Below are 110,525 nucleotides of genomic sequence, written 5' to 3' on the forward strand. Positions count from 1 at the left end.
CGCAAGCCATGCGCCTATCTGTATGGAACAAACCCAGAGTCATTGGCTGCGCTCAAAATTTCCCTCAGCATATTGGGATTCCTCGCGGCTGCTGGGATGCGGTACAGGACCTGTTAAAAGAGTACAAAATCACTCCGCAGCTACAGGATGAACGCTTTGCTGGCGTTACCCTCGACGTTAATTTCCTGGGTACTTTACGTCCAGACCAGGACGCGGCGATCCACGCTCTGATGCCACACGACACCGGGGTACTATGCGCCCCCACAGCGTTTGGCAAAACAGTAACCGCTGCCGCACTAATCGCGACGCGTGGAGTTAACACGCTGGTGCTTGTGCACCGCACAGAACTGCTTCGACAGTGGCAAGCTCGTTTACAGACCTTCTTGGGCGTAGGCAAAGAGGTCGTCGGTACGATAGGCGGTGGAAAGCCTAAGACAACTGGGTGGATCGACATCGCTGTGATGCAGTCGCTTTCGCGGAAAGGTGAAATCAGTGATCTGATCAAGAATTACGGTCAGATCATTGTCGATGAGTGCCATCACCTCTCGGCGGTCTCTTTCGAAGCATTACTGCGGAGCGCACCTGCGCGCTATGTGCTTGGGTTGACTGCTACACCCATCCGCCGAGACGGGCAGCAGCCAATCATTTTCATGCAGTGCGGCCCCATTCGGCATACTGCGGCTCGACCAGAAAGCGCTCCCCACGATTTGTCAGTCATACCTCGGATGCTAGCAGGTCCGGTTCCTGTACCTGACGGTGCAGGGATACAAGAGGTCTTCAAAAATCTTGCTGATGACACGGGGCGTACCGCGCAGATCGTTTCGAACGTTCGCTCGGCGTATGAGCAAGGTAGAAAAGTTCTTGTGCTGACACAACGCACTGAGCATGTGGATACTCTAGAGCACGCACTGAAGGCGCATGTCGAAAACCTCTTCACCCTCCATGGACGAATGCCCAAGAAGCAGCGGTTAGCTCGGCTTGGAGAGCTTGAGTCCTTGTCTGAGGACGCGCCTCGGGTGCTTCTTGCTACCGGAAAACTGATTGGTGAGGGCTTCGATCATCCTGCATTGGATACTCTTGTGCTGGCTATGCCTATTTCCTGGCGGGGAATCCTCCAGCAATACACCGGTCGATTGCATCGAGCGCACACTGCCAAGACGGATGTACAAGTCATCGATTTTGTTGATGAGGGCAACGTCGCATTAATGCGAATGTGGGAAAAGCGAAAAATTGGCTACAAGACGATGGGTTACCGGATGGCGGACACTCTGGCCACTATGAAACTGCTCTAGCTAGGGAGCTGGGATCTATGCCTATTCCGATGCTGGGGGACTGGTTATAGTGGCGTAATTTCTTCTGGTGAAAGTCGTTCCTCCATCGTTGGTGTAGGCATCTTTCGGCGTGCTGGGAGGAGGCCTGTGGCTACCTGATTGCTTGATGCGCATTACGCACCCGCCGTCCTTTTGGATTCGGGCTCTGGATTCAGCCAGTAGGCATTTTCAGTAACGTGAGGAGGCTGGTTCGGAAACGACATTTAATAGGGTCAGGAAATCGCAATACGACACCAATTAGGTTTCAGATGCGACACTTATTGTGCCCATGTTCCACGTGGAACCCCCATTCAACCGTGGGTAGCCAGGACAATTAATGTGCCCATCGACATCAGGTGTAGGTTACAGAAAAGCAACATCATCAAGCCCGCTCACGCGGGCTTTTTTTGGCGTTGATTTCCATGTTTTAAGCTGCTCGGATCAGCGCTCACCTTCCTCGTCCTTTACTTCGCTCCAACTGCTGTCGGGGTCGAAACGCGTAATCGCAGCAGCTTGCTTGGCGCTGTCACGGCCGAGGTCTTTCTCGAACAGTTCGCCGTCGTGGCTGATCATGAAGCTCGTCACGCCAGTGTCGCCGTAGTCCGCTGGCCAGGCGATCACGGCAAAACCGCGCGTCATGCGATCGCCAATCATGTAGTCATAGGCGCCGCCCGGCGCCGAAGGGCCTTGGCCAGTGAGGATGCGATAGTGGTAGCCGTGCCAGTCGTCGCCAGTCGCGGTATCTCCAAAAAGCGGTCCGAGCGGACTTTCTTCGACACCGCCCTCTTCCGGCCAGTACAGGCCGTCGAACTGCCCGTCGCTACTGATGAACTTCTGCGCGTATTCGAGGACCCCATCGTCATTGCGATCAATCTCGGCGTAATCCATCTGCGCGTCGTGATAGGCACGTGCCGCTTGAATTGTCGCCAGTTCGTCGCGTCCGATGCGGCGCTGGCGGATTTCTTCGGCGCCGGCTTTGGTGTCGAATGTCCAACCGCTAGCGCTGTGCTTGATGGGAATTGGCAAGACCCAGGGCGTGTCGCCGACGACCAGATGTGTACGTTCCGGGCTGTTGGACTGAAACTGATGTTTTTGCTTGTAGAGGGCGAGAAAGGTATCAACATCTTTACGATCGACGTTTTTGGTCGGGATGTAACTCTTCCAGTCTTTGCCGAGCAAGTTCGCCAACTGTTGGCTATCGGCCTTCTCGCTACCAAGCGCCTGCACCAGTGCTTCGGCGGCGGCCTCCGGGTTTGGGAAATGTTTCTGGGCGTAGCTGCTGGACGTCCAGCACAGCAGCAGAACCAGCACAATTCGGCTCGCAGCATTCATGACTGACTCTCCTCTCAACGGCGACGGCCGCCACCGCCGGATTGCATCCGCACGGGTCGTTGTACCTGGTGGCCCGCAGCGGCTGCAGATGGTCGGCTGGCGCTGCGTTGGCTGACCTGGCCACGATTGCTCGCGATGCGTGACTGCGAAGGGTTGCGCACACCGGCCAACGCATTGTTGCGCGGTGCCTGGGCGCTAACATGTTGCTGACGGGCTTGCTGGCGTACTTGTTGGTTGCGCCCCGTCTGCTGAGGCTGGCGGCTCTTCTGTGGCGCCTGTGCCCGCTGGCGGGCCTGACCGTCATTTTTCAGTTGGCGGTCGGCACTCTGCGCCCGTTGGCGGGCTTCAAGGTTGCTGGTTGCCGGTGCTTCGATGCCGCGCTGTGCCAGGGTTTCACGGGCTCGCGCGCGATCTTCGACCCGGGCCGGGGTGTCACCGCGGTAGGCTGTGCGTTCTGCACTGCCGGGTAAGCGTCTGTCGAACTGGGCTCGACTGGCCTGGTCGCGGTACGGGACGCCGTCGCGATACGCAGGATTATGGCGCCAGGTGTTCTGGTTGGCATCGAGCCTGCGGTTGACGTTGTTGATATTGTTGTAGCGATTGACGTTGATATCGACATCATGATCATCCCAGTCGCAATCCCCCCACAGTGAATTGACGATCGCCACGCCAGCACCGAAAGCCAGGCCGGAGGCTAACGCCGTGCCAATGGCATACCCTGGTGGCGGCGGATAATACGCCGGTGGGTAGGAAGGCGAGGACCAACTGCCGTACACCACGGAGGGGTTATAGCTTGGGACGTATACAACCTGCGGATTGGTCGGCTGGATAACGATGGTCTGTGCCGGCGCGGCACCTTGCACCACCGTGGTCGTGCCGCCTGTGGGCGCGTTTGCTGGTTGTACGACAACGGTCTGTTGATCGTTGGACTCGAGGTGGCCGGCAGCCTTGGCCTTGGCGCGCAGGCGTTGAACCGAATTCATCACCGCATCGGGCTGAGCGAGAAAGGCATCGCCCACTCGCTGCACCCAGACCGGGTCCTGGCCAAGTGTCGCCAGCACCTGCGGAAAAGCCACCAAGGATTGCACGCTGGGGTCCCAAGGCTGGTCGGCGACCTGCTTGACCGCGGCATCACCGCTGACGTTCGGATGCGCCTTGGACCAGGCAACTGCGTCGGCGACATTGCCGGGATAAGTGGTGGCCATCAGCACCTGAGCGAGTAACGCGTCCGGATACAACGCTAACGGTGCAAGCATCTGATCAAGCTGTTCGGTGCTGAACACCGCCTCGCTTGGCGCCGTCGGAGCAGCCGGTGCAGTCGGTGCAGCCGGAGCAGCCGTTGCGGGCGCGGTGCCCGATGCCCTAGGTTGCGCATCCTCGTCGGAACAGGCAAGCAGCGCGAGCGTGGCGATGGTGAGCAGGATCGCCCTGTGAAGGTAGGCAGACATGACGATGCTCCTGTAGCAGAAAAGACAGAGCGGTACCTCAGACGCCTTGGCACCTGCTTTACCGACTCGGTACTCGACGCATGGAAAGCGATCCGCAGCGGGTGAGCAGTTTCAGCGTAGAAGAAAAAGCCGGGGTCTGTAGTTTCTGCGCCAGGCTCAAAGCCCGAGTTCGCGCAGGCGACGGTACAAGGTGCGTTCACTCATGCCCAGGTGGCGCGCCAGCTCGCTGCGTGACCCATTGAAGCTGTCCAGGGCCTGGGCCAGTTGCCCGAGGTTGTCTTTGCTGCGGCGGCTCATGCCTGGCGTAGGTTCAAGTACCGAACCCAGTTCTGCGGGCAGATGTTCGGCGCGAATCAGTCCGTCATCGGCGAACAGCCGCGCCCGCTCAAGGATATTGCGCAGCTCGCGAATATTGCCGGGATAGGCGTACAAGCTCAGCCGATCCATGGCGTGTGGGTCGACCTGAGGAGCCGACGCCCCTGCCATTCGTTGCAACAGGCTCTCGATCAACAACGGCAAATCATCGACCCGCTCACGTAATGCCGGCAGGCGGATCGGAAAGCCGCTGATGCGGTAGTACAGGTCTTCACGGAAGGTACCCGCCGCGGCCATTTCCTTGAGCGGTTTGTGGGTGGCCGAGACCAGCCTGAAATCGGAGTGAACCGTGCGCAAGCTGCCAACCGGGCGAAAGCTTCCGGATTCGATCAGACGCAGCAGTTTGACCTGCATCGCCAGCGGTACTTCGCCGATTTCATCGAGGAACAAGGTTCCGCCATGGGCCGCTTCCGCCAGGCCGATCTTGCGCTGATGAGCGCCGGTGAAGGCACCCTTCTCGTAGCCGAACAATTCACTCTCGAACAACGACTCGGTGAGGCCGGTGCAGTCGACCACCACCAGGGGGCCGCTGGCTCTTGGGCTGCCCAGATGCAATGCACGGGCAAACAGTTCCTTACCGGTACCGGATTCACCTTGCAGCAGCACCGGGATTTGCGCGGGGGCAGCACGTTGCAGGCTGGCCAAGGCTTCCTTGAACGCTGGTGAGCGCCCGACCAGCCCTTGTTGCTGAGGTTGGGCGGAAGCGACGGTGATGCTGGTGAGTCGTTCGACGAAAGCCACCACCTCACCCAGCTCATCAAGGATCGGCCGTAACTCGACATCCACATGCTCAGGCCCGCGCGGGGTGTGGTGCACATGCAGCACGCGCTCGGGCAACCGGCTGTCCCAGGCCTTGCGCATCGGGCAGTGTTCACCGGCCTGGTCGCAAGGCACGGCATAGTGGTGGGAGACTCGGTGACACTTGGCGCCAATAGGCGGCTGGCCATCGATGCCGAACTGGCGTCGGTAGGCGCCGTTGGCGGCAAGGATGTTGTAGTCGGTGTCGAGCACGATGGTCGGCTGGGCGTCGTGTTCGAGGTAGGACACCAAGGCCTGCACGGCAGGATGAGGAGCAACAGCGGAAGAGAAGGACATGGCGACACCTGGGCAAGCTCGGGCAAAGCTTAACTGAAGCTGCCAGGGACTGCCAAAAACTGCCAGGTGCTGCCATGTCACTGCCAACTATGCTGTCAGTCTGGCAGCGATTTTCTCTGCGCAGCCCGCAAACATTGGGAAACAGCCTACCTGTTCAGTGGCACATATCTTGATGACAGCCTGCCCATTGCCAGTAAGGCTTGATACCTGGCACCTGTGATGAATTCGGAGCGTAGTAGATGATCATCGGCGGCAACTTGTATGTGGAGGCACTGTTCGACAGTGTCACCTCGACCATCAGCTATTTGCTGATGGACCGGAGCAGCGGCGACTGTGCCTTGATCGACAGTGTGCTGGATTACGATCCGAAGTCCGGGCGCACCAGCAGTGCTTCGGCAGACAAGCTGATTGGTCGGGTGGGCGAACTGGGCGGCAAAGTTCAGTGGATTCTGGAAACCCACGTACACGCCGATCACCTGTCTGCGGCGGCTTATCTCAAGCAGGCCCTGGGCGGCCAGATTGCCATTGGCAGCCAGATCACCCAGGTGCAGAAAGTCTTCGGCGCGCTGTTCAATGCCGATGGAGGCTTCGCCCGCGACGGCAGCCAGTTCGATGTGCTGTTCGACGATGAACAACCCTTCACTATCGGCACCCTGCTGGCGCGAGCCTTACACACCCCTGGGCATACACCGGCGTGTATGACCTATGTAGTGGAGGTCGACGGGCAAAGCATCGCCTTTGTCGGCGACACGCTGTTCATGCCCGATTACGGCACCGCCCGTTGCGACTTCCCTGGCGCCAGTGCGCGCACTTTGTATCGCTCGATCCAGCGCATCCTTGCCCTGCCCGCCGAGACGCGCCTGTTCATGTGCCACGACTACCTGCCGGGTGGCCGCGAACTGCGCTACATGACCACGGTGGCCGAACAGCGCGCCAGCAACATCCACATCCGTGAAGGCATCAGCGAAGACAGCTTCGTCAGCATGCGCGAAGCCCGCGACGCCACCCTGGAGATGCCGGTGCTGATCCTGCCTTCGGTGCAGATCAACATGCGCAGCGGCCAGTTGCCCGAACCTGAAGACAACGGAGTGCGCTACCTGAAGATCCCGCTCAACGTGCTCTGAGCTTCACCCAAGAATTATTATTAGAAGGACCCTGCCATGCATGCTCAACCCTCCCCTGCCGAGGTGCCGAAAGGCGACCACCATAAAGTGCTGATTGTGGGTGCCGGTGCTGCCGGTATCGCCGCCGCCTCCAGCTTGATCTGCCGCGACCCTTCGCTGGATGTCGCGATCATCGACCCTGCCGATGTGCATTACTACCAACCGGGCTGGACCATGGTCGGTGCCGGAATCTTCCAGGCGCCTTCGACGGCGCGCACCATGGCCTCGACCATTCCCGGCGGTGTGCAGTGGATCAAGGCGCGAGTCGAGACCTTTGACCCGCAGGCACAAACGGTGACGCTGAATGACGGCCGGCTGCTCAGTTACGAACAGTTGGTGGTGTGCCCGGGGCTGAAGCTCGACTGGGATGCCATCGAAGGCTTGAGCGAGACCCTCGGGCGCAACGGCGTGACTTCCAACTACCGCTACGACCTGGCGCCCTACACCTGGCAACTGGTGCAGAACCTGCGTGAAGGCCAGGCGCTGTTCACCCAGCCACCGATGCCGATCAAGTGTGCCGGCGCGCCGCAAAAGGCCCTGTACCTGTCGTGTGATCACTGGCTGCGCAACGGTCGGTTGGGCAACATCCAGGCGCAGTTCTTCAATGCTGGTGGCGTGCTGTTCGGGGTGCCCGACTATGTTCCGGCACTGATGGAGTACATCGACAAGTACGCGGTAGACCTGCAATACGCTCATCGCCTGGTGGCGGTCGATGGACCAGGCAAGCGCGCCACCTTTGTGCGCACGCTGCCCGATGGCAGCAGCGAAACCCGGGTGCAGCCTTTCGACATGCTGCATGTGGTGCCGCCGCAGGTTGCGCCCGATTTCATTCGCAACAGCCCGCTGGCTGACCAGGCCGGCTGGATCGATGTCGACCCGGCTACCCTGCGTCATAAACGCTATAGCAACATCCACGCTCTGGGCGATGGCATCAACACCACCAACGCCAAGACTGCGGCAGCTGCACGCAAGCAAGCGCCGGTGGTGGCCAACAATGTGCTGGTGGCATTGGGGCGTCTGCCCAACCTCGCCCACTATGATGGTTATGGCTCCTGCCCATTGACCGTCGAGCGCGGCAAGATCGTCCTCGCCGAGTTCACCTATGGCGGCAAGCTGGCGCCGAGTTTCCCCCGTTGGCTGCTCGACGGTCGCCGGCCGACGCGCCTGGCCTGGCTATTGAAGGCGCAGATCCTGCCGCCGCTTTACTGGCGTTGCATGCTCAAGGGCCGCGAGTGGCTGGCCAAGCCCCGGGCTGCCGCCGAGGGCCTGCGGTGATCGAGCATCAATTTCTTGCTGCAGGGTTGGGCGCGATCATTGGTGCGGTGCTGGCGCTGACCGGTGCCGGCGGCGGCATCCTTGCCGTGCCCTTGCTGGTATTCGGTCTGGGGTTGTCAATGGTCGAGGCGGCGCCAGTCGGTTTGCTGGCCGTCGGCATGGCGGCGGCGGTGGGTGCCTTGTTGGGCTTGCGCCAAGGTCTGGTGCGTTATCGCGCGGCATTGTTTGTGGCGTTGATCGGTATTGCGATTGCGCCCTTCGGCTTGATGCTCGCCCATCGCTTGCCAAACGGGCCGTTGGCACTGACCTTTGCCCTGGTGCTGGTCTACGCCTGTGCACGCATGCTGCTCAAGGCCCACCGCGAACTCCGTGGCCAGCCGCCATTAGGCCAGCGCATGGTAATGCCTTGCGTGCTCAACCCCTTGCAGGGGCGCCTGCGCTGGACCCTGCCCTGCGCCCGCGCCCTGGCTTTTACCGGCGCGTTGTCCGGTTTGCTGTCGGGGTTGCTCGGTGTTGGCGGCGGCTTTGTGATAATCCCGGCGCTGAGCCGCTACACCAACCTGGACATGAAGAGCATCGTTGCCACTTCACTGGCGGTGATCGCCCTGGTGTCGACCGGCAGCGTAGTCAGCGCCACCATTGGTGGCGTAATGCATTGGTCAGTGGGCGCGCCGTTTGCCGGCGGTGCGGTGCTCGGGCTGCTGCTGGCGCGTCAGGTCGCCAGCAAACTGGCCGGGCCACGCTTGCAGCAGATGTTCGCGGGTGTGGGTATCTGCGCGGCGTTGCTGCTGGCAGTCAAAACCCTGGGTAGCTGATGCCCTACTCCGCCAGCAAGGCATCCTGCTCCTGCGCGCACAGGGCCAGGAGAAAATCCCAGACCACGCGCAGGCGCACCGACTTGTGCAGCTCACGGCGGGTACAGATCCAGTAGCTGCGCTGGATGGTCTCGCTGGGCAGCACCCGCACCAGCGCCGGATCGTGCCGGGCCATGTAGTTGGGCAACACGGCAATGCCCAGGCCGGCGCGGGCCGCCTGCTGCTGGGCGATCACGCTGGTACTGCGAAACACCACGTTGGGCGCCCGGCAGAAGCTGTTCAAAAACAGCAGCTCCTGGCTGAACAGCAGGTCGTCTACGTAGCCGATCCAGCTGTGCTTGGCCAGGTCTTCACGGTGATTGAGCGCTGGCGCCTGGGCCAGGTACTCGGGGCTGGCGTACAGCGCCAGGCGGTAGTCGGTGAGTTTGCGGGTTATCAACAGGTCGGCGTTGGGCCGCTCCAGGTGAATGCTGATCTCCGCTTCGCGGTTGAGGATGCTGACAAAGCGCGGTACCGCCACCAGCTCCACCTCAAGGCCCGGGTAGCGTTCGAACAGGCTACCCATGCGCGGAGTGAAGAACATGATGCCGATGCCTTCGGTCACCCCCAGGCGAATCTTGCCCAGCGGGGTGATGGCCTGGGTGATCTCTTCCTGGGCCAGCAGCGCGACGTTTTCCATGGCTTCGGCGTGCTTGAGCAGGGCCTGGCCGGAGGGCGTCAGTTCATAGCCCTGGGCGTGTTGAACGAACAGCGCAGTGCCCAGGCTCTGTTCAATACTGTCGATATGCCTGGCCACGGTGCTGTGGGTGGTGTTCAGGCGTTTGGCCGCAGTCAGCAGCCGGCCGCTGCGCTGCAACTCGAGAAAAAACCGCAGATCATTCCAGTCGAACATGCTTTTCCTTGTGAATCAGGTGTTCACGGACGTTGTGTTAAAACGCACAGCACTTGAGTGAAATCTAACGTTTTCATCCCGAAATTAATCAATAACATGGGCTGGGACAAGAATAATAATCAGGCGCGAGGTTGCCCATGCCCACAGCCGATCCTGTCTACGACTACGTGGTGATTGGTGCCGGCCCTGCCGGGTGCCTTCTGGCCAATCGCTTATCAGCCGACCCAGGCTGCCGGGTGTTGTTGCTCGAAGCCGGTGGGCGCGACAACTATCCCTGGATTCACATTCCGGTGGGTTACCTCTACTGCATCGGTAACCCGCGCACCGACTGGTGCTTCAAGACCGAAACGCAACCCGGCCTCAATGGCCGTGCCCTGGGTTATCCACGGGGCAAGGTGCTCGGTGGCTGTTCTTCGATCAACGGCATGATCTACATGCGTGGTCAGGCAGGCGATTACGATCGCTGGGCCGAACAAGGCAATGCCGGTTGGGCCTGGAAGGATGTGCTGCCACTGTTCAAGGCCAGCGAAAACCACTTCGGCGGGGCCAGTGAAGCCCATGGCAACGAAGGCGAGTGGCGAGTTGAGCAACAACGCTACTCCTGGCCGATCCTCGATGCTTTCCGCGAAGCCGCGGCACAAAGTGGCATCGCCAGTGTTGCTGACTTCAACACTGGGGATAACCAGGGCTGTGGATACTTTCAAGTCAACCAGCGCTCCGGCATTCGCTGGAACTCGGCCAAGGCCTTTTTGCGCCCGATCCTCAAACGTCCCAACCTGACCGTGCTGACCGATGTGCTGGTTGACCAAGTGTTGCTCGAAGAAGGTCGTGCTTCTCAGGTTCGTTCCCGCTGGCAAGGCAACTGGCAGAACTTCAGGGCACGTCGGGAGATCATCCTGTGCGCGGGCTCCGTGGGGTCGCCCGGGATCCTCCAGCGCTCCGGCATCGGCCCACGTGGCTTGCTCGAGAGTCTGGGGATAACTGTTCGTCATGAATTGCCTGGGGTCGGCGGTAACCTGCAGGATCATCTGCAATTGCGCCTGATTTACCAGGTTACCCAGGCGCGCACCCTCAACCAGGTTGCCAACAGCCCCTGGGGCAAGCTCGGCATGGGATTGCGTTACCTATACGATCGCAGCGGGCCGCTGGCGATGGCGCCAAGCCAGTTGGGGGCGTTCGTGCGTTCCGGGCCTGAACAAGCTTCGGCCAACCTGCAATACCACGTGCAGCCCTTGTCGCTGGAACGCTTTGGCGAGCCGCTGCACCGCTTCCCGGCCTTTACCGCCTCGGTGTGTAACCTGCGCCCGGCCAGCCGCGGGCGTATCGATATTCGCTCGGCCAACCCTGACGACGCGCCGCTGATCGACCCCAACTACCTGAGCGACCCTGAAGACCTGCGTGTTGCCGCCCAAGCCATTCGCCTGACTCGCAAAATCGTTCAGGCCCCTGCCCTGGTGGCCTTCAGCCCGCGTGAATACCTGCCCGGCCCGGACCTGCAAAGCGAAGAGCAGCTGCATGAAGCCGCCGGGCAGATTGGCACTACCATTTTCCACCCGGTGGGTACCTGCCGCATGGGCAACGGGCCGCTGGACGTGGTCGATGAACAGTTGCGCGTGCACGGCGTGCCGGGGCTGCGAATTGCCGACGCCTCGATCATGCCGCAAATCGTCTCCGGTAATACGTGCTCCCCTACCCTGATGATTGCCGAGAAGGCGGCGCAACTGATTCGCCAGGAAAGGTTATCCACAACCCGCATCGACGAAAAAACCGCAGTACCGACGCCCTGACGCAGGGTGCGTAGCAACAACGACGCCGGACGCAGTCTGCCGGCGTCGACAGTGGAACAACAAGAATAATCACTGGGGCCTGCAGGCCGAGGACAGCAACGATGTCGGATTACATTCAAGAGCAGGGCGCTGCAACGGCGAGCACCAGCCGCCGGGAAGAACGCAAGATCATTTTCGCGTCATCCCTCGGGACGGTTTTCGAGTGGTATGACTTTTTTCTTTATGGGGCGTTGGCGGCGGTCATCAGCAAGCAGTTCTTTGCCGGGGTGAACGACACCACAGCCTTTATCTTTGCCTTGATGGCCTTTGCTGCCGGTTTTCTTGTGCGGCCCTTTGGTGCACTGGTATTCGGCCGCCTGGGCGACATGATCGGGCGCAAGTACACCTTCCTGGTGACCATCGTGCTGATGGGCCTGTCGACCTTTGCCGTCGGCCTGTTGCCGACCTACGCCAGCATCGGTATTGCTGCACCAATCATCCTGGTAGTGCTGCGCATGCTCCAGGGCCTGGCGCTGGGCGGTGAGTATGGTGGCGCGGCGACTTATGTTGCCGAACACGCGCCACCCGGTAAACGTGGCTTCCACACCGGTTTTATCCAGTCCACCGCGACCCTCGGCCTGCTGTTGTCGTTGTTGGTAGTACTCGGTAGCCGTTACATCAGTGGCGACCAGTTCGAAGTCTGGGGCTGGCGCCTGCCGTTCCTGCTGTCGATCGTGCTGCTGGGGATTTCTACCTGGATCCGCATGAGCATGCACGAGTCGCCAGCCTTCGTGAAAATGAAGGCTCAGGGCAAAACCAGTAAAGCGCCGATCCGTGAATCGTTCGGCTCCTGGCCCAACCTCAAGGTGGTGCTCACTGCCCTGTTCAGCATCAACGCCGGACAGGCGGTGACCTTCTACACCGCGCAGTTCTATGTGCTGTTCTTCCTTACCCAGATGCTCAAGATGGACCCGGCCCAGGCCAACACCCTGCTGATCATCAGCGTGGTGATCGGCGCGCCGTTCTTTGTGTTCTTCGGTTGGCTATCGGATCGGGTCGGGCGCAAGCCGATCCTGATGCTCGGCCTGCTGCTGGCCACTGTGCTGTATTTCCCGCTGTTCAAGGCCCTGAGTCACTACGCCAATCCGCAGATCGACGCCGCCAGCCGTCAGGCACCGATCGTGGTGATGGCCGATCCGCAAGGCTGTACCTTCCAGTTCGACCCGGTGGGCAAGGCGCGTTTTGACAGCCCCTGCGACAAGGTCAAAACCTTCCTGGTCAAACAGGGCCTGCCCTACAGCTCGGCCGAGGCAGCCACTGGCGCCGAAGTTGTGGTAAGCATCGGTGAGCAGAAGATCAACGGTTTCGACGAAGCAGCCATGCGCGCAGCCATCGACAAGGCGGGTTACCCGGCGAAGGCCGATCCTGCCAGCGTCAACCAGCCGATGGTGGTGCTGCTGATCGTCGCCATGATCCTGATCGCGACCATGACCTACGGCCCGCTGGCGGCGGTGATGGTCGAGCTGTTTCCCACTCGTATTCGCTACACCTCGATGTCGCTGCCCTACCACATCGGCAACGGCTGGTTCGGCGGCTTCCTGCCCACGGTGTCCTTTGCCCTGGTGGTGTACACCGGCGACATCTTCTACGGGCTCTGGTACCCGGTGCTGATCACCGGAATCAGCCTGGTGGTGGGGCTGTTCTGCCTGAAAGAAACCCGTGATGTGGATATCGACAAGGTGTGAGGATTTGCAGGCACAAAAAAACCGGCGTAAGCGCCGGTTTTTTTATGCCGCGAAAAAACTTATGCACGATTTTCAGAAAACAGTCATACAGAGAAATAAGTAGCTAAATTAATCACTTAGCGCATTTTTCGCTGAGAAATCCAAATACTGTACACAAGTTATCCACAGATCGGTCAGGCCACGCCTTGCGCAGCGTTCGACGCTGCTGCAGGCAGCGAGCCGAGCTCGCGTTGGGTTTGTTCGTTCCAGGCTGCAGCACGGTCGTTGAGCTCGGCAATCGCCCGTGGGCCGCTGCCTTCGGCAAACATCGGGGCGCCAATAACTACCTCGATGGTGCCGGCGCGTTTGCCCCAGCCCTGCTTGGGCCAGAACTTGCCGGCGTTGTGGGCGATCGGCAGTACCGGCAGGCCAGCGTTGACCGCCAACGCGGCACCGCTGCGCGAGAACTTGCCGATCTGGCCGAACGGCACACGGGTGCCTTCGGGGAAGATCAGCACCCAGACGTTCTCCTTGAGCAATTTATCGCCCTTGCTGGCGACTTGCTTCAAGGCTGCCTTGGGATTGTCGCGGTCAATGGCGATCGGCCGCAGCATGGCCATGGCCCAGCCGAAGAACGGCACGTACAGCAGTTCACGCTTGAGCACCTGGCTCAAGGGCGAGAAATAGGCGGAAAGGAAAAAGGTTTCCCAAGTGCTCTGGTGGTTGGAGAGGATCACGCAAGGTTGCTTGGGGATGTTCTCAGCCCCGGTGACCTTGACCTTGATGTTGAGAAACACCCGTACCAACACCAGCGCAAAGCGGCACCAGTAGACGTTGATGAAGCGGTAGCGGGCGCTGAAAGGCAAAAACGGCGCGATAAAAAAGCTCAGGGTGCACCACAGCAAGGAGCTGGTACCCAGCAGCAGGTAAAAAAGAAAAATTCTGATCGCCTGCAAGATCGACATAGCGGCATGTACCGTTGCGGGCTTGCCCGCCTAGTAAAAGTGCGCCTGTTATGCAGACGCGCTATTAGTGGATAAGTTCTCTGGCGATGGCTGCCAGATCATCGAAAATCAGCGTTTTTTCTGGAATTCCCTTGCTCAGGGTCTTCTCGCCTTTTCCGGTTTTTACCAGAATCGGTTGAGCATCGACGGCCAAAGCGGCGTCCAGGTCACCCTTACTATCACCGACAAACCACACGCCGGCCAGATTCACGTCGTAGTGCGCGGCAATGGTGGTGAGCATGCCCGGCTTGGGTTTGCGGCAGGCGCAGCCCTCATCCGGCCCGTGCGGGCAGTAGACGATCAGCCCGACTTCGCCACCCTGCTCGGCCACCAGCGTGCGCAGTTGCGCATGCATGGCCTCGAGGGTCGCCAGGTCGTAGTAGCCACGGGCAATGCCGGACTGGTTGGTGGCTACCGCCACCGTCCAGCCGGCCTTGCTCAACTGCGCAATCGCTTCGATCGAACCCGGGATTGGAATCCACTCGTCCAGCGACTTGATGTAGGCGTCGGAGTCCTGGTTGATCACCCCGTCCCGATCGAGAATCAGCAGCTTCAAGACTTACCCCAGCAGCGAAATGTCGGCCACGCCCAGGAACAGACCGCGCAGGCGGCTGAGCAGGGCATAACGGTTGGCGCGGACATTGGCGTCGTCGGCGTTGACCATCACCGCCTCGAAGAAGGCGTCTACCGGCTCACGCAGCGCTGCCAGGCGGGCCAGCGACTCGCTGTACTGGCGTGCCGCAGCCATTGGCTGGACGGCCTGGTCGGCTTGCTGGATCGCCGAGTACAGGGAGAACTCGTTGGCGTTGTCGAAGTACTTCGGCTCGACTGTGGTGGCGACAGCGCCCTCGGCCTTGCTCAGCAGGTTCGACACGCGCTTGTTCACCGCGGCCAGGGCAGCGGCTTCCGGCAGCTGGCGGAAGGCCTGGACGGCCTGCACGCGCTGGTCGAAGTCCAGGGCCGAGCCTGGCTTGAGGGCACGCACCGACAGGTAGGTGGCAACGTCGATGCCTTCGTCTTCGTAACGGGCACGCAGACGATCGAAGACGAACTCCAGCACCTGCTCGGCGAGGCCTGCGGCCTTGACCTTGGCACCGAACTGGCTGACGGCGAAATTCACCGCTTCGTTCAGGTCCAGGTCCAGCTGCTTCTCGATCAGGATGCGCAGCACGCCCAGCGCTGCGCGACGCAGGGCATAGGGGTCCTTGCTACCGGTCGGGAGCATGCCGATACCGAAGATACCGACCAGGGTGTCGAGCTTGTCGGCAATGGCCACGGCCGCGCCGGTCAGGGTCGACGGCAGTTCGGCACCAGCACCGCGCGGCATGTACTGCTCGTTCAGGGCCAGGGCGACGTCTTGCGGCTCGCCGTCGTTGAGGGCGTAGTAGTAACCGGCGACACCCTGCATTTCAGGGAATTCGCCGACCATCTCGGTGGCCAGGTCGCACTTCGACAACAAACCGGCACGCGCCGCGCGCTGGGCGTCACCGCCGATGCGCTGGGCGATGAAGGCGGCCAGTTTGGCAACCCGCTCGGCCTTGTCGAACACGCTGCCCAACTGGGCCTGGAACACCACGTTCTGCAGGCGCTCGTTGAAGCTTTCCAGCGGCTGCTTCTTGTCTTGCTTGAAGAAGAACTCGGCGTCGGTCAGGCGCGGACGCACGACCTTCTCGTTGCCTTCGACGATCTGTTTCGGATCGCGGCTCTCGACGTTGGCCACGGTAATGAAGCGCGGCAGCAGCTTGCCGTCGGCATCCAGCAGGCAGAAGTACTTCTGGTTGTCCTGCATGGTGGTGATCAGCGCTTCTTGCGGCACTTCCAGGAAGCGCTCTTCGAACGAGCACACCAGCGGCACAGGCCATTCAACCAGGGCGGTCACTTCGTCGAGCAGGGCTGGCGGCACGATGGCGCTCCCTTCCTGCTGCAGGGCGAGTTCGGCGGTACGCTTGCTGATCAGCTCGCGGCGCTCGGCAAAGTCGGCCAGGACGTAGGCCTTGCGCAGGTCTTCCTGGTAATTGGCCGGGGCGCTGATGCGCACGTTTTCCGGGTGATGGAAGCGGTGGCCGCGGGATTCGCGACCAGCTTTCTGCGCCAGCAAGGTGCAGTCGACTACCTCGTCACCGAGCAGCATCACCAGCCACTGGGTCGGACGCACGAACTCTTCCTTGCGGGCACCCCAGCGCATGCGCTTGGGGATCGGCAGGTCGTTGAGCGAGTCTTCGACGATGGTCGGCAGCAGGCTGGCGGTAGCCTTGCCCGGAATGTGCTGGGAGAAGCGCAGCTTGGCGCCGCTCTGGTCGATATCCGACAGCTCTACACCGCACTTCTTGGCAAAGCCAAGGGCGGCCTGGGTCGGGTTGCCTTCAGCGTCGAAGGCAGCCTGGCGCGGCGGGCCGTCGAGGTTGACGCTGCGGTCCGGCTGCTGGGTATCGAGGTTGCGGATCAGCACCGCCAGGCGGCGCGGCGCGGCGAACACCTGCTTGTCGGTGTAGTTCAGGCCAGCGGCCTGCAGGCCTTTTTCGATACCGGCGAGGAACGTGTCGCCGAGGCTGCTCAGGGCCTTGGGTGGCAGCTCTTCGGTGCCCAGTTCAACCAGGAAATCTTGAGCACTCATTGTGCAGCCTCCAGCTTAGCCAACACTTCATCACGCAATTCAGGGGACGCCATCGGGAAGCCCAGCTTGGCTCGGGCTTGCAGGTAGCTCTGGGCCACGGCCCGGGCCAGGGTCCGTACGCGCAGGATGTAACGCTGACGCTCGGTCACCGAGATGGCGCGACGGGCATCGAGCAGGTTGAAGGTGTGCGAGGCCTTGAGGACCATTTCATAGGTCGGCAGCGGCAGCTCCAGCTCGATCAGGCGGTTGGCTTCGCTTTCGTAGAAGTCGAACAGTTCGAACAGCTTCTCGACGTTGGCGTGTTCGAAGTTGTAAGTCGATTGCTCCACTTCGTTCTGGTGGAACACATCGCCATAGGTCACTTTGCCGAACGGGCCGTCGGTCCAGATCAGGTCGTAGACCGAATCCACGCCCTGCAGGTACATGGCCAGGCGTTCCAGGCCGTAGGTGATTTCACCGGTGACCGGGAAGCATTCGATGCCGCCCACTTGCTGGAAGTAGGTGAACTGGGTGACTTCCATGCCGTTGAGCCAGATTTCCCAACCCAGACCCCAGGCGCCGAGAGTCGGCGATTCCCAGTTGTCTTCGACGAAACGGATGTCGTGCACCAGCGGGTCGAGGCCGATGGCTTTCAGCGAGCCCAGGTACAGTTCCTGGAAGTTCGCCGGGTTCGGCTTGAGGACCACCTGGAACTGATAGTAGTGCTGCAGGCGGTTCGGGTTTTCGCCATAACGGCCATCCGCCGGACGACGGCTAGGCTGCACATAGGCGGCGTTCCAGGTTTCCGGGCCGATGGCGCGCAGGAACGTGGCAGTATGGAAAGTGCCGGCGCCTACTTCCATATCGTAGGGCTGAAGCACCACACAACCTTGCTCGGCCCAGTAGTTCTGCAGGGCGAGGATCAAGTCTTGGAAGGTACGCACGGCTGGCGTAGGCTGGCTCACGAAATTCACCTGTTTCTAGGGCTGCGAATATAAAGAGCGGGAGTATAACCCGATTCGCGCAGGCCTCTACCCTTGGAGCCTTATGCCACGTTGCTTTTGGTGTACCGACGATCCGCTTTACCAGGCTTACCACGACCAGGAATGGGGTACGCCGCAGCGCGATCCGCGCCTGCTGTTCGAGATGCTGTTGCTCGAAGGCTTCCAGGCCGGGTTGTCGTGGATCACCGTGCTGAAAAAGCGCGAACGCTACCGCCAGGTGCTGTTTGGCTTCGATCCAGAGCGCCTGGCGCAGATGAGCGACGACGAAATCGAAGAGCGCATGCTTGACCCGGGCATCATCCGCAACCGCCTCAAGCTCAATGCCGCACGACGCAATGCCCGTGCCTGGCTGGCGCTGGAAAATCCCGGGCAATGGCTCTGGTCGTTCGTCGGCGGCGCGCCGAAGATCAATCATTTCGTCCAGCGCAGCGAGGTGCCGGCGGTTACCGACGAGGCCAAGGCAATGAGCAAGGCATTGCAGAAGGCCGGCTTCACCTTTGTCGGCCCGACCATCTGCTACGCCTTCATGCAGGCCACTGGCATGGTCATGGACCACACCACCGATTGTGATCGCTACGCCGCTCTGCTGCGCTGAGGGTTACAATGGCCGGCTTGCAGAAAGAGGAACCAGCCTGTGGATAAATTCAAGGGCGCCTTGATGGTCGGGGCGTTGCGGTTGTTTGCCAAGCTCCCCTGGGGCGCGGTACAGCGGGTCGGCGCGGCTATCGGCTGGATCATGTGGAAGGTGCCGAACAGTTCGCGCAACGTGGTGCGCATCAACCTGGCCAAATGCTTCCCGGAAATGGACCCGGTTGCCCGTGAGCAACTGGTGGGTCGGACCCTGATGGATATCGGCAAGTCCTTTACCGAAAGCGCCTGCGCCTGGATCTGGCCGGCCCAGCGTTCGCTCGACCTGGTGCGCGAAGTCGAAGGCCTGGAAGTGCTCGAGGCGGCCCTGGCCTCGGGCAAGGGCGTGGTTGGCATCACCAGCCACCTGGGCAATTGGGAAGTGCTCAACCACTTCTATTGCAGCCAGTGCAAACCGATCATTTTCTACCGCCCGCCCAAGCTCAAGGCGGTTGATGACCTGCTGCGCGAACAGCGTGTGCAACTGGGCAACCGCGTCGCCGCGTCCACCAAGGAAGGCATCCTGAGCATCATCAAGGAAGTGCGCAAAGGCGGTCAGGTGGGCATCCCGGCCGACCCGGAGCCGGCCGAGTCGGCGGGTATCTTCGTGCCGTTCTTCGCCACCAAGGCGCTGACCAGCAAGTTCGTGCCGAACATGCTCGCTGGCGGCAAGGCGGTCGGGGTGTTCCTGCATGCCCTGCGCCTGCCGGATGGCTCGGGCTTCAAGGTGATCCTGGAAGCGGCGCCCGAGGCGATGTACAGCGAAGACACCGAAACCTCGGCGGCGGCCATGAGCCAGGTGGTCGAGCGCTATGTGCGGGCTTATCCGAGCCAGTACATGTGGAGCATGAAGCGCTTCAAGAAGCGCCCGGCGGGCGAGCCGCGCTGGTATTGAGGGCCCTATCGCTGGCAAAGCCAGCTCCCACAGGATCGAGTTTGGCCATCAATTGTGGGAGCCGGCGTTGCCGGCGATGGACCGCGAAGCGGTCCTAAACAATTTTGTCGAGCTTCTTCAGAAACACCGTCATCTCTTTCTCAGCCTGCTTGTCGCCGTGCGCGCGAGCCGCTTCCAGCCCCTGTTCCCAGGCCTGGCGCGCAGCTGCCAGGTCGCCCTCGAGCTGATGCGCCTTGCCCAGCAGCTTCCACGCCGCCGAATACTTCGGGTCTTGCTCGACGCAGCGCTGTAAATGCACGGCCGCTTCGGCGCCGTTGCCTTCATCAAGCCAGGCCTTGCCCAGGCCAAAGCGCAACAGGGCGTTATCCACACCCTTGGCGAGCATTTTTTCCAGTGATTCGCGCATTCCAGGTCCCTCTTTAGAAGAAGCTCAACCCTACATGGAAGAGCTTCTCGACGTCACGGATGTACTTTTTATCCACAACGAAGAGGATCACGTGGTCGCCCGCTTCAATCACCGTGTCGTCATGGGCGATCAGCACTTCTTCGTCGCGGATGATTGCGCCGATGGTGGTGCCCGGCGGTAGGGCAATGTCTTCGATGGCCTTGCCGATCACTTTGCTCGACTTCGAGTCGCCGTGGGCAATCGCTTCGATGGCCTCGGCCGCACCGCGGCGCAGCGAGTGCACGCTGACGATATCGCCGCGGCGCACGTGGGCCAGCAGGGTACCGATGGTGGCCAACTGCGGGCTGATGGCGATGTCGATTTCACCGCCCTGGACCAGGTCGACATAAGCCGGGTTGTTGATGATGGTCATCACCTTGCGCGCGCCCAGGCGCTTGGCCAGCAGCGAGGACATGATGTTGGCTTCGTCGTCGTTGGTCAGGGCCAGGAAGATGTCGGCTTCGGCGATGTTCTCTTCAAGCATCAGGTCGCGGTCCGAGGCACTGCCCTGCAGCACCACGGTGCTTTCCAGGGTATCGGACAGGTGCCGGCAACGGGCCGGGTTCATCTCGATGATCTTCACCTGGTAGCGGCTTTCGATGGCCTCGGCCAGACGCTCGCCGATCTGCCCACCACCGGCGATGACAACGCGCTTGTTGGTTTCGTCGATGCGTCGCAACTCGCCCATCACCGCACGGATGTGTGCCTTGGCGGCAATGAAGAACACTTCGTCGTCAGCTTCGATGACCGTGTCGCCTTGCGGCAGGATCGGCCGGTCACGACGGAAGATCGCTGCTACACGGGTGTCGACGTTGGGCATGTGCGCGCGGATCTGGCGCAGTTGCTGGCCGACCAGCGGCCCGCCGTAATAGGCCTTTACCGCCACCAGCTGGGCCTTGCCTTCAGCGAAGTCGATTACCTGCAGGGCGCCGGGGTGTTCGATCAGGCGCTTGATGTAGTGGGTCACCACCTGCTCGGGGCTGATCAGCACGTCGACCGGAATGGCGTCGTTGTCGAACAGACCGGCGCGGGTCAGGTAGGCCGATTCGCGCACCCGGGCGATCTTGGTCGGGGTGTGGAACAGGGTATGGGCAACCTGGCAGGCGACCATGTTGGTCTCGTCGCTATTGGTGACCGCCACCAGCATGTCGGCATCGTCGGCGCCGGCCTGGCGCAGCACGGTCGGGAAGGAGGCGCGGCCCTGCACGGTACGGATGTCGAGGCGGTCGCCGAGGTCGCGCAGGCGGTCGCCATCGGTGTCGACCACGGTGATGTCGTTGGCTTCGCTGGCCAGGTGTTCAGCCAGCGTACCGCCGACCTGTCCTGCGCCGAGGATGATGATCTTCATCCGCTGTTCCCTTCTCTTGTTATCCGCGCGCGGCGGCGATTTTGATCAGCTTGGCATAGTAAAAGCCGTCATGTCCGCCTTCCTGGGCCAGCAACTGGCGGCCATGGGGCTGGCGGATGCCGGCCTGGGTTGCCAGGTCCAGCTCACGGGCGCCGGGAGTGCGGGCGAGGAAGGCCTCGACCACTTCGGTGTTTTCCGTCGGCAGGGTCGAGCAGGTGGCATAAAGCAGGATGCCGCCGACCTCAAGTGTTGGCCACAGGGCATCAAGCAGCTCGCCTTGCAGGCTTGCCAGGGCGGCAATGTCGTCGGCCTGGCGGGTCAACTTGATGTCCGGGTGGCGGCGGATCACGCCGGTGGCCGAGCACGGCGCATCAAGCAGGATGCGCTGGAAACCCTTGCCGTCCCACCAGCTGGCGGTGTCACGGGCGTCGCAGGCGATCAACTGCGCATCAAGGCCCAGGCGATCGAGGTTCTCGCGCACGCGGGTCAGGCGCTTGGCTTCCAGGTCGATGGCGACCACAGCGTCGAGCCCGGCCTGGGCTTCGAGCAAGTGGCAGGTCTTGCCGCCCGGGGCGCAGCAGGCGTCGAGCACGCGTTGGCCTGGGGCCAGGTCGAGCAAGTCGGCGGCTAGTTGCGCGGCTTCGTCCTGAACGCTGATCCAGCCCTGGTCGAAACCAGGCAGGCCACGTACATCGCAGGCTTCGGCGAGCAAGATGCCGTCGCCGCTGAACTGGCACGGCGCCGCTTCAAGGCCGGCTTCACGCAGCAGTTCGAGGTAGGCATCGCGGCTGTGATGGCGGCGGTTGACCCGCAGGATCATCGGCGGGTGGGCGTTGTTGGCGGCGCAGATGGCTTCCCACTGCTCGGGCCAGAACGCCTTGAGCGACTTTTGCAGCCAGCGCGGGTGCGCGGTGCGCACGACCGGGTCGCGTTCCAGTTCGGCGAAGATATCGCTGCTTTCACGTTGTGCACGGCGCAGTACGGCATTGAGCAAACCCTTGGCCCAGGGCTTTTTCAGCTTGTCGGCGCAGCCTACGGTTTCGCCGATGGCGGCGTGAGCGGGGATACGCGTGTAGAGCAACTGGTACAGGCCGACCAGCAGCAGTGCCTCGACATCGGCATCGGCGGCCTTGAAGGGCTTTTGCAACAGGCGCTCAGCCAGGGCCGACAGCCGTGGCTGCCAGCGCGCGGTGCCGAAGGCCAGGTCTTGAGTCAGGCCACGGTCACGGACTTCGACCTTGTCCAGTTGGCTTGGCAGCGAGCTGTTCAGCGACGCCTTGCCACTGAGTACTGCCGCCAGGGCGCGGGCGGCTGCCAGACGTGGATTCATTGGCCAAGCACCGTGCCGGTGGCGAATTTCTCACGGCGGCTGTTGAACAGGTCACTGAAGTTCAGCGCTTTGCCGCCCGGCAGTTGCAGGCGGGTCAGGCACAGCGCCTGCTCACCGCAGGCGACGATCAGGCCGTCCTTGCTGGCGGAGAGGATTTCACCCGGGGTGCCGGAGCCTGTGGATAAACTCGCGCCGAGCACCTTCAGGGCTTCACCGTTGAGAGTGCTGTGGCAGATCGGCCACGGGTTGAAGGCGCGAATCAGGCGCTCCAGCTCAACCGCCGGACGGCTCCAGTCCAGGCGCGCTTCGTCCTTGTTCAGCTTGTGTGCATAAGTGGCCAGGCTGTCGTCCTGGACTTCACCCTGCAAGGTGCCAGCGGCGAGCCCGGCAATGGCCTCGAGCACGGCGGGCGGGCCCATTTCTGCCAGGCGGTCGTGCAAGCTGCCACCCGTGTCGCTGGCGCTGATCGGGGTGCTGACCTTGAGCAGCATCGGCCCGGTGTCCAGGCCCGCTTCCATGCGCATCACGGTGACGCCGCTCTCGCTGTCACCGGCTTCGACCGCGCGCTGGATCGGCGCGGCGCCACGCCAGCGCGGCAGCAGCGACGCATGACTGTTGATGCAGCCCAGGCGCGGAATATCCAGCACCGCCTGGGGCAGGATCAGGCCATAGGCGACCACCACCATCAGGTCGGGCTTGAACGCAGCCAGTTCCGCTTGTGCCTCGGCATTGCGCAAGGTCGGGGGTTGCAGGACCTGGATACCGTTATCCACAGCCAGTTGCTTGACCGCGCTGGGCATCAGTTTTTGCCCACGACCGGCCGGACGGTCCGGTTGGGTGTAGACCGCTACCACTTCATAGGGGCTGGCGATCAGGGCCTTGAGGTGTTCGGCGGCAAACTCTGGGGTGCCTGCGAAGACAATGCGCATGGAGTTCTCGCTTAAAAAGAAAAAGGCTTGCCGGAGCAAGCCTTTGGGAAGAGGAGATCAAGCTTGCTGGCGATGCTGTTTTTCCAGCTTTTTCTTGATCCGGTCGCGTTTGAGCGTCGACAGGTAGTCAACGAACAGCTTGCCGTTGAGGTGATCGCATTCGTGCTGGATGCACACCGCCAGCAGGCCTTCGGCGATCAGCTCGTACGGCTTGCCGTCGCGGTCCAGCGCCTTGACCTTGACCCGCACCGGGCGGTCGACGTTCTCATAGAAGCCGGGCACCGACAGGCAGCCTTCCTGGTACTGATCCATTTCGTCGGTCAGCATCTCGAGCTCGGGGTTAATGAATACCCGTGGCTCGCTGCGGTCTTCGCTCAGGTCCATGACCACGATGCGCTTGTGCACATTGATCTGGGTAGCGGCGAGGCCGATGCCAGGGGCTTCGTACATGGTTTCAAACATGTCATCGATCAACTGGCGAACGCCGTCGTCGACTTCGGTCACCGGCTTGGCGATGGTACGAAGGCGCGGGTCCGGGAATTCGAGGATGTTCAGAATGGCCATAAGCGTATGAGCTGCACTGTGCGATGAATTACAAACATGAGTACACATAATAAAGGGATTCGGCGCATTCGGCACCTGGCAAAGGTCAGCTAAGGTTTCAGGGTGCTTTTCCACCCGTGGCGCCAAGCCTGAAGGAATGCCGCCGAGGGAAATCCGTCAACCGGTTGTCAAAGTATTATCAACAGAGTTATCCACAGCTTGTTCACGGCTGGCCCAAGCTTCCTGATCAAGGATGATCGTCATGTCACAACCCTTATCGCCGGCGTGTTCTCCCGCCGAACTCGAAGCGCGATTGCGCCTTCACTTGCTGCCGTCCTTGGGGCCGCGGCGTTTTCACACATTGATCCAGGCCTTTGGCAATGCCTCGGCAGCGCTCAGTGCGCCGGCCACGGCCTGGCGTACGCTGGGCGTGCCCGCAGACAGCAGCGATGCTCGGCGCAGCCTTGAAGTACGCGATGGCGCCGCCGCGGCAATGCGCTGGCTAGAGGCCCGCGACCAGCATTTGCTGATGTGGGATGACCCCTGGTACCCGGGCTTGCTGGCGGAACTGGGCGACGCCCCGCCGCTGCTGTTCATCGCCGGCAACCCGGCGATTCTGGAAAAACCCCAGCTGGCGATTGTCGGCAGCCGAAGGGCGGCGCGGCCGGCGCTCGATACGGCTGCGGCCTTCTCGCGCAGCCTGGCCCGGGGTGGTTTTGTCATTACCAGCGGCCTGGCCCTGGGCGTCGATGGCGCCGCGCACCAGGCTGCCTTGGACGCTGGCGGGCAGACCATTGGCGTGCTCGGCACCGGGCTGCAAAAACTTTATCCACAGCGGCACAGAGCGCTGGCGGCGGCGATGATCGAGCAAGGTAGCGCGGTGATCTCCGAGTTTCCGCTGGACGCTGGGCCCGTGGCGGGCAACTTTCCCCGGCGTAACCGGATCATCAGCGGCCTGTCGCTGGGGGTATTGGTAGTCGAGGCGAGCCTTGCCAGTGGCTCGCTGATCACCGCGCGTTTGGCCGCTGAGCAAGGGCGCGAGGTGTATGCCATTCCGGGCTCCATTCATCACCCGGGTTCCAAAGGTTGCCATCAGTTGATTCGCGACGGCGCCTTGCTGGTGGAAACGGTCGATCAGATCGTCGAAACCCTGCAGGGCTGGCAGCGCTTGCCGCCGTTGCAGGTTGACGCCATTGCCGGGCATGAACTGGTCGACCTGTTGCTGGCCGCGCCGCAAACCACCGAGGGCCTGGCCAGCAGCAGCGGCTGGCCGTTACCCAGGGTGCTGGCGGCGCTGACCGAGCTGGAACTGGCCGGAAGGGTTTGCAATGAAGCTGGGCGTTGGTTTGCCCGGCCCGGCTAAGTACACTGCTCACCTGCCTTTATGCGGAGTGAAAGCAATGGTGAGCAGTTGGCGTGTGCAACAAGCCGCGCGTGAAATTCGGGCCGGTGCGGTGATTGCCTACCCGACCGAGGCGGTCTGGGGCCTGGGCTGTGACCCATGGAACGAAGAAGCGGTGGATCGCCTGCTGGCGATCAAGTCGCGTTCGGTCGACAAGGGTTTGATCCTGATCGCCGACAATATCCGCCAGTTCGACTTCCTTTTCGAAGATTTCCCCGAAACCTGGATGGATCGCATGTCTGCCACCTGGCCAGGGCCGAACACCTGGCTGGTACCGCATCAGAACTTGCTGCCCGAGTGGATTACCGGTGTGCATGACACCGTGGCGTTGCGTGTCAGCGATCACCCGGTGGTGCGTGACCTTTGTGCATTGGTCGGCCCGCTGATTTCCACTTCGGCCAACCCGCAAGGTCGCCCGGCAGCCAAGACCCGCCTACGGGTCGAGCAGTATTTCCGTGGACAGTTGGACATGGTGCTTGGGGGAGCCTTGGGCGGGCGGCGTAATCCGAGTGTGATTCGTGATTTGGCGAGCGGTGAGGTTGTGCGGGCTGGTTGAGGTCAATCGCGGGACAAGCCCACTCCTACCGACTGTGTAGGAGCGGGCTTGTCCCGCGATCAATTCACCACTGTTTCAAGGCAGCAACACCGTCGACCCTACCGTCCTGCGCGCCGACAGCTCGCTCTGCGCCCTGGCCGCCTCGCTCAGTGGATAACGCTGGTGGATATCCACAACCAGCTTGCCGCTGGCAATCATCGCGAACAGGTCATCGGCCATCGTCTGCGTGTTCTCGGCGTTATTGGCGTAGCTGGCCAGGGTCGGTCGGGTGACGTAAAGCGAGCCCTTCTGCGCCAGGATTCCCAGGTTGACCCCGCTCACCGCCCCGGAGGCATTGCCGAAGCTGACCATCAGCCCGCGTGGCGCCAGGCAGTCCAGTGAGGTCAGCCAGGTATCCTGGCCAACGCCGTCATACACTACCGGGCATTTCTTGCCGTCGGTCAGTTCCAGAACCCTCTGGGCCACGTCTTCACGGCTGTAGTCGATGGTCGCCCAGGCGCCCAGAGCCTTGGCTCGTTCGGCCTTCTCGGCGGAACTGACCGTACCGATCAACCTGGCTCCCAGGGCCTTGGCCCATTGGCAGGCCAGCGAACCAACGCCACCGGCGGCGGCGTGGAACAAAATGGTCTCGCCCGGCTGCACCGCGTAGGTCTGCTTGAGCAGGTACTGCACGGTCAGGCCCTTGAGCATCACCGCCGCCGCCTGCTCGAAGCTGATGCTGTCGGGTAGTTTGACCAGGTTGGCCTCGGGCAGCACATGCACTTCGCTATAGGCACCCAGCGGGCCGCCGGCATAGGCAACGCGATCACCGACCTTGAGCCGGCTGACTTGCTCGCCTACCGCCTCGACTACCCCGGCGCCTTCGGTGCCCAGCCCGGAAGGCAGCGACGGCGGCGCATAGAGGCCGCTGCGAAAGTAGGTGTCGATGAAATTCAGGCCGATCGCCTGGTTACGCACGCGAACCTGCAGCGGGCCGGGCGCTGCGGGCTCGAAGTCGACCAGGGTCAGGACTTCGGGGCCGCCATGCTGGCTGAACTGGATACGCTTGGCCATCTGCACTCTCCTGAAGCTAGCGGGAAAACCCCTATCGGACGCCTTTGCTTGATCGCCGTCAACTGCGGCCAGCCTGCCGCCGGTGGTATGCTACGCGCCGAATTTGCCTTAGCCCGCTTCCAGGTGACCTGATGACTAGCCGCACCGAGGCCGTGAAAGCCTACCTGCTCGACCTGCAAGACCGTATCTGCACCGCCCTCGAAAACGAAGACGGCGGCGCCCGCTTTGTCGAGGACGCCTGGACGCGTGAGGCCGGCGGTGGCGGTCGGACCCGGGTAATTGGCGACGGCAAGGTGATCGAAAAAGGCGGGGTGAACTTCTCCCACGTATTCGGCAGCGGTTTGCCGCCGTCGGCCAGTGCCCACCGGCCAGAACTGGCCGGGCGCGGATTCGAAGCCCTGGGCGTGTCGCTGGTGATCCACCCGCACAACCCGCATGTGCCGACTTCCCACGCCAACGTGCGGTTTTTCATCGCCGAGAAAGAAGGCGAAGAAGCGGTCTGGTGGTTTGGTGGCGGCTTCGACCTGACCCCCTACTACGGCAACGAAGAAGACTGCGTGCACTGGCACCAGGTCGCCGAGCGCGCCTGTGCGCCGTTCGGTGCCGATGTCTATCCGCGCTACAAGGCCTGGTGCGACCGCTATTTCCACCTCAAGCACCGTGGCGAGCCACGCGGCATCGGCGGTCTGTTCTTCGATGACCTCAACGAGTGGGACTTCGACACCTGCTTCGCCTTCATCCGCGCCATCGGCGATGCCTATGTCGAGGCATACCTGCCGATCATCCAGCGCCGTAAAGACCATCCCTATAGCGCCGAGCAGCGTGAGTTCCAGGAATACCGACGCGGCCGTTATGTCGAGTTCAACCTGGTTTACGACCGTGGCACCCTGTTCGGCCTGCAATCGGGCGGACGTACTGAATCGATCCTCATGTCGCTGCCACCGCAGGTGCGTTGGGGGTACGATTGGAAGGCCGCGCCAGGCAGCGAAGAAGCGCGCCTGACCGAGTATTTCCTGCAGGACCGTGACTGGCTTGGTGAGGCCAAGGCCAGCCACTGAGCCGCTGTGGATAACTTTCCGGCCCTGCCCGACCATGACCCAGGAATCGCCTGAATGGACCAGTACGTTGTATTCGGCAACCCGATCGGCCATAGCAAATCGCCGCTGATCCATCGCCTGTTCGCCGACCAGACCGGCCAGCAGCTGGAGTACAGCACCCTGCTGGCGCCGCTGGATGACTTCAGCATGTGCGCCCAGGGCTTTTTCAAGCAGGGCCTGGGCGCCAACGTCACCGTGCCGTTCAAGGAAGAAGCCTATCGCCTGGTGGATAGCCTGACGCCACGGGCCCAGCGCGCGGGGGCGGTAAATACCCTGAGCAAGCTCAGCGACGGTACCTTGCAGGGCGACAACACCGATGGCGCCGGCCTGGTCCGCGACCTGACCGTCAATGCCGGGGTGCAACTGACCGGCAAGCGCATCCTGTTGCTCGGCGCCGGCGGTGCCGTGCGCGGGGTGCTGGAGCCATTGCTGGCGCACAACCCGGCTTCGCTGGTAATCGCCAATCGTACGGTGGAAAAAGCCGAGCAACTGGCCCGCGAGTTCGCCGACCTGGGGCCGGTGGCTGCCAGCGGCTTCGACTGGCTTGAAGAGCCGGTCGACTTGATCATCAACGCCACCTCGGCGAGCCTTGCCGGTGAGTTGCCGCCGATTTCCGCCAGCCTGATCGAGCCCGGCAAGACCGTGTGCTACGACATGATGTATGGCAAGGAGCCTACGCCCTTCTGCCGCTGGGCCAGTGAGCACAAGGCCGCCAAGGTTCTCGACGGTTTGGGCATGCTTGCCGAGCAAGCTGCCGAGGCGTTCTTCATCTGGCGTGGCGTGCGCCCCGACACCGCCCCGGTGCTTGACGAACTGCGCCGCCAACTGGCGCGCGGCTAATCCTCGAAGCGGATCGGGCAGTGCGCTGCCCCTTCCAGCTTGTGCAACTCCTCGATCACTGGTGCCCGCGCCCGGCGCAGCGTCAGGCTGCCGCCTGCTCGACCGAGGCGGCGCGCTTCGCGATGAAGCATGTCGACCCCGGAATAGTCGATGAAGTTGATCTGCCGTGCATCGATCACTACCTGCGGCCCTTGGCAACGCTGCAAGCGTACCTGCAGGTAGTGGCTGGCGCCGAAGAAGATCGACCCGCCCACCCGCAGCACATCGGCATCACCTTCGCGTGACTGCTGCACCCGTGGCCGCGAAGTGCGCTTGAGGTAGAAGAACAGCGAAGCCAGCACCCCGGCGTAGATCGCTGTTTGCAGCTCGAGCAACAGTGTTGCTGCTGCGGTAAGGGCCATGACCAGGAATTCCGAGCGGCTGACGCGAAACAGCGCTCGGATTGCCCGATGATCGACCAGGCCCCAGCAAATCAGCAGGATGCTGCCGGCCATGGCCGGGATCGGAATATGCGCGATCAGCCCCGCCCCTGCCACTGCAAATAACATTACCCACAGAGCGGAAAACACCCCGGCCAGGGGCGAGCGGGCGCCGGCGTCATAGCTGAGCCCGGAGCGGGTGAAGGAACCGGACGACAGGTAGCCAGAGAAAAGTCCACCGACCATGTTCGACAGCCCCTGGGCTCGGATTTCCTGGTTGGCATCGATGAGCTGTTCGGAGCGCGCTGACAGTGAGCGGGCAATCGACAGGCTGGTGACCAGCCCGAGCATGCCCACGGCCACGGCGCTGGGTAGCAGACGCAAGATCAGCTCCAGGTCAAGCAGCGGCAAGGGGCTCAACGGTGGCAACTGGCCGACGAAACCGGGTACCAGCTGCACATGGCCGAAAACGCCTGGGAGCAGCCAGACCAGCACACTGGCCACCGCCAAAGTTATCAACAGGCCCGGCCAGCGCGGCTGCAACAGCTTCAACGCAATACCCAGCAGCAGCGTACCCAGCCCCAGCAACAACGACGGCCCATCCACTTGCGGGGCATGCGCCAGCAGGTTTTGCAAAGTCTTCAACGCGGTGGCCTGGCTGGGCAGGTCGATGCCCATCAGGTTGGGCAATTGCCCGAGCGCAATCACCAGCGCAGCGCCGAGGGTGAAACCCAGCACCACCGATTGCGAGACGAAGTTGACTAGCGCGCCGAAGCGCAGCAGCCCTAGCAACCACTGAAACACCCCGGCGAGGAAGGTCAGTAACAGGATCAAGGTTATGTAGTCGCTGCTGCCGGCGACTGCCAGTGGGCTGACGCTGGCATAGAGGACAATCGAGATCGCCGCCGTTGGCCCGCAGATCAGGTGCCAGGACGAGCCCCATAAGCAGGCGACTATCACCGGGACGATCGCAGCGTACAGCCCGTACTCGGCCGGCAGCCCGGCGATCAGGGCATAGGCGATTGATTGCGGCAGGGCCAGGATCGCCCCGCTCAGGCCCACCAGCAGATCGCGGCGCACGCTGGCTCGGCTCTGGCGCGGCAGCCAGGCGAGAAACGGCAGCAGTCGGTGGCGGTCAGGCCAGGCCATGAAGGTTCTCTATCGCAGATGGAAGCTGTTCAGGGTGCGATGTCGGGCGCCTGGAAGCAAGCCGCGTCAGAAGACAAAGTTCACATGCTCGCCGTGGTGCAGCTTCAGTTCCAGCGCATCGACCATGGCGGCCGCCACGCGGGCCAGGCGTTGCAGTGGTTCAGCCAGCCCCGGCTCAAGGGTGCCATGGGTCTGGTGAAAATGCTCGATACCCAGGCCGGCAACCTGTTGCGGCGTATTGACCAGGGTCCAGTGTAGCGGGCTGCGCTGTAACAGGTCGACGATCTGGTCGGCGCAGGCCCGTTGTTGTTCATTGTGCCCGTGACTTTGATCCAGCACGCTGAAATCGCCCACCAGCAACAGCCGGCGTATAGTTGTGCGGGACATGCCAGCGATCAGCGCCTTGCTCATGCGCAATTGCGCGGCAAAGTCATCGGGCGCCAGTGCCGGTAGCAGGCAGACCACCGCCGAGCCGCCGGCCACGCTCTGTTCGGCCTGATCGGTGGTATTGAGGCCGCCGGTCTTGAAGTGTAGGCCGGGGCGCGGCGCCAGGGTATTGAGGTTATCGACCACGGCGATCACCTCATGCTGGCGTTTGAGCAGTTCGGCCATCAGGGCGCTGCCCAGGCTGCTCAAACCGCCAAGCAGGACCAGTTTGAACACTGGGGTTTCGGCATTTTTCACCAGATCACTCCATTGACAACGGGTGATCGTTTGACCCGCGCAGTCAGGCGCAGGTTCGTTGTGATTCAGGAGATTTCGTGCAAAGGATCAAGGGCTACCACGCGCATATCTATTACGACGCCAGCACCCTGGAGCAGGCCCGGCAACTGTGTGAGGAAGCCGCGCGGCTATTTCCGGTGACCATGGGCCGCATGCACCAGAAACCGGTCGGGCCGCACCCGGACTGGAGCTGCCAGTTGGCCTTCGGGCCTGAAGTGGTGGGGGTGGTGCTGCCCTGGCTGGCGTTATACCGCCAAGGGCTGGTGGTGTTTCTGCATCCGTTGACTGGTGACGAGTTGGCCGATCATCGTGATCATGCGATCTGGATGGGGGCGGTGCGGCCGCTGGATCTGACGATTTTCAAGTAGTTTACGGCTCCGGGGTAGGAGCGGGCTTGCCCCGCGATTGCGATCTGTCCGATGGACTGCAATCGCGGGGCAAGTAGAGGCGTCGCACCGCCGCTCCCACAGGTATCAGGCCTTGCGCGCTCCGCGCACACCCTGGGCCAGCGCCGAGCACAGCTCGAGCACATCACCCACGGCCTGCTCGGCAGTGGCCGCATTGGCAATCTTGTCCACCAGTGCTGAACCGACCACTACACCATCCGATAGCTTGGCGATCGCTGCAGCCTGCTCTGGCGTGCGGATACCGAAGCCGACGCTGATCGGCAGGTCGGTGTGCCGGCGCAGGCGCTCGATAGCGCTGCTGACGTGTTCGGTGGTCGCTGAGCCCGCACCGGTCACACCGGCAACCGACACGTAGTAGACGAAGCCCGAACTGCGTTCCAGCACGCGCGGCAGGCGCACGTCGTCGGTGGTCGGGGTGGTCAGGCGAATGAAGTCGATGCCCGCGGCCTGGGCCGGGGTGGCTAGCTCGGCATCATGCTCCGGCGGCAGGTCGACGATGATCAGGCCATCCACGCCCACGGCCTTGGCTTCGGCGACGAAGGCCTCGACGCCAAAGCGGTGGATCGGGTTGTAGTAACCCATCAGCACGATCGGCGTGGTCTGGTTGCCGACGCGGAACTCGCGAACCATTTGCAGGGTTTTTGCCAGGGTCTGACCGGCATCCAGGGCACGCAGGGTAGCGAGCTGGATTGCCACGCCGTCGGCCATCGGGTCGGTGAACGGCATGCCCAGCTCGATGACGTCGGCGCCAGCAGCTGGCAGGCCTTTGAGGATCTGCAGCGAAGCGTCGTAACCAGGGTCGCCGGCGGTAATGAAGGTGACCAGGGCCGAGCGGCCTTCGGCTTTCAGCTCGGCGAAGCGTTGTTCAAGACGGCTCATGCCTGTTTCTCCTGGGCGGCCATATGGCTCATCACGGTTTGCATGTCTTTGTCGCCGCGCCCGGACAGGCACACCACCATCAGGTGATCCTTGGGCAGGGTCGGCGCGCGTTTGATCGCTTCGGCCAGGGCGTGGGAGGTTTCCAGGGCCGGGATGATGCCTTCCAGGCGGCAAGTGGTGTGGAACGCGGCCAGGGCTTCGTCGTCGGTAATGCTGACGTACTCGACGCGCTTCACTTCGTGCAACCAGGCGTGTTCAGGGCCGATACCGGGATAGTCGAGGCCGGCGGAAATCGAGTGGGCGTCGGTGATCTGGCCGTCGGCATCCTGCAGCAGGTAGGTACGGTTGCCGTGCAGCACGCCCGGTACGCCGCCGTTGAGGCTCGCGGCATGCTTGTCGGTGTCGACGCCATGGCCACCGGCTTCGACGCCGATGATCTGCACGCTGGCGTCATCGAGGAAGTCGTGGAACAGGCCCATGGCATTGGAGCCGCCGCCGACGCAGGCAATCAGGCTGTCGGGTAGGCGCCCTTCCTTGGCTTGCAGCTGCTCGCGGGTCTCTTTGCCGATGATCGACTGGAAGTCGCGGACCATTGCCGGGTACGGGTGCGGGCCCGCTACAGTACCGATCAGGTAGAAGGTGTCGTCGACGTTGGTGACCCAGTCGCGCAGGGCTTCGTTCATCGCGTCCTTGAGGGTGCCGGTGCCGGCGGTGACCGGAACGATTTCGGCGCCCAGCAGCTTCATGCGGAACACGTTGGCTTGCTGGCGCTCGATGTCGGTGGCGCCCATGTAGATCACGCAAGGCAGGCCGAAGCGTGCAGCGACGGTGGCGGTGGCCACCCCGTGCATGCCGGCGCCGGTTTCGGCGATCAGGCGTTTTTTACCCATGCGCTTGGCCAGCAGCACCTGGCCGATGCAGTTGTTCACCTTGTGCGCGCCGGTGTGGTTGAGCTCTTCGCGCTTGAAAAAGATCTTTGCGCCGCCGCAGTGTTCGGTCAGGCGTTCAGCGAAGTACAGCGGGTTCGGGCGGCCGATGTAGTCGCGCTGGAAGTACGCCAGTTGCTCAAGAAACTCCGGGTCAGCCTTGGCCGCCTCGTATTCACGAGCCAGGTCGAGCACCAGCGGCATCAGGGTTTCTGCCACGTAGCGGCCGCCGAATGCGCCAAACAGGCCATTGGCATCGGGGCCGGCGCGGAAGTTGGTCTGGGTCATGGGTCGCTCCAGGGCGGTAGTGATGTCGGGAATGGCTCTACTCTAACCACGACACGCGCACCTGAAAACCGATAAGATTGCGACAACCTGTCAGGAAAACTCACACGTTATGCGCCAGGATCTGCCTCCCCTCAATGCCCTGCGGGCCTTTGAAGCCACTGCCCGGCTCAACAGCGTCAGCCAGGCGGCCGAACAGCTGCACGTTACTCACGGCGCGGTCAGCCGGCAATTGAAGGTGCTTGAAGAACACCTTGGGGTGGCCTTGTTCGTCAAGGAAGGGCGCGGCCTTAAACTCACAGATGCCGGGGTGCGTTTGCGCGATGCCAGCAGTGATGCCTTCGAGCGCTTGCGCGGCGTGTGTGCAGACATCAGCCAGAGCGGCGCCGATGCGCCGTTCGTCCTCGGCTGCTCCGGCAGCCTGCTGGCGCGCTGGTTCATTCCGCGGCTGGGGCGGTTGAAGGCGGATTTGCCGGAGCTTCGCTTGCACCTGTCAGCCGGCGAAGGTGATCTCGACCCACGGCGGCCGGGGCTGGATGCCTTGCTGGTGTTTGCCGAGCCGCCCTGGCCGGCGGATATGCAGGTACACGTGCTGGCCCAGGAGCGCATTGGCCCGGTACTCAGCCCGCACTTTCCCGGGTTCAGCTTCTTGCAGCAGGCGCCAGCCGAGGCGTTGCTGGCGCAAACCCTGTTGCAGACCACTTCTCGCCCGCAAGCCTGGCCAAGCTGGGCCGCACAGCAGGGTATCGACCCGCAGGCATTGCAATACGGGCAGGACTTTGAGCATTTGTATTACTTGCTGGAGGCGGCAGTGGCGGGGCTGGGCGTGGCGATTGCACCGCAACCGCTGGTAGCCGACGACTTGCGCGCCGGACGCCTGGCTGCGCCGTGGGGGTTTTGCGAAACACAAGCCGCGCTGGCCCTGTGGGTGCCGCGACGCGCCGCAGACGGGCGCGCCGAGCAATTGGCCGGCTGGTTGCGCGCGGAGCTTGCGCGCCAGGCCGCTTAGTTACCGCGTTTGCACATCAAATACGCGGCCAGCAGGCCGAGTGCGCCAACGGCGACACCGGCGGTAGTCCACGGGTGCTGCTGCGCGTAATCACGTGTAGCCAGGCCGGTTTCCCGGGTCTTGGTTTTCACTTCTTCATAAGCATCGCTGAGCAGGCTGCGCGAATGGCGCAGGGCATTCTCGGCGTTGCCCTTGAGCGTCTTGAGGGTTTTGCGCGACTCATCCGAGGCGTCGTCCTTGAGGCTTTCCAGTGACTTGAGCAGGCTTTCGATTTCCGCTTCCATGCTTTGCAGCGAAGCTTTACGCAGCGAGGTGTTGGCCATGGTGACTCTCCTTCGAGGTTGAGTTGAGCTGTGTAGGTTCCGACTACAGGCTGTTGGGAAAGTGCAGTCGAACTTTTAGTGGCATTTACCCCTCGCAGGTAAAACAGCCCGGCGCTGCTAGGCTCTATCTCACATTCAAAAAGGAGATTGCTTATGTCTGATCATCATACCTACAAGAAAATCGAACTCGTCGGCTCGTCGCCCACTTCTATTGAAGAGGCGATCAACAATGCCCTGGCTGAGGCAGGCAAGAGCATCAAGCATCTTGAATGGTTCGAGGTGGTCGACACCCGAGGCCATATCAAGGACAACAAGGCCGCGCATTTTCAGGTCACGCTCAAAGTGGGCTTTCGCATCGTCAATAGCTGACACTGCGACACTGGCTTGTGCGGGTCAATTGCGTTACACAGTCCTGAGGCGCCCGGCCTTCCTGGCGCCCTTCTCTATTTTGATCTGAACAAGGAAAGCGATCGATGAAGAAGTTGGTAGTAGCGATAGGTTTGATGACGCTGGCCGGTACCGCGTTGGCGGCCGGCAAGCCATGTGAAGAGTTGAAAGCCGAGATAGCTGCCAAGATCGACGCCAAGGGCGCTAGCGGCTACTCGCTGGAGATCGTCGATAAAGGCGCTGCCGCAGACGGCAAGGTCGTGGGTAGCTGCGAAGGCGGCACCAAGGAAATAGTCTATAAGCGCGGGCGATAGTGTTGAATCCATCGCGGGGCAAGCCCCGCGATAGGGCCCTCAGTTGCCCAGCACCGTCTGGGCCAGCAGCTCATAAGAGCGTATGCGGTCGGCATGCTCATACAGATCGCAGGTGAAGATCAGTTCGTCCGCCTCGGTCTGCTCCAGCAACACCTCAATTTTTGCGCGAATTTTCTCTGGGCTGCCGACCATCGCCAGGCCGAGGAAACTACCTACCGCTTCACGCTCATGAGGCAGCCACAGGCCGTCCATGGTATCCACCGGCGGACGTTGTACCAGGCTTTGCCCGCGCATCAAGGCGAGGATGCGCTGATACACCGAAGTAGCCAGGTAATTGGCCTGTTCATCGGTCTCGGCCGCCACCAGCGGTACGCCAAGCATCACGTAGGGCTTGTCGAGTACCGCCGAAGGCTGGAAGTGGTTGCGGTACACGCGAATTGCCTCGTGCATGTAACGCGGAGCGAAATGTGAGGCGAAGGCGTAGGGCAAGCCGCGCATGCCGGCTAATTGTGCACTGAACAGGCTCGAACCCAGCAGCCAGATCGGTACTTCAGTACCGTAACCCGGCACGGCGATGACTTTCTGCTCCGGAGTTCGCGGGCCCAGGTAGCGCATCAATTCTTCAACGTCATCAGGAAAATCATCGGCACTGCCCGAGCGTTCGCGCCGCAGGGCGCGGGCAGTCAGCTGATCGGAGCCCGGCGCGCGGCCCAGGCCCAGGTCGATTCGCCCGGGATACAGGCTGGCGAGGGTGCCGAACTGTTCGGCGATCACCAGTGGTGCATGGTTGGGCAGCATGACCCCGCCGGCGCCGACACGAATGGTTGAGGTGCCGCCAGCCAGGTAGCTGAGCAGCACCGAGGTTGCGGAACTGGCGATGCCATCCATATTGTGGTGCTCGGCCACCCAGAAGCGGTTGTAGCCGAACTTCTCGACGTGTTGCGCCAGGTCCAGCGAATTGCGCAGGGACTGTGCAGGGCCGCTGTCGGCGCGAACTGGCACCAGGTCGAGGGTGGAAATTTTGATGTCCGCAAGTCGCTTCATGGGCTTTTTAGCCTCCTGGGCAGTCGATTGGCCGCATTTAACCTGCCGGCCTTTCTAGCTCTGTATGGGCACATCTGCAGGAATCAATGCCAGGGTTTGTAATCTGTCTGAACTTGCCTGTGTCAGGGGTCTCTGAATTTAAGGCAAGGCGCGATATCACGCGCCCCAGGGAGCTCAGGAGGCTTTATGAAAAAGACAGCATCGGCTATCTGGCAAGGTGGCTTGAAGGATGGCAAAGGCCTGCTTTCTACCGAAAGTGGCGCGCTTAAACAGAACCCCTATGGCTTTAACACCCGCTTCGAAGGCCAGCCGGGCACCAACCCGGAGGAGTTGATCGGTGCGGCGCATGCAGGCTGCTTCTCCATGGCTCTGTCGATGATGCTTGGTGAGGCCAACTTGACTGCCGAGCGCATCGATACCATTGCTGAAGTGACCCTCGACAAACTGCCAGATGGTTTTGCCATCACCGCCGTGAACTTGATTCTCAAGGCAAAGGTCCCCGGGGCCAGCGAAGCGCAGTTTCTTGAGATTGCCAACAAGGCCAAGGCCGGGTGTCCGGTGTCGAAAGTGCTCAATGCGAAAATCAGCCTGGATGCGACGCTACTGAGCTGAGGCAGAACCGGGACGCGCTTCTTGTGGTCAAATGAGGGTCGGTAGAACGACTGCCGCCACAAGGAGCTATCCCATGATCCGTGTTGCAATCGCTGTGCTGGCTTCGCTGCTGGCAACCTCTGCGCTGGCCGCGACCAAGAACTGTGAAGAGCTCAAGGCTGAGATTGAAGCCAAGATCCAGGCCAACAATGTGAGTTCCTACACCCTGGAAATTGTCAGCAATGACGAAGTCAAAGACCAGAACATGGTGGTTGGCAGCTGTGAAAACGGCACCAAGAAGATCATCTATCAAAAGAATGATCGCTAGGCCTCAGGGCGTGCAGAAGATGTCGTTCGATTCTTCGGCCACGACCTTGCGCTGGGCATCATAGAGGTAGGCGCTGGGCTGCATCGCCGGGGCCCGGGCCTCCAGGCGATAGCGTTGGCCGGCCTGGAAGTGGGCGAACTTGATCGTCAGGTAGCAGGTTCGCTCGGTTGGGTCGGTGCTGAATCCACCGGAATAGATCTCGTAGTCGAACCTCACCACCAGCTCGTGGGCGCCGGGTGTGACCTGGAAAAATCGGCCATCGGTCAGGCGTTTTCCATCGAGCCGCTCTGCCATCAGCACTTTACCCGGGGTGATGGTATAGAGGTCGACCCAGGCCTGTTTGTTATCCACAGGTGGCAGGGGGCTAACGCAAGCTCCCAGGGTACTGATTGCGAGCAGCATCACAGGCTGGCGCATGGCGAACTCCGACGTGCGGGTTACAAAGCATAAGCATAGCGCCATTCACGCCTTTAGGTACGCTGGCAGCCCGCCGGCTGGCCTCTGCCGACCACTTTGCGCTGTTCGTCATAGAGCTTGGCCCAGGGTCGGAACCCGATACTGCCAGCCTCAAGTTGATAGCGCTGGCCGGCACTGAAATCCTTGAACTTCACATTGAGCTGGCAATCGCGCCACAGCGGCTCATCGACGGGGCCGATATTGCTCGGAGTGACCGCAAACAGATAGCGCACGGTCAGCTCATGGCTGCCTGGCTGTACTTCGAAGTAGCGTTTGTCGGCCCAGGCGCGCTCGTCTACTTCGACGGCGTGCAAGGTGTCGTCCTGACCAGGGGCGAGGTCGATCCAAGCCTGATTGGGGTCGGGCGCAGGAAGGCCGGCGCAGCCGGACAGAAGCACAAGAGCGCTGATGACGAGCAGTGTACGCATGGCAAAACTCCAGCCGGGCAGGATAGTCTTGAAGCCGATGAATACTTGAGCGATGACGGGACACCAATGCTTCGACTGTTTTTTTTGTTGCGCTCAAGTCATGGGGCACTCGACCACATTTTTCGCTACTTGGTTCCCCTGTTGGCAATTGGACTGCTGAACGGTTGCACCAGCGTCAGTTACTACGGGCAGCTGGCCAGTGGTCAGTGGCGCTTGCTGCAGGCGCGCCAGCCGGTTGCCGAACTGCTGGCCGACCCGGCCACCGACAGCAAATTGCGCCAGCAGCTGCTGCATGCCGCGCAAGCCCGCGTCTTTGCCAGTGCGCAATTGAAGCTGCCGGACAACCGCAGCTATCGGGTGTATGCCGACATTGGCAGGCCCTTCGTGGTCTGGAACGTGTTCGCCACACCCGAGTTGTCGCTGGAGCCGCAGACCCATTGCTTCCCCATTGCCGGTTGCGTTGCCTATCGCGGCTACTACAGCCAGGGGGCCGCGCGCGGGGCCGCCGCGCTGCAGAAGCAGCAAGGATTGGACGTATATGTTGGCGGCGTCGAGGCCTATTCGACCCTGGGCTGGTTCGACGATCCGATCCTCAGCTCCATGCTTGGCTGGGGTGATGAACGCCTGGCCACGGTGATCTTTCATGAATTGGCCCATCAACGCGTCTATGTGCAGGATGACACCGCGTTCAATGAGTCCTTCGCCACTTTCGTCGAGCAGGAAGGTACTCGCCAATGGCGCACGGCGCGGGGCTTGCCGACGCTGGTCGAGGATGGCGGCCAACACCGCGAGCAGTTCGTTGGCCTGGTGCTGGCCAGTCGCGAACGGCTCAAGGCGTTGTATGCGGCGCCGCTGACCGAACCCGCCAAGCGTGCGGGCAAGCAGGCCGAATTCGAACGCCTGCGCCGCGAATACCGGGCCTTGCGCGATAACCAGTGGGGCGGTGTCGGGCGCTATGACGCCTGGATCAACGCACCGATGAACAATGCCAAGTTGCTACCCTTTGGGTTGTACGACCAGTGGGTGCCGGCGTTCGCTCAGCTGTTTGCCGATGTGGGCGGCGATTGGCAGGTGTTTTATCAGCGAGTAGAAGCTTTCGGGCGGCTACCCCTCGAGCAGCGTCAGCAGGCGCTGAAAAGCATCGCGGGGCAAGCCCGCTCCGACAGTGGGAGCGGGCTTGCCCCGCGATAGGGCCTCAGCCGCGCTGAAAAGCCTGATGCAGTTGCGCCAAGGTCGCAAAGTGGTAGGCCGGCTGCTCCGCCGTCAGCTCTTCATGGCTACCAAAGCCATACCCCACCGCCACCGCTTCCAGGCCGTTGCTGCGGGCGCCGATCAGGTCGTGCTTGCGATCGCCGATCATCAGGGTGTGGGCAGGGTCCAGCGACTCTTCGGCCAGCAGGTGGCGGATGAGTTCGACCTTGTTGGTGCGGGTGCCATCCAGCTCGCTGCCGTAGATCACCTTGAAGTGCTTGGCAAAGTCGAAATGGCGGGCGATCTCGCGGGCAAACTCCCAAGGTTTGGAGGTGGCGATATACAGGGTGCGGCCCTGCCCTTGCAGGGTTTCGAGCATTTCGCTGACGCCGTCGAACACCCGGTTTTCGTACAGGCCGGTGACCTTGAAGCGTTCGCGATAGAAATTCACCGCGTCCCAGGCCTTGGCCTCATCAAAATCATAGAACTGCATGAAGGCCTGCAGCAGCGGCGGGCCGATAAAGTGCTCCAGGCGCGTCAGGTCCGGCTCGTCGATGCCGAGCTTGGCCAGTGCGTACTGGATCGAGCGGGTGATGCCCAGGCGCGGGTCGGTCAGGGTACCGTCGAGGTCGAAGAGGATGTTTTGCTGGTGCATGGCGGTCTCGAAATAGGGCGGTGGACAGGTTCACTCGGGCAGGTGATAGCCTTCGGCCAGATGCTGGTCCTTGAGTTTCACGTAGTTGCCGGCGCTGTAGGGGAAGAACGCGCGCTCCTTCTCGGTCAGGGCGCGGGCCTGCTTGACCGGGCTGCCGACGTACAGAAAACCGCTTTCCAGGCGCTTGCCCGGCGGTACCAGGCTGCCAGCGCCGATGATCACTTCGTCTTCGATGACGGCGCCATCCATGATGGTACTGCCCATGCCGACCAGGATGCGGTTGCCCAGGGTGCAGCCGTGGAGCATGACTTTGTGACCAATGGTTACCTCATCGCCGATCAGCAGCGGGAAACCGTCCGGGTTGAACGGCCCGGCATGGGTGATGTGCAGCACGCTGCCATCCTGCACGCTGGTGCGCGCACCGATGCGGATGCGGTGCATATCGCCGCGGATCACCGTCAATGGCCACACCGAGCTGTCGGCGCCGATCTCGACATCGCCCAGCACCACCGCACTGCGGTCGACAAAGGCGCGTTCGCCAAGCCTGGGAGTGTGATGCTGGAAGCTGCGGATGGCCATGATAGGAATTCTCTTTGGTATGGATAGGGCTGCGGACGGCGTCGATTGTAATTAAGATGGGGAAGTGTTTCTTCTGCCAAGGTGTTTAACCGTGAGTGCGAACAACCCGCTTCTGCAGTCTTATGACTTGCCGCCCTTCTCGGCGATCCGTGCCGAGCATGTGCAGCCGGCGATTGAACAGATCCTGGCCGACAACCGTACAGCCATTGCCGACATTCTCAAGGTCCAGGGCAAGAGCCCAAGCTGGGCCGGCCTGATCCTGGCCATGGACGAACTCAACGACCGCCTCGGCGCCGCCTGGAGCCCGGTCAGCCACCTCAACGCCGTGTGCAACAGCGCCGAACTGCGCGAAGCCTACGAGGCTTGCCTGCCGGCGTTGAGCGCCTATGCCACCGAAATGGGCCAGAACCGCGAGCTGTTCCAGGCCTATGAGGCATTGATCGCCAGCCCCGAAGCCGCCGGCTTCGATGTGGCGCAAAAGACTATTCTCGAACATGCCCTGCGTGACTTCCGCCTGTCGGGTATCGACCTGCCGGCCGAAAAGCAGCAGCGTTATGCGCAAGTGCAGAGCAAGCTCAGCGAGTTGGGCAGCCGTTTCTCCAACCAGTTGCTGGACGCCACCCAGGCCTGGACCAAGCATGTCAGCGACGAAGCGGCGCTTGCCGGCCTGACCGATTCGGCCAAGGCGCAGATGGCCGCCGCGGCGCAGGCCAAGGGCCTCGACGGCTGGTTGATCAGCCTGGAGTTCCCCAGCTACTACGCGGTAATGACCTACGCCGAAGACCGCGCCCTGCGTGAAGAAATCTACGCCGCCTACTGCACCCGTGCCTCCGACCAGGGCCCGAATGCCGGCCAGTTCGACAACGGCCCGGTGATGGCCGAGATCCTTGACCTGCGTCAGGAGCTGGCTCAACTGCTCGGTTACGCCAACTTCGCCGAGTTGAGCCTGGCGACCAAGATGGCCGAGTCCAGCGACCAGGTGCTGAGCTTCCTGCGTGACCTGGCCAAGCGTAGCAAGCCATTCGCCACCCAGGACCTGGCCCAGCTCAAGGCCTATGCCGCCGAGCAGGGTTGCCCGGACCTGCAGAGCTGGGACAGCGGCTTCTACGGGGAAAAACTCCGTGAACAGCGCTACAGCGTTTCTCAGGAAACCCTGCGCGCCTACTTCCCGATCGACAAGGTGCTGAGCGGCCTGTTCACCATCGTCCAGCGCCTGTACGGCATCGAGATTGCCGAACTCAAGGGCTTCGACAGCTGGCACCCGGACGTGCGCCTGTTCGAAATCAAAGAGAACGGCCAGCACGTCGGGCGTTTCTTTTTCGACCTCTATGCCCGCGCCAACAAGCGTGGCGGTGCCTGGATGGACGGCGCCCGCGACCGTCGCCTGACCGCTGACGGCCAGCTGCAAAGCCCGGTGGCCAACCTGGTGTGCAACTTCACTCCGGCCGCCCCTGGCAAGCCGGCGCTGCTGACTCACGACGAAGTCACCACCCTGTTCCACGAGTTCGGCCATGGCCTGCATCACTTGCTGACCCGCATCGAACATGCCGGTGTCTCCGGTATCAACGGCGTGGCCTGGGATGCGGTCGAGCTGCCGAGCCAGTTCATGGAAAACTGGTGCTGGGAGCCTGAAGGCCTGGCGCTGATTTCTGGCCACTTCGAGACTGGCGCGCCTCTGCCGCAGGACTTGCTGGAGAAAATGCTGGCGGCGAAGAACTTCCAGTCCGGGCTGATGATGGTCCGCCAGCTGGAATTCTCGCTGTTCGACTTCGAACTGCACGCCAGCCACGGCGACGGCCGCGGTGTACTGCAAGTGCTCGAAGGCATCCGCGACGAGGTCTCGGTCATGCGCCCACCGGCGTACAACCGCTTCCCCAACAGCTTTGCGCATATCTTCGCCGGTGGTTATGCAGCCGGTTACTACAGCTACAAGTGGGCTGAAGTACTGTCGGCCGACGCCTTCTCGCGCTTTGAAGAAGAAGGTGTGCTCAATGCCGACACCGGTCGGGCCTTTCGCGAAGCGATCCTCGCCCGTGGCGGTTCCCAGGAGCCGATGCTGCTGTTCGTCGACTTCCGTGGCCGTGAGCCGTCAATCGATGCACTCTTGCGCCACAGTGGCCTGAGTGAGGAAGTGGCGGCATGAGTGATGGGCCTGTGGTAACGAAAAAGCGCTTTATCGCCGGGGCGGTGTGCCCGGCGTGCAGCGAGCCGGACAAACTGATGATGTGGAGCGAAGACAGCGTTCCGCACCGTGAATGCGTGGCCTGCGGTTTTTCCGACACCCTTAACGAGCAAGGGCTGTCGGTGCCCAAGGAACTGGGTACGCGGGTCAACAAGGTCGAGGTGAAACCTGCCGCGACCACGGTGCAGACGGTGCAGTTCTTCCCCAATCCGAAGTTGAAGAAGCCAACCGAGTAAACGCGCCAGCGCCAGCATTTTCGGCTGGCGCCCAGCGGTACTGGAATCGAACGCTAGCCCCGTGTACTGTATATAAAAACAGTATTCGGGGTTTTTCATGTTCAATCCTCAAGGACCGGTGCGGGGTCGTGGCACCGCGAGCAATCCCCATAACCGCTTCGCCCCGAATCGCTCGGTGGCCGAGGATGACGGTTGGTACCAGGAAGTGCCCCTGACTCAAGGCACCGAAGTACGCATCGAAACCGCCAAGACCATCATCACCCGCAACAACTCACCCGACCTGCCCTTCGATCGCTCGATCAATCCCTATCGCGGCTGCGAACACGGCTGTATCTACTGCTATGCCCGGCCCAGCCACGCTTACTGGGACCTGTCGCCGGGGCTCGACTTCGAAACCAAGCTGATTGCCAAGACCAATGCCGCCGCCGTGCTCGAACAGCAATTGAGCAAGCCGGGCTATGTGTGCGCGCCGATCAACCTGGGTTCCAACACCGACCCCTACCAGCCCATCGAACGCGAGCAACAGCTGACCCGGCGCCTGCTCGAAGTGCTGCTGCGCTATCGGCACCCGGTCACCATCGTCACCAAGGGCTCATTGATTCTGCGCGACCTGGACCTGCTCGCGGAGCTTGCCCGGCAGAACCTGGTGCAGGTGATGATCAGCCTGACCACCCTGGACGACGAGCTCAAGCGTACGCTGGAGCCACGGGCCGCGGCGCCCAAGGCACGGCTGCGGGCTATCCGGGTGCTGACCGAGGCCGGTGTTCCGGTGGGCGTGTTGTGCTCGCCGATGATCCCGATGATCAACGACAGCGAGCTTGAGCACTTGCTCGAAGCGGCCAAGGACAATGGCGCCCTGAGTGCGGCTTACATGATGTTGCGCCTGCCGCTGGAGGTGGCACCCTTATTTGGGCAATGGCTGCAAGATCATTACCCGCAACGGGCCAATCATGTACTTAGCCTGATCCGCCAGAGCCGCGGCGGTGAGTTGTACGACAGCCGCTTCGGCGCGCGCATGCGCGGCGAAGGGGTATTTGCCGAGTTGCTGGCGCAACGCTTCAGCAAGGCGATCCGCCGCCTGGGGCTCAACCGGCGCGAAGGCTACGCCCTTGATTGCACTGCGTTTTGCCCCCCTGGCGGGCAAATGTCGCTGCTCTGATTTCATTAATGGGTATTGGCCATTAATGTTTTTTTGCTATTATCCAGGCACCTCTTTGAATCTCTGGAACGCCCGTTCTAGAGCCTCGCAATTCAGTTTGAGTTAAGTTTCGCCGAGTAGCGTAGGAATTCAGTCAACAACTGATGTGATGGTTGGCGCGCGTATTTCATCCAACTGTCATACGCCGTTTGAATCATCAACCCGGTAAAATGGACTTAACCAAAAACCGTCAAAGAGGATGAATCATGCCCGTCAAGGACCCATCCAAGGTTGTCCCGCAAGCACCTGCCGAGAGCGCCGATGCCGCTCTGAAGCATATCGTCGACGGCTTCCTGCGCTTCCATCATGACGTTTTCCCCGAGCAGCAAGAGCTGTTCAAGAAACTCGCCACCGCGCAAAAGCCTCGAGCGATGTTCATCACCTGTGCCGACTCGCGCATCGTGCCCGAATTGATTACCCAGAGCTCCCCTGGCGACCTGTTCGTGACCCGCAACGTCGGTAACGTCGTGCCTCCTTATGGGCAGATGAACGGCGGTGTGTCCACCGCTATCGAATATGCGGTGCTGGCCCTGGGCGTACACCACATCATCGTCTGCGGTCATTCCGATTGTGGCGCCATGCGCGCAGTGCTCAACCCGCAGAGCCTGGAGAAAATGCCGACGGTCAAAGCCTGGCTGCGTCATGCCGAGGTCGCTCGTACGGTGGTTGAAGACAACTGCTCCTGTGGCAGCGAGCATGAGAGCATGCAGGTGCTGACCAAGGAAAACGTCATCGCCCAGTTGCACCACTTGCGCACCCACCCGTCGGTGGCTTCGCGCCTGGCAGCGGGCCAGCTGTACATCCATGGCTGGATCTACGACATCGAAAGCAGCCAGATCGAGGCCTATGACGCCGCAAGCGACAGCTTCCTGCCCCTTGCCCAAGGCCAGCCGATCCCCTGCGCAACACCGAGAGGGCGCTACTAAGCGTCCCTGACACCCCCGCAAACCGCTGATTGACGGCTGCACCTGACTGGTGCGGCCTGGTCATCGGCTGCCTTGAATTTCCCTGACTGCCTTGCCGGCGCCCGCTGGCGGCGCGCGGCTGCGCGTAAGTCAGGGGTTGTGCCAGCGGCCATTGGAATGGCCATGAAACGTGAGAGAAGGAGAGACAGGGTGAACAAGACACAAGTGAAAGCGGCCTTGCCGCGTGAATTACTGGCTTCGGTAGTCGTGTTTCTGGTCGCCCTGCCCTTGTGCATGGGCATCGCCATCGCCTCGGGCATGCCACCGGCGAAGGGCCTGATTACCGGGATCATCGGCGGTATCGTCGTCGGCTGGCTGGCCGGCTCGCCGTTGCAGGTCAGCGGTCCGGCCGCTGGCCTGGCGGTGCTGGTATTCGAGCTGGTGCGCCAGCATGGCGTGGCTATGCTCGGCCCGATCCTGCTGTTGGCCGGTCTGTTGCAGCTGCTCGCCGGGCGCTTGCGCCTGGGCTGCTGGTTCCGGGTCACGGCACCGGCGGTGGTTTACGGCATGCTCGCTGGTATCGGTGTGCTGATTGTCTTGTCTCAAGTGCATGTGATGTTCGACAGCGCCCCGCAACCGTCGGGCCTGGCCAATCTATTGGGCTTTCCGGCGACCCTGACCCAGGCACTGCCGCTGCAAAGCCCGGGCAATGGCTGGCAAGCCGGTGCGCTGGGGCTTGGCACCATCGCCATCATGTGGGGTTGGGAGCGTTTGCGCCCGCAGTCGCTGCGCTTCGTGCCGGGTGCTCTGCTCGGCGTGGCCTTGATGACCGTGATCAGCATCTGGTTGGCATTGCCGGTGAATCGCGTCGAAGTACCGGCGAACCTCAGCGAAGCCATCGACTGGCTGCGCCCGGCTGACCTGCTCAACCTCGCCGACCCCAACCTGCTGGTCGCCGCCTTTGCCCTGGCCTTTATCGCCAGCGCCGAAACCCTGCTTTCTGCTGCCGCCGTCGATCGCATGCACAACGGTCAGCGCTCGGACTTCGACCGCGAACTATCGGCCCAGGGCCTGGGCAATATGCTCTGTGGCGTACTGGGTGCATTGCCGATGACCGGGGTTATCGTGCGCAGCTCGGCCAACGTTCAGGCTGGGGCGCAGACGCGCCTGTCGGCGATCCTGCACGGGGTCTGGTTGCTGGGGTTCGTAGTGGTGCTCAGCAGCGTGCTGCAGCAGATACCGGTGGCGAGCCTGGCGGGCGTGCTGGTCTATACCGGGATCAAGCTGGTCGACTTCAAGGCCTTTCGCGGGCTGGGGCGCTATGGCCGGATGCCGATGTTCACCTACGCGGCGACAGCGCTGGCGATCATCTTCACCGACCTGCTGACCGGCGTACTCCTCGGTTTTGCCCTGACCCTGCTGAAGCTGGCGCTCAAGGCCGCACGCCTGAAAATCAGCGTGGTCAGCCTTGAGCAAGCGGGCCACCTGGAGCTGCGCCTGAGCGGCGCGGCAACCTTTCTCAAGGTGCCGGCACTGGCCCAGGCGCTTGAAGGGATACCTTCCGGGACTACCCTGCATGTGCCGCTGGCCAACCTCAGCTACATCGACCACTCCTGCCTGGAGCTGCTCGAGGACTGGGGGCGGGCCAATGCCGGCAAGGGCTCGCGGCTGCTGATCGAGCAGCGGCGGCTCAAGCGCCGGGTCGAGGGGCGAGTGCGGACGACGGCGGGGTTGGGGGCCTGATCTGGATTCAGCGGTGTTGCCATCGCTGGCAATGCCAGCTCCCACACCTCGCTCAGGCTCTGCACTGAACCGGTGGGAGCCGGCCTTGCCGGCGATGCTGGCGCATCAGCGTCAAGCCGATTGATCCAGCTCCAGGCCCACACCCAGCTGACGCGACAGGCACGGCCAGCGCTTCCAGGCTTCGCCGGTTTCCGGGCTGCTGAGCTTCTCGCGGTATTGCTCGACCGACTCAAGGGCAAAGCTCTCGTCATTGAGCATCTCATCCACCGAGTGGTGCACCACTTCATCCAGCTGGTTGGCAAAGTCCTCACCAATCAGTTGATGGGCGATCAGGTTGGCCACGGTGGTATCCAGCGGGATCAATGGCTGGTTGAAGTGCTTGATGTACAAATCGTTAACTTCTTCCACCAGGCGGTGGGCCAGGTAGGCCTCATCCAGTAGGCAGCCCAGGCCCAGGTGGGTATTGGTGATGGCGGGCGGTTGCAGGAAATACTGCTCGGCGATTTTCAGCACCGGTTTGATCTGCGACTCGATGCCGGCCTCACGGGCAACCTCATTGGCCGCTTCCAGCAGTTCGGGGACCTGGTCGATATAGGCACCGACGAAGCGCGCAAGGGCGCCTTGCGCATCGGCCTGTGGCAGATGAATCGAAGGGTGCAGGTGGGGCAGTTGGTTTTCCAGTTGATTTTTAAGTTGGCCGGTTTCGGTCTCATGTTGACGGGCACGGGTGATCTGCTCGCGCAAAGCGGCGATGTTCATGACAACTCCAGGGTAAAGGCGTGACAAACGGAAGACATAAGGTAGCTCGGTTCTGAAAATGCCTAAGACGCATTTGGCATAACCATTAACAACTTAATATTCGCCGATTATATCGAAATGCCATCATTGTGCCCCAAGCCAGGTAATTCGCGGCTTTGCGCGCAAACGTTCAACTTCTGCCGATGTTTTCCCTGTGTGCATTGCGAGGCCGGGGTCGCTGTCTATACTCCGGTTTGAAAGTGATTCGCTGATGAGGCCCGACTGCAGTTCGCAGGGGCTCGGTCGTCGAAGTTCGCAGTCTTGGCCGCCGTACCCTTAGCCGTAGGTCCACGCCTCCGGGATAACAAGAACGATAAGGGGAACCCGCAATGATGCGACATCCACATGTCTGGATGGGCCTCCTGTTGTGGTCGGTATTCGGTCAGGCGCACGCCGCCTGGACCGTGAACATGGCGCCAGGGGCGACTGAAGTCAGCAATGCAGTGTTCGACCTGCACATGACCATTTTCTGGATCTGCGTGATCATCGGCCTGGTGGTCTTTGGCGCAATGTTCTGGTCGATGATCATCCACCGTCGTTCTACCGGCCAGCAGCCCGCGCATTTTCACGAGCACACCTGGGTCGAGATCATGTGGACGGTGGTGCCGTTCCTGATCCTGGTGGCAATGGCCATCCCGGCGACCAAGACCCTGATCGACATCTACGATGCCAGCGAGTCGGACGTCGATATCCAGGTCACTGGCTACCAGTGGAAATGGCACTACAAATACCTGGGGCAGGACGTCGAGTTCTTCAGCAACCTGGCCACTCCCGCCGAACAGATCCATAACAAAGCGCCCAAGGACGAGCACTACCTGCTCGAAGTCGATCAGCCACTGGTGCTGCCGGTGGGGGCCAAGGTGCGCTTTCTGGTGACCGCCGCCGATGTTATCCACTCCTGGTGGGTACCGGCTTTCGCGGTCAAGCGCGATGCCATTCCCGGCTTCGTCAACGAAGCCTGGACCCGGGTCGAGAAGCCCGGCATCTATCGCGGCCAATGCACCGAGCTGTGCGGCAAGGACCACGGATTTATGCCGGTGGTGGTCGAGGTCAAGTCCAAGGCCGACTACGACACCTGGCTTGGCGAGCGCAAGGCCGAGGCGGCCAAGCTCAAGGAGCTGACCAGCAAGGAATGGACCCTGCAAGAGCTGGTCGAGCGCGGCGACAAGGTTTACCACACCACTTGCGTGGCCTGTCACCAGGCCGAAGGCCAGGGCCTGCCGCCGATGTTCCCGGCGCTCAAGGGCTCGAAAATTGCCACCGGGCCGAAGGAAGACCACCTGAGCATCGTCTTCCACGGCAAGCCGGGCACGGCCATGGCCGCTTTCGGCAAGCAGCTCTCGGAAGTCGATATCGCCGCCGTAGTGACCTACGAACGTAATGCCTGGGGCAACAACAAGGGCGACATGGTCACGCCAAAAGACGTGCTGGCGATCAAACAGGCAGAAAGCAAATGAGCCGGGTTGATGCCTATCCGCGCCCCCGCCACCGGACTGCAGGAGACAGGACATGAGCGCAGTGATCGACGACCACAGCCACGGTCATGAGCACGCCCACGGGCCGGCCAAGGGCCTGATGCGCTGGGTACTGACCACCAACCACAAAGACATCGGCACCATGTACCTGTGGTTCAGTTTCATGATGTTCCTGCTCGGCGGTTCGTTCGCCATGGTCATTCGCGCCGAACTGTTCCAGCCCGGGCTGCAGATCGTCCAGCCGGAGTTCTTCAACCAGATGACCACCATGCACGGTCTGGTGATGGTCTTCGGTGCGGTGATGCCGGCTTTCGTCGGCCTCGCCAACTGGATGATCCCGCTGATGATCGGCGCGCCGGACATGGCCCTGCCGCGGATGAACAACTTCAGTTTCTGGCTGTTGCCGGCGGCCTTTCTGCTGCTGGTCTCGACCCTGTTCATGCCGGGCGGCGGGCCGAACTTCGGCTGGACCTTCTACGCCCCGCTCTCAACCACCTACGCGCCGGAAAGCGTGACATTCTTCATCTTCGCCATCCACCTGATGGGTATCAGCTCGATCATGGGCGCGATCAACGTCATCGCCACCATCCTCAACCTGCGTGCCCCGGGTATGACCCTGATGAAGATGCCGCTGTTCGTCTGGACCTGGCTGATCACCGCCTTCCTGCTGATCGCGGTGATGCCGGTACTGGCGGGCGTTGTGACCATGATGCTGATGGATATCCACTTCGGCACCAGCTTCTTCAGCGCCGCCGGCGGCGGGGACCCGGTGTTGTTCCAGCATGTGTTCTGGTTCTTCGGCCACCCCGAGGTGTACATCATGATCCTGCCGGCCTTCGGCGCGGTCAGTTCGATCATCCCGGCGTTCTCGCGCAAGCCGCTGTTCGGCTACACCTCGATGGTCTACGCCACCGGCGCGATCGCCTTCCTGTCGTTTATCGTCTGGGCCCACCACATGTTTGTGGTCGGCATCCCGGTGGTCGGCGAGCTGTTCTTCATGTACGCGACCATGCTGATCGCGGTGCCCACCGGGGTGAAGGTGTTCAACTGGGTCAGCACCATGTGGGAAGGCTCGCTGACCTTCGAGACACCCATGCTGTTCGCCATCGCTTTCGTCATCCTCTTCACCATCGGCGGCTTCTCCGGATTGATGCTGGCGATTGCTCCGGCGGACTTCCAGTACCACGACACCTACTTCGTGGTGGCCCACTTCCATTATGTGCTGGTGCCCGGGGCGATCTTCGGCATCTTCGCCTCGGCTTATTACTGGTTGCCGAAATGGACCGGGCACATGTACGACGAAACCCTGGGCAAACTGCACTTCTGGCTGTCGTTCATTGGCATGAACATGGCTTTCTTCCCCATGCACTTTGTCGGCCTGGCCGGCATGCCGCGCAGGATCCCCGACTACAACCTGCAATTCGCCGACTTCAACATGATCTCCTCGATTGGCGCTTTTACCTTTGGCGCGACGCAGATCTTCTTCCTGTTCATCGTCATCAAGTGCATTCGCGGCGGCGCCCCGGCACCGGCCAAACCCTGGGATGGCGCCGAAGGGCTGGAATGGTCGGTGCCGTCGCCGGCGCCCTACCACACCTTCCAGACCCCACCGGAAGTGAAATGAACCGCTTCGGCCCGAGGATGCAGCCATGAGTGAAGGGACCTCGCTCAAGCGCCTGGTGTGGCGGCTGATGCTGCTGACCGTGGTGATGTTCGCCTTCGGTTTTGCCCTGGTGCCGATCTACGACGTGATGTGCAAGGCGTTCGGCATCAACGGCAAGACCGGCGGGCAGTACGAAGGCACCCAGGTCAGCGACCTGAACCGTAAGGTGAAGGTGCAGTTCATGTCGACCAACGCCAGCGACATGGTCTGGGACTTTTATTCCACCGCCGACCAGATCGACGTCAACCCGGGGGCGGTCAACCAGATGGTGTTCATCGCCCGCAACCCGACCGACAAGCCCATGAGCGCCCAGGCCATTCCGAGCATAACCCCGGCCGAGGCGGCGGCGTATTTCCACAAGACCGAATGCTTCTGCTTTACCCAGCAGGTGCTGCAGCCGGGTGAACGCATCGAAATGCCGGTGCGTTTCATCGTCGACCGCGACCTGCCCAAGGATGTGAAACACCTGACGCTGGCTTACACGCTGTTCGATATCACCGCTCGCCACCCGCCGGTTGCACACCTGGCGGACCCGGTTGCACAGGGCGCCCGATAAGGAGAACACCACGATGGCTTCCCATGAGCACTATTACGTACCGGCGCAAAGCAAGTGGCCGATCATTGCCACAGTCGGCATGTTCATCACCGTGTTCGGCCTGGGCACCTGGTTCAACGACCTCAAGGCCGGGCGGCCGGAATCCCACGGGCCGTGGATCTTCTTCTTCGGCGCCCTGTGCCTGGCCTACATGCTGTTCGGCTGGTTCGGCGCGGTGGTCAAGGAAAGCCGCGCCGGGCTCTACAGCCCGCAGCTGGACCGCTCGTTCCGCTGGGGCATGTCGTGGTTCATCTTCTCCGAGGTAATGTTTTTCATCGCCTTCTTTGGCGCGCTGTTCTATGTGCGCAACCTGGCCGGGCCCTGGCTCGGTGGCGATGGCGCCAAGGGCGTGGCACACATGCTCTGGCCGAACTTCGAGTTTTCCTGGCCGCTGCTGCATACGCCAGACCCGAAATTGTTTCCGCCACCCAAGGACATCATCGATCCCTGGCACCTGCCGCTGATCAACACCATTTTGCTGGTCAGCTCTAGTGTCACCATCACCATCGCCCACCATGCCTTGCGCAAGAATCACCGCGGCCCGCTCAAGGCCTGGCTGGCGCTGACCATCCTGCTTGGCCTGGCCTTCCTGGTGCTGCAAGCCTACGAGTACCACGAAGCCTATACCGAACTGGGGCTGACCCTGGGCTCGGGTATCTATGGCGCCACCTTCTTCATGCTCACGGGATTCCACGGCGCCCACGTGACCATGGGCACCCTGATTCTGATCGTGATGCTGGTGCGCATCCTGCGCGGGCACTTCAACGCCGACAAACACTTCGGTTTCGAGGCGGCCAGCTGGTACTGGCACTTCGTCGATGTGGTCTGGGTGGGGCTGTTTATCTTCGTTTACGTGCTGTAGCCGGGTTCAGAACGGCGCGTGGGAAACCAACTGGCCGCTGTAGAAACCCCAGGTCACCAGGGCCAGGGTCAAGGCGGCCAGGGTGACGCGGATAGTCAGGGCCTTGAGCAGGCGAGTCGACTGTCCGTCGTCCTTGACCAGAAAGAACAGACCGCTGAACAGGCTGGCAATGGTCGCCAACAGCATCAGGACAATCGCGGCTTTAAGCATGGCGAAACTCCGGGGGGATGCAGTGATGAGTACAAGTATAGCGACTGACCTTTCGAGGGCCCGGTGAAGCGCTTTCGCCCAGGCATCGTGCCGACCCTGGTGGTGCTGTTGCTGCTGCCGGGTTTGATTGCGCTGGGCTGCTGGCAGCTCGGGCGTGCCGAGCAGAAACGCCAGCTGCTGCAGGTTTATGCCGAGCGCAGCGCCAGCGATGCGGTGGGCAGTGCGCAGTTGCTGCAGATCGCCGATCCGGCCTATCGCCGGGTGCATCTCTATGGCCAATTCGATAGCCAGCACAGCCTGTTGCTGGATAACCGCATGCGCGATGGCCAGGTTGGTGTCGAGCTGCTGCAACCCTTTCTCGACCAGGCCAGCGGCCTGTGGCTGTTGATCAATCGCGGCTGGCTACCCTGGCCGGACCGGCGCATCCCGGTGCAATTCAGCACACCGGAGCAAGCCTTGAGCCTTGACGCCTCGGTGTATGTCGTCCCGGGCGCCACCTTTCAGCTGCATGCCGACCCGCAGGGCGGCGACTGGCCGCGGCTGATCACGGCGATTGACCCCGGTGCACTCTGGCCGCAGCTGGGCCGCGAAGGTTTTGCCCATGAACTGCGCCTGGAACCGGGCCCGGCCAGTTACCGGTTGGACTGGCCGGTAGTCGCCCTGGGCCCGGAAAAACACCTGGGATACGCCGTGCAGTGGTTTGCCCTGGCGTTAGCCCTGGTGCTGCTTTACCTCTACTTCGGCTGGCATAACAACAAGGAGAAACAGCATGGGAGCCGTCACAAGTCCACTCAACATGTCTGAAGGCAAGGCGCCGCGCAGCCGTGCGCGCGGGCGCCTGCAACTGTTGCTGATCCTGCTGGTGGTTCTCGGCCCGATGATCCTTGCCACCAGCATGTACAAACTCAAGTTCTGGGTGCCCGACAGCCGTAGCTACCACGGTGAAATGATTGGCAACGGCCAGACTCGCGCCGACCTTGGCGTCAGCGCTGAGGAAGGTCGCTGGCAGCTGTTGGTGAGCACACCCAGGGATTGCGGGCTGGACTGCCAGCAGCTGGTGTACCTGGCCCGGCAGATCCAGATCGGCCTGGGCCGCGATGCCAGCCGCGCCAGCCATGGCCTGGCCGCCGCCCAGCCTCTGGCAGCGGATTACCAGGCCAAACTGGACCGCGAGTACCCGCAACTGCAGCGCTACCCCCTGGACTTGTCGCGCTATGGCGCGGTCAGCCAGGGCAAACAGGATGCCCAACTGTGGATCGTCGACCCGCACGGCAATCTGGTGCTGCGCTACGACGCCAGGGTCAAGGGCAAGGACTTGCTCAATGACCTGCGCCACCTGCTGAAGCTGTCCAATATCGGGTAGGACATCGCCATGGCCAGACCTGGATTTCGCCTCGCCGTCTTTGCAACCCTGCTGGCACTGGTAGTCGTGTTGCTCGGTGCCTACACCCGTCTGACCCATGCCGGCCTGGGCTGCCCTGACTGGCCGGGCTGCTATGGCTTTATCAGCGTGCCCAAGACCGAAGCGCAACTGGCCCACGCCGAGCTGCATTTCCCCGACACCCCGGTGGAGGCGCACAAAGGCCGCAACGAAATGGTCCATCGCTACTTTGCCGGTACCCTGGCCCTGGTGATCACCCTGCTCGCCCTGCAGGCCTGGCGCCGCCATGGCCGCGACGGCCAGCCTTATCGCCTGCCCCTGTTGTTGCTCGGCGTGGTGTTCGCCCAGGCGACCTTCGGCATGTGGACGGTGACCCTCAAGCTCTGGCCGCAGGTGGTCACGGCACATTTATTGGGCGGCTTTGCCACGTTAAGTTTGCTGTTTTTGTTGAGCCTGCGCCTGTCACGGGCCTTTGCGCCCTTGCCCAAGCTGCCTTTGAGTGTGCGCCGGGTGGCGGCGCTGGGCTTGCTGGTGGTGATCGGCCAGATTGCCCTGGGCGGCTGGGTCAGCGCCAACTACGCAGCTGTGGCCTGTATCGACCTGCCGACTTGCCATGGCCAGTGGTGGCCGCAGGCGGACTTCGCCAACGGCTTTCACCTGACTCAACATATCGGCCCCAATTACCTCGGTGGCCAGCTCGACAGTGACGCGCGCACGGCAATCCACATGAGTCACCGCCTGGGCGCCTTGCTGGTGACGGCGGTGATGCTGATCCTCAGCTGGAAGCTGCACCGTCATGGCTTGAGCAGGCTGGCCGGGTTGGTGCTGGCGGCGCTGGCCGTGCAGGTGAGCCTGGGCATCAGCAATGTGCTGTTCCATCTGCCGCTGGCCGTGGCCGTAGCCCACAACGCCGGTGGCGCCCTGCTGTTGCTGAGCATGGTGCTGGTCAATTACCGCATTCGCCTGGTTGCCCAGGCCAAAGTCCGCCGGGTCAGCCAGGGCTGGCGACTGACCCCGCTGGCGAGTGGCGGGGTCGTTCATTATCTGGGAGATAATTCATGGCGACGCTTCTGAGCGAGCGCAGGTTGCAGGCAGGCTGGCGCGATTACCTGGAACTGACCAAACCCAAGGTGGTGGTGCTGATGCTGATCACCTCGTTGGTCGGCATGTTCCTCGCCACCCGTGCCGGGGTGCCGTGGACCATCCTGCTGTTTGGCAATCTGGGTATTGCCTGTTGTGCCGGGGGCGCGGCGGTGGTCAACCATGTGGTGGACCGGCGCATCGATGCCTTGATGGCGCGCACCCATAAGCGCCCGATTGCCGAGGGCCGCGTGGCTCCGGCGGCGGCGCTGACCTTCGCCCTGCTGCTGGCGACCCTCGGCATGGCATTGCTGCTGGTGTTCACCAACGCCCTGACCGCCTGGCTGACCCTGGCTTCGCTGCTCGGCTACGCAGTGATCTACACCGGCTTTCTCAAACGCGCCACACCGCAGAACATCGTCATTGGCGGCCTGGCCGGCGCCGCCCCGCCCTTGCTGGGCTGGGTGGCGATCAGCGGGCATATCAGCGCCGAGCCATTGCTGCTGGTGCTGATCATCTTCGCCTGGACCCCGCCGCACTTCTGGGCCCTGGCCATTCACCGCAAGGAGGAGTACGCCAAGGCTGATATTCCGATGCTGCCGGTCACCCACGGCGAGCACTACACCAAGGTGCATATCCTGCTGTACACCCTGGTTTTGCTGGCGGTCAGCCTGTTGCCCTACGCCATCCACATGAGCGGGCCTTTGTACCTGGCCTGCGCCCTGGCCCTGGGTGGGCGCTTCCTGCAGTGGGCCTGGGTGTTGTACCGTGGCAGTCGGCCGCACGCGGCGATCAAGACCTTCAAGTACTCTATCTGGTACTTGTTGCTGCTGTTCATCGCGCTGCTTGTTGACCACTACCTACTGTCGAACCTATGACTCGAACCCAGAAAACCGTCTTTATTCTCGTTGCCCTGGTCGCCGTGATCCTCGGGCTTACCGTCAACAAGGTGCTCAACGGCCGCAGCGAAGGCAATCCGACCGAGCTGATTGATGCCGGCATCATCCTGCTGCCACAGAGCCGCACCGTACCTGCCGTGCAAATGACCGACGAGCAGGGGCAGCCGGTGGTGATGGACGAGCTCAAGGGCAAGTGGTCGCTGCTGTTCTTCGGCTATACCTTCTGCCCGGACATCTGCCCGACCACCCTCGCCCAGCTGCGCCAGGTGAAAAGCGAGCTGCCTAAAGAGGCAGTTGACCGTCTACAGGTAGTGTTGGTCAGTGTCGACCCGAACCGTGACACCCCGGCACAGCTGAAGCAGTACCTGGGTTATTTCGACAAGGATTTTCGCGGGGTGACCGGTTCGCTGGAGAACATCCAGAAGCTGGCCAATGCGGTGAGTATTCCGTTCATTCCGGCCGATACCAGCAAGCCGAACTACACGGTTGATCACAGCGGCAACCTGGCGTTGCTGGGGCCGGACGGCAAGCAGCGCGGGTTTATCCGGGCGCCGTTCAACAACCAGAAGCTGGTTGCGCAGTTGCCTGGGCTGGTTAAGCGCGACTAAAAGCATCGCGGGTCAAGCCCGCTCCCACAGAGATCACCTGACCTGTGAGAGTAGGCTTGACCCGCGATAGGTCTTTGAATCAGAACGCCGGCTTGACCGCGCCCTTGTACTTCTCTTCGATGAACTTCTTCACCTCAGGCGAGTGCAGCGCAGCCGCCAGCTTCTTCATGTCTTCCGAGTCCTTGTTGTCCGGGCGGGCAACCAGGATGTTCACGTAAGGCGAATCGCTGCCTTCGATGACCAGTGCGTCCTTCTCAGGGCTGAGCTTGGCTTCCAGCGCGTAGTTGGTGTTGATCAGCGCCAGGTCGACCTGGGTCAGCACACGCGGGATGGTTGCCGCTTCCAGCTCACGGAACTTCAGGTTCTTTGGATTCTCGGCGATGTCTTTGACGGTCGAGAGGATGTTGGTGTTGTCTTTGAGCTTGATCACACCGGCCTTGTCCAGCAGCAGCAAGGCACGACCGCCGTTGGTGGCGTCATTGGGGATGACCACGGTGGCGGTCGATGGCAGCTCGTCGAGCTTCTTGTACTTGCTCGAGTAGGCGCCCAGCGGTTCCAGGTGCACACCGGCAACGCTCACCAGCGCGGTGCCCTTGGCCTTGTTGAACTCATCCAGGTATGGCTGGTGCTGGAAGAAGTTGGCGTCCAGGCGCTTCTCGGCCACTTGCACGTTCGGCTGGATGTAGTCGGTAAACACCTTCACCTTCAAGTCCACGCCTTCTTTGGCCAGGGCCGGTTTGACGAATTCGAGGATCTCGGCGTGCGGCACCGGGGTGGCGGCGACGGTCAGGGTCTCGGCCTGGGCCGAGAAGGCCGCGACAGCGGCGACAACAGCAAGCAGCTTTTTCATCAAATCACTCCTTGTGAGGGCCAGTCCGGCCCCCGGTGCGTCGGCAGTGCCGACCCATGGGGTTACTTACGGGAAAAATGCACAACCAGTTTGTCGCCCACGCTTTGCAGGACTTGAACCAGTACCAGCAGCAGGACCACGGTGACCACCATCACGTCGGTCTGGAAACGTTGGTAGCCGAAGCGGATCGCCAGGTCACCCAGGCCGCCAGCGCCCACCACACCGGCCATCGCGGTGTACGACACTAGCGTAATGGCGGTCACGGTGATGGCCGCGAAGATGCCCGGGCGGGCCTCGGGCAGCAAGGCGTTGGTGATGATCTGGCGGGTGGTGGCGCCCATCGATTGGGTGGCTTCGATGATGCCGCGGTCGACTTCACGCAGCGCGGTTTCCACCAGGCGCGCGAAGAACGGCGTAGCCCCTACCACCAGCGGCGGGATGGCCCCGGCGACGCCCAGCGAGGTGCCGGTGATCAGCACGGTGAACGGAATCATCACGATCAGCAGGATGATGAACGGCAGCGAGCGCAGGATGTTCACCACCAGCGACAACAGCGCGTACACGCCCTTCTGTTCGAACAGCTGACGCGGGCCGCAGAGGAACAGCAGCACGCCCAGCGGCAGGCCGAGCAGTACGGTGAAGAATAACGAGCCGAACAGCATGATCATTGTGTCGATGGTAGCCAGCCAGATTTCGGCCCAGTCGACGTTGGCAAAGAAACTCAAGGCGTCCATCAACGCAGTACCTCCATATGAACATCAGCTGCAGTGAAGCGGGCGAACGCCGCTTCCATGTCGCCGCCAGTGACGGCCAGGGTCAGCTGCCCATACGGGGTGTCCTTGATGCGATCAATGCGTCCAGCCAGGATGCTGTAGTCGACGCCGGTTTCGCGGGCGACGGTACCCAGCAGTGGCGCGTAGGTCGAATCGCCCTGGAAGGTCAGGCGCACGATACGCCCTGGCACGTGGGCGAAGTCGTCGCGCTGTTCATTTTCGTCGACCTGCTCGTCTTCCTGGACGAAGCGTTTGGTGGTCGGGTGCTGCGGGTGCAGGAACACATCGGCCACCGGACCTTGCTCGACGATCTGCCCGGCATCCATCACCGCCACGCGGTCGCAGACCCGGCGGATCACGTCCATCTCGTGGGTGATGAGCACGATGGTCAGCTTCAGCTCGCGGTTGATCTCGGCCAGCAGCTGCAACACCGAGGCGGTGGTCTGCGGGTCGAGGGCGCTGGTGGCTTCGTCGCACAGCAGGATTTTCGGCTTGGTAGCCAGGGCGCGGGCGATGCCGACGCGCTGCTTCTGGCCGCCGGAAAGCTGTGCCGGGTATTTTTTCGCGTGATCGGCCAGGCCGACGCGGGCCAGCAGCTCGTTGACGCGGGTGTCGATTTCCTTGCGCGACAGCTCGCCGGCCAGGGTCAGCGGCAAGGCCACGTTATCGGCAACGGTCTTGGAGGCCAGCAGGTTGAAGTGCTGGAAGATCATCCCGACTTGCTGGCGGAATCGACGCAGATCGTTGGCGTTGAACGCAGTGACGTCTTCGCCGTCGACGATGATCTTGCCGCCGCTTGGCGCTTCCAGGCGGTTGATCAGGCGCAGCAGGGTACTTTTACCGGCGCCGGAATGGCCGATCAGCCCGAACACCTGGCCGTCTTCGACGCTCAGGTTGGTCGGGTGCAGTGCGGGGATATCCCTACCGGCTACGCGGTAGGTTTTATGAACATTTTGAAACTCGATCACGTAGCGAACCTTGTGGGGCGCATGGGAATGGGGTCAGCGGTTAGCCGGGCGCGCATTTTAGCCTGTTCGTATAGAGGTACTTAGCATTTATTTCGCAATTGACCAATGCTACTGGAATAACGCGATCAGTGGTCAATCCGAAGGAACGCCTGCAGGGGCCATCAGTCACTACTGAATAGGGCCCACCGTGGGGTCGAACCGTAGGACTGATTGAGTGAGGAGAGCACACTGATGCCCAGCAAGAAGAACCCGCCCAAGGAAAGCCAACTCGCCGGTACCGACACCCCGGACCGGGCCAACACCAATGCCAAGCTGCAAAGCCTGGAAACATTTCGTAGTGACGCCACCGGCCAGGCGCTGCGCACCAACCAGGGGGTCAAGGTTGCCGACAACCAGAACACCCTGAAAGCCGGTGACCGTGGCCCGTCGTTGCTGGAAGATTTCATCATGCGTGAAAAGATCACGCATTTTGACCATGAGCGTATTCCCGAGCGCATCGTCCATGCCCGCGGTACCGGGGCCCATGGCTACTTTCAGGCTAACCAGTCACATGCCGCACTGACCAAGGCAGGTTTCCTCCAGGACCCGGAGAAAATCACCCCGGTGTTCGTGCGTTTTTCCACCGTCCAGGGCCCGCGCGGCTCGGGCGATACCGTGCGCGATGTGCGCGGTTTCGCCGTGAAGTTCTTCACCGACGAAGGCAACTTCGACCTGGTGGGCAACAACATGCCGGTGTTCTTCATTCAGGATGCGATCAAGTTCCCCGACTTCGTTCATGCGGTAAAACCTGAGCCGCACAACGAAATTCCTACCGGTGGCTCGGCCCACGACACCTTCTGGGACTTCGTCTCGCTGGTGCCGGAGTCGGCACACATGGTGATCTGGGCGATGTCCGACCGCGCCATTCCCAAAAGCCTGCGGACCATGCAGGGTTTTGGCGTGCACACCTTTCGCCTGATCAATGCCGAGGGCAAGTCGAGCTTCGTCAAATTCCACTGGAAGCCCAAGGCGGGCGTGTGTTCGCTGCTCTGGGACGAAGCGCAGAAGCTGGCCGGCAAAGACACCGACTACCACCGTCGTGACCTGTGGGAAGCGATCGAAACCGGTAATTACCCGGAGTGGGAGTTCGGTGTGCAGATCGTTGCCGAAGAAGACGAGCACAAGTTCGACTTCGACCTGCTCGACCCGACCAAGATCATCCCCGAAGAGCTGGTGCCGGTGACGCCGCTGGGCAAGATGGTGCTCAACCGCAACCCGGACAACTTCTTTGCCGAAATCGAACAGGTCGCGTTTTGCCCTGGGCATATCGTGCCTGGCATCGACTTTTCTAACGACCCGCTGCTGCAGGGCCGACTGTTTTCCTACACCGATACCCAGATCAGCCGCCTCGGCGGGCCGAACTTCCACGAGATTCCGATCAACCGCCCGCTGGCGCCCAACCACAACGGCCAGCGTGATGCGCTGCACCGCACCACTGTGGATAAGGGTCGCACGTCCTACGAACCCAACTCGATCGATGGCGGCTGGCCCAAAGAGACCGCACCGGCAGCCAGCGATGGTGGCTTCGAGTCGTATCCGGAGCGCATCGAAGCGCACAAGGTGCGCCAGCGCAGCCCGTCGTTCGCCGACCACTTCTCCCAGGCACGGCTGTTCTTCCAGAGCATGAGCCCGACCGAGCAGGAGCACATCATCAGCGCCTACAGCTTCGAGCTGGGCAAAGTTGAGCGGGAGTTCATCCGCGCCCGTGAGGTCAACGAGATCCTTGCCAACATCGACCTCAAGCTGGCGGCGCGAGTGGCTGCCAATCTTGGCCTGCCGGCGCCGAAGAAAGGTACGGTGGATGTGCCTCAGCCAAGCCTTAAAGAATCGCCGGCGCTGAGCCAGATGAACCTGCTCGGCGAAGGCATCAAGGGCCGCAAGGTAGCAGTACTGGTGGCTGATGGCGTGGATGGCGACAGTGTCGATAGCCTGGTCAAGGCGTTGCAAGCCGAGAGCGCGCAGATCAAGATCCTTGGCCCGACCTCGGCGCCGGTGAAAACCGCCCAGGGCAAGGTGCTGGCCGTGGATGCCTCGATGGAAGGCATGCCGTCGGTGATCTTCGATGCGGCCTGGGTGCCGGGCGGCAAGGCTTCGCTACAAGCCCTGGCCGGTGATGGTGTGGCGTTGCACTTCCTGCTCGAAGCCTACAAGCACCTCAAACCCATTGGCCTGGCCAGCGAGGCGCAGGTCGTTCTCGACAAGCTGGGGCTCAAAGCCGACAGCGGCTTGCTGCTGGGCAATGATGACAAAGCCTACAAGGCTTTCATCACGGCAATCAGCAAGCATCGGGTGTGGGAGCGTGAAGCCGCGGCGAAAGCCATTCCGGCGTAATGCACAAACAGGGTGCCCATCAGGGCACCCTTTTCGTTATGGACGGCGTGGGATGAGCACCGCCTGGGCAGGCTGGTTACGATGAATCTCGTGGCTTTGCTGCAAGGCAAAATCACTGTCGAGTTTTTTTACCCGTTTGCCCAGCAAGGTTTGCAGCCAGGGTGCATCCTGCTTGCGCGGCACCTGGAACACCACATCGCACTGGTAATTGACCACGTCAGTAGCGATGTCATCCAGTTGCTTGCGCATTTCGCGAATGTTGGTGGTTTTCAAGGCAACCACGGTGCTCTGGGCGGTCGGGTCGATCAGCTTGGCTGCCGGGCGTGCTTCGGCGGCTTTGAGTGCGGCCTCGGCTTTATCGAGCTCGGCCTTGCGCGCCTGGGCGATAGCGCCGTTGACGCCGCCCGTCAGCGCCGGAGCCTTGGGCATCAGCGCGCGGGCGCGGGCCAGGGCGGTGGCAGCCGCGTTCACATCGCCCTTTTGCAGGACGATCTGGCTGCGCTGCAGATAGGCTTCGGCCAATTGACGCTGGTATTGCTCGATCCGGCTGTCATTCGGCGCCTGGCTTTGCAGGGTGGCGAGTTGATCTTCGGCAGTGGCCAGCTCGCTGCTGGCGATACTTTGCTCCAGCTGCTGCCAGGCATCAGGCTGGGCAGGCACGGCGGCGTTGTCGGCCGGGGTGCTGGAGCACGCGGCGAGGATCAGTGAAAACGCGGCAAGGAGCAGATAACGGGAGGCGAACGGCTTCATTCCTGCGACTCTCTATTTGCGCAAAAAGCGAGCAAGTCTACACCCAGTCCGCAGACTCGAAAATAACTCTTCAGGACCCCGCGCGTTTTTAAATGTCGCAGGGTGCAACCGCCCTGGCTGCACCCCACGTCTTCAGCGCCGGGGCAGCGCCAGGCTCAGCAAGAATAGCACTGCGGCGCAGACCACGATGGACGGCCCGGCCGGCGTGTCCTTGAACCACGACAACGCCAGGCCGCCGCACACCGCGGTAACCCCCAGCAGGCTGGCGCCCAGGGCCATCTGCTCGGGCGAGCGGGCGTGACGTTGCGCCGCAGCGGCGGGGATGATCAATAGCGAGGTAATCAGCAGTACGCCGACGATCTTCATCGCCACGGCGATCACCACCGCGATCAGCAGCATCAGCGCCAGGCGCAGCGCGGCGACCGGCAAACCTTCGACCATCGCCAGCTCTTCATGCACGGTGACCGCCAGTAGCGGGCGCCACAGCACCACCAGCAACAGCAGCACCGCAGCGCTGCCACCGAGAATCCAGGCCAGGTCCCCCGGGCTGATCGCCAGCAGGTCGCCGAACAGGTAGGCCATCAGGTCGATGCGCACATCGTGCATGAAGCTCAGCACCACCAGGCCAAGGGAAAGCGTGCTCGGTGCGAGAATCCCCAGCAGGGTGTCGGAGGCCAGTGGCTGGCGCTGTTGCAAGGTCACCAGCAAGATCGCCAGCAACAGGCAGCCGACAGTCACAGCCAGCGCCGGGCTGACATCCAGCACGAAACCCAGGGCGACGCCGAGCAACGCGGCATGGGACAGGGTGTCGCCAAAATAGGCCATGCGCCGCCAGACCACGAAGGATCCCAGAGGGCCGGCGACCAGTGCCAGGGCCAAACCTGCGAGCAGGGCGTAAAGCAGAAAATCAGCCATGCTTGCAGTGATCTCCATGAACGTGGCCGCCTTTGGCCGGGGCGACCACCGAGCCGTGCAGGTCGTGAGCGTGGTCGTGATGGTGGTGATAGATCGCCAGGCTCGGCGCGTTGCTGCCGAACAGCTCGACGAACGCCGGGTCGCCGCTGACCTGCTCGGGGTGGCCGGAACAGCAGACATGGCGGTTGAGGCAGACCACCTGGTCGGTGGTGCTCATTACCAGGTGCAGGTCGTGGGAAACCATCAGCACGCCGCAGCCGTGGCGGTCGCGCAGGCGGGTGATCAGGCTGTACAGCTCGGACTGGCCGGCGACGTCGACACCCTGCACCGGCTCATCGAGCACCAGCAGCTCGGGTTCGCGCAACAGTGCGCGGGCCAGCAGCACGCGCTGCATTTCACCGCCGGAAATACCCTGGATCGGGCTGTCGATGACCTTTTCGGCGCCGACTTCCATGAGTGCCGACAAGGCTGCGGCGCGATCAACGCCGGGCACCAGGCGCAAGAAGCGCAGGACCGAAAGCGGCAAGGTGGCATCGACCTGAAGCTTTTGCGGCATGTAGCCGATGCGCAGCCGCGGCTTGCGCCAGACCGTACCGGTATGCGGCTTGAGCAGGCCAAGCACGGCGCGCACCAGGGTGGTCTTGCCGGCGCCGTTGGGGCCGATCAGGGTGACGATCTGCCCGGGCTCCACGGCCAGGTCAATGCTGTCGAGCACCGCTTGGCCGGCGAAGCTCACGCCCACCTGCTCAAGGCGAATCAGCGTATTGCTCATCAGGCGCTCCGGCAGTTGCTGCACAGGCCGACCACTTCGACCGTTTGTGCTTCGACGCTGAAACCGACGTCCTTGGCGCTGGCGACGATGGCGTCGCTGATGCTGCTTTGCTCAAGCTCGATGGCCACGTGGCATTCGCGGCAAATCAGGAACTGGCCTTGGTGCGCGTGCTCGGGGTGGCTGCAGCCGATAAAGGCGTTGAGCGAGGCAATGCGGTGCACCAGGCTGTTGTCCAGGAGGAAATCCAGCGCCCGGTACACGGTCGGCGGCGCAGCCCGGCGGCCATCCTGCTCGCTTAGCACGGCGAGGATGTCGTAGGCGCCCAGCGGCTTGTGGCTCTGCCACACCAGCTCCAGCACGCGGCGGCGCAAAGCGGTCAGGCGCACACCCTGGCGTGCGCACAGCGCATCGGCCTCGGCCAGGGCGCTGTGTACGCAATGGGAGTGGTCGTGGGGGCGGTTGGCCAGCGGGGTTTTAGGCATGAGCGGCGACGGTTCTGATTGGAGACGTTATTATGTTACCTGTTTCAGCCCCTGTGAGTGGTCATCGTGTCCCGATTTTTTGCCCTTTTTGTCGCTTTTATCACCACTCTGGTGATGGCCCAGGCACAGGCCGAAGTGCGTGTGCTGACCAGCATCAAGCCCCTGCAACAGATCGCTGCGGCGGTTCAGGACGGCGTCGGTACGCCTGAAGTGCTGCTGCCGCCAGGCGCCTCGCCGCACCATTACGCCCTGCGTCCTTCCGACGTACGGCGCGTGGGCGACGTCGAGCTGCTGTACTGGATTGGCCCGGACATGGAGGGCTTTCTGCCGCGGGTGCTCAAAGGCCGCAGCAAGCCAAGCGTTGCCGTGCAGGAGCTGCCCGGCCTGCACCTGCGCCATTTTGGCGAAGATAGCCACTCCCATGACGAAGATGGCGACGATCATGATCATGATCACCGCCCAGGCAGCCTCGATGCCCACCTCTGGCTGTCGTCGGTCAACGCCCGGGTGATTGCGGCGAAGATGGCCACTGACCTTAGCGCTGCCGATCCGGCCAATGCCGCGCGCTACCTGAGCAATCTCAAGGCCTTCGGCGAGCGTCTGGATGCACTGGACGGGCGTCTGAAAAAGCGCCTGGCCGGTGTCAACGGCAAGCCGTTTTTCGTTTTCCATGAGGCTTTTGACTATTTCGAGTCGGCCTACGGCCTGAAGCACACCGGGGTTTTCAGCGTGGCAGCAGAGGTGCAGCCAGGCGCCCAGCACGTGGCGGCGATGCGCAAACGCCTGCAGGAAGTGGGCAAGACCTGTGTGTTTAGCGAGCCGCCACTGCGGCCACGCTTGGCCGAGACGCTGACGGCGGGGCTGCCGGTGACTCTGGTGGAGCTGGATGCGCTGGGTGGTACGGCGCCGGCCAGTGCCCAGGGCTATGAGCAGTTGCTGGAGACGCTGGGGAATGATCTGGCGGGGTGCCTGGAGAAGTTGTGACGCCCTGATCGCGGGGCAAGCCCGCTCCCACCTATTGTAGGAGCGGGCTTGCCCCGCGATGTTTCAAAGCGCAAACGGCAACGCTATCTCTACCTGCTGGCGCGCCGCCAGGCGTACTTCGAAGTCGGCCGGATCGTGAATCAGCACGTCCATCCCGGCAAACGACTCGGCGGCAATCAGGCGCGACAGCCAGAAACGTACGCAGGCAATGCGCAGCATCACCGGCCACAGGTTGGCCTCGGCCGAGGTGAACGGTCGCAGCGCTGCATAAGCGCCGAGCAGCGCCCGCGCCCTCGGGCCGTCGATGATCCCGGCGTCATCGCAGCACCAGTCGTTCAAGGTGATCGCCAGGTCGTAGAGCATCGGCCCCGAGCAGGCATTGTAGAAGTCGATCAGGCCGGTCAGGTGAGTGCCTTCGAACAGCACGTTGTCACGGAACAGGTCGGCATGCAGGTTGGCCCTCGGCAGCGCCATGATCTGCGCCTTGTGCTCGACCACCTCGTCCAGGCACGCCTGCAGCAACTGGCGCTGTTCGGCGTTCAGGCGCGGCATCAGCTCGGCGCCGGTCTCGAGCATCCAGTCCAGGCCGCGGTCGGTCTTGCGTTCCAGCACTTTGTCGCGGGTGGCCAGGTGCAGGTGCCCGAGCAGTTCGCCTACCTGTACGCAGTGCTGATTGTTGGCGCTCTTGATGTGTTTGCCCGGCAGCCGTGGTTGCAGCAATGCAGGCTTGCCGGCCAGTTCACGCAGGGCAACGCCGTCGTTGCCACGCAGGGCGTAGGGCACCGGCAGGTCGGCTTCGTGCAGCACGTCGAGCAGTTCGATGAAGAACGGCAGGTCCTGGATCGGCCCGCGTTCGACCAGCGTCAGCACATACTCTCCCTGTTCCAGACTGACAAAGAAGTTGCTGTTCTCGGTGCCGGCGGCAATGCCCTGGAAGTCCCGCAGGCGGCCCAGGCCGTACGGCGCCAGAAAGGTTTCCAGCTCAGGCCGGGTCAGGGGGGTGAAGACTGACATGATCAAAAATTGCCCATACGGGCACTTCAGCAGGGAAGTGCCAGGTTGATGTAAAGGGTACGGCCTACTTCCACTCGAAGATTTTCCACGACGGGATCAGCATGTCCGGTTGGTCGGAGCGGACAAAATTGCCGTCCGAGCCATCGGCACGTACCAGGAAATAAGGTTTGCCGCCTTTGGGCGTCACCTTGATTGCATACAGGAAGCCATTTTGCCGGTATTCCTGGATGGTTTTGTCGCCTTCCGTGCGAATGGTTACCTCCGGATCAGCCGATGGCGCGTCATCCGCTGCCAGGGCGACGACCGGAGTGACTGCCAACAGGCTGAGCAGCAACAGGCGATTTAGTGTACCCATGATAACCTTGTCCCTTTGTCGTCAATGTTCCGGACATTCTAGCGCCGGGCCCGTCGAAAAGGTTGATTCTGCACATGAGCCAAGCTCCCCTCGTCCTGGTGGACGGTTCCTCGTACCTGTACCGCGCCTTTCACGCGCTGCCACCACTGACTACCTCCAAGGGCCTGCCGACCGGCGCGGTCAAGGGCGTGCTGAACATGCTCAAAAGCCTGCGCAAGCAGTATCCGGACAGCCTGTTCGCGGTGGTCTTCGACGCCAAGGGCGGCACTTTTCGCGACGAAATGTTCGCCGAGTACAAGGCCAACCGGCCGAGCATGCCCGACGACCTGCGCGTGCAGATCGAACCGCTGCACGCCAGCGTGCGCGCCCTGGGCTACCCGCTGCTGTGCGTCGAAGGCGTGGAAGCCGATGACGTGATCGGCACCCTGGCGCGCAGCAGTGCCGCGGCCGGGCGTCCGGTGATCATCTCCACCGGCGACAAGGACATGGCCCAGCTGGTCGATGGCCACATTACGCTGGTCAACACCATGACCGGTACCGTGCTCGACGTCGCTGGCGTGCACGAGAAATTCGGCGTCGGTCCTGAACACATCATCGACTTCCTCGCCCTGATGGGCGACAAGGTCGACAATATCCCGGGTGTGCCTGGAGTGGGCGAAAAGACCGCGGTGGGCCTGCTGACCGGTATCGGTGGTGGCCTGAGCGATCTGTATAACAATCTCGACAAGGTGCCGGCCCTGGCCATCCGCGGCGCCAAGACTCTGCCGGCCAAGCTGGAAGAGCACCGCGACGCCGCGTTCCTGTCCTATGAGCTGGCAACCATCAAGATCGACGTGCCGCTGGATGTCGAAGTCGATGCGCTGGTGTGCGGCGAGCCCGACCGTGACGCGTTGCTGGCGCTGTACACCGAGATGGAGTTCAAGAGCTGGGTCGACGAAGTCCAGCGCGACGCCAAGCGCGCCGGCCAGGAAGTCGTGGTCGAAGCACCGCAGGAAGTGGTCGAAGCCCAGTACGAAACCATCCTTGACCAGGCCCGCTTTGATGCCTGGCTGGAGAAGCTGCGCCAGGCGCCGCTGTTTGCCTTCGACACCGAAACCACCGGCCTCGATGCCCAGCAGGCGCAACTGGTCGGTGTGTCGTTCGCGGTCCAGGCCCATGAAGGCGCTTATGTGCCGCTGACCCATTCCTACATGGGCGTGCCCGAGCAACTTGACCGCGACAGCGTGCTGCTGGCGCTCAAGCCGCTGCTGGAAGACCCGAGCAAGGTCAAGGTGGCGCAGAACGCCAAGTACGACATGAACATCCTGGCCAATTGCGCCATCGGCGGCGATTTTGCCAACGGCATCCAGATGCAGGGCGTGGCCTTCGACACCATGCTCGAGTCCTACGTGCTCGACTCCACCGCCACCCGTCACGACATGGACAGCCTGGCGCTCAAGTACCTGAGCCATACCACCATCGGCTTTACCGACATCGCCGGCAAAGGTGCCAAACAGCTGACCTTCGACCAGATCAGCCTGGAACAGGCCGGCCCCTATGCCGCCGAAGACGCCGACGTCACCCTGCGTCTGCACCAGACCCTCCAGCAGAAGCTTGCGCAGATTCCAAGCCTGCAATCGGTGCTGACCGACATCGAAATGCCGCTGGTGCCGGTGCTGGCCAAGATCGAGCGCCAGGGTGCGTTGGTCGATGCCAAGCTGCTGGGCGTGCAAAGTATCGAGCTGGGCGAGAAAATGGCCGAGCTGGAACGCCAGGCCTTCGAGATCGCCGGTGAGGAGTTCAACCTCGGCTCGCCCAAGCAACTGGGCGTGATCCTCTACGACAAGCTGGGCATGCCGGTGCTCAACAAGACCGCCAAGGGCCAGGCTTCCACCGCCGAAGCGGTGCTGGCGGAACTGGCCGATATGGACTTCCCGCTGCCCAAGGTGCTGATGCAGTACCGCTCCCTGAGCAAGCTCAAGAGCACCTACACCGACCGCCTGCCGGAGCAGATCAACCCGCGCACCGGGCGAATCCACACCTCCTACCACCAGGCGGTGGCGGCCACCGGGCGCCTGTCGTCCAGTGATCCGAACCTGCAGAACATCCCGATCCGTACCGCCGAAGGCCGGCGGATTCGCCAGGCCTTCGTCGCCGCACCGGGTTACAAACTACTGGCTGCGGACTATTCGCAGATCGAGTTGCGGATCATGGCGCACCTGGCCCAGGACGAAGGCCTGCTGCACGCCTTCCGCAACGACCTGGACGTGCACCGGGCCACCGCCGCCGAGGTTTTCGGCGTCGACCTGGAGCAGGTCACCATCGACCAGCGCCGCAGCGCCAAGGCCATCAACTTCGGCCTGATCTACGGCATGAGCGCCTTCGGTCTGGCCAAGCAGATCGGCGTTGACCGCAAACAGTCCCAGGCTTATATCGACCGTTACTTCGCCCGTTACCCGGGCGTGCTGGCCTACATGGAACGCACCCGCGCCCAGGCTGCCGAGCAAGGTTATGTTGAAACCCTGTTTGGCCGGCGCCTGTACCTGCCAGAGATCAACGCCAAGAACCCGGCCCTGCGCAAAGGCGCCGAGCGCACCGCGATCAACGCGCCGATGCAGGGCACGGCGGCCGACATCATCAAGCGCGCCATGGTCGCGGTGGATAACTGGCTGAGCGATTCGGACCTGGATGCCCGGGTGATCCTCCAGGTGCACGATGAACTGGTGCTGGAGGTGCGCGAAGACTTGGTCGAGCAAGTGCGCGAGCAAATTCGTCCACACATGAGCGGGGCTGCCCAACTGGATGTTCCGCTGCTGGTTGAGGTCGGCGTGGGGTCAAATTGGGACGAAGCGCACTAAAAATGCGCTGAAATTCGGGGAAAAGCTGCGGCATATCGTCGCGGCTTTTGGCTGGCCTGATGCCATTAGCGCCGGAAAATTCCCATCTATCGCAAATAGTTTTTAAACGTCCGGAACTAAACCGGTGAACTGCGACTCAGAGTAACTGAATGGCTGGTGAAGCCCTTCGATGCTCCTATGTTGTGTTAAGTGTTGGCAGATATCTGGACCCCGCCCTAGCGGTCCGGAACTTGGACCCCGAACTTCCCCCTCCCCATACGAAGTCCGGGGTTTTTTTTGCCCGGTGTTTGCCGGGCGGCCCTTATTCTGCGGGCTTGTCCGCCAGTTCCATCCAGCGTGCCAGCACCCCGTAAGCCTCTTCCAGGCCCTGGCGCTTGGGCGCCGAGAACAGCTGGATCGAGACGCTGTCACCCCAGCCTTTGCGAATTTCTGCCTGCACTTTGAGCAGGGTGTTCTTGGCCGCGCCAAAGGTCAGCTTGTCGGCCTTGGTCAGCAGGATGTGCATCGGCATGCCCGAAGCGCGCGACCAGTCGAGCATCATCATGTCGAAGTCGGTCATCGGATGGCGCACGTCCATCATCAGGATCAAGCCCTTCAAGGCCTCGCGGCTGCCCAGGTAGGCCTCCAGGTGGCGCTGCCAGTGCTGCTTGAGCGGGATCGGCACCTTGGCATAACCGTAGCCCGGCAAGTCGACCAAACGCCGTTCATCGTCCAGACTGAAGAAGTTCAACAGCTGGGTGCGCCCCGGGGTTTTCGAGGTGCGCGCCAGGCTGGCGTGGGTCAGGGTGTTCAGGGCGCTGGACTTGCCGGCGTTGGAGCGGCCAGCGAAAGCTACTTCATAGCCCTGGTCGGGCGGACACTGGTCGACCTTGGCAGCACTGATGGCGAATTTGGCCTGTTGGCAGAGGCCGAGGATGGGGTTTTTGACTTGCATGGGATATCCGGTGTGGGCGTTGCCAGAGGCGGGCTCGGCAAGCGGTGTCGTTTCCGTTTCAGTAACGGGAGTATATAATGCCCCAGATTTTGTGTGCGCATTATCCCAGCGTAGGAGGATGTGCACGGGGGCATCGGATTCAAGCTTGCGCATTAGAACGCAGTGCAGCCCCCAACCCTGAAAGGTCGTTCGCATGACGAAATGGCTGCTTGTTGTCGGTGTCTTGATACCGTTATTCAGCGCTCAGGCTACACAGGATCCCGAGGCGTTGTACAACCGCACGTGTGCGGCTTGTCACGCCGGGCAGCTGCCACAGGCACCGAAAGCGGGTGATCGTGCGGCTTGGGAGCCAAGACTGGCGAAGGGTATGGAGATACTGGTGGTGCATGTCACCCAGGGTTTCAAGGCTATGCCAATGCGTGGATTGTGCATGGACTGCAGTGCCGAGGACTACCAGGCGATCATCCAGTGGATGAGCCGAAGTCCCGATACATAACTCTTTCACCCTTAGCCGTAGTTGGATTAGCTGATGAACAAACTACTCGTGAGTCTGCTGTTGACCTTGGGCATCACCGGTGCAGCCAATGCCGCAGAGCCTATCAAAGGGGATGCCGCTGCTGGTCAGGCCAAAACTGCTGTATGTGGCGCTTGTCACAATCCGGACGGCAATAGCCTGGCGCCGAACTTCCCGAAACTTGCAGGCCAGGGTGAGCGCTACCTGTTGAAACAACTGCACGAGATCAAGGACGGCAAGCGCACCGTGCTGGAAATGACCGGCATGCTGGCCGCCTTCAGCGACCAGGACCTGGCCGACATCGCCGCCTACTTCTCCAGCCAGAAAGGCAGCGTTGGCGCGGCTGATCCGAAGCTGGTCGAGCGGGGGCGCGCGCTGTTCAACGGCGGCAACATCGAAAAAGGCCTGCCGGCCTGCACCGGCTGCCACTCGCCTAACGGCGCAGGCATCGCCCTGGCCGGTTTCCCGCACCTGGGTGGCCAGCACGCCAGCTATGTAGCCAAGCAACTGACCGACTTCCGCGAAGGCAACCGCACCAACGATGGCGATGCCACGACCATGCGCACCATCGCCGCCAAGCTGAGCAACAAGGACATCGAAGCACTGTCCAGCTACATCCAGGGTCTGCACTGATCCGCGCTTTAACGCTGGGTTAATACTGCGGCGCAAAGATGAAAAGGGTGGCTTCGGCCGCCCTTTTTTGTGCCCGCTGCCGTTACACTAACGAACTCGGGCCTGCCTCGACCTGTCCTACGACCGGTCCCGCCAAGGCGACTCTATTGACTGCTCAGGAGTAAAGCATGCGTAATCTGATTCTCGGCGCCGCGCTGGTCACCGCCAGCCTCTTCGGCATGACTGCCCAGGCCGCCGAACCGGTAGCCTTCGACCAGTATACCGAGCTGAGCAACCCGGTTCCGGTGTCGGTCCCTGGCAAAATCGAGGTGGTCGAGCTGTTCTGGTATGGCTGCCCGCACTGCTACAGCTTCGAGCCAGTGATCAATCCATGGGTTGAGAAACTGCCAAAAGACGTCAACTTCAAGCGCATTCCGGCCATGTTCGGCGGCCCTTGGGATGCCCACGGGCAGATGTTCCTGACCCTCGAAGCCATGGGCGTTGAACACAAGGTTCACGCTGCCGTGTTCGAGGCGATTCAGGTTCAGCGCAAGCGCCTGACCAAGCCGGACGAAATGGCTGATTTCCTCGAAACCCAAGGCGTTGATCGCGCCAAGTTCCTCGCCACCTTCAACTCCTTCGCCATCAAGGGCCAGGTGAAACAGGCCAAGGACCTGGCGAAGAAGTACGGTATCACTGGCGTGCCGAGCATGGTCGTCAACGGCAAGTACCGCTTCGACCTGGGCACCGCCAAGGGGCCGGAAGGCGTGCTGAACGTTGCTGACTACCTGATCGACAAGGAGCGCGCCGCTAAGTAAGCGGCGCCAGCCATGCGCCGCTGGAGAACCGAGCGTGGCGTTGGCCTGCGTGATCCGCAGGTCAACGAACATCACCTGCAGGCCAACGGCCTGCCTGAGGACGGCCGGCTGCGGCTGCTCAGTTTCAATATCCAGGTCGGCATCAGTACCGAGCGTTACCGTCATTACCTGACCCGTGGCTGGCAGCACCTGCTGCCGCACACCGGGCGGGCCGGCAACCTGCAGAAGATCGGCGACCTGCTCGCCGACTTCGACCTGGTCGCCCTGCAGGAAGCCGATGGCGGCAGTCTGCGCTCAGGCTACGTCAACCAGGTCGAGTACCTGGCCCAGCTTGGTGCCTTCCCGTACTGGTACCAGCAGCTCAACCGCAACCTCGGGCGCCTGGCCCAGCACAGCAACGGTGTGCTCAGCCGCCTGAAACCGCAACTGCTTGAAGATCATCCCCTGCCCGGCCCGGCAGGACGCGGAGCGATCCTGGTGCGTTTCGGTGAAGGTGAAGACGCCCTGGTGGTAGTAATGATGCACCTGGCCCTGGGCTCCAAGACCCGGGCCCGGCAGCTTGCCTACATTCGCGAACTGATCGGCGGCTACCGCCATCAGGTTTTGATGGGCGACATGAACACCCATGCCACCGACCTGCTCGAGCACTCGCCGCTACGCGATCTGGGCCTGATTGCACCCCAGGTTCAAGCCACCTTCCCCAGCTGGCGGCCGCAACGCTGCCTTGATCATATTCTGCTCAGCCCGAGCCTGACCCTGGAGCGGGTCGAGGTTCTGGCTCAGCCTATTTCCGATCATCTTCCGGTCGCGGTTGAGATTCGTTTGCCTGATGCCCTCGCTGTGGATACGCTGCCCGCTTTGAGCTAATTGCCATTACCCTCTGCGGACCCAGGCATGACCGACGAAGCCCAGCGCTGGAAAGAAAAATACCTCAAGAGTATCGAACAGCAAGAGAAGCTGGAGCGCCGTTGGGAGGCTCGCCTCGACCTGTTGCGCCGTGGTCTTGTGCGCAGCACCCTGGCCGCCGAAGGCAGCGACCGCGCGGTGGACCAGTGCATGAAGGAAATGCGCGAGGTGATCCGCACCGACAACATGGACGCCGCCCTCGCCGGCTTGATCCCGCGCCTGGAAAAGGCCGTGCTCGATTCCGAGCAGCGCCGGGAAACCCGCATCGCCCAGGTTACCACTGCCCTCACCTCGCTGGTCAGCCAGCTGCAAACCCTGCCCTTGCCCAGCGACGTCAGCCGGCCGCTGAAAAAGTTCGCCAAGCAGGTCGAGGCCCGCGCCAGCCAGTCGCGCGAGATGCCCCTGCTGCTGGGAGAGCTGAGCGGCCTGCAGGGCCAGGCGCTGTCGGCGCTGGAGCGGCCTGAAGAGGCGCAGCGTCCCGGGTTGTTGCAGCGTCTGTTTGGCAACCGCGAAGCCGAGGCCGAAGAAGCCCTGCAGCCGGCGCTCGCAGGTACAGCGGCGGCGCTGCCTGAGGTCAGAGAGCAGCCTGCGCCCGTGGTGCATGAGCCCCTCGCCATCGATATCGATGAGCTGCAGCCCATGCCGGTTGCTGCAGAGGTGCAGGTCGAAAAATTCGAGCCTGCAACCGTCGAGGTTCAAGCAAGCGAAGAGCCGCAGGTTGAAGTTGCCTCCGAGCCTGAGCCGGTTGCGCAGCTGTCAATCGAACCCGTTGTTGAAGCTGAACTGCCAGCGCTACCCGAGCCCGTCATACTGGACTCCGAGCAGGACGTACTGGCCTTGCTCGAGCACAGCCCGGACGAGCCGCAGGCTGACCTGGCAGAAGCAGAGCCGGTAGATGACGAAGAGGCCCAGTACGCCCTGCCCGACGGCACCGAGCCCACCTATAGCTCGGTCGCGGCGCATATCGAAGAGACCCTGCTCGGCCTGCTCGACGACCTGACCTTGCCCGAACGCCACAAGGCCCAGGCGCAGTCAATGCGCGAGCGCCTGGAGCACGGCCTGAACTGGTACGAACTGCTGCCGGTGCTGGATGACCTGGCGGTGTTGATGTTGGCAATCAACGACAGCGGCCAGCACGAGTTTGAAGCTTACTTGCAGCAACTCAACGAACGCCTGGAATCGTTCCAGAGCCACCTGCATGAAGCCAGCGAAGGCCATGCCGACAACACCTCGGCCGCCCGCGACCTCGACAGCCAGTTGCGTGAGCAGGTCGATGGCCTGCAAAGCAGCGTGCAGGGCGCGGCCGACCTGGGCAGCCTCAAGCACATCCTGGAAAACCGCCTCGAAGGCTTGCTCGGCACCATGGACGAGCATCAGCAGCAGCGCGATCAGCGCGAGCAGGACATGGCCAGCCGTCTGCAAGGCCTGGCCGAGCGGGTGGCGAGCATGGAGCAGGAAGCCCTGGGCTACCGCGAGCACCTTGAAGAGCAGCGCCAGAAAGCCCTGATCGATCCACTTACCGGGCTGCCCAACCGCGCCGCCTGGTCGGAGCGGGTCGATCAGGAAGTGCTGCAATGGCAGGAAAGCGGCGGCCATCTGTTGATGGCGATCCTCGACCTCGATCATTTCAAGCGTATCAACGACAGCTACGGCCACCTGGCCGGTGACAAGGTTTTGAAAATTGTCGCCAGCGTGCTGCGCAAGCGCCTGCGCAGCCAGGATTTCATCGCCCGCTTTGGGGGTGAGGAGTTCGTCCTGCTGATCCCGCAAACCTCGCTGGCAGCTGGCTGCCAACTGGCAGAAACCCTGCGGGCAGCCATTGAAGCCTGCCCGTTCCACTTCAAGGGCGAGCGGGTGACCATCACCCTGTCCATCGGCATCAGCGCGTTTCGCAGCGGTGAGCGCAGCGAGGTGGTGCTCAAACGCGCGGACGAAGCGCTGTACCGGGCGAAACATCTTGGTCGAAATCGCGTCGAACAGGGCTGAGTGGCAAGGGCGAGGATACGTTAAGCTTACGCTTTGCAGACTCTGATCACAGTGCCCTCTTCATGAAAGCGTTTTTCACCGCCCTCCTGCTGCTGACGCTGGCAGGTTGCACCAGCGGTTTGCGGATCGACCGCAGCCATACTTCGGTCAACCAGGACGAACGAATCCAGTTCGTCGTCCTGCATTACACCAACGCTTCGCTGGAGCGTTCACTGAACTTGCTCACCCACGGCGAGGTCAGTAGCCATTACCTGATCGGCGACTCGCCGGCGACCGTCTACCAGCTGGTCGACGAGAGCCGCCGTGCCTGGCATGCCGGTGACAGCCAGTGGGATGGCCGTACCTGGCTCAACTCCACCTCGATCGGCATCGAGATCGTCAACCCCGGCTATACCGACACACCGACAGGGCGGGTCTGGCACCCGTACACCGAGGCGCAGGTCCAGGCGCTGATCGTCCTGCTCAAGGACATCGTCAAGCGCAACAACATCAAGCCGCGCTACATCATCGGCCACAGCGATATCGCGCCGCTGCGCAAGCTCGACCCGGGCCCGATGTTCCCCTGGAAGCGCCTGGCGGACGCAGGTCTTGGGGTCTGGCCGAACGCCCAGGCCGTGGCCCAGCAGCAAGCCTACTTCAGCGTCAATCCACCGAGCATCACCTGGTATCAGCAGCAGTTGAAGCGCTTTGGCTACGCCATCGAGCAAACCGGTGAGTACGATGTGAGCACCAAGCACGTGCTGGCAGCCTTCCAGATGCGCTTTCGTCCGCAGCGCTTCGATGGCATGCCAGACGCCCAGACGGCGGCCATGTTGCAGGTGCTCAACAGCCGTCGTTGAGCCCCCACCGCCCAACGGGCAGGCTGACTCGACTGGCAGTTGCTATACCTCTTGGTATTCAACTGGATAATTATTGATGTCAGCTGCCCTCTCGGTGTTGCGCCATTTGCTCTATCGTCCCTGGTTACTGGCCACACTCGCGGCTACGGCCAGCGCGATCCTGCTGCTCATGGCCAGCGTCGGCGTGGCCATGCACCAGATGCAGCAAAGCGAAATCGAGCAGATGAACGCCAAGGGCGAGCGCTTTCTCGTGCGCCTGGAGCAGATCTTCGGCCAATTGCGCGAAGGTGTCGATCAACTGCAATCGCAACCGTTGCGAGGTTGCGATGCCAACATGCTGACGGCATTGCAGCAGGTCGCCTTCAACTATCGCTTCGTCTATGAAGCCGCTTACGTCGATGGCAATGTCGCCTGTTCCAACCGGGTTGGTGAGCGCACCATCAATCCCTTGCGGCCTGCAGATATCCAGGGCCCGACCTACAGCTACTGGCTCAACACTACCACCGAACCCGATGACAACCTGGCGGCGCTGATGCTGGGCCGCGGCAAGTTCCTGGTCGCCACCTCTCGCGGGCACATCACCGACGTGGTTGACCTGCCACCCGAAGGCAGCCTGCTGGTCGTACTCGACAACGGCACGCGCGCGGTGCCGGTGCTGGGCCCGCCGCAGGTCTGGCCGCCGTCCGCGGACTGGCCGCCGGCTTCCAGCGGGTCGCTGCTGGAGTTGCCTGACCGGTTGATTTACCGCATGCCGACCAAGTCACCGGACTATCAACTGGTGCTGATCGCGCCCAGGGCCAGCATGCCGCTGAAGATGAACGGCATTCTCTGGCTGCTGTTCCCTGGTAGCCTGGTTCTGGCCTGGTGCATTGGCTGGCTGGTGTTACAACTGATTCGCCAACGTCGTTCGATGAGCTCGGAGTTACAGGGCGCGCTGCGTCGGGGCGAGCTGCAGGTGCTCTACCAGCCGATTTTCGAGCTCAACAGCCGCCGTTGTGTCGGTGCCGAAGCCCTGGTGCGCTGGCGTCGCTCGGACGGCACGCTGACCAGCCCGGACCTGTTCATCCCGTTGGCGGAGAATACTGGGCAGATCCGCCAGATCACAGACTTCGTCCTCCAGCGGGTGCTCGAGCAACTCGGCCAGTTGCTGCGCGCCAACCGCCAGCTGTACATTTCGGTCAACCTGGCCGCTTGCGATGTGATGGTGCCGAGAATCGGCCGGGTGGCGGCACGCCTGCTGGCCATGCACCACGTGGCGGCCAGCCAGATTGCCTTCGAGGTTACCGAGCGTGGGTTGATCGATGTGGTGGTGGCCCGGGACAACCTGCAAGCCTTGCGCGCGGTCGGGCACCAGGTGTTGATCGATGACTTTGGTACTGGCTACTGCAGCCTGGCCTACCTGCAAACCTTGCCGGTCGATTGCCTGAAGATCGACAAGGCTTTTATCGATGCCCTGGGGCATGACGCAGCCAGCAGCGGTGTGGCGCCGCACATTATCCGCATGGCCCATGCCCTGCAGTTGCGGGTGATTGCCGAAGGTATCGAGTATGAAGACCAGGCCCTGTTGCTTAACAGTGAAGGGGTCAATTACGGCCAGGGCTGGTTGTTCGCCCACCCGCTCAACGCCCGTCAGTTCATCGAGCTGATCACCCGTGGCCGGCGGCTCGGGCCCCGGCGCATCGATGACGAAGCCTGAGCCGCAGGCGATTCAGACTGGCAAGGCCATATAGAACTGAGTGCCTTGCCCGGGCCGCGAATACACACCCATGCGCCCGCCATGCAACTGGACGATCTCCTTGCACAGCGCCAGGCCCAGCCCGGCGCCGCCCTTCTTGCGTCCGACCTGGACGAAAGGCTCGAAGATCCTGCCCTGCTGGCCGTAGGCAATGCCCTCACCGTTGTCTTCTATGCTGATGATCACCCGTTCGGCGTGGCGGCGTGCATGCAAACGGATGCGCCCGGCGGTTGGCGTATGGCGTACGGCGTTGTCGAGCAGGTTGTCCATGACCCGGTCCAGTTGCGCCGGGTCGGCCTGGATGCGCGGCAGCGGCGCGGCGAGCTCGATCTGTATCTCGATTTGCTTGTCATTGGCTGCGGCGGCGAAACGCTCACAGGCGCGCCCCAGCAGTTCGTCGATGGCACAGGGGGTGAGTTCGAGCTTTTGCAGGCCACTCTGGTAACGAGAAAAGTTCAGCAGGTCATTGATCAGCTGATTCAGGCGCTGCATTTCTTCGCCGATGGTGTCGGACAGGTCGGCTTCCCGCGAGCCGGGGGCAAATTTCAGGCGCTCGCGTAGCAAACCGAAAGCCATGTGCATGCCGGTCACCGGGGTGCGCAGTTCATGGGACGCGCGCAGGACGAACTCGCTGCGTACCCGTTCGAAGGCACGTTGCTCGGTGACATCGTGCAGCACCATCACCGCGCCGAGAATCTGCCCTTGCGGGTGGCATACCGGCGTCAGGCTGTAGGAAAGCAGCCGGGTTTCTTCATCTATTTCCAGGCGGAGGTCGTCAGGCACCCTGTCCAGGGTGCCGCCGCGCAGTACCAGGCGCAGCTGCTCGTCCAGCTCCGGGCGTTGCAGGGCATCGCCAAGGCCTGTGCCCAGGCGGGCATCTTCCCAACCCAATTGGCGCTGGGCGACCGGGTTGAGGTGCTCCAGATGACCCTGGCGATCGATGATCAGCAGGCCGTCGTCGATACTGTCGAGCACCGCTTGCAAGCGCTGCTGGCCGGCCAGAACTTCGTCGATGTTGGTCGCCTGATGCTTGCGTAAGGCTTCGGCCATCAAGCCAAAGCGGCGGGTCAGCTGGTTCAGCTCAAGGGCGTGGGATACCGGCAGGGTGAGCTCGAAGTTGCCCTGGCCGATCTGGTCGGCTGCTTTGGCCAGTGCTTCGATCGGTTGGCCGACCCGGCGGGCGATGCCATGGGCGGTGACAAAACCGAGAATCAATACTGTCAGGCCCACCAGGCCGAGCAAGCCACCAATCAACAGGGCGCGGTCATGGGCCTTCTGCTCGCTTTCGTTGATGTGCTGCAAGGCGCGTTTGTGCGACTCGACCAGGTCGGCGCGCAGCAGGTTGAAGGCATGCCCCAGCGGTTGGTCGGCGCCCAGGCTTTTCGAGGTTGCACTGCTGTTGCGGTAAGCCTGCAAGAAGGCCTGGTAGTCGATGTTGGCCTTGGCAAAACCCTGATCGCCCGGGCTCTCGTCGTCATGGTTGATGCCTTCGTCCAGTAGTTGCTGAAACTGGCGTTGCAAGGTTTCGAGGGCCGGTTTGTCCGGGACGTCATCCAGCAGCAGGGTCAACTGCTCACCCAGGTTCTGCCGCAGCCTCAGGCCCAGGTCGAGGGTGACCGAGTTCTCGCGCACCAGCGCCTGTTGCGCGCTGGCCATTTGCAGCACGCTGACCAGGCCTAGCAGCAGGCCGAACAGCGCAACGGTGATCAACGCCGAAATGCTGAGGAAAAGCCGCGTGCGCAGCTTCATCGCCAGTTTCATAAGTTGTACTGCTTGCGCTTGCGGTACAGGGTCGAGGCGTCGATTCCGAGGGTCTTGGCGGCCTGGTCGAGGGTTTCACTGGTGGCCAGTACCGCACCGATATGGGCACGTTCCAGCTCATCCAGGCTCAGCGCCGCGCCAATGCGCGGGGCATTGCTGGCCGATTGTTCGGCCATGCCCAGGTGGCTGATCTCGACGCGCTCCTGGGCGCAGATGATGCTCGCCCGTTCGACCACGTTGCGCAGCTCGCGGATATTGCCTGGCCAGCGGTAGTTGAGCAGCGCGGCGCGAGCCTCGTCGCTGAAGGCCCGGGCCGGGCGTGAATACTCCTTTACGAAGCGGGCGAGGAAGCGGTCGGCCAGGGTGAGGATATCTTCACTGCGCTCACGCAACGGCGGCAGGTGCAGGGTGATGACGTTCAGGCGGTACAGCAGGTCTTCGCGAAAGCGCCCTTCGCGGACCATGTCCTCGAGGTTGAGGTTGGTCGCGGCGAGAATCCGCACATCGGCGCGGCGGGTTACCGGGTCGCCGACCCGCTCGTATTCCTTGTCCTGGATAAAGCGCAGCAGCTTGGGCTGCAGGGTCAGTGGGAAATCGCCGATTTCATCGAGGAACAAGGTACCGCCGTCGGCCTGGTTGACCCGCCCCAGGGTGCTTTCGCTGGCGCCGGTAAAGGCCCCGCGGCTGTGGCCGAACAGCTCGCTTTCCATCAGCTCGGCAGTCAGCGACGGGCAGTTGATGGTTACGCAGGCCTTGCGCGCACGCTTGCTCCAGCCGTGAATGGCGCGGGCCAGTTCACCTTTACCGGTACCGGACTCACCAAGAATGAGGATGTTGGCGTCGGTGGTGGCGACCTGGCGAGCGGTTTCCAGCACCACCATCATCGCCGGGCTGTGCGAGTCGAGACCGTCCTTGGGTTTGCGCACTTCGCCTTCGAGGGCTTCCAGGCGTGCCGATAGCTGGCGGACTTCCAACTGCTTGGCGGTAGCCAGGCGCAACTGGTCCGGACTGCATGGCTTGACCAGATAATCGGCGGCGCCGGCCTGGATCGCATCCACCGCAGTGTCGACCGCCGAATGCGCGGTGACGATCACCACGCGCATCCATGGCGCCTGGATACGCATCTGTGCCAAAACATCCAGGCCGTTGTCTTCGCCCAGGCGCAGGTCAAGGAAACACAGGTCGAAGACTTGCCGTTGCAACAGGGTTTCGGCCTGCGCCGCGCTGTTGGCGGTGGCAACGCTGTAGCCTTCGTCTTCAAGACAGTAACGAAAGGTTCGCAGGATGGCGGACTCATCGTCGACCAGCAGAATACGGCCTTGATGTTCCTGGGCTGACTCCATTTCCTACGCTCCTTTGAGAATGATCTAGGTTAGTGTCGGAAAAATCGGGCAAGTTGCATGGTTCATTCTGATTCATTCCGTTGCCTGCATGGTAGCCGTTCGCCCAAAACTTATCTAACTCACTGAAAAATCAGCGGTTGTTGACCCGGAAGGAACTGGCACGGACGCTGCAAAGACAAAAGACTCTGAGCCCTCGGAGATTTTCTCATGTCCGCGCCCTATCCGTTGGCAGTCGCCACTGCCCTGTTCCTGCTGCTGCCGATGGCCAGCAGCGCCGCCGAATCACCCGCTTCCAGCGTGCAGCAGGCGCGCCAGGAAGGCGCCTTGCAAACGGCGCTGGCGCTCAATCGCTTACTCAACCCGTACAAGATCGAGGTCCGGGTCGAGGGCAGCATGGCGCATTTGCAAGGCGAAGTCGAAAACCAGGTGGAGCGGCAGCTGGCCGAAGCCGTTGCCCTGGCCACCCGCGGCATCGAGGCGGTGCAGAACGACCTCAAGGTCAATGCCGAACTGGTCGAGCAACCGCTCGAGCGGCGCGCCTATGCCCAGCGCCTTGAGGACGCAACCCTCGCCTCGATCATTCGCGCGCGCCTGCTGTGGAGCACCCATACCCAGGCGGCCCCTATAGAAGTAGATAGTCGTGAGGGCGTGGTCACGTTGCGCGGCCAGGTCAGCAGCGCCGAAGCCAAGGAGCTGGCGGGGGTATTGGCCAGTTCCACCGAGGGCGTTTATCTGGTCAACAACCTGATCAGCCTGAGTGCGGCCGACATGGCCAAGCTGCGCGAAGAGCGCCAGGAGCTGGTGGCCGATCCGCAGCTCAGCGACGCCTGGATCAATGACAAGGTGCAGACAAGCTTTATGTTCAGCCGCAACCTGGATGGCCCGAACATCAAGGTGGCGACCCAGGAGGGAGTGGTGCGTTTGTCTGGCGAGGTGGTCAGCAGCGAGCAAAAGACCATTGCCGTCGAGGTGGCCCGGCAGATTCGCGGGGTACGCGGGGTAGATGCCGACATGCTCAAGGTGGCAACCAAGGTGCAAGGCTGATCATGCAAAACGCACGAACGCTTTAGCCCGATCGTGCAGGATACGTTTCCGCCGAGATCGAGCGATGTAAGTAAGTTATTGATTTGCAAAGATAAAAAATTGTTTCAAGGGCTGGCATGCAGGCTGCAATGACTACATCAAGTCAACAATAAACGCAGCAGGAGGAGCACGGCATGAACCGCCAAACCGCCACCCTAGTGCAGGTTTCTTCGCTTCAGCTGCGCCAGGGGCTGTTTTTCAGTCTGGCGCTGCTGCTGACCCTGATTGGCGGTCAGCTCTACAACAGCTGGGAAACCGCGCGCAGCGCCGAGCAGCTGGCTGCCCAGGCAGCGCTGGTGGCACAGGTTCAGGCGCAGCGCTCCGTTGCACCGCTGCAGGCCCGAGTTGCACTGTCTACGCCAGTGACCACTCCAGCCGTTGTTGACACCGCTGCACCTCGTGATCGCTGGGTGTTTTAACCGAGCACCCAAGGACCTCTTCCAAAAACGGTAAGGAGAATCACCATGTTGAGTTGGGCCATCACCTTCCTGATTATCGCCATTGTCGCTGCCGTGCTGGGCTTCGGTGGTATCGCCGGCGCCGCTACCGGTATCGCGAAGATTCTGTTCATTATCTTCCTGGTGCTGTTCGTGGTGTCCTTCTTCTTTGGTCGCCGCGGTAGGGGCTGAGTATGAGCACAACGCTAGGCAGAGCCCTGGTTGCCGCCCTGATCATGGGCGGCAGCGCAGTGGCAATGGCGGCCAATGACGGCCAGGTTCGGGCCAACCAGATCCTTGGCTCGGACCCCGAATACCGGGAAACCTGGCAGGACGTGGTCAAAGATGAAGAACGTTTGCCCGAATGGGTCCTCAACCTGAGCGGTACTTCCGAGCAACAGATGTCGGCGGTTGAGGAGGATGGCGACAAGTATCTGGTCGGACCGTTGTGCGAGTCCGAGCAGAAATGCCTGAACAAGCGTCTGATCGTTGCCTTCAGTTGGGACAAGGACGAAGCCTACGGGATGCTGGTGGAAGTGCCCGAAGGCCTGCCGTCCGACAAGTCGCCCACACGCCACGCCGATTACCGTTGGCTGGGCAAGCCGGGCGAAGGCATGCAGGCCCTGCTCAAGGAGCAACTCAAGCGGGATCCGAACTGGTACTGAGGTGTTGCTCACACATCGGTACATATATAGAAGCTGAACCTTTTTCCATTTCAGGCTTCTATGCTGCGCCGCCCGAGGAAGGCAGGCGTATGACCAGGGGGCCGGGCTGCTCTGATTGTTTCAGGATCGGAGGGGCCTAGGGGTACAGGGAGTGCCCCCGATGAGGGCCGGGTCAGGTAAAGCGGTAGCGGAAGTTCCGGGTCGGATTACTGCCTTCAGGCAGAGGTGTCCGACCGGACTTCCGTAGCGCTCTTTGAGGCAATCGCCTTTTCCCCGCAACACATTCGTTTTTTCCTACCGAAGCTGTCGACGCATATTTTTGCTCGACCGTACATCGATATTTTTTCGCCCTGCCGTCCTGGCAAAGTCGCGGCGATTTCACCCATTCGGATTGTCGAACAACGCCCTTTGTCACCCAGGCACATACCTCTATATCGGCCGGATTATGGCGCTTTGGCCATCGTCGGATTTCCGAACGGTAGGCGAATAACCCATTGTGACGTACGATTTGGCCGATAAACCTCATGCCGATTCGGCATAGGGTAGTCATTTACGGCATTAGACGGAGCCCCCCCACGTGGGAATAGTTGCGCCTTTTTTCGCTGGCCTGAGCGTTCCTACGCTCGCTTGCGGTGACCTTTTACGATGTCATCGGTAGATAACAAGAAACGATACGGATCGCTGGCAACAGCTCTGGGTCGCGGTTATCAGCCTGGTGGCCGTTTCCACTTGAAGAAAAGGTAACGACATGAAGAAGGCAAAGCTAAGCCTCGCCTGGCAGATCCTCATCGGTCTGGTACTGGGGATTGCAATCGGCGCTTTACTGAACCATTTCAGTGCAGAAAAGGCATGGTGGATCAGTAACGTCCTGCAACCTGCCGGTGACATCTTCATTCGCCTGATCAAGATGATCGTCATCCCGATCGTGATTTCGTCGCTGATCGTGGGTATCGCCGGGGTTGGCGATGCGAAAAAACTCGGCAGTATCGGCCTCAAGACCATTATCTACTTCGAGGTGGTGACCACCATCGCCATCGTCGTCGGCCTGGTCCTGGCCAACCTGTTCCACCCGGGCGCTGGCATCGATATGAGCACGCTGGGTACCGTTGATATCTCCAAGTACCAGGCCACGGCGGCGGAGGTTCAACATGAACATGCGTTCATCGAGACCATCCTCAACCTGATCCCGTCGAACATCTTCGCGGCGCTGATGCGCGGTGAAATGCTGCCGATCATCTTCTTCTCGGTACTGTTTGGCCTGGGCTTGTCGAGCCTGCAGGCAGACATCCGCGACCCGCTGGTGAAAACCTTCCAGGGCGTCTCCGAAGCCATGTTCAAGGTCACTCACATGATCATGAACTACGCGCCAATCGGTGTGTTCGCGCTGATCGCCGTGACCGTAGCCAACTTCGGCTTCGCCTCGCTGCTGCCGCTGGCCAAGCTGGTACTGCTGGTGTACTTCGCCATCGCCTTCTTCGCCTTCATGGTCCTTGGCCTGGTTGCCCGCCTGTTCGGCTTCTCGGTGATCAAGCTGATGCGCATCTTCAAGGACGAACTGGTCCTGGCCTACTCCACCGCCAGCTCCGAAACCGTGCTGCCGCGCGTGATCGAGAAGATGGAAGCTTATGGTGCGCCGAAAGCCATCTGCAGCTTCGTGGTTCCGACCGGCTACTCGTTCAACCTTGACGGTTCGACCCTGTACCAGAGCATCGCGGCGATCTTCATCGCCCAGCTGTACGGCATCGACCTGTCGCTGAGCCAGCAACTGCTGCTGGTGTTGACCCTGATGGTTACCTCCAAAGGCATCGCCGGCGTACCGGGCGTGTCCTTCGTGGTCCTGCTGGCCACCCTGGGCAGCGTCGGTATCCCGCTGGAAGGCCTGGCCTTCATCGCCGGTGTTGACCGCATCATGGACATGGCCCGTACCGCCCTGAACGTTATCGGCAATGCCCTGGCGGTACTGGTTATTGCGCGTTGGGAAGGTATGTACGACGACGCCAAGGGCCAGCGCTACTGGAACTCGCTGCCGCACTGGCGCAGCAAGGAAGCCGTACCGGCTGGCAAAACTGCCAGCAAGTAAGCGCTAACCTGGCTGTAAGAAAAGCCCCGACCTGGTCGGGGCTTTTTTGTTGGCGTGGGTAAGTCGACGTTTATGGCGCGAAGCCAACCCGGCCCGCTATCATTTGCGCCATCTTTGGGGGGAACAACGGATGCTCAACGGCCTTTGGCTTGGTTTTTTCATCGTCGCGGCCATTTCGGCCATGGCCCAATGGCTGGTGGGCGGTAACGCCGGGATCTTCGCGGCAATGGTCGAAAGCATCTTTGCCATGGCCAAGCTCTCGGTTGAGGTCATGGTCCTGCTGTTCGGCACTCTGACCCTGTGGCTGGGCTTTTTGAAGATTGCCGAAAAGGCCGGCATCGTCGAGTGGCTGGCCAAGGTCCTCGGCCCGCTGTTCGCCCGGCTGATGCCGGAAGTCCCGCCCGGCCACCCGGCCCTGGGCCTGATCACCCTCAATTTTGCCGCCAACGGCCTGGGCCTGGACAACGCCGCCACGCCCATCGGCCTCAAGGCCATGCGTGCGCTGCAGGAGCTCAACCCCAGCTCGACCACCGCCAGCAACGCGCAGATCCTCTTCCTGGTCCTCAACGCTTCGTCGCTGACCCTGCTGCCGGTGACCATCTTCATGTACCGCGCCCAGCAAGGGGCGATGGACCCGACCCTGGTGTTCCTGCCGATCCTGCTCGCCACCAGCGCCTCGACCCTGGTCGGCCTGTTGTCGGTGGCGGTGATGCAGCGCCTGCGCCTGTGGGACCCGGTGGTGCTGGCGTACCTGATCCCGGGGGCCCTGCTGCTGGGCGGCTTCATGGCGTTTCTCGGCACGTTGTCGGCCACCGCGCTGGCGGGGCTGTCGTCGATTCTCGGCAACCTGACCCTGTTCGGCCTGATCATCCTGTTCCTGGTGATCGGCGCACTGAAGCGGGTGAAGGTCTATGAAACCTTCGTGGAAGGCGCCAAGGAGGGCTTTGACGTCGCCAAAAGCCTGTTGCCCTATCTGGTTGCCATGCTCTGCGCCGTCGGCGTGCTGCGCGCCTCAGGGGCCCTGGAGCTGGCACTGGACGGCATTCGTCATGCAGTTGAGTGGCTGGGCTGGGACACCCGCTTTGTCGAGGGCTTGCCCACGGCGCTGGTCAAGCCGTTTTCCGGCAGTGCGGCGCGAGCGATGCTGATCGAAACCATGCAGACCCACGGCGTCGACAGCTTCCCTGCCCTGGTGGCAGCGACCATCCAGGGCAGCACCGAAACCACCTTCTACGTTCTGGCGGTGTATTTCGGCGCCGTCGGCATCCAGCGCGCCCGCCATGCGGTGGGTTGCGCGCTGCTGGCGGAGCTGTCCGGGGTGATCGCGGCGATCTTTGTCTGCTACTGGTTCTTCGCCTGAAGTTGAGCGGCCTGGTTCACCGTCCAGTCGACCAGCTGCTTCATCAACTGGTCGCTGGCTGAGCCGAAGCTGCTGACCACCGCGCCAACCTGCTTGTCGCTCAACGGCTGGCGTACTTCGAAGCGCTGGCTGGCAAGGATGCGCTGGCTACGGCCCTGCACCAGGCGGGCGTCGTAGCGGATCACCACGGCCAGGCCATCGGCGCTGTACTCACTCTGGAAGGCCTGCAGTTCGCCGGCAATTTCATAATCGCTTTGCAGGTTGCTGTCGTCGGCGCTCAGGCGCTGCACCCGGCCGTCACGCTGGAAGGCATCGAGCATGCGGTTGCGCAGCAGAGTCGGTGCCGGGTCGCTCCAGCGCGCGCCCTTGTAGCTGCTGATCAGGTTGCCTTGCGGCACCACGGCTATGCGTGGGCTGTTCAGGGCATCACTGGCGATCGGCTTGTTGATCCGTAGCGACCACGGCGCACTGTGCGTCACCGACCGGGTGGTCTGCGCCGAAGGCAGGCGATAGACGTCGGCAGGTTCGGCCTGGGGCAGGATCGAACAGGCGCTGCTCAGGCTCAGTAAAGTGGTCAGGGCCAGGTAGCGGCAGGTACGGCTCATGGCTCGAACTCCTTGTTTTTGTCACGGCCCAGCAGGTAGCCGCTGGGGTTTGCCTCCAGGCGCTGGGAGATGCCCTTGAGCGAGGTCAGGGTGTCGCGCAGCTCGCGGATTGCCGGTGCCAGTTGGTTGAAGCCCTGGGCACCGCCGTCGATGGCATCGCGGTTGTCATTGAGCAGCTTGTTGATGGTTTCGGTGCTTTGCGCCAACGACTGCATGGCCTGCTCGGCACTTCCAAACATTTGCTTGCCCTGGCTGCTGAGCAGACCGTTGGCGTTGCGCATCAGCTCGCTGGTCTGTTCGAGCATGGCGCCGGCCTGCTTGCCGACCTGGGCCAGTTGCTGGATGCCCTCGCGGATGTCGCCTCGCTGGTCGTTGAAGGCGCCGGTAGTCTGTTCAAGATTGCTCAGGGTGTTGCTAAGGTGGGTGACGTTGTCTTCGGAGAACAGCTGGTTGGCGTTGTGCACCAGAGCGTTGATGTTGGTCATCAGGTCGCTGCTGTCGTCCAGCAGGCGGGCGATCGGCGACGGCGAGGCGACGATCACCGGCAGTTTGCCGTCCTTACCCTTGAGCTCCGGGCTTTGCGGGGTGCCGCCACTGAGCTGGATGAACGAGGTGCCGGTGATGCCGGTCAGGGTCAGCTTGGCCAGGGTGTCTTCCTTGACCGGTGTGTCGGCGCTCAGGCGCACCTGGGCCAGGACCCGGCGCGGGTCGTTGGGGTCCAGGCGCAGGCTGGTGACATCGCCGACCTTGATGCCGCTGTACTGCACCGAGCTGCCCCGGGACAAACCGGAAACGGCTTCGTTGAACACCACTTGGTAATCCTTGAAGGTGCTGTCGACGCTGGACTTGGTCAGCCACAGGCCGAACAGCATGGCGCCGGCCACCACCAGCACGGTGACCAGGCCGATCAGGACATGATGTGCACGGGTTTCCATCTCAGAGCTCCTTGGGCGCTGTAGCGGCCTGATATGCCGCGCGGCCACGCGGGCCATGAAAATAATCGTGAATCCAGGCGTCGTCGGTGTCTTCGACCTCGGCGATAGGCCCGGCCACCAGCACCTTCTTCTGCGACAGTACGGCGACGCGGTCGGTAATGGTGTAGAGCGTATCGAGGTCGTGAGTAATCAGGAACACGCTCAGGCCCAGGGCGTCGCGCAGAGTCAGGATCAACTGGTCGAAGGCCGCCGCGCCAATCGGGTCGAGGCCGGCGGTGGGTTCGTCGAGGAACAGGATGTCCGGGTCCAAGGCCAGTGCCCGGGCAAGGGCCGCGCGCTTGATCATGCCGCCGGACAGTGACGAGGGGTATTTGTCTGCCGCCGAAATCGGCAAGCCGGCCAGCGCCAGCTTGACCCCGGCCAGGTGCTCGGCATCGGCGCGGCTCAGGCCCGCGTGTTCGATCAGCGGCAAGGCGACGTTTTCGGTGACGGTCAACGACGAGAACAACGCGCCCTTCTGGAACAGCACGCCGAAGCGCCGCTCGACCAGCGAACGCTGCTCGTCGCTGGCGTTGCTCAAGTCCTGGCCGAACACCCGTACCTGGCCTTCGTTGGGCCGGCGCAGGCCGACGATGCTGCGCAGCAACACCGACTTGCCGCTGCCCGAGCCGCCGACTACGGCGAGGATTTCGCCGCGGTACAAGTCCAGGTCGAGCTGCTCGTGCACGCTCTGGGTGCCGAAGCGGTTGCAGATGCCGCGGGCCTCGATCACCGCTTCGCGTGGCGTTGTGTCGATCTCGCTCACCAGCCCATCTCCATGAAGAACAGCGCCGCCACGGCATCCAGGACGATGACCACGAAGATCGACTGGACCACGCTGGAGGTGGTGTGGGCGCCGACCGATTCGGCGCTGCCACTGACCTTGAAGCCTTCCAGGCAGCCAATGGCGGCGATCAGGAAGGCGAAGAACGGTGCCTTGACCAGACCGACGAGAAAATGCTGCACGCCGATATCGCTTTGCAGCAGCGACAGGAACATCGCCGGCGAAATACCCAGCGACAGCGCGCACACCACCGCGCCGCCGATAATGCCGCAAAGCATGGCGACAAAGGTCAGCAACGGCAGCGCGATCAGCAGTGCCAGCACCCGCGGCACCACCAGCAGTTCAACCGGGTCGAGGCCCAGGGTGCGGATGGCGTCGATTTCTTCGTTGGCCTTCATCGAGCCGATTTGCGCGGTAAAGGCACTGGCGGTGCGCCCGGCCATCAGGATAGCGGTCAGCAGCACGCCGAATTCACGCAGGAACGAGAACGCCACCAGATCGACGGTGAAGACACTGGCACCAAAGCTGGCCAGCACTGTGGCGCCGAGAAAGGCCACCACCGCCCCCACCAGAAAGGTCAGCAAGGCAACGATGGGCGCGGCGTCCAGGCCAGTCTGCTCGATATGCGCAACCACCGAGGTGACCCGCCAGCGCTTGGGCTGGAACAGGCGCAGGAACAGGGTTTGCAGGATCAGGCCGACGAAGCCGAGGATCTGCAGGGTGTCCTGCCAGAGGGTATCGACGGCGCGGCCGATACGGCTGAGCAGCTGGATCAGTACCGAACGCTCGGGTTGTTTTTCCGGGATGCAGAAGTCTTGCACCGAGCAATACACAGTCTTGAGCAGCGCCTGGCTGGCCGCTGGCAAGTGCGTGGCGGTTTCGGTCAGGCGCGCCAGGCGTTCGGCGCCCAGCAGCTCGACCAGCAACGCCGCACCGGCGGTATCGAGCTTGCCGAGCTGGTCGAGGTCGACCTCGGTAGATGGGTCGTACTGGCCGACCAGGCTGTCGCTGCTGCGCTTGAGGCTGGTGTAGTTGGCCAGGGTCCAGTCACCGGCTATCCGCAGCCGTGGCGGGCTGCTCGCAGTGTCCAGGGTGGCGCTGGCGTGTGTAGTCATAGGCTCCATGCAGTCCGACCAACGGTTCGCAGCCTCAGAGCATAGCGTTACTCGGCCGCGGGCGCTTGACCATCGTCAACCACCTTGAAGCGCAGTACGCCGATGACCTGGCCGTCTTCGGTGAGCACCCGCACCTGCCAGCGCCCCACCGGGTTGCCGGGGAAGTTCTGCTTGTGGGTCCAGGCCCTGTAGCCTTCCTTGCGTCCGCCATGGATGTCCAGGGCGATACGGTCGACCTCTTTGCCCTCGAATTGCCAGACGTGGTAAATCCGCTCGTTCAGCCCGCGCGGGGCGTTGATCGCGGTAAAGGCGTAGAGGCCTGCGCGTATTTCACTGGCCTTGATCTGCTCCAGGCTTTTGCCCGGGGTGCGGTTCTCGACCTGGGTGCTGACCGCAACTTCGGTCATCCACAAGGTGGCCGGCGGCACCCAGGAGCGCAGCATCCAGCCGCCGGCACCAACGGCCAGGGTCATCACCACCAGCATGATTCCTCGGCGCCAGTGGCTGATCGGGAAGCTGCTGGCAAGGCTTGGGAACGACAGCAGCATGGCGATGCCCAGGGCCAGCTTGAAGCTCTGCGAGGTGGTCAGGTGGAGGATGATCGGCAGTGCGGTGAGCAACGCGGCAAACAGCGTCAGGGTATGCAGTGCCAGGTACAGCCAGCGCCGCGGGGCCAGCCACTTGTAGTACAGCGGGTCGATGATCGAGATCAGCCCGGCGGCGGCGAGAATGCCGGTGAACACCAGTTGGCCGCTGTTCCAGGTGGTGGTGACGAAGAAAAACGGCAGGACAAAGAACAGGCTTTCCTGGTGGATCATCTGCGTTGCGTAGCGCAGCAGCGGCTGGGGGATTTCGCGTTTGAAGACTTTGGCGAAGACCTTGGTGACGGTGTTCTCCAGCATCAGCCAGATCCAGCTGATGAGCATGACGATGGCAATCCAGCTGGCCAGGCTTTCCTGGCGATCGACCAGGATGAAGCTGCCGACGCCGGAGACGAAACCGCCGAGGGCGATGACCCCGGGGTAGCGCTTGATCAGCTCGATCAAGCGCTGCAGATAAAGAGGCATGAAAGTGTTCGCAAGGTCAGGTAAAAACTTTCACAGGATACTCTGTAGGAGCGGGCTTGCCCCGCGATGATTTCAGCGCGAACGCCGCCGCCCCCAGATCAACGCCCCGGCCAGCAATACCCCCACTGCCAGCGCCACCCAGCCATACAACTCGTCGTAACTGAGCAGTGGCTTCTCGATCCGCACATAGCCGGGCTCGGCCAGCAGTTGCTGCAAGGCCCGGTTGGCATCCTCCAGGCTGATCCTGCGCAAGGCCCGCGCCGGATCGGCAAAGCGTCCTTCGTCAAAATCGTTCAAGGCGCCCCAATAGTAATCGGCCAGGGCGCTATTGCCTTGGGTCGACCAGGCTTCGCGGTCTATGGCACCCTGCTTGATACGCTGGAAGGTCGCCGGGTCCAGACCGTTCTTGCGCAGGCGCTCGAGCATGGCCGCCAGGGCTTGCTCGGCGGCATCGACATCGGCGCGGTCGAGGTCGGCGTTGAGCACCATCAGCCCGGTATCGCCGAAGCTCTCGCGTTGGCTGTACGGGCCGTAGGAAAACCCGTGCTTGAGCCGCAGTTCGTCGTATAGCGCCCAATCGAGGTAGCGCTGCAGCAGGTCCCAGGTCTGGCCATGGTCGTTGTCCAGTACCGGCTCGAGGAACAGCCAGTGCAGGCGCGCGCTGTCGCCCAGCCAGCCACGGACCAACTCCCGGCGGGCCTGGGCTTTGTGCGTGACGCCGTCCAGTACCCGGCGCTCACCCGGCTCGACTGCTGGCAGCTCGCCATAAGTGCGCTCCAGGTAGGCCGGCAGCAGGCGGTCGAGGCCGCCAACGACGATCAAGGTCATGTTGTTGGCCGCGTACCAGTGCTGGCGCAGGTCGTTGACCTGCTCCAGGGTCATGTCCTCGATCGACGAACGTTCGGCGCATTTGAGCCCCAACTCCACTGCCAACTGGTCACTGGCCGGGTGGCCGAGGTCCTGGCGGTCGAGCCAGCGCTGCAGGTGCGAGTAATGGCCACCGTCTTCGCGTTCAACGATGCGCTTGGACAGCTCCAGGGCCTTTTCATCGATCTGGGTGTCGTTGATCACCGCCAGCAGCAGGTCGAGCACCTTGCGCTGGTTGCGTGCCGGCGCCTCGATGACGAAGGTGGTATCGGCGCTGCTGGTATAGGCGTTCCACTCCCCGCCCAGGGCTTGCATGCGCTCTTCCAGGCCGCCCTCACCGCCCTCGTCGATACCGCTGAACAGCAGGTGTTCGAGCAGGTGCGGCAGCTCCTGGCGCTCGCAGGGGAAGTCATCGAAGCCGACGCCGACCACCAGGCGGATCGACACATGGTTGCGTTCATAACCTGACTTGAGCACCACCTGCAGGCCGTTGGGCAGCAGGTAGCCCTCGACCTGGGAGCGGTCGAGGGCAAAGCCGGGCGCGCAGCCCAGCAACAGGCAAATGAACATCAGGCAACGCATGGCGAGCTTCCTTGCGGGAGTTCTTGGGGTGTCGCTATCAGGGAGAATGAGCGTCGTCCGGCACGCTGTCGAGCAGCAGGCCGCCGGTATCGGCGCCGCCCAATACCACATAGGCACTGCTGCAGAACAAGGAGTTCAATCGTTTCATGTCGGCGATCAGTTCCAGGTGTAACGAGCTGGTTTCGATACTTTGCACCACTTTACGTTGCAACCGGCTGACATGGGCATGGGCCAGGCGCCGTTCCTGGGCGCGGAAGCGGCGCTTTTCCCGCAGCAACTGGCGGGCGCTTTCCGGATCGGCACTGAGAAACACCGACAGGCCCAGACGCAGGTTGGCCAGCAACTGGCTATGCAAGCCGGTGAGTTCTTCCAGGCCAACCTCGGAGAACTCTCGGCGTTGAGAGGTCTTCTGTTGCTGAACCTTGCGCAGCATGCGCTCGATGAGGTCGGCAGCCAGCTTGAGGTTGATTGCCAGCTCAATGATCTCGGCCCAGCGCCGGCTGTCCTGCTCGCTGAGGTCTTCGCGGGGCATTTGCGCCAGGTACAGCTTGATCGCGTTGTACAGCGCCTCGACGTCTTCGCCCAGGCCGCGCATCTGTTGGGTCATGGCGGTCTGGGTGCCGCGCAGCACATTGAGCATGGCATCGAGCATGCTGTCGACCAGGTCGCCCATGCGCAGGGTTTCGCGCACCGCGTTGGCCAGGGCCAGGCTCGGCGTGGTCAGCGCGGTAGCGTCCAGGTGGCGCGGGCGGGCACGGCCGTTGGTTTCTTCGCGTTCGGGCAGCAGCCAGCGGCACAGGCGGCCCATAGGCGTCACTGTCGGCAGCAGGATCAGGCAGCGCAGCGTGTTGTAGAGCAGGTGAAAGCCGATGACCAGCTCCTGGGGGCTGAAGCTCAGGCTGTCCATCCACGCCACCAGCGGATTGAGTACGGGAATGATCAGCACCAGGCCGATCAACTTGTACAGCAGGCTGCCCAGCGCCACCTGGCGGCCAGCGGCGTTCTGCATGCTGGTGCTGAGAAAGGCCAGCAGGCCGCTGCCGATGTTGGCGCCGATGACCAGGCCGATGGCCACCGGCAGGCTGATCAGCTCGGCGCCGGCCAGGGTGGCGGTGAGCAGCACGGCGGCAAGGCTTGAGTAGGAAATCAGGGCAAACAGGGCGCCGACCAGGGCATCGAGGAGGATATCGCCGGTCAGCGAGGCAAACAGCACCTTCACCCCTTGGGCATGGGTGATCGGCGCCGCGGCTTCGACGATCAGCTGCAGGGCGAGGATGATCAGACCCAGGCCGATACCGACGCGGCCCATCTGTCCGGCGCGGGTCTGCTTACGGGAAAGAAAGAAGATCACCCCAAGAAAGATCAGCAGCGGCGACAGCCATGACAAGTCAAACGTCAGCACACGGGCCATCAGCGCGGTACCGACATCGGCGCCGAGCATGATCGCCAGCGCCGGGGTCAGGCCCATCAGGCTCTGGCCGACGAACGAGGTCACCAGCATTGCCGTGGCGTTGCTGCTTTGCACCATCGCCGTGACCAGGATGCCGGCGATAAACGCCAGCGGCCGCTTGGACATGTTCTGGCTCAGCACCCGGCGCAGGTTCGAGCCGTACACCCGCAGGATACCGGTACGCACGATGTGCGTGCCCCAGATCAGCAACGCCACGGCGGAAAGCAGATTGAGCAGGGTCAGCATTGAAAAGGCCCCCTGTTGACTGTGCCCCAGCGGGGCAAATGGATGATGCCGTGAGCCTGTCCTGCTACCAGGCGGTTTGTCCCAGTGCTCACTTAAGCTGTAGTCGGCCAATGGCCGTGGCGCCAGCATCGCATAGCCATGACAGCCTTTGAAACAAAACTGTCATGACGCAGGATGAAAAAAAGGGCCCCGCGCAGGGCCCTTTTCAACAGCGCCGGGATTACTGACCCGGGATGTCCTTGCGAAGTTTCACCGGATCGCTCTGTTGCTTCTTTTTGGCCATGGCCGTGCGCATCTTGATGTTGATCGCTTCGACCGCCAGGGAGAACGCCATGGCGAAGTACACATAGCCTTTCGGTACGTGAACGTCGAAGGATTCGGCAATCAGTACGGTCCCGACCACTATCAGGAACGACAGGGCGAGCATCTTCAGCGACGGGTGCTTGTCGATGAAGTTACTGATGGCGCCGGCGCAGAGCATCATCACCAGCACGGCGACGACGATCGCGGCGATCATCACCGGTACGTGGGAAACCATGCCCACCGCGGTAATCACCGAGTCCAGGGAGAAGACGATGTCGATGATCGCGATCTGGATGATGGTGTAGAAGAACTTGCCGCCGGCGCCGCTTGGCTCGTCGCTGGTTTCGTCTTCACCTTCCAGGCCGTGGTAGATCTCCTGGGAGCTTTTCCACAGCAGGAACAGGCCGCCGAAGAACAGGATCAAGTCGCGCCCGGAAATACCCTGACCGAACACCACGAACAGGTCGGCGGTCAGGCGCATGACCCAGGTGATCGACAGCAGCAGGAGGATGCGGGTGACCATGGCCAGCGCCAGGCCGAAGATCCGGGTGCGCTGCTGCATGTGCTTGGGCATGCGGCTGACCAGGATCGAGATCATGATGATGTTGTCGATACCGAGAACGATCTCAAGCGCCGTCAGAGTAAAAAAGGCAACCCAGATCTCTGGGCTGGTCAGCCATTCCATGTGTATTCCTTCGAACGATGTAAGCACAACGCCCCAGGCGATGGGGCGCGGCAGCGGTTAGGTGGTTCTGTTGTCTTATAGGCTACTGAACAGGGGGAAAATTCCCATGAGCAGCGCGGCGAGCATTATGCACAGGCAGATCAGCACTGCCCACTTCAGGGTGAAGCGCTGATGATCGCCAAACTCGATGCCGGCCAGGGCCACCAACAAGTAGGTAGAGGGTACCAGCGGGCTGAGCAGATGCACGGGCTGGCCGACGATCGACGCGCGGGCCATTTCCACCGGCGAGATGCCGTAGTGGCTGGCCGCTTCCGACAGTACCGGCAACACCCCGTAGTAGAAGGCGTCGTTGGACATGAAGAAGGTGAACGGCATGCTTACCACTGCGGTAATCACCGCCAGGTAAGGCCCCAGCGCATCCGGAATGACCGCCAGCAGGCTCTTGGACATGGCGTCTACCATGCCGGTGCCGGAAAGGATGCCGGTGAAGATACCCGCGGCGAAAATCAGACCGGTCACCGCCAGCACGCTGCCCGAATGAGCGGCGATGCGGTCTTTCTGCTGCTGCAGGCACGGATAGTTGACGATCATGGCGATACTGAAGGCAATCATGAACAGCACCGGCAGCGGCAGCAGGCCCATGATCAGCGAAATCATCAGCAAGGCGGTCAGCGCGCCGTTGAACCACAGCAGCTTCGGACGACGGGCGTCCGGGAACTGCGAAACGCTGATCTCGCTGTGATCGATTTCATCGCCCGGCAGGTGCAATTCACCCAGACGTGCGCGTTCACGCTTGCCGTACATATAGGCAATAGCCAGCAGCGCTACTACACCGGCGAGCATGGCCGGGATCATTGGCACGAAAATCTCTGACGGGTCGACATGCAAGGCGCTGGCCGCGCGGGCGGTCGGGCCACCCCAGGGGGTCATGTTCATGATGCCGCCGGCAAGAATGATCAGGCCGGCCATGATCCGTGGGCTCATGCCCAGGCGGCTGTACAGCGGCAGCATGGCGGCCACGCAGATCATGTAGGTGGTGGCGCCGTCGCCATCCAGCGACACCACCAGGGCCAGCACGGCGGTGCCGACCGAGACTTTCAGCGGGTCGCCCTTGACCAGCTTGAGGATCTTGCGCACGGCCGGGTCAAACAGGCCGGAGTCGATCATCAGGGCGAAATACAGGATCGCGAACATCAGCATGACCCCGGTCGGCGCCAGTTTGCTGATGCCTTCGAGCATCATCGGGCCGATCTTGGCGGAAAAACCGCCGAACAGGGCGAACAGGATCGGTACCAGGATCAGCGCGATCAAGGCCGACAGGCGCTTGGTCATGATCAGGTACATGAAGGTGATGACCATGGCAAAGCCGAGGAAGGTCAGCATGGGAGTACTCCAGGCGTAGCGCGTCGAAGGAAGAACGATTCGGGCGGATCAGCGCACAGGGCGCGGCGCGTGGAATAACGGAGGGATTGCTGCGGGGAGGCGGGCGTAGGAAAGCATCAGTATCACCATTGTTGTTGTTAATTGGGCCGGGCGCTGCAAGAAACACAGGGCCCTGGCTGACCGGTCTTGTGCCGGTAGTGGGGCAATACTAAGGCGGGAAGCTTTCAGCCAGCTTTCGCTGGCCCAAAGCCGACGAGAGGTGCATTGTTGGCTATCAGCCAGCAAGCAACTGGAGGGAGCGATGCGTAATACGTACGAAGGCGGCTGCCATTGCGGCGCCCTGCGCTACCGGATTCAAGGTCCGTTGACGGATGTTGCCCACTGCCATTGCTCGGTATGCCGACGGGTCAGTGGTGGTTTGCTGATCACCTGGCTGACGGTGAGCTGCGAGGATTTTCAATGGTTGAGCGGTACGCCGCAGTGCTACGACTCGTCTGCCAGCTGTGTGCGCTATTTTTGCAGCCGTTGCGGGGCCCATGTGGCTTTGACCACTGATCTGAGCCCGGAGAGCATTGATATTACCGTGACCACCCTCGACCAGCCGCAGATGGCGGCGCCGAACCGGCACATCTGGACTGCCAGCCGCCTGCCGTGGTTGCACCTGGACGAGCATCTGCCCGGCGAGGCCGGGGAGACACTCTAGGCCTTCGCCGGCTTACTCGATGATCACCCCGCCCAGGCCTTTTGGGCTGTTGAACGACTGACCGCGCAGTTGCTCAGCCTGGCGCAGGATGATCTGCGCCTGACGGTTGCCCGGGTCCTGGCTGAGCACCCGATTAGCCAGTGAGCGCGCGGTGGCGCCGTCGCGCCGGGCCAGGGCGCTGCGCGCCTGACTCAGTTGCTGGCCCACCAGGCCGGCGTTGGCTGCCGGCGCAGCCGGACGTTGCACCGGCCGGGCTACTGGTGTCACCCGTGGCTGCACCGGTGGCGCCGAGCGCGCCTGCTGCTCCAGTTGTTGCTGGCGTTTGGCAAGCTGGGTCTGTTCGTCACGAAGCTGTTGCTCCTTGGCCGCCAGCTCACGGGCTTGCTGCTCGCGCTGCGCCTGTTCGGCCGCTGCCTTGCGCGTCGCTGCAGCGCTTGCGGCGGCAGCGGCGGCGGCCTGGGCTTGGGCCTGCTGATCGCGTTGCTGCCCCTCGAGCCCGGCCTGGGCGCGTTGCAGTAAGCTGATGGCACGCGGGTCTTTGCTTTCAATGCGCAGGGCGCTTTCGGCCTTTTCCAGTGCGCAGCTGTACTGGTTCAGGCGCAGGCAGCCCTGCCCTGCGGCCAGTTCTGCCTCGAACTGCTGCAAGGCCTTGCGAGCGTTCATCTGATAGGCCGCATAACCGCCCACCGCCACCAGCACGGCGATGGCAAGCGCAACCTGGCGCGCGACATTGCGTGGTTTGCTCACCTGGGCCACGACCTGCGCTTGCGGCGGCGCGGTGGCAGCTACGGCGCGCTCGATCTCGGCGTTGGAGATGGTCACCTGGCGTGGTGGCTCGGGCGCTTTGACCACCGGCGCTGGGGCTGTCGGCGTTTTGCTCGCGACAACGGCCGCTGCCACGGCTGCCGGAGCGGCAACCGGTGCGCTGGCCACCACCTGGCTGCTGGCACCGCAATACGGACAGAACAGCACCGGGCCGCACAGGGCCTTGCCACACTCACCATTGGCGCAGTTCAGGGGAAAGGCCGGTTTTTTCGCAGATGCGGACATAGGGCTCAGGCCTTCCTCAGTTCACAGGCGGTGGCGCCATCGGCGCGACGGGCGGTGGTGTTCCAACCGGCGGCGCCGCAGCAGGGGCCGGGGCAAACAGATGGGCCAGCTCGAGGATCTGTCCGGCGCTCAGCCAGGCGGCCATACCTTCACGCCACAGCAGGCTGTCGCGGGTGATCTGGCCGGTCTGCACATACTGCTGCAACTGGCTGCTGGTGTACGGGCCGTAATTGCTGCCGGCCACGCTCAGGTGGTAGCTGAACTGCGGCGTGGCCGCTGGTGGCGGTGCGCTACCGGCAACGCCTGGCGGCGGTGGAGCCATGCTGGGCATCGGTGCCGGTGCGGCGCTGGCGGCCGGCTGGAACAGACCATCGAGCCAGCCACTACTGAAGCACTCCTTACGCAGGGTACGTTTTTCGCTGTGCTCGTCATGCACTTCGTCGCGGTAGACGTCGGCACGCGAGCCGTTGACCGGTTCGGCGAATTGCTCCAGCAGTGCTCGCGCCTGCTCTACCAAGCGTTCCGCGGTATCCGGGGCCTGGCGCTTGAGGCGGTTGTCGTACTCGTTCTTCAGCAGTTCGGCGATCTTGTACGGGAAGGTCTGGTATAGCGACGACACCCCAAGCTCGTTCTGACGCATCTGCGGCTTGTAGGCGCCGCGGCGCAGGTCTTCGAACAGCGCGACCATGGCCGCCAGCTGTTGCGGGCTGCGCAGTTGTTCGTAACGTTGGCGCAGCTGGTCTTCGATGTCCTTGCGTTGCACCTGGTTCAGGCCGTTCTGACGGATCGCGAACTCGTCACCGATGCTGAAGTAGTCCTGGTCGATCATCAGCTCGTAGCGTTCCGACGGGTTGCGCCGCAGAACACCGACAGCCACCGCGTGCAGGTACAGCTTGAAGTCCTCGGCAAACTGGCGGTACTGCTCCTGGGTGAACTGAATCGGCTGTACGAACTGGCTGATGCGCTTGTGGCTGTGCAGCGGGATGGTCGTGCTTTCCTTGCGGTAGCTGGCCAGGTAGGTCGGCAGCGGCGTCAGGGCCGGCAGCGGGAAGCCGCTCAGCTCGGTGAAGCAAATCAGCTTGCCCGGGGTCCCGGACTCGACGAACTGGATCTGCCCGGCGGTCATGCCGGTACCCTGCGGCAGGCACTGGGCGAGCATGGCGCCGTAGGTGCGCTTGAACTCGTTGGCATCTTGCACGCCGACCAGGCAGGTGTAGCGGTCCTTGACGATGCCGAAGCCGCCGGTGAGGTTCAGCGGCGCCCAGGGCATGGCTCGCTGCAGCAGCTGGCGGAATTTCTCCCGCTGTTCGTCCGGGGTCAGCGCGGCCAGGGCGCTGAGCAGCGGGTCGATGCCCTGTGTTTGCTTGGGCAGCTGATGTACGGCCTTGTTGCGCAGTTTGCTCAGCAGCTCTTCCTGGCCCTCTTCGTCCTGCAGCTTGCCGAACAGCACCTTTGAACCGCCGAAGTCCTTGAACGCATCCTTGGCCCACTCGCGCACCTGGGCGCCATCGACGACCTGTTCCTCGCTGCTTTGCACCAAGGCCAGGGGGATCAGGGTGGCGTGCTTTTCCTTGATGCTGGCGTCGATCTTGCTGATATCGGTTTCGATCCGGCGCAACAGCTGGTCGACTGCATTGCGTCCGTCCTGCAGGCGGCCAACGAAGCCGTTCCACACCGCGCGACCGCTATGGTCGACCGATTCCTTGCGGCCCAGCCATTCGGACAATTCGCGCAGCAGTTGCGCCGCTTCACGAGCGGCCACATGGCGAACATAGAACAGCAGACTGTCGCGCAGGGTGTCCTTGACCTGGGTGAGCACGGTCTCGGCTTGTTTGTCTTTGCCGCTCAGGCGTGCCATCAGGCCGCCGCCAGTGGTTTCCTTGAGGCGTTCGAACTCGCGGGCCAGCTCCGAGGACTCCAGCTTCTCGGCCAGCTCCTTGAAGCGCGCAGCGTTCTTCTCAAGCGCCGGGATGATCCCGCTGCTTTCGTTTTCAAGGCGGTCCTTGAGCATCTCGACCAGCGCCAGGGTGTAATCCAGGCCGCCACGTTCGTCATCGTCCAGGCGGCGGAAGAGTTTTTCCGGCAGGGCGTCTTCGCGTACCAGTTCGGCCAGGCGACGCTGGCGGTTTTCCTTGATGCGCACTTCGTGGTTGCGCTCGGCGCTGTCGATGTTGCTGCCCTTGGTGTCGCGCTCCAGCTGCTGCTGGATTTCGCGTACATGGGTCAGCCACTGATCCTTGTCGGCGCCACCGTTCTGCAGGCGCTCGAAGAGCATCTCGACCTTTTGCTCGATCTGCGCGGTGACACTGTTGTCGCCCTCGACCAGCAGCAGGTCGTCGGCCACCTGATAGTGGGTGAACTCGCCCGTGGCCAGGGTCAGCTCGACCTTGGAGAGGAAGTCCGGCAGCTCAGTGAAAGTGCGCGGGGTGACGTTCAGTTGCTCGCGCAAAAAGTCGTCGCGCTCGCGGTCGGTTGGCCGGTTGTCGTTGACCGCGGCGTTGGCGATGCCGAAGAAGGCCTTGAGCATCTGCTGCACCTGACGGCTCAGGCGCACGTTCTGGCGCGCATCGATCTGGGTGTCGAGCACAGCCTGGCCCAGCGCGGAGTACGAGCACGGAAAGCGCAGCTCTGTATCGTCGCCGTAATCCTGCGGCAGGCGCACAGTGTAGGAACGGATCTTGTGCTGGTTCTGGTTGACTGCGATCGAGCGCTTCTTGTTGGCGAAGTCCTGGGAGGTGAAGTCGGTGAACAGCACGTCCGACAGCATCTCGTAGATGTCTTCCTGGTCGCTGGTCTTGGCCTGGGCGACGTTGCTGTTGTCGACGATGTAGACGTCGTCGTACGGACGGCTGTCGATGAACAGGTTGTCGGTGGCGTCCCAGTGTTTGACCAGGCGGTTGCCGCGCATGCTGGTTTCCAGTTCCATCAGCGCCGCGTAGCCGTTTGCCTGCACGCGCTCGGTGTTGAAGGCATGGAAGCCGCCGGGCAGGACGAAGAACAGGTCGACCTTGCCGGCGATGTTGTTCTCCTTGAGGATCGCCTTGGCCAGGTAGCCCATGTCGAGGAACGAGCCGGAGCCGGTGCCGCCGGCGGCCGAGCCGCTGATGACGATGCGGATCTTGCCCGGGTCGATTTCCAGGCCGAGCTTTTTCAGCTTGTCGGCATGGCCGCCGATGTTGGCCAGCAGGCGGTTGACCTTGTCGCGCAGCTTGTCGCGAATCACCGGGTACTTGTCGTAGAAGTACAGGCGCGACAGCGCACGGATCTGCCCGGCACCCTTGGACGGGTCGATACCCAGGGCGCGGATCTTGTCCGGGGTCAGCGGGAACCACTCGGCCACTTCCCGATGACGGTTGAGCTCATCCATCGAGTGGGTGTACTTGCTCAGGTTGAGCGGCTCGATGATCTTTTCTTCGGAGGTGAAGGCGACCTGCTCGGCAAGCACGTCGGTTTTGATCGACTTGCCGTCCTGGGTGACTTCGCCGGCATCCAGGTCGAAGTTGACGAACTGCACCAGAGGGAAATCGGCAATCTGCTGAACCTGGTTATTGCCGCCCCAGATCGCATTGAGAATGCGCCGGCGCAGGCGAATGTTCACCTTCATGCCGGTACCGCCCAGGGCGATGAACAGCGTCGGGTGGATTTTCTCGCTGACCGCGTTCAGCGCCGCCGGGCCGGAAGGTTGTGCATTCTCGTTCATCTTCAAACTCCATGAGCCCTGGCTGGGCTGGCCGAGTCAGCTCGGCGTACTAAATCCATCATCGGTTGAAGCGTCAGGCCTGGCCTGACGCGGGGCAGCAAGCCTGGCTCAGCGTTTGGCCGAGAAGGTCATCAGCCAGGCCACCAGCGAAATGCCGGCTACGCCAGCCAGTGGCGCCAGGTACAGCGGAGTCAGGAACTGCCCGGAGTTGATCACCGCCAGCACCGCCATGGCCGAAACCAGCAGCAGGCCGAGGAACAGAAACCAGCCCGACGCGTTGGCACGGCTTGGCGCCACGCGCTCACGCACGCGCCAGTTGGCGTAGGCGTTCTTGATCACGAAGAAGATCAGCGCCAGTACTACCAGCACGGCCACGCCGACCAGGGCATCGCGGCTGTCGACTTTTTTCGGGCCCAGGTCCAGCACTGGCGTCGGCATGCTCAGGGTGGAGGTGCTGGTGGCCGGAGCGGCTTCGTTTTCTACTGGGGCTGGCAGGGAGCTGGTTTGGGTCATGACAGGGTCCTAAGGTTATTTGAGGCGCACGGCGACGTCGGCGGCGAGCTTTTCAAGGGTGGCGCCGAACAGGCCGCGTTTTACCGTCGCGACTTTGTTCTGCCGGGCGTCGTAGACGCTGGCGCTGCTGAACGGCTTGAGCGGGTACTGCTGGGCCACGCCTTCGACCATGACCGTGACCGGCTTCTTGCCGCCGATCAGGCTCTTGGCCAGCAGCAGGCCGAACAAGGCGAGAACGAACAGGGCCAGCAACAGCAGCACCGGGCCCAGCGGGTAGCTGATCTGCAACACGATCGGCAGGCGGGTGGCCGAGGCGCTGGCCTCGCTGGAGGGCAGGAACACGTCCGGCAAGGCATCGTTGGGGAACAACTCGTTCATGCGCTCGATGAACTGCTGGGAAATCTGCAACTGCTGCTCGCTCAGGCGCACTTCGATGGCGCCGGCACGCTGGTAGCCGCTGGACAGCAGCACTTCGCTGGACCACTGCGAAGGCAGTGGTGGCAGTTGCAGGCTGATCGACAGCTCTTCGGAGCGGGCGCCTGGCTCAAGGTTCTCGATGCGATCCAGGGAGATCGACGATTGCAGGGCTTCGCCCGGCATGTCGAGGCTCATCGCGACTTTGGCTGAGTGGATCTGGTAGGGGTTGAACTGGTTCTCGAAGCGGCCCAGCAACACCGCGGTTTTCGGCGAGCCGTCGACATCGATGTTGAGCACCACGGTTTGCTGGTCGGGTGCGAGCTCGGCGCTGACGTCCGGGGTGTCTTTTACCCCGGTCGGAATAAAGCGCACGGCCGCCTGGGTCAGTGGCTTGAGGCGCACCCCGGCGTCTTTGAGCAGGGTTGCCAGGGCCGGCTGGGCCAGTACCTGCTCGAGCGCGGCACCGGCGTTGGCGCCATAGGCCAGGGCGTAGATCATCAGGCCGTTAGCCTCGAAATTGCTGCTTTTGACCGGCATCTTCTGCGGGAAGGCGGCGATGCGGCTGATCACTGCTTCCTTGTGCAGCAGGTCGTAGAACTCGCGGTTCTTGAGCTGGGTTTCGCTGCTGTTGTTGGGGCTGTTCTTGTTATTGGTGACGATCCAGATGATGCCTTCGCGCCCTTCCAGGCCGGTGTTGATCGCCGCCAGCAAGGCTTCCTTGAAATCGGTATCGGCATAGGCGCCGCTGGCCTTGCGGGCCAGGCTCAGGGCATTGACGCTGTCGGCGAGCTTGGCGTGGGTGCCGGGCCCGCGGTAGGTCCATTGTGGCGAGGGGTGGCTGCTGTCGGCCTGGTTGAAGGCACCGATCACCACTTCGCCGCTACCGGCGGCGCTGGCCGCCAGTTGCGTGACCAGCGGTTTGAAGCCCGAGGCCGGGTCGAGGTAGAACGGCTCCATCCAGCCGGAGTTCTGTAGCAGCAGCACCTGGCGCAGTGGCGCCGCATGGGCGCTGATGCAGACCAGGCTCAGGGCGAGCAGCAGGCTGTGGCGTAGCAGGCGGATCAGGCGTTCCATCGGTAAAGCGCTCCAGTCGAATCGATGTACAGCCACAGGGCGTTGTCGTAGCAGAACCACTGCGCGTTCCACGGTTGCGCCACCTTCAGCAGCAGGCTCAGGGCCGGCTGGCCGATGCGCTCGAGGCAGTATTCGGTATCGACGGCCTGCTCGTTGCCGAAGAACTGCTGCAGGCTCGAGGGCCAACGCACCCGGCACGACAGCAGGTGCGGGTTGTCGCTGAACTCGATGAACGGGTACACCACCTCGCGGTCAGCGGGGTTGTTATCGACATCGTGCTCGCCCCACGGGGCGTCCAGGCGCACGTTGAACATGTAGTTCAGCTGCCCGGTGCTCAGGCGCGAGCCTTTGACTTCCTTGCGCTCGTCTGAGTCCAGGCGCAGGCAGTACTGCTCGCTGCCTTCGAACAGCTGTTGCCAGATGCCGTAGCCATTGACGAACGGCGGGCCATATTCGGGGCGCGCCTGGGCGCCGGCCGGCCAGCTTAGCCACTGGGCTTCGAGGCTTTCACCGAGCTTGACGCTCAAGTAGCCGTGGGCGCCGATCCACAGCAGGCGCCGCGAGGCCGGGTCGCGCAGCGGCGCCGAGAGGTTGTGCAGGTGTTGCGGATTGGCCAGGGCAATCGGATGTGCGAGCCACTGATCATTCTGGCGGGCTACCACGCAGAAGCTGCCATCGGGCATCTGTTGGGGAATCAGCACCTGCTCTTCAAGTTCGCCGGGGGCGGCGATAGCGCGGCCAGGGCAGCGCTCCAGGTGGTAGCGGCCAGCGAGCGGATCGACGCGCACTTCGGTGGCGCCTTCATCACAGGCCAGCAGCAGGCATTGCTGGCTGCCCTGCTCGCGCAGGCTCACGCCCCAGGCCCAGCTTTGCAGGCTGCAGCGACCGATCGGGGTGCTGTGCGGCAGCACTCCGACCCATTCTTCGGCCTTGCGCTGCCAGCGGAACAGGCTGCCATCGCGCGCCAGCGCAAACAGCGCCTCGCGATGGCCGCCGAGGTTGGCGACGAGGAAATTCAAACCGTTGCTGCGCGGCAGCTGGTCGAACTTGCGCGCGGCATTGAGGTTGCGCGGGCTGGCGCGATCAAGGCGCTGGTACACGGCGGCGACAGTCTGCTCGGCAGCATCGAGCTTGCAACTGCCCTCCACCACCCGCCGGCCGCTACCGTTGCCATAAGGTGGCAACCAGCGCTGCTGGAGAGCGTAACGAACAGGTTCAAGGGGCGCGCCGGTCTGCGGGCAATGGCGGAAGCTGGCCGGCAGCCAGGACTGCCCGTCAGGCGCTTGCTGCGCCCCGACGAGGAAATCCAGGTCAGGCTGATCGCCTTCCAGCGCCTTGCCAGCGACGTGGGTCAGGGAGAACCTGCCGTGGGCATCCTGCAACCAGCGTTGCCCATCCAGCGACCACTCGTACTCGCGGTCGTCTCCGACTACGTCCATATAATCCCACCATGCCAACGGTCGTTCGTGCGCAGCCCTGCCCTTCACGGTCAGGCCGTCACGTCGATAGAAAGAGGTTTTGCGAGAAGCCTCGAGAGGAGGCGTTCATCTAGCAAAATGGCATCAAAACGCCATTTTTATAGCGGCGAAATAGTGGCACAGACAGTTACAAAGTCAACCACCGGCTCAGGGCAATTGCAGCCCGCCTGCGGCTTTGTGCAGTGCGCGCAGGTGTTCGCCGACCTGCTTGATGTTGGCCTCGACCGCTTTGATTTGCGCGGCGCGGTCCGGGCCGAGCAAGGCCCGCACCTCTTTGTCGAGGTCGGCACTGAGAGTTTGCAGCTGTTTTTGCCGCTGGCGGGTTTCGCTCAGCAGCTTCTCGCGCTCGCTGGCCTGGGGCAGACCGTAGCCACTGCTGCCAAGCAGTTCGGCCGGGCGGCTGAGAAAGCCGCTGTTGGCGAGAATCTGCTGCAGGGTGTTGTTGGCTTTGCCAACGCTGGCGTCGTTCAGTTCGCGCCCGCTCAGGTAGCGCTGCTTGACTTCATCCTGGGCCAGCAACAATTGGCGGCGCAGGCTGGCTTGCTCCAGTAGCAGCAACGCCGCGCTGGTGCGCAGGTCGGCCCGGGCAAACCACTGCTGGCGTTGTTCGGCAGATTGCTCGAGCCAGGCTTCGACGCTGTCCTGCTTGATCGGCAGTTGTTTTTTCAGCACCAGGAACATGGCTTGGTAGCGGTCACGGTAGGAGTCGAAGCGGTAACCCAGGCGCAGCGCCTCGCGCGGATCATCGAGCACGCTGACATCTGCCAGGCCGCGGCCTTCGAGCACTTCGAGCAAGCCATTGGGGACGATACTGTCGAGGTCGTTCAGGCGCGGGTTGGCGGTGCCGCTACGCAACAGCTTGAGGGTTTCGACCGCGCAGTTGTTGGACAGGAAGTAATAGTTGCCGTCGTAGCTCCAGTGCATCTCGGCAGACTGGCGTACCAGGTTTTCCAGCTCGTCACGGTTGAGCTTGAGCGGAATCGAGGCCAGGCTGCGCAGTTCGGTCTTGGTGTACTCGTCGATCACCTGCGCCAGTGGCAAGACGAACAGCCGCGACGGATAGGCACCGGTCAAACCGTCCCAGCTCGACAGCTGCACGTCGTTGACGAACGCCCGGTACGACAGCACCAGGTGCTGGTCCAGATCCAGGCGGCAGTCCGGCCCGCGCGTACGCCCGGGGGCGCAGATGACCAGGCGCAACATGCTGTGGCCCCAGCGGCTGACCCAGTTCTGGTTGGCTTCGGCCAGCAGGTAATCCACGGCGTAGACGCGCTCGGGGTCGATCTCGCCCAGTGGCGATTTGGCAAAGTCGTTGCCGGCATTGAGGAACGGCAAGGCGCCCGGGCATGCTGGATGTTCGGGTGCCCAGTCGAAATGCGCTTTCAGGTAAGCCTGCAGGGCCGGGCGGCGACAGGCGAAGCTTGGGTCAAGGAGGAAGTACTCCATGTTGACCGCAATGAATTCCTTTGGGCTGCTCAGCTCATAGCTGTCAGGGCTGCGGGCCACCTGGCGGTTGTGCTGCTCGCGCTCGCCACGGCGGCCGACATATTGCGGCCAGCCGGCCAGGTCGAGCAGGCGCGGATCGTCGCTGAGGGTAAAGCGGCGTTCGGTCTGGCCGCGGCATTGCTCAGGCAGGCCGATTTTGCCCTGGCTGTTCTGCTGCCGGGTGCAACGGGTGATCAGCTGTCGCTCGGTGCCCTGCCACAGGCGGGCACGATCATAAATGTGAGTCAGCTCATGCAGGACGGTGGCCAACAACTCCTGGCGCACGGTGCCATGGGGGCGGTCGGTCTTTTGCGTAGCGGCGCTGCCATCGGCAAGGCCCGGCAGCAGACGGCTATTGAGCTCAAGCGTGGAAACCAGCGACGCCTGGCCATAGGCATCGGCCGGCATGCGGCTGCTCCAGCTGACCTGGATACGCCGGTCGAGGCGGCTCTTGAAGCTCGGCGGCAGTGCCTGCAGGGCTTCGTCCAGCAATGCCTGGCTGGCCCGCTGTTGCTGCGGGTTCAAGCCATCGGCCTGCAGCACCAGCTGCAGGCCGGCCAGTGCCGGGCTGCCGAACAGTATCAGCAGGCAGCCCAGCAGCCAGGCACGCATTGGCTTCACAGGGCGAGAATGGCTTCGGCCAGCACCTGGTCGCTGGCCTGGCGCGCCTCTGGAACACGCTGGCGCAGGGTATCGAAGGCGGCTTCGAGTTGCGCGCCACGGATCTCGCCACGGCTGGCGACATAGCTGGCGGCGTCGTCGCGGGCTTCGCGCACGACTTTCGAGTCGCGAATCGAAGTGGTGGTGTCGGAGGTGAAGTCGATCGAGCGGCCAAAGGCGCGAACGATGATGTTGCTGGTGGCCACCAGGGTTTGTGCCTGGGCCACGTCGGCCAGCAGCATAAGGCCAAGGGTGGCGGCAATCAGCGGGTTACGCATGGAACATCTCCGGGAGAACAGAAGTAATCATTGGACGAGAATTGCCTGTGCCAGTTCAAGGTCGCTGGCATGAAGTTCCGGGTTGGCCTGGCGCAACTGCTGCAGTGCTGCCTCAAGGCGAGCGCCCCGCCACCGGCCATCGCTGGCGACAAAAGCGGCGGCATCGTCGTGGGCGGCCAGCAGCAATTTGCGATCGAAGGGCACCGACGTCACTTTGCTGGTGACGTAACCACTGACGACAAGGTTGTTGGTGGTCAGGTCCAGCGCCTGGGCGGCGCTGCTCCAGCAGAACACGAGCAACAGCAATGACAGATAACGCATGGGTCTCGAACGGCAGCTGAATCAGGCGGCAAAGGCTATCCCAATGCGCCGGTGAGGACCAGCGCAGAGGGCCCGGCTTCGTTGCACGCTGTTACATGCACTGGGCCGGAAGCGAACGGCTTCAGAGCGCCAGGATGGCCTGTGCCAGTTGTGCGTCGCTAGCCTGCAGGCTTGGGGTCTGCTGGCGAATGTGAGCGAATGCGCTCTCCAGTTTCGCGCCGCGGATGTCACCGTGGCTGGCAACGAAGCTGGCTGCGTCGTCACGGGCGGCCTGGACGATCTTGTCGTCACGGAACGAGGACGACACATCGGAGGTGGCATCGGTGGAGGCGGCGACACCACGAACGACGGTATCGGTGGTAACAACGAAGCTGGTGGCGTTGGCAGTGGAAGCCAGGGCCAGCAGCAGCGCGGCGCCAAACAAGCGTGAATGGAACATGGTCGATCTCCTGGATAGGCTTTTGGTGGTTCTTATGTCAGACGCACGCTCAGCTTGTTGCGCTACTTTTTACCAAGCTGGGTACGTTAAGGGTATCACGCGAGTGCAATCCGCGGCTTGGACCGGATCGTAGCAAGATTTATCAACTGTACCTGTCAATTTAATTAAATTGTAAATTGTACTGGTCTATTGTTCAGCCGCTCTATTCCGGGCCTTTAAACGACAAAACCCGTCAGCAGTCACCTGCGACGGGTTTTGGGGAATTCGAGGTGCCGGCCTTGGCCGGCGAGCCCTGCATTAACGCCAGAAAGGCTTGCTCAGCTCTTCGTAGCGTTGTGCTTCGCTGATACCGGCATCAGCCAGCAGACGCGAGTCCAGGCGAGCCAGTTGGTGGCGGCTGGCAATGCGGCGTTGCCACAGCATCAGGTTGGCCAGCAGGCGCAGTGGCAGCGAGGCCTTGGATTGTTCAGCGGTGTTTTCGAAAACCAGATCGGAACTGAGGGTACGTTCCATGATGTCATCCTTCCGCTTGTGGCGGCATTAGGTAGTGATTTAACTGATGCCAATGATCCTCCTCTGTCGTCCATAACAGTAGATACAGTTCACCTACATTGTGATGGGCCAGTTAACTGTTTTAAGCGACTGTTGCACTCGGAATAGACACAACTGTACTGGTCGGCACTGAAATGGTGCATTTTTGATCAAGAGAGGGATGACGAAGCGGAAAAAGGCGGTGAAATCACCGGTACAGTAGAACAGTTTTTGTCTGAATAAATAAATCAGTTGCCCGGCCGGTTGGCATTGCGCACATCCGGCCGGTCACTGTGCAGGTCAGCTGGCGAGCATGCGCCCGGTTTCTTCCAGGTTTTCGTGCCAGGCGAGGGCTTCGCGCAGGATGTGCGGGGTATGGCCGCCGCGTTCACAGGCGCGGGTGAAGTAGTCGTTCAGTGCCTCGCGGTAATCCGGGTGCACACAGTTGTCGATGATCATCCGGGCACGTTCGCGTGGCGCCAGGCCACGCAGGTCAGCCAGGCCCTGCTCGGTGACGAGGATGTCGACGTCGTGCTCGGTGTGGTCGACGTGGCTGACCATCGGCACCACGCTGGAAATCGCCCCGCCCTTGGCAATCGACTTGGTAACGAAGATCGCCAGGTGTGCGTTGCGGGCGAAGTCGCCCGAGCCACCGATGCCGTTCATCATCCGGGTGCCGCAGACGTGGGTGGAGTTGACGTTGCCGTACAGGTCGAACTCAAGGGCCGTGTTGATGCCGATGATGCCCAGGCGGCGAACCACTTCCGGGTGGTTGGAGATTTCCTGCGGGCGCAGGACCAGTTTGTCCTTGTAGCGCTCAAGGTTGCCGAAGACGTCGGCGTTGCGGCGGGTCGACAAGGTGATCGAGCTGCCCGAAGCGAAG

Annotated in this window: 108 protein-coding genes (2 of these 108 cut by a window edge); 50 read left to right on the top strand and 58 right to left on the bottom strand. The window is 62.3% G+C overall.

The annotated features are described in order from the left end of the window. A protein-coding gene (locus ABIE20_RS14170) for a TOTE conflict system archaeo-eukaryotic primase domain-containing protein (protein ID WP_429505598.1) crosses the window boundary here: on the top strand, positions 1 to 1,292 show its 3' portion. 1,081 nt of this gene lie to the left of the window's left edge; only the last 1,292 of its 2,373 coding nucleotides appear in the window; the start codon falls outside the window, past its left edge; it ends in the stop codon at positions 1,290 to 1,292. A gap of 459 nt (positions 1,293 to 1,751) precedes the next feature. Here ABIE20_RS14170 and ABIE20_RS14175 read toward each other — a convergent pair whose 3' ends face one another. The 3 genes from ABIE20_RS14175 to ABIE20_RS14185 form a co-directional block, all read right to left on the bottom strand. After that, positions 1,752 to 2,642, bottom strand: a complete 891-nt coding sequence (locus ABIE20_RS14175) for a DUF2950 domain-containing protein (protein WP_429505599.1) — start codon at positions 2,640 to 2,642, stop codon at positions 1,752 to 1,754. A 14-nt stretch (positions 2,643 to 2,656) separates the two neighbouring features. After that, positions 2,657 to 4,090 (bottom strand): DUF3300 domain-containing protein, encoded by a 1,434-nt coding sequence (locus tag ABIE20_RS14180; RefSeq protein ID WP_429505600.1) that lies wholly within the window; start codon positions 4,088 to 4,090, stop codon positions 2,657 to 2,659. Between the two features lie 156 nt (positions 4,091 to 4,246). After that, positions 4,247 to 5,560, bottom strand: a complete 1,314-nt coding sequence (locus ABIE20_RS14185; RefSeq protein ID WP_429505601.1) for a sigma-54 interaction domain-containing protein — start codon at positions 5,558 to 5,560, stop codon at positions 4,247 to 4,249. A gap of 239 nt (positions 5,561 to 5,799) precedes the next feature. Between ABIE20_RS14185 and ABIE20_RS14190 the strand changes: the two genes are divergently transcribed. Genes ABIE20_RS14190 through ABIE20_RS14200 form a run of 3 tightly spaced genes read left to right on the top strand, consistent with a single transcriptional unit; the run spans position 5,800 to position 8,813 of the window. After that, positions 5,800 to 6,684, top strand: a complete 885-nt coding sequence (locus ABIE20_RS14190; protein ID WP_429505602.1) for an MBL fold metallo-hydrolase — start codon at positions 5,800 to 5,802, stop codon at positions 6,682 to 6,684. Between the two features lie 36 nt (positions 6,685 to 6,720). After that, the gene (locus tag ABIE20_RS14195) at positions 6,721 to 7,998 is read left to right on the top strand and encodes an NAD(P)/FAD-dependent oxidoreductase (RefSeq protein ID WP_429505603.1); all 1,278 of its coding nucleotides are present in this window, start codon (positions 6,721 to 6,723) and stop codon (positions 7,996 to 7,998) included. Further along, positions 7,995 to 8,813, top strand: coding sequence for a sulfite exporter TauE/SafE family protein (locus tag ABIE20_RS14200; protein WP_429505604.1), 819 nt, complete (start codon positions 7,995 to 7,997; stop codon positions 8,811 to 8,813). The genes ABIE20_RS14195 and ABIE20_RS14200 overlap by 4 nt, the downstream gene beginning before the upstream one ends. 4 nt (positions 8,814 to 8,817) lie before the next feature. Here ABIE20_RS14200 and ABIE20_RS14205 read toward each other — a convergent pair whose 3' ends face one another. Then, a complete protein-coding gene (locus ABIE20_RS14205) occupies positions 8,818 to 9,705 on the bottom strand; it encodes a LysR family transcriptional regulator (RefSeq protein WP_429505605.1) in 888 nt (295 codons plus the stop codon). 137 nt (positions 9,706 to 9,842) lie between these two features. On the opposite strand from ABIE20_RS14205, the gene ABIE20_RS14210 reads away from it, so the two are divergent. Further along, positions 9,843 to 11,492 (top strand): GMC family oxidoreductase, encoded by a 1,650-nt coding sequence (locus tag ABIE20_RS14210; protein ID WP_429505606.1) that lies wholly within the window; start codon positions 9,843 to 9,845, stop codon positions 11,490 to 11,492. Between the two features lie 101 nt (positions 11,493 to 11,593). Beyond that, positions 11,594 to 13,216, top strand: a complete 1,623-nt coding sequence (locus ABIE20_RS14215) for an MFS transporter (protein WP_429505607.1) — start codon at positions 11,594 to 11,596, stop codon at positions 13,214 to 13,216. Positions 13,217 to 13,389: 173 nt separating this feature from the next. Here ABIE20_RS14215 and ABIE20_RS14220 read toward each other — a convergent pair whose 3' ends face one another. The 4 genes from ABIE20_RS14220 to glyQ form a co-directional block, all read right to left on the bottom strand. After that, on the bottom strand, positions 13,390 to 14,160 hold the full coding sequence (locus ABIE20_RS14220) for a lysophospholipid acyltransferase family protein (protein ID WP_429505608.1): 771 nt from the start codon (positions 14,158 to 14,160) through the stop codon (positions 13,390 to 13,392). A gap of 64 nt (positions 14,161 to 14,224) precedes the next feature. Further along, a complete protein-coding gene (gene gmhB / locus ABIE20_RS14225; RefSeq protein ID WP_429505609.1) occupies positions 14,225 to 14,755 on the bottom strand; it encodes a D-glycero-beta-D-manno-heptose 1,7-bisphosphate 7-phosphatase in 531 nt (176 codons plus the stop codon). A gap of 3 nt (positions 14,756 to 14,758) precedes the next feature. Beyond that, positions 14,759 to 16,813 carry a glycine--tRNA ligase subunit beta gene (glyS, locus tag ABIE20_RS14230; protein WP_429505610.1) on the bottom strand — a complete coding sequence of 685 codons (2,055 nt, stop codon included), beginning with the start codon at positions 16,811 to 16,813 and terminating at the stop codon, positions 14,759 to 14,761. Further along, positions 16,810 to 17,757 carry a glycine--tRNA ligase subunit alpha gene (gene glyQ / locus ABIE20_RS14235; RefSeq protein WP_010222689.1) on the bottom strand — a complete coding sequence of 316 codons (948 nt, stop codon included), beginning with the start codon at positions 17,755 to 17,757 and terminating at the stop codon, positions 16,810 to 16,812. The genes glyS and glyQ overlap by 4 nt, the downstream gene beginning before the upstream one ends. A gap of 82 nt (positions 17,758 to 17,839) precedes the next feature. Here glyQ and ABIE20_RS14240 point away from each other — a divergent pair, with 82 nt between their 5' ends. Further along, entirely contained in the window at positions 17,840 to 18,391 is a 552-nt protein-coding gene (locus ABIE20_RS14240) for a DNA-3-methyladenine glycosylase I (protein WP_429505611.1), read from the top strand. 39 nt (positions 18,392 to 18,430) lie between these two features. Continuing rightward, a complete protein-coding gene (locus ABIE20_RS14245; RefSeq protein WP_429505612.1) occupies positions 18,431 to 19,318 on the top strand; it encodes a lysophospholipid acyltransferase in 888 nt (295 codons plus the stop codon). Positions 19,319 to 19,412: 94 nt separating this feature from the next. Here the strand turns inward: ABIE20_RS14245 and ABIE20_RS14250 are convergent, their stop codons facing one another. The 5 genes from ABIE20_RS14250 to def are packed head-to-tail and all read right to left on the bottom strand — an operon-like array spanning position 19,413 to position 23,934. After that, positions 19,413 to 19,724: a tetratricopeptide repeat protein gene (locus tag ABIE20_RS14250; protein WP_429505613.1), complete on the bottom strand. Its 312-nt coding sequence runs from the start codon at positions 19,722 to 19,724 to the stop codon at positions 19,413 to 19,415. 13 nt (positions 19,725 to 19,737) lie between these two features. Next, complete coding sequence (trkA, locus tag ABIE20_RS14255; RefSeq protein WP_010222685.1) at positions 19,738 to 21,111, bottom strand: Trk system potassium transporter TrkA; 1,374 nt, start codon at positions 21,109 to 21,111, stop codon at positions 19,738 to 19,740. A 19-nt stretch (positions 21,112 to 21,130) separates the two neighbouring features. Further along, positions 21,131 to 22,441, bottom strand: coding sequence for a 16S rRNA (cytosine(967)-C(5))-methyltransferase RsmB (rsmB, locus tag ABIE20_RS14260; RefSeq protein WP_429505614.1), 1,311 nt, complete (start codon positions 22,439 to 22,441; stop codon positions 21,131 to 21,133). After that, a complete protein-coding gene (gene fmt / locus ABIE20_RS14265) occupies positions 22,438 to 23,370 on the bottom strand; it encodes a methionyl-tRNA formyltransferase (protein ID WP_429505615.1) in 933 nt (310 codons plus the stop codon). The genes rsmB and fmt overlap by 4 nt, the downstream gene beginning before the upstream one ends. A gap of 57 nt (positions 23,371 to 23,427) precedes the next feature. Further along, the gene (gene def / locus ABIE20_RS14270) at positions 23,428 to 23,934 is read right to left on the bottom strand and encodes a peptide deformylase (RefSeq protein WP_038605133.1); all 507 of its coding nucleotides are present in this window, start codon (positions 23,932 to 23,934) and stop codon (positions 23,428 to 23,430) included. Between the two features lie 241 nt (positions 23,935 to 24,175). Between def and dprA the strand changes: the two genes are divergently transcribed. After that, positions 24,176 to 25,276 (top strand): DNA-processing protein DprA, encoded by a 1,101-nt coding sequence (dprA, locus tag ABIE20_RS14275; RefSeq protein WP_429505616.1) that lies wholly within the window; start codon positions 24,176 to 24,178, stop codon positions 25,274 to 25,276. 37 nt (positions 25,277 to 25,313) lie between these two features. Further along, positions 25,314 to 25,871, top strand: coding sequence for an L-threonylcarbamoyladenylate synthase (locus tag ABIE20_RS14280; protein WP_429505617.1), 558 nt, complete (start codon positions 25,314 to 25,316; stop codon positions 25,869 to 25,871). A 75-nt stretch (positions 25,872 to 25,946) separates the two neighbouring features. Here ABIE20_RS14280 and ABIE20_RS14285 read toward each other — a convergent pair whose 3' ends face one another. Further along, positions 25,947 to 26,924: an NADPH:quinone reductase gene (locus ABIE20_RS14285; protein WP_429505618.1), complete on the bottom strand. Its 978-nt coding sequence runs from the start codon at positions 26,922 to 26,924 to the stop codon at positions 25,947 to 25,949. A 131-nt stretch (positions 26,925 to 27,055) separates the two neighbouring features. Here ABIE20_RS14285 and hemF point away from each other — a divergent pair, with 131 nt between their 5' ends. Together hemF and aroE are read left to right on the top strand one after the other, a co-directional pair. Beyond that, the gene (hemF, locus tag ABIE20_RS14290) at positions 27,056 to 27,982 is read left to right on the top strand and encodes an oxygen-dependent coproporphyrinogen oxidase (RefSeq protein ID WP_429505619.1); all 927 of its coding nucleotides are present in this window, start codon (positions 27,056 to 27,058) and stop codon (positions 27,980 to 27,982) included. A 54-nt stretch (positions 27,983 to 28,036) separates the two neighbouring features. Next, a complete protein-coding gene (aroE, locus tag ABIE20_RS14295; protein ID WP_429505620.1) occupies positions 28,037 to 28,861 on the top strand; it encodes a shikimate dehydrogenase in 825 nt (274 codons plus the stop codon). Here the strand turns inward: aroE and ABIE20_RS14300 are convergent. Together ABIE20_RS14300 and ABIE20_RS14305 are read right to left on the bottom strand one after the other, a co-directional pair. Further along, on the bottom strand, positions 28,858 to 30,429 hold the full coding sequence (locus ABIE20_RS14300; RefSeq protein WP_429505621.1) for a SulP family inorganic anion transporter: 1,572 nt from the start codon (positions 30,427 to 30,429) through the stop codon (positions 28,858 to 28,860). The genes aroE and ABIE20_RS14300 overlap by 4 nt on opposite strands. 66 nt (positions 30,430 to 30,495) lie before the next feature. Then, on the bottom strand, positions 30,496 to 31,113 hold the full coding sequence (locus ABIE20_RS14305; RefSeq protein ID WP_429505622.1) for an NAD(P)-dependent oxidoreductase: 618 nt from the start codon (positions 31,111 to 31,113) through the stop codon (positions 30,496 to 30,498). Between the two features lie 77 nt (positions 31,114 to 31,190). On the opposite strand from ABIE20_RS14305, the gene ABIE20_RS14310 reads away from it, so the two are divergent. Continuing rightward, positions 31,191 to 31,520, top strand: coding sequence for a DOPA 4,5-dioxygenase family protein (locus ABIE20_RS14310; RefSeq protein ID WP_045200742.1), 330 nt, complete (start codon positions 31,191 to 31,193; stop codon positions 31,518 to 31,520). 105 nt (positions 31,521 to 31,625) lie between these two features. Here ABIE20_RS14310 and trpA read toward each other — a convergent pair whose 3' ends face one another. Further along, positions 31,626 to 32,438: a tryptophan synthase subunit alpha gene (gene trpA / locus ABIE20_RS14315; RefSeq protein WP_429505623.1), complete on the bottom strand. Its 813-nt coding sequence runs from the start codon at positions 32,436 to 32,438 to the stop codon at positions 31,626 to 31,628. Continuing rightward, positions 32,435 to 33,652, bottom strand: a complete 1,218-nt coding sequence (gene trpB / locus ABIE20_RS14320) for a tryptophan synthase subunit beta (RefSeq protein ID WP_038997863.1) — start codon at positions 33,650 to 33,652, stop codon at positions 32,435 to 32,437. Before trpB ends, trpA begins: the two co-directional genes overlap by 4 nt. Positions 33,653 to 33,761: 109 nt before the next feature. Here trpB and ABIE20_RS14325 point away from each other — a divergent pair, with 109 nt between their 5' ends. Further along, positions 33,762 to 34,658 (top strand): LysR family transcriptional regulator, encoded by an 897-nt coding sequence (locus tag ABIE20_RS14325; protein ID WP_429505624.1) that lies wholly within the window; start codon positions 33,762 to 33,764, stop codon positions 34,656 to 34,658. Here the strand turns inward: ABIE20_RS14325 and ABIE20_RS14330 are convergent. After that, a complete protein-coding gene (locus ABIE20_RS14330) occupies positions 34,655 to 34,981 on the bottom strand; it encodes a DUF883 family protein (protein WP_429505625.1) in 327 nt (108 codons plus the stop codon). The two genes, ABIE20_RS14325 and ABIE20_RS14330, sit on opposite strands and share 4 nt — an antisense overlap. 153 nt (positions 34,982 to 35,134) lie before the next feature. Between ABIE20_RS14330 and ABIE20_RS14335 the strand changes: the two genes are divergently transcribed. Both ABIE20_RS14335 and ABIE20_RS14340 read left to right on the top strand, forming a co-directional pair. After that, positions 35,135 to 35,350, top strand: coding sequence for a dodecin (locus ABIE20_RS14335; RefSeq protein ID WP_010222667.1), 216 nt, complete (start codon positions 35,135 to 35,137; stop codon positions 35,348 to 35,350). A 104-nt stretch (positions 35,351 to 35,454) separates the two neighbouring features. Further along, the gene (locus ABIE20_RS14340; protein WP_429505626.1) at positions 35,455 to 35,682 is read left to right on the top strand and encodes a DUF1161 domain-containing protein; all 228 of its coding nucleotides are present in this window, start codon (positions 35,455 to 35,457) and stop codon (positions 35,680 to 35,682) included. Positions 35,683 to 35,721: 39 nt separating this feature from the next. Here ABIE20_RS14340 and ABIE20_RS14345 read toward each other — a convergent pair whose 3' ends face one another. Continuing rightward, positions 35,722 to 36,726, bottom strand: coding sequence for an LLM class flavin-dependent oxidoreductase (locus tag ABIE20_RS14345; RefSeq protein WP_429505627.1), 1,005 nt, complete (start codon positions 36,724 to 36,726; stop codon positions 35,722 to 35,724). Between the two features lie 186 nt (positions 36,727 to 36,912). Here ABIE20_RS14345 and ABIE20_RS14350 point away from each other — a divergent pair, with 186 nt between their 5' ends. Beyond that, complete coding sequence (locus ABIE20_RS14350; RefSeq protein ID WP_429505628.1) at positions 36,913 to 37,338, top strand: OsmC family protein; 426 nt, start codon at positions 36,913 to 36,915, stop codon at positions 37,336 to 37,338. A gap of 73 nt (positions 37,339 to 37,411) precedes the next feature. Continuing rightward, positions 37,412 to 37,645 carry a DUF1161 domain-containing protein gene (locus tag ABIE20_RS14355; RefSeq protein WP_038997857.1) on the top strand — a complete coding sequence of 78 codons (234 nt, stop codon included), beginning with the start codon at positions 37,412 to 37,414 and terminating at the stop codon, positions 37,643 to 37,645. Between the two features lie 3 nt (positions 37,646 to 37,648). Here the strand turns inward: ABIE20_RS14355 and ABIE20_RS14360 are convergent, their stop codons facing one another. Next, complete coding sequence (locus ABIE20_RS14360) at positions 37,649 to 38,062, bottom strand: hypothetical protein (RefSeq protein ID WP_429505629.1); 414 nt, start codon at positions 38,060 to 38,062, stop codon at positions 37,649 to 37,651. A gap of 53 nt (positions 38,063 to 38,115) precedes the next feature. Beyond that, on the bottom strand, positions 38,116 to 38,529 hold the full coding sequence (locus tag ABIE20_RS14365) for a hypothetical protein (RefSeq protein WP_429505630.1): 414 nt from the start codon (positions 38,527 to 38,529) through the stop codon (positions 38,116 to 38,118). An 84-nt stretch (positions 38,530 to 38,613) separates the two neighbouring features. Here ABIE20_RS14365 and ABIE20_RS14370 point away from each other — a divergent pair, with 84 nt between their 5' ends. Then, positions 38,614 to 39,720 (top strand): aminopeptidase, encoded by a 1,107-nt coding sequence (locus ABIE20_RS14370; protein WP_429505689.1) that lies wholly within the window; start codon positions 38,614 to 38,616, stop codon positions 39,718 to 39,720. A 4-nt stretch (positions 39,721 to 39,724) separates the two neighbouring features. Here the strand turns inward: ABIE20_RS14370 and ABIE20_RS14375 are convergent, their stop codons facing one another. Next, positions 39,725 to 40,375: an HAD family hydrolase gene (locus ABIE20_RS14375; RefSeq protein WP_429505631.1), complete on the bottom strand. Its 651-nt coding sequence runs from the start codon at positions 40,373 to 40,375 to the stop codon at positions 39,725 to 39,727. 30 nt (positions 40,376 to 40,405) lie between these two features. Beyond that, the gene (locus ABIE20_RS14380; protein ID WP_429505632.1) at positions 40,406 to 40,954 is read right to left on the bottom strand and encodes a gamma carbonic anhydrase family protein; all 549 of its coding nucleotides are present in this window, start codon (positions 40,952 to 40,954) and stop codon (positions 40,406 to 40,408) included. 91 nt (positions 40,955 to 41,045) lie between these two features. Between ABIE20_RS14380 and prlC the strand changes: the two genes are divergently transcribed. The 5 genes from prlC to ABIE20_RS14405 all read left to right on the top strand — a co-directional run bounded on the left by prlC (position 41,046) and on the right by ABIE20_RS14405 (position 47,218). Beyond that, entirely contained in the window at positions 41,046 to 43,097 is a 2,052-nt protein-coding gene (gene prlC / locus ABIE20_RS14385) for an oligopeptidase A (RefSeq protein WP_429505633.1), read from the top strand. After that, on the top strand, positions 43,094 to 43,372 hold the full coding sequence (locus ABIE20_RS14390) for a YheV family putative zinc ribbon protein (RefSeq protein ID WP_123567046.1): 279 nt from the start codon (positions 43,094 to 43,096) through the stop codon (positions 43,370 to 43,372). Before prlC ends, ABIE20_RS14390 begins: the two co-directional genes overlap by 4 nt. Positions 43,373 to 43,469: 97 nt before the next feature. After that, positions 43,470 to 44,531, top strand: a complete 1,062-nt coding sequence (locus ABIE20_RS14395; protein ID WP_429505634.1) for a PA0069 family radical SAM protein — start codon at positions 43,470 to 43,472, stop codon at positions 44,529 to 44,531. 245 nt (positions 44,532 to 44,776) lie between these two features. Continuing rightward, positions 44,777 to 45,496 (top strand): carbonic anhydrase, encoded by a 720-nt coding sequence (locus tag ABIE20_RS14400; protein WP_429505635.1) that lies wholly within the window; start codon positions 44,777 to 44,779, stop codon positions 45,494 to 45,496. Positions 45,497 to 45,658: 162 nt separating this feature from the next. Then, positions 45,659 to 47,218 (top strand): SulP family inorganic anion transporter, encoded by a 1,560-nt coding sequence (locus ABIE20_RS14405; protein WP_429505636.1) that lies wholly within the window; start codon positions 45,659 to 45,661, stop codon positions 47,216 to 47,218. Between the two features lie 111 nt (positions 47,219 to 47,329). Here the strand turns inward: ABIE20_RS14405 and ABIE20_RS14410 are convergent, their stop codons facing one another. Beyond that, positions 47,330 to 47,977, bottom strand: coding sequence for a hypothetical protein (locus ABIE20_RS14410; protein ID WP_429505637.1), 648 nt, complete (start codon positions 47,975 to 47,977; stop codon positions 47,330 to 47,332). 368 nt (positions 47,978 to 48,345) lie between these two features. Between ABIE20_RS14410 and coxB the strand changes: the two genes are divergently transcribed. Genes coxB through ABIE20_RS14430 form a run of 4 tightly spaced genes read left to right on the top strand, consistent with a single transcriptional unit; the run spans position 48,346 to position 52,611 of the window. Further along, a complete protein-coding gene (gene coxB / locus ABIE20_RS14415; RefSeq protein WP_429505638.1) occupies positions 48,346 to 49,473 on the top strand; it encodes a cytochrome c oxidase subunit II in 1,128 nt (375 codons plus the stop codon). Between the two features lie 52 nt (positions 49,474 to 49,525). Next, complete coding sequence (gene ctaD, locus ABIE20_RS14420; RefSeq protein WP_045200704.1) at positions 49,526 to 51,115, top strand: cytochrome c oxidase subunit I; 1,590 nt, start codon at positions 49,526 to 49,528, stop codon at positions 51,113 to 51,115. A gap of 25 nt (positions 51,116 to 51,140) precedes the next feature. Beyond that, the gene (locus tag ABIE20_RS14425) at positions 51,141 to 51,710 is read left to right on the top strand and encodes a cytochrome c oxidase assembly protein (RefSeq protein ID WP_429505639.1); all 570 of its coding nucleotides are present in this window, start codon (positions 51,141 to 51,143) and stop codon (positions 51,708 to 51,710) included. A gap of 13 nt (positions 51,711 to 51,723) precedes the next feature. After that, positions 51,724 to 52,611, top strand: a complete 888-nt coding sequence (locus ABIE20_RS14430; protein ID WP_038997841.1) for a cytochrome c oxidase subunit 3 — start codon at positions 51,724 to 51,726, stop codon at positions 52,609 to 52,611. A gap of 6 nt (positions 52,612 to 52,617) precedes the next feature. Here ABIE20_RS14430 and ABIE20_RS14435 read toward each other — a convergent pair whose 3' ends face one another. Next, positions 52,618 to 52,821, bottom strand: coding sequence for a twin transmembrane helix small protein (locus ABIE20_RS14435; protein WP_045200700.1), 204 nt, complete (start codon positions 52,819 to 52,821; stop codon positions 52,618 to 52,620). 63 nt (positions 52,822 to 52,884) lie between these two features. Between ABIE20_RS14435 and ABIE20_RS14440 the strand changes: the two genes are divergently transcribed. From ABIE20_RS14440 to ABIE20_RS14460, 5 genes are read left to right on the top strand one after another with little or no spacing between them, the layout of a single operon-like run. Further along, positions 52,885 to 53,625, top strand: a complete 741-nt coding sequence (locus ABIE20_RS14440) for an SURF1 family protein (RefSeq protein ID WP_429505640.1) — start codon at positions 52,885 to 52,887, stop codon at positions 53,623 to 53,625. Further along, complete coding sequence (locus ABIE20_RS14445; protein ID WP_429505641.1) at positions 53,591 to 54,184, top strand: hypothetical protein; 594 nt, start codon at positions 53,591 to 53,593, stop codon at positions 54,182 to 54,184. Before ABIE20_RS14440 ends, ABIE20_RS14445 begins: the two co-directional genes overlap by 35 nt. A 9-nt stretch (positions 54,185 to 54,193) precedes the next feature. Further along, the gene (locus ABIE20_RS14450) at positions 54,194 to 55,276 is read left to right on the top strand and encodes a COX15/CtaA family protein (RefSeq protein ID WP_429505642.1); all 1,083 of its coding nucleotides are present in this window, start codon (positions 54,194 to 54,196) and stop codon (positions 55,274 to 55,276) included. Then, a complete protein-coding gene (gene cyoE, locus ABIE20_RS14455; protein ID WP_429505643.1) occupies positions 55,261 to 56,160 on the top strand; it encodes a heme o synthase in 900 nt (299 codons plus the stop codon). Before ABIE20_RS14450 ends, cyoE begins: the two co-directional genes overlap by 16 nt. Further along, entirely contained in the window at positions 56,157 to 56,789 is a 633-nt protein-coding gene (locus tag ABIE20_RS14460; RefSeq protein WP_045200691.1) for an SCO family protein, read from the top strand. Before cyoE ends, ABIE20_RS14460 begins: the two co-directional genes overlap by 4 nt. A 79-nt stretch (positions 56,790 to 56,868) precedes the next feature. Here ABIE20_RS14460 and ABIE20_RS14465 read toward each other — a convergent pair whose 3' ends face one another. The 3 genes from ABIE20_RS14465 to ABIE20_RS14475 form a co-directional block, all read right to left on the bottom strand. Then, positions 56,869 to 57,639: a MetQ/NlpA family ABC transporter substrate-binding protein gene (locus tag ABIE20_RS14465; protein WP_429505644.1), complete on the bottom strand. Its 771-nt coding sequence runs from the start codon at positions 57,637 to 57,639 to the stop codon at positions 56,869 to 56,871. A gap of 62 nt (positions 57,640 to 57,701) precedes the next feature. Beyond that, positions 57,702 to 58,373, bottom strand: a complete 672-nt coding sequence (locus ABIE20_RS14470; RefSeq protein WP_429505645.1) for a methionine ABC transporter permease — start codon at positions 58,371 to 58,373, stop codon at positions 57,702 to 57,704. After that, on the bottom strand, positions 58,373 to 59,380 hold the full coding sequence (locus tag ABIE20_RS14475; protein WP_429505646.1) for a methionine ABC transporter ATP-binding protein: 1,008 nt from the start codon (positions 59,378 to 59,380) through the stop codon (positions 58,373 to 58,375). Before ABIE20_RS14475 ends, ABIE20_RS14470 begins: the two co-directional genes overlap by 1 nt. A 231-nt stretch (positions 59,381 to 59,611) precedes the next feature. Here ABIE20_RS14475 and katE point away from each other — a divergent pair, with 231 nt between their 5' ends. Continuing rightward, complete coding sequence (gene katE, locus ABIE20_RS14480) at positions 59,612 to 61,750, top strand: catalase HPII (RefSeq protein ID WP_429505647.1); 2,139 nt, start codon at positions 59,612 to 59,614, stop codon at positions 61,748 to 61,750. 36 nt (positions 61,751 to 61,786) lie between these two features. Here katE and ABIE20_RS14485 read toward each other — a convergent pair whose 3' ends face one another. The 4 genes from ABIE20_RS14485 to zur all read right to left on the bottom strand — a co-directional run bounded on the left by ABIE20_RS14485 (position 61,787) and on the right by zur (position 64,669). After that, entirely contained in the window at positions 61,787 to 62,500 is a 714-nt protein-coding gene (locus ABIE20_RS14485) for a PA5502 family lipoprotein (protein ID WP_429505648.1), read from the bottom strand. Between the two features lie 132 nt (positions 62,501 to 62,632). Continuing rightward, positions 62,633 to 63,415, bottom strand: a complete 783-nt coding sequence (gene znuB, locus ABIE20_RS14490) for a zinc ABC transporter permease subunit ZnuB (protein WP_038997827.1) — start codon at positions 63,413 to 63,415, stop codon at positions 62,633 to 62,635. Further along, complete coding sequence (gene znuC, locus ABIE20_RS14495; RefSeq protein ID WP_429505649.1) at positions 63,408 to 64,187, bottom strand: zinc ABC transporter ATP-binding protein ZnuC; 780 nt, start codon at positions 64,185 to 64,187, stop codon at positions 63,408 to 63,410. Before znuC ends, znuB begins: the two co-directional genes overlap by 8 nt. Then, positions 64,187 to 64,669: a zinc uptake transcriptional repressor Zur gene (zur, locus tag ABIE20_RS14500; RefSeq protein WP_429505650.1), complete on the bottom strand. Its 483-nt coding sequence runs from the start codon at positions 64,667 to 64,669 to the stop codon at positions 64,187 to 64,189. Before zur ends, znuC begins: the two co-directional genes overlap by 1 nt. A 66-nt stretch (positions 64,670 to 64,735) precedes the next feature. Here zur and ABIE20_RS14505 point away from each other — a divergent pair, with 66 nt between their 5' ends. After that, positions 64,736 to 65,653 carry a zinc ABC transporter substrate-binding protein gene (locus tag ABIE20_RS14505; protein WP_429505651.1) on the top strand — a complete coding sequence of 306 codons (918 nt, stop codon included), beginning with the start codon at positions 64,736 to 64,738 and terminating at the stop codon, positions 65,651 to 65,653. Positions 65,654 to 65,716: 63 nt separating this feature from the next. Here ABIE20_RS14505 and ABIE20_RS14510 read toward each other — a convergent pair whose 3' ends face one another. Next, the gene (locus tag ABIE20_RS14510) at positions 65,717 to 66,667 is read right to left on the bottom strand and encodes a homoserine kinase (protein WP_045200673.1); all 951 of its coding nucleotides are present in this window, start codon (positions 66,665 to 66,667) and stop codon (positions 65,717 to 65,719) included. Positions 66,668 to 66,731: 64 nt separating this feature from the next. Continuing rightward, entirely contained in the window at positions 66,732 to 67,022 is a 291-nt protein-coding gene (locus ABIE20_RS14515; protein WP_429505652.1) for a DUF2782 domain-containing protein, read from the bottom strand. Between the two features lie 74 nt (positions 67,023 to 67,096). Between ABIE20_RS14515 and polA the strand changes: the two genes are divergently transcribed. Then, complete coding sequence (gene polA, locus ABIE20_RS14520; RefSeq protein ID WP_429505653.1) at positions 67,097 to 69,859, top strand: DNA polymerase I; 2,763 nt, start codon at positions 67,097 to 67,099, stop codon at positions 69,857 to 69,859. Between the two features lie 301 nt (positions 69,860 to 70,160). Here the strand turns inward: polA and yihA are convergent, their stop codons facing one another. Continuing rightward, a complete protein-coding gene (gene yihA / locus ABIE20_RS14525; protein WP_045200667.1) occupies positions 70,161 to 70,793 on the bottom strand; it encodes a ribosome biogenesis GTP-binding protein YihA/YsxC in 633 nt (210 codons plus the stop codon). Between the two features lie 193 nt (positions 70,794 to 70,986). On the opposite strand from yihA, the gene ABIE20_RS14530 reads away from it, so the two are divergent. From ABIE20_RS14530 to ABIE20_RS14560, 7 genes are all read left to right on the top strand, one after another. Next, on the top strand, positions 70,987 to 71,289 hold the full coding sequence (locus ABIE20_RS14530) for a c-type cytochrome (protein ID WP_045200664.1): 303 nt from the start codon (positions 70,987 to 70,989) through the stop codon (positions 71,287 to 71,289). Between the two features lie 33 nt (positions 71,290 to 71,322). Beyond that, on the top strand, positions 71,323 to 71,940 hold the full coding sequence (locus ABIE20_RS14535; RefSeq protein WP_429505654.1) for a c-type cytochrome: 618 nt from the start codon (positions 71,323 to 71,325) through the stop codon (positions 71,938 to 71,940). A gap of 167 nt (positions 71,941 to 72,107) precedes the next feature. Next, the gene (gene dsbA, locus ABIE20_RS14540; RefSeq protein ID WP_429505655.1) at positions 72,108 to 72,737 is read left to right on the top strand and encodes a thiol:disulfide interchange protein DsbA; all 630 of its coding nucleotides are present in this window, start codon (positions 72,108 to 72,110) and stop codon (positions 72,735 to 72,737) included. 12 nt (positions 72,738 to 72,749) lie between these two features. Continuing rightward, a complete protein-coding gene (locus tag ABIE20_RS14545) occupies positions 72,750 to 73,604 on the top strand; it encodes an endonuclease/exonuclease/phosphatase family protein (RefSeq protein WP_429505656.1) in 855 nt (284 codons plus the stop codon). A 27-nt stretch (positions 73,605 to 73,631) separates the two neighbouring features. Beyond that, positions 73,632 to 75,629, top strand: a complete 1,998-nt coding sequence (locus ABIE20_RS14550) for a diguanylate cyclase (protein WP_429505657.1) — start codon at positions 73,632 to 73,634, stop codon at positions 75,627 to 75,629. Positions 75,630 to 75,691: 62 nt separating this feature from the next. Beyond that, the gene (locus ABIE20_RS14555) at positions 75,692 to 76,468 is read left to right on the top strand and encodes an N-acetylmuramoyl-L-alanine amidase (RefSeq protein WP_429505658.1); all 777 of its coding nucleotides are present in this window, start codon (positions 75,692 to 75,694) and stop codon (positions 76,466 to 76,468) included. A 76-nt stretch (positions 76,469 to 76,544) separates the two neighbouring features. Then, the gene (locus ABIE20_RS14560) at positions 76,545 to 78,164 is read left to right on the top strand and encodes an EAL domain-containing protein (protein WP_429505659.1); all 1,620 of its coding nucleotides are present in this window, start codon (positions 76,545 to 76,547) and stop codon (positions 78,162 to 78,164) included. Between the two features lie 12 nt (positions 78,165 to 78,176). Here ABIE20_RS14560 and ABIE20_RS14565 read toward each other — a convergent pair whose 3' ends face one another. Next, positions 78,177 to 79,964, bottom strand: a complete 1,788-nt coding sequence (locus ABIE20_RS14565; protein ID WP_429505660.1) for a KinB sensor domain-containing domain — start codon at positions 79,962 to 79,964, stop codon at positions 78,177 to 78,179. Next, positions 79,961 to 81,307: a sigma-54-dependent response regulator transcription factor AlgB gene (gene algB / locus ABIE20_RS14570; protein ID WP_429505661.1), complete on the bottom strand. Its 1,347-nt coding sequence runs from the start codon at positions 81,305 to 81,307 to the stop codon at positions 79,961 to 79,963. The genes ABIE20_RS14565 and algB overlap by 4 nt, the downstream gene beginning before the upstream one ends. A 261-nt stretch (positions 81,308 to 81,568) precedes the next feature. Between algB and ABIE20_RS14575 the strand changes: the two genes are divergently transcribed. The 6 genes from ABIE20_RS14575 to ABIE20_RS14600 all read left to right on the top strand — a co-directional run bounded on the left by ABIE20_RS14575 (position 81,569) and on the right by ABIE20_RS14600 (position 86,932). Further along, entirely contained in the window at positions 81,569 to 82,351 is a 783-nt protein-coding gene (locus tag ABIE20_RS14575; protein ID WP_429505690.1) for a BON domain-containing protein, read from the top strand. Positions 82,352 to 82,524: 173 nt separating this feature from the next. Beyond that, positions 82,525 to 82,809: a hypothetical protein gene (locus ABIE20_RS14580; protein WP_429505662.1), complete on the top strand. Its 285-nt coding sequence runs from the start codon at positions 82,525 to 82,527 to the stop codon at positions 82,807 to 82,809. A 45-nt stretch (positions 82,810 to 82,854) separates the two neighbouring features. Beyond that, positions 82,855 to 83,019, top strand: coding sequence for a DUF1328 domain-containing protein (locus ABIE20_RS14585; RefSeq protein ID WP_010222609.1), 165 nt, complete (start codon positions 82,855 to 82,857; stop codon positions 83,017 to 83,019). A gap of 2 nt (positions 83,020 to 83,021) precedes the next feature. Beyond that, positions 83,022 to 83,492 (top strand): inhibitor of vertebrate lysozyme family protein, encoded by a 471-nt coding sequence (locus tag ABIE20_RS14590; protein ID WP_429505663.1) that lies wholly within the window; start codon positions 83,022 to 83,024, stop codon positions 83,490 to 83,492. A gap of 748 nt (positions 83,493 to 84,240) precedes the next feature. Continuing rightward, positions 84,241 to 85,572 carry a glutamate/aspartate:proton symporter GltP gene (gene gltP, locus ABIE20_RS14595; protein ID WP_429505664.1) on the top strand — a complete coding sequence of 444 codons (1,332 nt, stop codon included), beginning with the start codon at positions 84,241 to 84,243 and terminating at the stop codon, positions 85,570 to 85,572. Between the two features lie 130 nt (positions 85,573 to 85,702). After that, positions 85,703 to 86,932: a nucleoside recognition domain-containing protein gene (locus ABIE20_RS14600; protein ID WP_429505665.1), complete on the top strand. Its 1,230-nt coding sequence runs from the start codon at positions 85,703 to 85,705 to the stop codon at positions 86,930 to 86,932. On the opposite strand, the gene ABIE20_RS14605 is transcribed toward ABIE20_RS14600, so the two are convergent. The 9 genes from ABIE20_RS14605 to ABIE20_RS14645 form a co-directional block, all read right to left on the bottom strand. Continuing rightward, positions 86,914 to 87,537, bottom strand: a complete 624-nt coding sequence (locus ABIE20_RS14605; RefSeq protein ID WP_429505666.1) for an ABC-type transport auxiliary lipoprotein family protein — start codon at positions 87,535 to 87,537, stop codon at positions 86,914 to 86,916. The genes ABIE20_RS14600 and ABIE20_RS14605 overlap by 19 nt on opposite strands. Next, a complete protein-coding gene (locus tag ABIE20_RS14610; protein ID WP_429505667.1) occupies positions 87,534 to 88,472 on the bottom strand; it encodes an MlaD family protein in 939 nt (312 codons plus the stop codon). Before ABIE20_RS14610 ends, ABIE20_RS14605 begins: the two co-directional genes overlap by 4 nt. Position 88,473: 1 nt before the next feature. Beyond that, positions 88,474 to 89,268: an ABC transporter ATP-binding protein gene (locus ABIE20_RS14615; protein ID WP_429505691.1), complete on the bottom strand. Its 795-nt coding sequence runs from the start codon at positions 89,266 to 89,268 to the stop codon at positions 88,474 to 88,476. 5 nt (positions 89,269 to 89,273) lie between these two features. Then, entirely contained in the window at positions 89,274 to 90,419 is a 1,146-nt protein-coding gene (locus ABIE20_RS14620) for an ABC transporter permease (protein WP_429505668.1), read from the bottom strand. A gap of 38 nt (positions 90,420 to 90,457) precedes the next feature. Then, entirely contained in the window at positions 90,458 to 91,477 is a 1,020-nt protein-coding gene (locus ABIE20_RS14625; protein ID WP_429505669.1) for a DUF5924 family protein, read from the bottom strand. Between the two features lie 72 nt (positions 91,478 to 91,549). Then, positions 91,550 to 92,926: a M16 family metallopeptidase gene (locus tag ABIE20_RS14630; protein WP_429505670.1), complete on the bottom strand. Its 1,377-nt coding sequence runs from the start codon at positions 92,924 to 92,926 to the stop codon at positions 91,550 to 91,552. A 37-nt stretch (positions 92,927 to 92,963) separates the two neighbouring features. Further along, complete coding sequence (locus ABIE20_RS14635; protein WP_429505671.1) at positions 92,964 to 94,622, bottom strand: Na/Pi cotransporter family protein; 1,659 nt, start codon at positions 94,620 to 94,622, stop codon at positions 92,964 to 92,966. A 220-nt stretch (positions 94,623 to 94,842) separates the two neighbouring features. Then, positions 94,843 to 95,610: a TerC family protein gene (locus tag ABIE20_RS14640; RefSeq protein WP_045200621.1), complete on the bottom strand. Its 768-nt coding sequence runs from the start codon at positions 95,608 to 95,610 to the stop codon at positions 94,843 to 94,845. A gap of 75 nt (positions 95,611 to 95,685) precedes the next feature. Next, the gene (locus tag ABIE20_RS14645; RefSeq protein WP_429505672.1) at positions 95,686 to 96,993 is read right to left on the bottom strand and encodes a CitMHS family transporter; all 1,308 of its coding nucleotides are present in this window, start codon (positions 96,991 to 96,993) and stop codon (positions 95,686 to 95,688) included. A 301-nt stretch (positions 96,994 to 97,294) separates the two neighbouring features. Between ABIE20_RS14645 and ABIE20_RS14650 the strand changes: the two genes are divergently transcribed. Next, positions 97,295 to 97,696 (top strand): GFA family protein, encoded by a 402-nt coding sequence (locus ABIE20_RS14650; protein WP_429505673.1) that lies wholly within the window; start codon positions 97,295 to 97,297, stop codon positions 97,694 to 97,696. Between the two features lie 12 nt (positions 97,697 to 97,708). Here ABIE20_RS14650 and ABIE20_RS14655 read toward each other — a convergent pair whose 3' ends face one another. The 11 genes from ABIE20_RS14655 to ABIE20_RS14705 form a co-directional block, all read right to left on the bottom strand. Further along, on the bottom strand, positions 97,709 to 98,746 hold the full coding sequence (locus ABIE20_RS14655) for a hypothetical protein (protein ID WP_429505674.1): 1,038 nt from the start codon (positions 98,744 to 98,746) through the stop codon (positions 97,709 to 97,711). Between the two features lie 16 nt (positions 98,747 to 98,762). Further along, complete coding sequence (locus ABIE20_RS14660; RefSeq protein WP_429505675.1) at positions 98,763 to 102,446, bottom strand: tubulin-like doman-containing protein; 3,684 nt, start codon at positions 102,444 to 102,446, stop codon at positions 98,763 to 98,765. 108 nt (positions 102,447 to 102,554) lie between these two features. After that, positions 102,555 to 102,959 carry a hypothetical protein gene (locus ABIE20_RS14665; protein ID WP_429505676.1) on the bottom strand — a complete coding sequence of 135 codons (405 nt, stop codon included), beginning with the start codon at positions 102,957 to 102,959 and terminating at the stop codon, positions 102,555 to 102,557. A gap of 15 nt (positions 102,960 to 102,974) precedes the next feature. Continuing rightward, positions 102,975 to 104,450 (bottom strand): hypothetical protein, encoded by a 1,476-nt coding sequence (locus ABIE20_RS14670; RefSeq protein WP_429505677.1) that lies wholly within the window; start codon positions 104,448 to 104,450, stop codon positions 102,975 to 102,977. Next, positions 104,438 to 105,889: a hypothetical protein gene (locus tag ABIE20_RS14675; protein ID WP_429505678.1), complete on the bottom strand. Its 1,452-nt coding sequence runs from the start codon at positions 105,887 to 105,889 to the stop codon at positions 104,438 to 104,440. Before ABIE20_RS14675 ends, ABIE20_RS14670 begins: the two co-directional genes overlap by 13 nt. 186 nt (positions 105,890 to 106,075) lie before the next feature. After that, positions 106,076 to 108,034 (bottom strand): DUF4105 domain-containing protein, encoded by a 1,959-nt coding sequence (locus tag ABIE20_RS14680; RefSeq protein WP_429505679.1) that lies wholly within the window; start codon positions 108,032 to 108,034, stop codon positions 106,076 to 106,078. Next, positions 108,031 to 108,351: a DUF2388 domain-containing protein gene (locus ABIE20_RS14685; protein WP_429505680.1), complete on the bottom strand. Its 321-nt coding sequence runs from the start codon at positions 108,349 to 108,351 to the stop codon at positions 108,031 to 108,033. Before ABIE20_RS14685 ends, ABIE20_RS14680 begins: the two co-directional genes overlap by 4 nt. A 27-nt stretch (positions 108,352 to 108,378) precedes the next feature. Continuing rightward, positions 108,379 to 108,672, bottom strand: a complete 294-nt coding sequence (locus ABIE20_RS14690; RefSeq protein WP_429505681.1) for a DUF2388 domain-containing protein — start codon at positions 108,670 to 108,672, stop codon at positions 108,379 to 108,381. Positions 108,673 to 108,793: 121 nt separating this feature from the next. Further along, positions 108,794 to 109,111, bottom strand: a complete 318-nt coding sequence (locus tag ABIE20_RS14695; protein WP_045200598.1) for a DUF2388 domain-containing protein — start codon at positions 109,109 to 109,111, stop codon at positions 108,794 to 108,796. 297 nt (positions 109,112 to 109,408) lie between these two features. After that, complete coding sequence (locus ABIE20_RS14700) at positions 109,409 to 109,624, bottom strand: DUF1127 domain-containing protein (protein WP_010222590.1); 216 nt, start codon at positions 109,622 to 109,624, stop codon at positions 109,409 to 109,411. Between the two features lie 318 nt (positions 109,625 to 109,942). Beyond that, positions 109,943 to 110,525, bottom strand: the 3' end of a protein-coding gene (locus ABIE20_RS14705; RefSeq protein ID WP_429505682.1) for an acetyl-CoA hydrolase/transferase family protein. The gene runs 911 nt beyond the window's last position; only the last 583 of its 1,494 coding nucleotides appear in the window; its start codon lies off the right edge, out of view — the gene reads right to left on this strand; the stop codon is at positions 109,943 to 109,945.

Source organism: Pseudomonas sp. 2835, from assembly GCF_050435905.1.
Lineage (GTDB): Bacteria > Pseudomonadota > Gammaproteobacteria > Pseudomonadales > Pseudomonadaceae > Aquipseudomonas.

What these genes read in the sequence shown, in the direction of transcription:
- ABIE20_RS14175 (WP_429505599.1), bottom strand. Translation starts at nt 2,642, where the DNA reads ATGAATGCTGCGAGCCGAATTGTGCTGGTTCTGCTGCTGTGCTGGACG.
- ABIE20_RS14435 (WP_045200700.1), bottom strand. Translation starts at nt 52,821, where the DNA reads ATGCTTAAAGCCGCGATTGTCCTGATGCTGTTGGCGACCATTGCCAGC.
- ABIE20_RS14350 (WP_429505628.1), top strand. Translation starts at nt 36,913, where the DNA reads ATGAAAAAGACAGCATCGGCTATCTGGCAAGGTGGCTTGAAGGATGGC.
- ABIE20_RS14585 (WP_010222609.1), top strand. Translation starts at nt 82,855, where the DNA reads ATGTTGAGTTGGGCCATCACCTTCCTGATTATCGCCATTGTCGCTGCC.
- ABIE20_RS14325 (WP_429505624.1), top strand. Translation starts at nt 33,762, where the DNA reads ATGCGCCAGGATCTGCCTCCCCTCAATGCCCTGCGGGCCTTTGAAGCC.
- ABIE20_RS14555 (WP_429505658.1), top strand. Translation starts at nt 75,692, where the DNA reads ATGAAAGCGTTTTTCACCGCCCTCCTGCTGCTGACGCTGGCAGGTTGC.
- ABIE20_RS14690 (WP_429505681.1), bottom strand. Translation starts at nt 108,672, where the DNA reads ATGCGTTATCTGTCATTGCTGTTGCTCGTGTTCTGCTGGAGCAGCGCC.
- ABIE20_RS14645 (WP_429505672.1), bottom strand. Translation starts at nt 96,993, where the DNA reads ATGCTGACCTTCCTCGGCTTTGCCATGGTCATCACCTTCATGTACCTG.
- ABIE20_RS14625 (WP_429505669.1), bottom strand. Translation starts at nt 91,477, where the DNA reads ATGCCTCTTTATCTGCAGCGCTTGATCGAGCTGATCAAGCGCTACCCC.
- trpB (WP_038997863.1), bottom strand. Translation starts at nt 33,652, where the DNA reads ATGACCCAGACCAACTTCCGCGCCGGCCCCGATGCCAATGGCCTGTTT.
- coxB (WP_429505638.1), top strand. Translation starts at nt 48,346, where the DNA reads ATGATGCGACATCCACATGTCTGGATGGGCCTCCTGTTGTGGTCGGTA.
- ABIE20_RS14565 (WP_429505660.1), bottom strand. Translation starts at nt 79,964, where the DNA reads ATGAAACTGGCGATGAAGCTGCGCACGCGGCTTTTCCTCAGCATTTCG.
- ABIE20_RS14450 (WP_429505642.1), top strand. Translation starts at nt 54,194, where the DNA reads ATGGCCAGACCTGGATTTCGCCTCGCCGTCTTTGCAACCCTGCTGGCA.
- hemF (WP_429505619.1), top strand. Translation starts at nt 27,056, where the DNA reads ATGACTAGCCGCACCGAGGCCGTGAAAGCCTACCTGCTCGACCTGCAA.
- ABIE20_RS14345 (WP_429505627.1), bottom strand. Translation starts at nt 36,726, where the DNA reads ATGAAGCGACTTGCGGACATCAAAATTTCCACCCTCGACCTGGTGCCA.
- ABIE20_RS14600 (WP_429505665.1), top strand. Translation starts at nt 85,703, where the DNA reads ATGCTCAACGGCCTTTGGCTTGGTTTTTTCATCGTCGCGGCCATTTCG.
- katE (WP_429505647.1), top strand. Translation starts at nt 59,612, where the DNA reads ATGCCCAGCAAGAAGAACCCGCCCAAGGAAAGCCAACTCGCCGGTACC.
- ABIE20_RS14635 (WP_429505671.1), bottom strand. Translation starts at nt 94,622, where the DNA reads ATGCTGACCCTGCTCAATCTGCTTTCCGCCGTGGCGTTGCTGATCTGG.
- ABIE20_RS14650 (WP_429505673.1), top strand. Translation starts at nt 97,295, where the DNA reads ATGCGTAATACGTACGAAGGCGGCTGCCATTGCGGCGCCCTGCGCTAC.
- ABIE20_RS14590 (WP_429505663.1), top strand. Translation starts at nt 83,022, where the DNA reads ATGAGCACAACGCTAGGCAGAGCCCTGGTTGCCGCCCTGATCATGGGC.
- ABIE20_RS14610 (WP_429505667.1), bottom strand. Translation starts at nt 88,472, where the DNA reads ATGGAAACCCGTGCACATCATGTCCTGATCGGCCTGGTCACCGTGCTG.
- aroE (WP_429505620.1), top strand. Translation starts at nt 28,037, where the DNA reads ATGGACCAGTACGTTGTATTCGGCAACCCGATCGGCCATAGCAAATCG.
- polA (WP_429505653.1), top strand. Translation starts at nt 67,097, where the DNA reads ATGAGCCAAGCTCCCCTCGTCCTGGTGGACGGTTCCTCGTACCTGTAC.
- ABIE20_RS14560 (WP_429505659.1), top strand. Translation starts at nt 76,545, where the DNA reads ATGTCAGCTGCCCTCTCGGTGTTGCGCCATTTGCTCTATCGTCCCTGG.
- dprA (WP_429505616.1), top strand. Translation starts at nt 24,176, where the DNA reads ATGTCACAACCCTTATCGCCGGCGTGTTCTCCCGCCGAACTCGAAGCG.
- ABIE20_RS14250 (WP_429505613.1), bottom strand. Translation starts at nt 19,724, where the DNA reads ATGCGCGAATCACTGGAAAAAATGCTCGCCAAGGGTGTGGATAACGCC.
- gltP (WP_429505664.1), top strand. Translation starts at nt 84,241, where the DNA reads ATGAAGAAGGCAAAGCTAAGCCTCGCCTGGCAGATCCTCATCGGTCTG.
- ABIE20_RS14400 (WP_429505635.1), top strand. Translation starts at nt 44,777, where the DNA reads ATGCCCGTCAAGGACCCATCCAAGGTTGTCCCGCAAGCACCTGCCGAG.
- ABIE20_RS14620 (WP_429505668.1), bottom strand. Translation starts at nt 90,419, where the DNA reads ATGGAGCCTATGACTACACACGCCAGCGCCACCCTGGACACTGCGAGC.
- ABIE20_RS14180 (WP_429505600.1), bottom strand. Translation starts at nt 4,090, where the DNA reads ATGTCTGCCTACCTTCACAGGGCGATCCTGCTCACCATCGCCACGCTC.
- ABIE20_RS14685 (WP_429505680.1), bottom strand. Translation starts at nt 108,351, where the DNA reads ATGCGTAACCCGCTGATTGCCGCCACCCTTGGCCTTATGCTGCTGGCC.
- ABIE20_RS14215 (WP_429505607.1), top strand. Translation starts at nt 11,594, where the DNA reads ATGTCGGATTACATTCAAGAGCAGGGCGCTGCAACGGCGAGCACCAGC.
- ABIE20_RS14430 (WP_038997841.1), top strand. Translation starts at nt 51,724, where the DNA reads ATGGCTTCCCATGAGCACTATTACGTACCGGCGCAAAGCAAGTGGCCG.
- ABIE20_RS14670 (WP_429505677.1), bottom strand. Translation starts at nt 104,450, where the DNA reads ATGGAACGCCTGATCCGCCTGCTACGCCACAGCCTGCTGCTCGCCCTG.
- ABIE20_RS14365 (WP_429505630.1), bottom strand. Translation starts at nt 38,529, where the DNA reads ATGCGTACACTGCTCGTCATCAGCGCTCTTGTGCTTCTGTCCGGCTGC.
- ABIE20_RS14510 (WP_045200673.1), bottom strand. Translation starts at nt 66,667, where the DNA reads ATGTCAGTCTTCACCCCCCTGACCCGGCCTGAGCTGGAAACCTTTCTG.
- ABIE20_RS14630 (WP_429505670.1), bottom strand. Translation starts at nt 92,926, where the DNA reads ATGCGTTGCCTGATGTTCATTTGCCTGTTGCTGGGCTGCGCGCCCGGC.
- ABIE20_RS14280 (WP_429505617.1), top strand. Translation starts at nt 25,314, where the DNA reads ATGGTGAGCAGTTGGCGTGTGCAACAAGCCGCGCGTGAAATTCGGGCC.
- ABIE20_RS14405 (WP_429505636.1), top strand. Translation starts at nt 45,659, where the DNA reads ATGAAACGTGAGAGAAGGAGAGACAGGGTGAACAAGACACAAGTGAAA.
- ABIE20_RS14195 (WP_429505603.1), top strand. Translation starts at nt 6,721, where the DNA reads ATGCATGCTCAACCCTCCCCTGCCGAGGTGCCGAAAGGCGACCACCAT.
- ABIE20_RS14330 (WP_429505625.1), bottom strand. Translation starts at nt 34,981, where the DNA reads ATGGCCAACACCTCGCTGCGTAAAGCTTCGCTGCAAAGCATGGAAGCG.
- znuC (WP_429505649.1), bottom strand. Translation starts at nt 64,187, where the DNA reads ATGAGCAATACGCTGATTCGCCTTGAGCAGGTGGGCGTGAGCTTCGCC.
- cyoE (WP_429505643.1), top strand. Translation starts at nt 55,261, where the DNA reads ATGGCGACGCTTCTGAGCGAGCGCAGGTTGCAGGCAGGCTGGCGCGAT.
- ABIE20_RS14340 (WP_429505626.1), top strand. Translation starts at nt 35,455, where the DNA reads ATGAAGAAGTTGGTAGTAGCGATAGGTTTGATGACGCTGGCCGGTACC.
- algB (WP_429505661.1), bottom strand. Translation starts at nt 81,307, where the DNA reads ATGGAGTCAGCCCAGGAACATCAAGGCCGTATTCTGCTGGTCGACGAT.
- ABIE20_RS14335 (WP_010222667.1), top strand. Translation starts at nt 35,135, where the DNA reads ATGTCTGATCATCATACCTACAAGAAAATCGAACTCGTCGGCTCGTCG.
- ABIE20_RS14665 (WP_429505676.1), bottom strand. Translation starts at nt 102,959, where the DNA reads ATGACCCAAACCAGCTCCCTGCCAGCCCCAGTAGAAAACGAAGCCGCT.
- ABIE20_RS14390 (WP_123567046.1), top strand. Translation starts at nt 43,094, where the DNA reads ATGAGTGATGGGCCTGTGGTAACGAAAAAGCGCTTTATCGCCGGGGCG.
- ABIE20_RS14380 (WP_429505632.1), bottom strand. Translation starts at nt 40,954, where the DNA reads ATGGCCATCCGCAGCTTCCAGCATCACACTCCCAGGCTTGGCGAACGC.
- ABIE20_RS14410 (WP_429505637.1), bottom strand. Translation starts at nt 47,977, where the DNA reads ATGAACATCGCCGCTTTGCGCGAGCAGATCACCCGTGCCCGTCAACAT.
- ABIE20_RS14445 (WP_429505641.1), top strand. Translation starts at nt 53,591, where the DNA reads ATGGGAGCCGTCACAAGTCCACTCAACATGTCTGAAGGCAAGGCGCCG.
- ABIE20_RS14185 (WP_429505601.1), bottom strand. Translation starts at nt 5,560, where the DNA reads ATGTCCTTCTCTTCCGCTGTTGCTCCTCATCCTGCCGTGCAGGCCTTG.
- ABIE20_RS14695 (WP_045200598.1), bottom strand. Translation starts at nt 109,111, where the DNA reads ATGTTCCATTCACGCTTGTTTGGCGCCGCGCTGCTGCTGGCCCTGGCT.
- fmt (WP_429505615.1), bottom strand. Translation starts at nt 23,370, where the DNA reads ATGCGCATTGTCTTCGCAGGCACCCCAGAGTTTGCCGCCGAACACCTC.
- ABIE20_RS14485 (WP_429505648.1), bottom strand. Translation starts at nt 62,500, where the DNA reads ATGAAGCCGTTCGCCTCCCGTTATCTGCTCCTTGCCGCGTTTTCACTG.
- ABIE20_RS14655 (WP_429505674.1), bottom strand. Translation starts at nt 98,746, where the DNA reads ATGTCCGCATCTGCGAAAAAACCGGCCTTTCCCCTGAACTGCGCCAAT.
- ABIE20_RS14535 (WP_429505654.1), top strand. Translation starts at nt 71,323, where the DNA reads ATGAACAAACTACTCGTGAGTCTGCTGTTGACCTTGGGCATCACCGGT.
- ABIE20_RS14575 (WP_429505690.1), top strand. Translation starts at nt 81,569, where the DNA reads ATGGCCAGCAGCGCCGCCGAATCACCCGCTTCCAGCGTGCAGCAGGCG.
- ABIE20_RS14395 (WP_429505634.1), top strand. Translation starts at nt 43,470, where the DNA reads ATGTTCAATCCTCAAGGACCGGTGCGGGGTCGTGGCACCGCGAGCAAT.
- ctaD (WP_045200704.1), top strand. Translation starts at nt 49,526, where the DNA reads ATGAGCGCAGTGATCGACGACCACAGCCACGGTCATGAGCACGCCCAC.
- trpA (WP_429505623.1), bottom strand. Translation starts at nt 32,438, where the DNA reads ATGAGCCGTCTTGAACAACGCTTCGCCGAGCTGAAAGCCGAAGGCCGC.
- ABIE20_RS14465 (WP_429505644.1), bottom strand. Translation starts at nt 57,639, where the DNA reads ATGAAAAAGCTGCTTGCTGTTGTCGCCGCTGTCGCGGCCTTCTCGGCC.
- ABIE20_RS14700 (WP_010222590.1), bottom strand. Translation starts at nt 109,624, where the DNA reads ATGGAACGTACCCTCAGTTCCGATCTGGTTTTCGAAAACACCGCTGAA.
- def (WP_038605133.1), bottom strand. Translation starts at nt 23,934, where the DNA reads ATGGCCATTCTGAACATCCTCGAATTCCCGGACCCGCGCCTTCGTACC.
- ABIE20_RS14285 (WP_429505618.1), bottom strand. Translation starts at nt 26,924, where the DNA reads ATGGCCAAGCGTATCCAGTTCAGCCAGCATGGCGGCCCCGAAGTCCTG.
- ABIE20_RS14675 (WP_429505678.1), bottom strand. Translation starts at nt 105,889, where the DNA reads ATGGACGTAGTCGGAGACGACCGCGAGTACGAGTGGTCGCTGGATGGG.
- ABIE20_RS14460 (WP_045200691.1), top strand. Translation starts at nt 56,157, where the DNA reads ATGACTCGAACCCAGAAAACCGTCTTTATTCTCGTTGCCCTGGTCGCC.
- ABIE20_RS14190 (WP_429505602.1), top strand. Translation starts at nt 5,800, where the DNA reads ATGATCATCGGCGGCAACTTGTATGTGGAGGCACTGTTCGACAGTGTC.
- ABIE20_RS14240 (WP_429505611.1), top strand. Translation starts at nt 17,840, where the DNA reads ATGCCACGTTGCTTTTGGTGTACCGACGATCCGCTTTACCAGGCTTAC.
- ABIE20_RS14425 (WP_429505639.1), top strand. Translation starts at nt 51,141, where the DNA reads ATGAGTGAAGGGACCTCGCTCAAGCGCCTGGTGTGGCGGCTGATGCTG.
- ABIE20_RS14515 (WP_429505652.1), bottom strand. Translation starts at nt 67,022, where the DNA reads ATGGGTACACTAAATCGCCTGTTGCTGCTCAGCCTGTTGGCAGTCACT.
- yihA (WP_045200667.1), bottom strand. Translation starts at nt 70,793, where the DNA reads ATGCAAGTCAAAAACCCCATCCTCGGCCTCTGCCAACAGGCCAAATTC.
- ABIE20_RS14470 (WP_429505645.1), bottom strand. Translation starts at nt 58,373, where the DNA reads ATGGACGCCTTGAGTTTCTTTGCCAACGTCGACTGGGCCGAAATCTGG.
- ABIE20_RS14605 (WP_429505666.1), bottom strand. Translation starts at nt 87,537, where the DNA reads ATGAGCCGTACCTGCCGCTACCTGGCCCTGACCACTTTACTGAGCCTG.
- ABIE20_RS14375 (WP_429505631.1), bottom strand. Translation starts at nt 40,375, where the DNA reads ATGCACCAGCAAAACATCCTCTTCGACCTCGACGGTACCCTGACCGAC.
- ABIE20_RS14660 (WP_429505675.1), bottom strand. Translation starts at nt 102,446, where the DNA reads ATGAACGAGAATGCACAACCTTCCGGCCCGGCGGCGCTGAACGCGGTC.
- ABIE20_RS14220 (WP_429505608.1), bottom strand. Translation starts at nt 14,160, where the DNA reads ATGTCGATCTTGCAGGCGATCAGAATTTTTCTTTTTTACCTGCTGCTG.
- ABIE20_RS14530 (WP_045200664.1), top strand. Translation starts at nt 70,987, where the DNA reads ATGACGAAATGGCTGCTTGTTGTCGGTGTCTTGATACCGTTATTCAGC.
- ABIE20_RS14360 (WP_429505629.1), bottom strand. Translation starts at nt 38,062, where the DNA reads ATGCGCCAGCCTGTGATGCTGCTCGCAATCAGTACCCTGGGAGCTTGC.
- ABIE20_RS14640 (WP_045200621.1), bottom strand. Translation starts at nt 95,610, where the DNA reads ATGGAATGGCTGACCAGCCCAGAGATCTGGGTTGCCTTTTTTACTCTG.
- ABIE20_RS14205 (WP_429505605.1), bottom strand. Translation starts at nt 9,705, where the DNA reads ATGTTCGACTGGAATGATCTGCGGTTTTTTCTCGAGTTGCAGCGCAGC.
- dsbA (WP_429505655.1), top strand. Translation starts at nt 72,108, where the DNA reads ATGCGTAATCTGATTCTCGGCGCCGCGCTGGTCACCGCCAGCCTCTTC.
- ABIE20_RS14355 (WP_038997857.1), top strand. Translation starts at nt 37,412, where the DNA reads ATGATCCGTGTTGCAATCGCTGTGCTGGCTTCGCTGCTGGCAACCTCT.
- ABIE20_RS14300 (WP_429505621.1), bottom strand. Translation starts at nt 30,429, where the DNA reads ATGGCCTGGCCTGACCGCCACCGACTGCTGCCGTTTCTCGCCTGGCTG.
- ABIE20_RS14550 (WP_429505657.1), top strand. Translation starts at nt 73,632, where the DNA reads ATGACCGACGAAGCCCAGCGCTGGAAAGAAAAATACCTCAAGAGTATC.
- znuB (WP_038997827.1), bottom strand. Translation starts at nt 63,415, where the DNA reads ATGGCTGATTTTCTGCTTTACGCCCTGCTCGCAGGTTTGGCCCTGGCA.
- zur (WP_429505650.1), bottom strand. Translation starts at nt 64,669, where the DNA reads ATGCCTAAAACCCCGCTGGCCAACCGCCCCCACGACCACTCCCATTGC.
- glyS (WP_429505610.1), bottom strand. Translation starts at nt 16,813, where the DNA reads ATGAGTGCTCAAGATTTCCTGGTTGAACTGGGCACCGAAGAGCTGCCA.
- trkA (WP_010222685.1), bottom strand. Translation starts at nt 21,111, where the DNA reads ATGAAGATCATCATCCTCGGCGCAGGACAGGTCGGCGGTACGCTGGCT.
- ABIE20_RS14210 (WP_429505606.1), top strand. Translation starts at nt 9,843, where the DNA reads ATGCCCACAGCCGATCCTGTCTACGACTACGTGGTGATTGGTGCCGGC.
- ABIE20_RS14545 (WP_429505656.1), top strand. Translation starts at nt 72,750, where the DNA reads ATGCGCCGCTGGAGAACCGAGCGTGGCGTTGGCCTGCGTGATCCGCAG.
- rsmB (WP_429505614.1), bottom strand. Translation starts at nt 22,441, where the DNA reads ATGAATCCACGTCTGGCAGCCGCCCGCGCCCTGGCGGCAGTACTCAGT.
- ABIE20_RS14580 (WP_429505662.1), top strand. Translation starts at nt 82,525, where the DNA reads ATGAACCGCCAAACCGCCACCCTAGTGCAGGTTTCTTCGCTTCAGCTG.